The following is a 115343-nucleotide window of genomic DNA, read 5'->3' as shown; positions in this document are numbered from 1 at the left end:
GTGTCGCCGTCCGGTTGACCTTGTCTCAGCGGCCATTGAAACGGCATCATCCGGTCGAATTCGGCTTTCGTAATCGCTGCGTGCGCTCCGATATCGAGATCGCGGGACCCGTTGTTCTCGAAACCCGTCAGCGCGGCGTGCTCCCGGTAGATCTCCGCCGGTCCGGCATAGTCGAAGGCCTCCGAATATCCCATCCGGCGGGCAACCTGGCACACATGCCACCAATCGGGCTTCGCTTCGCCCGGCGGAGGCAGGAATGCGCGCTGGCGCGATATGCGCCGCTCGGAATTGGTGACGGTTCCGTCCTTCTCGCCCCAGGCGAGCGCCGGAAGGCGCACATGGGCATGCCGCACCGTATCGGTATCGGCCATCATGTCGGAGACGACGACGAACGGGCACGCTTCCAGAGCGGCCTGCACCGCATTTGCATCGGGAAGCGAGTCGACCGGGTTCGTCGCCATGATCCACAGCGCCTTGATGCGCCCATCTCCGACAGCCCGAAAGAGATCGACCGCTTTCAGGCCCGACTTTTCGGCAGCGCCCCGAGATCCCCAGAACCGGCCGACAATATCGCGGTGCGCCGCGTTCTCGATATCCATGTGGCTTGCGAGCATGTTCGCAAGCCCGCCGACTTCGCGACCGCCCATTGCGTTCGGCTGGCCGGTGACCGAGAACGGCCCCGCGCCCGGCCTGCCGATACGGCCCGTCGCGAGATGGCAGTTGATGATCGCATTGACCTTGTCGGTTCCCCCGGACGACTGGTTGACGCCCTGGCTGTAGATGGTGACCGTCCTCTCGGCGTTCGCGAACAGCCGGTAGAATTCCCCGATCTGTCCGGCCGGCAGGCCGGTCTGCCTGACAATCTCATCCAGCGATAGCGCCCGGGCCGCCGCCAGTGCGGCCGCGAAACCGTCGGTGTGCTTTTCAATGTAGGTGCGGTCGAGATGACTCGAAGCGGCGATATGCGCAAGCAGTCCGCAAAACAGTGCTGCATCGCCGTCGGCCTTGATGGCAAGGTGAAGATCGGCGATGTGATCCGTCATGGTCGCGCGCGGGTCGATGAGGACGACGCGCATCTGCGGCCGCGCGGCCTTCGCCGCAAGGAGGCGCTGGTAAAGGACCGGATGACACCAGGCGAGGTTCGATCCGGTCACCACCACGAGGTCCGCCAGTTCGAGATCCTCATAGGTTCCCGGAACGGTGTCGGTCCCGAAGGCGCGGCGGTGGCCGGCGACGCTGGAAGCCATGCACAGACGCGAATTCGTGTCGATATTGGCCGAACCAATGAAGCCCTTCATCAGCTTGTTGGCGACATAATAGTCCTCGGTCAGCAGTTGCCCCGAGACATAGAACGCGACGCTGTCCGGGCCGTGACTGGCGATGGCCTCTGAGAAACGCTGCGCCACCAGATCGAGCGCGTCATCCCATGGCACACGCCGTCCGTCGACCTGCGGGAACAGCAGCCGGCCGTCAAGATCGACGGTCTCGCCCAGTGCCGACCCCTTCGAGCACAGCCTGCCGAAATTGGCCGGGTGTTCATGGTCGCCCGTGATCGAGACCGATCCGCCCGGATGCCGGCCGGCGAGGATGCCGCAGCCGACCCCGCAATAGGGACAGGTGGTGCGGACCGTCGGCGGTTCCGGCGCCTCCCTGCCCGCCATGTTGCTGATCCCTTCGGATTCGCTCGCCTTCGTCATCGGCCCTCGCCGAGCGCCAGAAGGACACTGTTGCCCTCCACCTTGACCGGAAACGCCGCCGTAGCACCCTCGTCGGCGCCCTGGGCCTCGCCGGATTCCAGGGAAATGACCCAATTGTGCAAAGGACAGGTAACGCAGCCGTCATGGACGATGCCCTGACTGAGCGGCCCGTTCTGGTGGGGGCAGCGGTCTTCGAGCGCGAAGACCCGGTCATCGGCGGTGCGGAACACCGCGATCGTCATCTCGCCATACCGGACACACCTTGCGCCGCGCCGCGGGATATCGTCCAGGACCCCGATTTCCACCCAGCTCTGCGTTATCGCGTTCATTGCGCCGCCTCCAGGGATATCGTCGCCATCGGCCGGAACTCGTGTTTGTCGGCGCCCGACACGCGCTCGGACCAGGGATCGACCTGCGCGAATTTCTGCGAATGAACGAAACGGCCGTAATAGGCCTTGCGCCTGTCCGCATCCTCAAGGATCTGGCGGCGGACCTCGTCATAGCCGATGCGCTTCGCCCATTTGTAGATCCGCTCCAGATAGCGCCCCTGCTCGCGGTACATCTGGACCAGCGCCACGATGTGCTCGAGCACCTCCTCCTCCGTTGCGACGAGGCCGAGCACTTCCGTACCCTTGATGTCGAGACCGGCGGCGCCGGCAAAATGGATCTCGTAGCCGGATTCGACGCAGATGACGCCGACATCCTTGCAGGTCGCCTCCGCGCAGTTGCGCGGGCAGCCCGAGACCGCCATCTTCACCTTGGCCGGCGTCCACGAGCCCCACATGAACTTTTCGATGCGCACCCCGAGCCCGGTGGAATCCTGCGTGCCGAAACGGCACCAGTCCGACCCGACGCAGGTTTTGACGGTTCTCAACCCCTTGGCATAGGCATGCCCGGACACGAAGCCGGCCTTGCCCAGCTCCGCCCACACGGCGGGAAGATCCTCTTTCCTGATGCCGAGCATGTCGATACGCTGTCCGCCGGTCACCTTCACCGTCGGAATCTCGAAGCGGTCGACGACATCGGCGATCGCCCGCAGTTCCTTGGCGCTTGTCTGTCCGCCCCACATGCGCGGAACCACGGAATAGGTGCCGTCCTTCTGGATATTGGCGTGCACCCGTTCGTTGATGAAGCGCGACTGGTAGTCGTCCGCATATTCGTCCGGCCAGTCGCAGACGAGGTAGTAGTTGAGCGCCGGACGGCACTTGGCGCAGCCGCAGGAGGTTTTCCACTCAAGCTCCTGCATGACGGCCGGGATGGTTTTCAGCTCCTTGGCCTTAATCAGCCGTCGCACGTCGTCGTGACCGAGATCCGTGCAGCCGCACATCGACGCGACCGCCGCCGGGTTGTACCGATCGCCTAGTGTTAGGGTCATGAGCTGCTCGACGAGCCCGGTGCAGCTCCCGCAGGATGCCGATGCCTTGGTGTGAGCGCGGACATCGTCCAGCGTTGTCAGGCCCTTGGCGGTGATCGTCTCGGTGATTTTTCCCTTGCACACGCCGTTGCAGCCGCAGATCTAAGCATCCTCCGGCAGGGCTGCAACGGCCGCCATAGGGTCCGCGGAAGCGCCCCCCTGGTAGGCCTGTCCGAATATCAGCGTATCGCGCAGGTCCGAGATGTCCGCCTGTTTCTTGTGCAGGTCGGTAAACCAGGCGCCGTCGGCGGTCTCGCCGTAGAGCACCACGCCGATGATCCGGTCCTCTTTCAGCACCAGCCGCTTGTAGACGCCGGCCGACGCGTCGCGCAGTACGATTTCCTCCCGGTCATCCCCTTCCGCGAAGTCGCCGAGCGAGAACAGGTCGACGCCGGTCACCTTGAGTTTCGTGGGCGTTTCGGCATGCTGGAACGCTTCCGTTGGAACGCCCGCCAGATGGCCGGCTGCGACACGCGCCATCTGGTAGAGCGGCGCGACAAGGCCATAGACCTCGCCGCCGACCTCGGCGCACTCTCCGAGCGCATAGATGTCGGGATCGCTGGTGCGCATGCAGCCGTCGACCACGATGCCACGACTGACGTCGAGACCTGCCGCCTTGCCGAGGCCCGCATTCGGCCGGATGCCCGCAGCCATGACGACGAGCGAAGCCGGGATCACCGTCCCGTCATCGAGTTTCACGCCCTCGACATAGCCGTCGCCGACGATTGCCCTGGTGGTGGCCTTGGTGATGATGTTGATGCCCCTGCCCTCCAGCTCACGCTGCAGAAGATAGCCGGCCGAAGAATCGAGTTGACGCTCCATGAGGGTCGGCATCAGGTGAAGCACCGTCACGTCCATGCCTCGTTCTTTCAGCCCGGCCGCCGCCTCGAGACCGAGAAGCCCGCCGCCGATCACTACAGCCTTGCTGCGCGCCTGGGCGGCAAGCAGCATGGCATTGACGTCGTCGAGATCGCGGTAGGTGAGAACCCCCGGCAGGTCGTTGCCTGGCACGGGAATGACGAACGGCACGGAGCCGGTGGCGATCACCAGCTTGTCGTAGCATTCCGTCACGCCCTGGTCGGACGTCACCGTTCCCGCATCGCGATCGATGGCATCGATGCGGTGACCCTTGTAGAGGGTGATGCCGCGCTCGATATACCAGCCGTCGCCGTGGATGACGATTTCCTCGAAGCTCTTTTCGCCCGAAAGCACCGGGGAAAGCATGATGCGGTCGTAATTGACGCGCGGTTCCGCGTTGAAGATCGTCACGTCAAACGCGTCCGGCGCGCGTTCGAACAGATGTTCGAGCATGCGGCCCGGTGCCATGCCGTTTCCGATGATCACCAGTTTCTGTTTCATGGCCCTCATTCCTATTGCGCCGCTTCCATGGATGATCCGTTCTGCCGGGCGATGCGCGCCGCCCGCTTGCGCTTGATCGATTCAAGCTGCGCCTCGTCGGGATCGGCACCGCCTTCATAGGCTTCGAGGAAGTCGAGCAGTTCCTCGCGGTAGGCGTAGTAGTCGGGATGGGCGATCAGCGCCTTGCGCGACCTCGGGCGCGGCAGATCGACATCCATGATGTTGCCGATCCTAGCGTTCGGACCGTTCGACATCATCACCACGCGGTCGGCCAGGAGGATCGCCTCGTCGACATCATGGGTCACGCAGATCGCCGTGACCTGCGTTCGTTTCCACACGTCCATGAGCACGTCCTGAAGCTCCCAGCGGGTCAGGCTGTCGAGCATGCCGAACGGCTCGTCCAGAAGCAGAAGCTTGGGCGAAAGCGCGAAGGCGCGGGCAATGCCGACGCGCTGCTTCATGCCGTTGGAAAGGGCAGCCGCCGGGCGTTGCATGGCATCGCCCAGTCCGACCTTGGAAAGATAGTACTCGATGATGTCCCGCTTCTCCGCCCAATTGGCGTCCGGATAGACCTTGTCGACGCCGAGTTCGACATTCTCGTAGGCTGTCAACCACGGCATCAACGAAGGCGCCTGGAAGACCACGGCGCGCTCCGGTCCCGCACGGGTGACGTGGGTGCCGTCGAGGATAATGCTGCCCCCGGTGATCTTGTTGAGGCCGGCGACCATGGAGAGCACGGTGGACTTGCCGCAGCCCGAATGCCCGATCAAGGTGATGAATTCGCCCTTGCGCATCTTCAGGTCGAAGCCTTCAACGACGGTCAGCGGGCCCTTCGGTGTCGGGTACACCTTCTTGAGCTGGCTGAACTCCAGATAGCGATCGTCGATGCGGCTTTCGGCCGCCCGGACATAGGCGTCCGGCAGCCGCGCCTTCTGGGTGATCGGAACGACATTCGGAAGTTCGATATCACGGCCGGCATCGACACCGCGCTCGGCGCCCAGATTCATCAGGTATTTGGTGATGCCGGTCCGCAGCCGGATGAACGCGTCGTTGTGGTTCATTTCGCCGCGGTCACGCGGTTGCGGCAGATCGACGACGAATTCCTCACCCAGCGTCGCGTTCGGTCCTGGCGTCAGCGGGATGATCCGGTCGGCGAGCAGGATCGCCTCGTCCACGTCATTGGTGACCAGGATGATGGTCTTCTTTTCCTTGCGGCTGATCTCGGCGAATTCATCCTGCAGTTTCGCGCGGGTCAGCGCATCGAGCGCCGACAGGGGCTCGTCGAGCAGCAGCACTTCGGGCCGCATGGCGAGCGCCCGGGCCACGGCGACACGCTGGCGCATGCCGCCGGAAAGCTCCGCCGGCCGGCGGTCGCGGGCGTGGCTTAGGCCGACCATGTCGATGTACTTGTCGACGATTTCCCGGCGCTCGGCGGCGGATTTGCCGGAGAAGACGGAGTCCACGGCAAGGCTGACATTGCCGGCCACCGAGAGCCACGGCATCAGCGAATAGGACTGGAAGACCAGGGCCCGCTCGCGGCCCGGGCGGTCCACCTCCTTGCCCTTGAAGATGACGCCGCCTTCATCGGCCTTGATCAGCCCGGCAAGCAGCGACATCAGCGTCGTCTTGCCCGAACCGGAAAAGCCGACAATGGCAATGAACTCGCCCTCCTCGACCTTGAGATTGACGTCTGTGAGCACCTCCGTGCGCCCGATCCCCTCGCCGTAGTGTTTCGAAAGGCCGGTGATTTCGAGAAATGACATGGCGTCTCCTTTACCGGTTCGCCGAGAATGTGAAGGCGCGCTGCAGCGCATACATCAGACGGTCGAGCATGAAGCCGATGAGGCCGATGGTCAGAACCGCGACCATGATCCTGGCGAGAGACTGGGACGATCCGTTCTGGAACTCGTCCCAGACGAATTTGCCGAGGCCGGGGTTCTGCGCCAGCATCTCGGCAGCGATCAGCACCATCCAGCCGACGCCGAGCGACAGGCGCAGCCCGGTGAAGATCAGCGGCAGCGCCGACGGCAGCACCACCTTGGTGACGGTCTTACGGGTGGGAAGCTGCAGCACCCGCCCGACATTCATCAGGTCCTTGTCGACGGAAGCGACACCCAGCGCCGTGTTGATCAGTGTCGGCCACAGCGAGCACAGCGTCACCGTGACCGCCGAGATCACCAGCGATTTGGGAAACGCGTCGACCGGATCGATATAGAGCGCCGAGACCACCATGGTGACGATCGGCAGCCAGGCGAGCGGCGAGACCGGCTTGAAGATCTGGATCAGCGGGTTGATCGCGCCGTTGAAGGCCTTTGACAGGCCCGAAGCAATGCCGAGCGGCACGGCAATCATAGTGGCGATCAGGAAGCCGAGGCCGACCGTCTTCAGCGAAGTGAGGATCTGGTCGAAATAGGTCGGCTTGCCGGTGTAGTCGCGCCATTTCACCTTTTCGGCCTTGCCCTCGGCTTCGAGTTTGGCGTTGCGCTTTTCCTGCCGCTCGTAAAAGGCTGCGGCCTTGGCACGCTCGTTGTTGTGATCGGCGACGAGATTGATCGCCTGTTCCCAGACCTGCACCGGGCCGGGAATGGCGCCGAGGGACGTCTGGACCTGCGGCGCCAGCATGCCCCAGGCGGCCAGGAAGACGAGAATGCCCGCAAGCGGAATCAGGAGCGCGCGCTGCAACTCTTTCATCTGTTCGCGCGGATTATCACCCGCCGCCATTTTCAGCAGCGGCACGAGCCAGGAAAAGCCCAGCGCGTCGAGCCAGCCCGAGGCGCGGTTGATCCAGGTAAACAGCTTCTCGCGCTTCGTGGATGACTGTTCGTCGACGGTCGGATTGCTTGTGGTCATGATGTCTCTCTTTTCATTCCTTCCCGGGGCGGCCCGCCGCGACCGGTCGTCCCGGGTTCAGGGGAATGTTGGGGTTAGCCGCCGACAACCTCGGAACCGTCGACTGTCTGGTTGCCCTTCAGGCCGATCGGAAGCGAGTCGATATAGGCGTTCGGCTGGCGGCCGTCATAGGGTATGCCGTCGATGATGTCGGCGGCCGGTGTCGGTGGGCGATATCCGTCGGTTTCCCAAGGAAAATCCGCTTCGGCGACATGCCCCTCATCGACCAGCATGCGGGCGGCCTTGAGATAGATGTCCGGGCGGTAGACCGATCTGGCCACCTCGTCGTACCAGCTGTCCGGCTTCGCTTCCGGGATCTGGCCCCAGCGGCGCATCTGCGTCAGGTACCAGACGGCGTCGGAGTAGTAGGGATAGGTCGCATAATACCGGTAGAAGACATTGAAGTCCGGCACCGGCCGGGCGTCACCCTTTTCATATTCGAACGTGCCGGTCATCGAATTGGCGATCACCTCGGCGTCGGCGCCGACATATTCCGACCGTGCGAGGATCTCGACGGCCTCCATGCGGTTGGCGTTGTCGTTCTCATCAAGCCACTTGGCGGCGCGGATAAGCGCCTTGGTGAGCGCCAGGGTCGTGTTCGGGTTCTCCTCGGTGAATTCCCGGGTGAGGCCGAACACCTTTTCCGGATTGTTCTTCCAGATCTCGTAGTCGGTGATCACCGGAACACCGATGCCCTTGAAGACCGCCTGCTGGTTCCACGGCTCGCCGACGCAATAGCCGTAGATGGTGCCGGCCTCCAGCGTCGCCGGCATCTGCGGCGGCGGCGTCACCGACAGCAGCGCGTCGGCCTTGATCTGGCCGGAAACGTCGGTGGGCGAATAGAATCCCGGATGGATGTCGCCGGAAGCCAGCCAGTAGCGCAGCTCGTAATTGTGGGTCGAGACCGGGAACACCATGCCCATGTTGAACGGCTTGCCCTCGGACTTGAACTGCTCGACGACCGGCTTCAGCGCGTCGGCCTTGATGGGGTGCACCGGCTTGCCGTCGTCGCCCACCGGAATGTTCGGCTTCATCATCGCCCAGATCTCGTTGGAGACGGTGATGCCGTTGCCGTTCAGGTCCATGGAAAAGGGCGTCACGATATGCGCCTTGGTTCCGAAGCCGATCGTTGCCGCCAGGGGCTGACCGGCAAGCATATGCGCGCCGTCGAGCTCTCCGGTGATGACCCGGTCCAGGAGCACCTTCCAGTTGGCCTGCGGCTCTAGCGTCACGAACAGCCCCTCGTCCTCGAAATAGCCCTTCTCGTAGGCGATCGCCAAAGGCGCCATATCGGTCAGCTTGATGAAACCGAATTTCAGCTCGTCCTTCTCGACATCGAGCATCTCTGCGCTGGCCGATGAAAACGCCGTCGAACCGGCCAGAATGGCCGCGCCGGCCGCAATCAACGCTCTTCGGCATAAGGTGGTTGACATCATTTATGTTGCTCCTGTTGAGACTGCCGCTCGCGCGGGCACCAAATAAAAAAGCCGCCAACCGGTGCCGACCTCGTCTTGGGAGGTCTCGCACGGCTGGCAGCTTCGCCTGGGGCGCCCGCCTTTGGACGCGAAATCAAGCCTTGGGAGGCTGAATATTTAAAAGCAGGAAACGTGCCAGTTTGCATAAGGAAAGAGAATTTCCTTTCAATTCAATGCGTTATCGTACTTCTGGCTGCTACCGGCACAGTTGAGGCCGCTCTCGGGCTGGCTGCAAATTGTGCAGCGCACACATGATGCCGTTCAAAATATAATCAGTGATGGAACATGCCCTCGAGTTAAACGGTCTCGTCGGCTTTCCCCGGATTGCCGGACTGCTCGGACAGATACGCATCAAGCCGGTCCGGATCGAAGGTCCTGCCGTCGAAGAAACCGTCGGGTCCGAGCACCAGCGTGCCGTGGGTCGACCCGACCGGCTGCGCGGTTATCATCGCACCCTCGACCTTCGCGTTCGCCGCCGGGATGGGAACCGACAGGGATTCGATCGCCGCCCGGTAGAGGTCCGGCCGGAAGCAGCGTGCCGCGGCGACTGCGCGCGCCCGGCTGTGCTCCACCTGCCCCCAGCGCACCATCTGGCTGTAGAACCACAGGGCATGGCTTTGCCACGGGAAGGTCGCTGCCCGCGCAAAGGGCTCGTAAAATCCGGACTGATCCGGCTTAGCCGGTGCGGCCACTGAACCGTTCAGCGCCCGCAGAATGAGCCCGGCCGGTTTGCCGATATAGTCGTCACGGGAAAGAAGCGCGGCCAGCGCATCGAAATTTTCCGGTTCGCCGCACCACCTTGCGGCCCGGTAGAGCGCGCGTAAAAGCCCGTCCAGCGCCTCTCCGTTCCGTTCGGCCCAATCGGCGCGGACACCGAGAACCTTCTCGGGGCTCGATTTCCAGATCGCCGATTTGGTCGTCGCCACGACACTGTCGCCGGCCTTGACGGCGACCGAATTCCAAGGCTCGCCGACGCAGAATCCGTCTATCTGCCCCGACGCCAGGGCATCGGGCATATAGGGCGGCGGCACGAAGACGATATCGACATCCCGATCCGGTGCGATTCCCGATGCTGCGAGCCAGTAACGCAGTTCGAGATTGTGCCCCGAATGCGGGTGGACGACAGCCAGTTGCAGACGCCGCCTGCCGTTCCTGGCGACCATGCGCAGCGCGGTTCCCGCATTCGCCGCATCGGCCGGCTCGAACGGTCTGGCCTGCTGCATCAGATCGTACAGCCAGCGGCTGACCGTCACCGCATTGCCGCCGAGACCGAGCGACATCGGGGCAATCACGTCGAGCGAAAGCGGCGTCAGCCCAAGCGCGAATGCAATCGGCATCGGTGCCAGCATGTGCGCCGCCTCGAATTGTCCGATCGCCATGCGATCGCGGACATTCGCCCAGGACGTCTCGCGCAACAGCGACAGCACGATCCCCTCGTCCTCGGCGAAGCCGCATTCCCGGGCCGCCACCAGGATCGCACTGTCCGTAAGGGGCAGAAAAGCGGCGGTAACGTCAGTCATCTCGATCCCCTTCTCTCAGCAGATCTGCCGCCAGGACGAGGCTCTGCGCCACATCAGAGATCTTGCGGTTCTGGTTCATCGCAGTCTTGCGCAACAGCGCGTAGGCCTCATCCTCGCTCATGGCGCGCGTGCGCATGAGCAAGGCCTTTGCCTGATCGACGACCTTGCGCGACTGCAGCGCCCTGCGCGCATCCTCCAGCTCACGCTCCAGCCGCGCATAGGCGTTAAATCGGCTGATGGCCATGTCGAGGATCGGCTTGACCCTTTCCCGGCGCAGCCCGTCGACGACATAGGCGGAAACCCCCGCGTCGATTGCCTGTTCCATGGAATCCGTGTCGGAACTGTCCACGAACATGGCGATGGGGCGTTTCACCGCGCGGGAAAGCTGGAACATGCTCTCAAGCATGTCACGGTTCGGGTTTTCCAGGTCGATGACGATGACATCCGGTGAAATGGCGGCGATCTTGCCGGCGACCCCGGTCACGTCCGCGACGACGGTCACCCGGTCGTGGCCGGCTTCACGCAAGCCCGCCTCGATGATGGCGGCGCGCACGGTGTTTTCGTCGACAACCAAAACAGACGGCAGGCGTTGCGGCATATTTCTAGATCGCGCTCGCGAATAAACCGGTCATGCGGACCGCATACAATTGCTCTTCGTCCTCCGCCGGACGGCATGCGCCGTTCAGCGCTCCGATATTCCATTCGGTCGCCGGCCGGACGTGCCCGACCGGACCGCGATACGGCCGGCGACCTGTCTGTGGAGCACCTTTACGGCACCCTCGTAATGGTCCCCTCTGGACCTACCGATTACTTTGCAAGCCGTATGCCAGTTTCACGAAGTTGATGTTTTTTACAATAAATTCCTATAGTTGCTGCTACTTCTTGAATCCCGATACGGGGACGGATATGGACGGAAATTGTGAAAAAACAGGCGGGCGGCCTAATTATTGTGCAATGCACAATAGGCCCATCCGATCCGAGTCAGAATTTTGACAGCGTCTTTTCGACCTTGTCGAGGAAGCGTGTGCGGTCGCGATCGCTGGCATGGTCCATGTCGTAGAGCTGCAGCCAGGTGACCTTGCACGCCGGACTGAAAATGATCCGCATCCCGCGCATCAGGAAATTGCGCCCCGGATCGCGCACGATCCGCAACCACCAGCGCGGCGAGCCCGACGTGGTAATGACGCAAAACCGCTTGATATTATTGAGCTTTCCGACGATGCGCGCGTTCTTTTCCGGCGCCACGTCGAATGCAATGCCCGGAAGGCTCACCCGTTCCAGCCAGCCCTTGAGCATGGCCGGCGGGCCGTACATCCATGTCGGGAAGATCAGCACCAGCCCGTCGGCCCAGGTCAGCGCCTCGGTGTGGTCCTTGAGCGCCGCAATGTTCTTCTCCGGCGTGCTGAAATAGGACTGCCACTCCTCCCGCCCCAAAACCGGATCGAAACCCTCGCTGTAGAGATCAATGCTGCGCACATCGTGCCCGCCCGCTTCCAGCGTCGATACCGCGCGGGCAAAAACCGACGCGACAAAACTCTCCTCGCAGGGATGACAGTAAATGATCAGTAGACGCACGTCCCCTCCCCGGATTTCGGTCGGCCGACCCTCAGTTAAACGCAATCGTTGCGCGTGTCACCCGCAGCCGCGGGTTCCGACGGTGAGCAGCGGATTTCCGGTTCTCCGAATGGCACTCAAGAGCGGCGCCGCATTTGCGAAGGTGACAGCCCGAATTCCCGCGAAAAGCTGCGCGAGAAATGGCTTGCGCTCTGAAACCCGGCTTCAAGGCCGATATCGACGATCGGACGTGCCGGGTGAAGCAGCAGGGCAATGCGTGCCTTGCGCAGGCGGCAGCGCAACAGGAACTGTCCGAAGGTGACTCCCGATCGGGCAAAGAGCTTGTGCAGGTGGCGCGTGGAAATGCGGAAATGCGCTGCCACGGCGCCGGGTGAAATGGCAGGATCGGCGCAGTTTCCGGCGACGAACTGCTTGATGTGTCTGAGGTGCCGGTCTGCGAGCATGTCCGCCCGGCCATCGCCGTAGCTCAGCCGGAGAAGATGCACCAGATGATCGGGCGAGCCCTCGGTATCTTCCTCATCAAGGATCGCATCGACACTGTCGAGCAGGGCTGCGGCAAACACATCGTCACGGCCGACCGACCGCGCCACGGCTTTCGCCGGATCGAATCCGTGCGCATCGAGGAGCGCCATCGGCAGGTGCATGCAGACCTGCCTGAAATTCCCGTCAAAACGCATGTCGAAAGGCCGGCGGGCATCCAGCATGACAAAGGAACCAGGTGCGAGCTTCGCTTCGACACCGCACTGGCGGACCGCGCTCGTCCCCGACACCTGGATGTTGACGAAAACGGCGTCGCAGGGCCGATCCTCGACATCGCGGTTACGCCGCCGCACAAGCTGCGGGCTCGCGGTGATTTTCGAGAACGTACCCATGCCGCCGAACGGCGAGAGGCGGATTTCGCCGGCAAACGGACCGTCCGCGATGCGTTCCGGCGTCAGTTTCGTGAATGCCTGGCAGACCACTTCGCGCCAGTGCGCGAACGTGTCGTTGCGCCCGACGGTTGACCAGACATTCCACCCTGACGCCACCGCTCCCATCGTGAAAATATGACACTGAACGCGGTCAGCGGCAATGTGCGGCACACACAGTGCGCTTTCAGGCCAGGCACGTTCACCCTGAGGCAAGCATCCGAAATTGCGGTCGAGTACGGTCCCGGACAAAAGGGAGCCGCAAATGGATGACCGCCTCGCAACGCGCCTGACCGACAAATACGGTCTTTCGACACCCATCGTGCAGGCCGGCATGGCCTTTGCCGGCATGACCCCGCCATTGTGCATTGCGGTCAGCGAGGCTGGAGCGCTCGGTTCCATCGCCGGTGTCGGCATCATACCGCCGGAGGGCGTGCAGATGCTCGTCGGCGGCGTGCAGGCGGGAACCTCGCGCCCGTTCCATGTCAATTTCATCACCTGCTACACAACGGACACCCATATCGACCTGATGTGCGAGATGAAGCCGGCAGCTGTCTCGTTCCACTGGGGGCATCCTTCGGCTGATTGGATCGGCAAGCTGCACGCGGCGGGGATCGACGTGTTCGAACAGGTCGGCTCGGTCGCGGACGCCCGCGCGGCGGTCGGTGACGGCGTCGACGTCATCGTCGCGCAGGGCTCGGAAGCCGGTGGCCACAACTACGGAACCGCCGGAACCATGGCGCTCACGCCCGCCGTCGTCGATGCGGTCGGGGACCGGGCGATTGTCCTTGCCTCCGGCGGCATTGCCGACGGACGCGGCCTGGCGGCGGCGCTGATGCTGGGCGCGGACGGTGTCTGGGTGGGGACCCGCTTTGTCGCGACGGCAGAGAGCGCCGTCGCCGAGGAGTACAAGCAGCGCCTCGTCGCCGCCGGATCCGCCGATACAACGCTCACCCACGTCTTCGGGCGCCACCATCCCGAGTTCAATCCCATCCGCGTGCTGAAGAACCGCGTCGTGCGGGAATGGCAGGATCGGGTCGCCGAGATCCCGGCAGACAACTCCGGCGAGCCGGTGGTCGGACAGATGGACCTGCTTGGCGAGGCGACGCCGTTGCTCAAATTCACCAACCTGGTGCCGATGACCGGCGCCAGCGGCGATTTCGAGGAACTGCCGCTTCTGGCCGGCGAAGGACTGAGCCTCGTAAACGACGTGCCGCCGGCCGCCGACATTGTCAGGCGCATGACCGAGGAAGCCCGCTCGGCGCTTTCCGGTCGCCCGATGTGAGAGCGAGAAGATGGCACGCATTCTCGTTACCGCAGCAACAGGCCGGGTCGGCTCGCAACTGACGCGGCGGCTCGTGGACGCCGGCCACGACGTGCTGGCCGTGACCAGTCGCCCCGATCGTGCCGGCCGGATCAAGGAGGCCGGCGCGGCGCCGGTGGTCGCCGATCTGCAGAAGCCGGAATCGCTTCAGCAGACGTTGGACGGCACGGACGCAGTCTTCCTCGCCACGCCGGACCATCCGAAACAGGACGTCATGGAACGCGCCTTGATCGCTCAGTTCAGCGCGGCCGGAAATCCGCACGTGGTCAAACTGTCGGCCCAGTCGGCAGGCCTCGATCCGCCGGTCAGCTTCGGCGCCTATCACCGCCGATCGGAACAGGCGCTGGAGACGAGCGGCCTTCCCTACACGATCCTGCGGCCGACCTTCTTCCAGCAGTCGCTGCTGCTCTTTTCCGGCGACGTTGCGCGAAAACGCAAGATCACCGCCCCTGTCGGCAATGGCCGGATCGCCATGGTGAACGTCGAGGATGTCGCCGCCGCGGCGGCGGCGGTTATGGCGAATGAAGATCATTTCGGCCGCACCTACACGCTGACCGGACCGTCGGCGCACAGTTTCGGCGATGTCGTCGCGCAGCTCTCGGACCGGCTCGGTCACACGGTCGGCTATTCAAGCCCGCCGGCCTTCGCGGCCCGCATCGTCCTGCCGTTCGTCACGGGCATGCCGCGCTGGCAGTCGAGCCTCGTTGTCGATCTGCTTTCGGCCCTGAAAGCCGGTGCACAGGAAACGGTCAGCGACGATGTCGAGCACCTGACCGGCCACCCGCCCCGGTCTATCGAGGCGTTCCTTGCCGAACATCTCGATACGTTCAGGTCGTAGAGGGCCTAGCCGACCTTCACGGTCAGTTCGGCGGATCCGCCGGAGACCACATCGGCATTCAGTGATCCCTTGCCGATGATCTTGGCGTTCTTGTCGCGGACGATAACGGAGAGCTGCGCCATACGCCGTTCAACGGCAGGCCCGAGCCCCACGAGACCGCGATCGAGGTTCCGGTCCGTCACCGCCCGGATGCTGGCGAACGTCTTCGGATCGATGGCAAAGACCACGGCGCCCTTGGTGTTCGTGACCTGCGTGTCGAGAACCTTCTGTCCCGCCGCCAGTTCGGTGCTGACACCGGACACGCCCTTCTCGCCCCTGACGACCCGCACACCCAGCTTGAAGGGGTCACGCTCCTCGACAGGCGGCTGTGTCGGATCCCTGACGTCGTCGTTGTCGTTGTCGTCGCCACCGTCATCGTCGCCGCCCTCGTCGCGCTTGAGTTCGAGTTCGAGGCTGGTCCGGCTCTGGTCGGATTCAATCTTGAACGCTTCCGAACGCCGCTTGTAGGTCTCGGACAATTGCTCCGCGGCCTTGACCGCCGGCACCTCCTCGCCCTTGCCGTGCTTGAACCGCAGCCGCGCCGCCTCCAGCTGCGCGGACTCCGCCAGCGCATCGTCGAGCCCGGCGGCAAGTTCCAGTCCGGCGATGCGCGTGCGGTCGGCGGCGTTGGCGCTCAGTTCCCTGATCTGGTCGGCCTCCTTGGAGGTCGGGATCGTCTTGATCGGATCGCTCATGCTGTTTTTCCCGTTATGTAATTGCCGCCGGTGGCGATATCGCCGCCGCCGACCGCGGTGAGATCGGGCCTGTCGGTGCAAAGGCCGGTAACCACGACCTGCGATCCGGCTCTGAGAACGCGGATGCGCACGACATTGCCGACACTGAAGTTGGTCGTGACCTCCTGGCGGTCGAAATTGAGATTGAAGGCCTGGCTGGCGCCGGAGCTTGTGTCGGCGATCACCTCGACGGAGGCATCGACGCCGTAGAGCGTCAGTTCGACCTCGTCGACCGGAACCGGCATGTTGATTTCCAGGTTATGGCCGAACCACAGGCCTTCCACGCCCTCGACATAGCCGAGCCGCGGCGAAACGAAATTGCCGGCCTCGTCGGTCGCCGTTTTCTGCAGCCCGTCGAACGGCGGCACCAGGCAACCGCCGCAGGCGATCGGACTGATCGCCTGGACCAGCGTCCGGTTGGGACCGTCAATGAGGAGCTGCTGCGGCCCCCGCGCCTCGATGCAGTGGGTGCCCTGATTGTGGCTGGTGTCATTGTAGACGCCGAAGGTGATCGCCGAGGCCAGGGTCTTGAAGATCGTTTCCTCGAACCGGTTGCCGCAAACGCGGATCGACCAGCCGAAGCCGAGAATGTTCGACAGGCAGAAATCGCTGGCGAAATCCACATGCGAGACCATCGTATTGTCTTGCACCGAGACATCGTCGAAGCTCATGAAGAACCCGGCCGACAGGGTCAGACTCGGCACGCCGTCGAGGAAATTCTGGATGACGGTGTTGTCGTTGAACTGGATTTCGCCGCCCTGCAGCAACCGCGCCAGCCCCGCCCAACTCGTCGTCGGCTGACGGGTCCCGATCGCCTCCTTGCCTCCCATGCGCAGACCCGACGTGCCGCGCCGCAACAGGGCGAGGAACAGCAAGCCTTCGATCAGTTCCGACGAGAAACCGAGATTGATGACGGTCGCTGCCGTGCCGAACAGGCGCTCGATGGCGAGATAAAGCAGCTCGGCATCCGACAGCGTCGAATTGCCGTTGCCGACGAACATCTCGCCGAGCAGCGTCTGTAGCGAACCGATCGTGGTTCCCTGGCTCGACAGGTGGTTGCCGACGATCGACATGGAGCCGGTCCCCATGACCTGCAGCGCCTTGCCGAGCGGCTGGTGGACGATGTTGTCGTGGATCAGGAGCGCCGGCGCCGACAGCGTGCGCGCCGCACCGTAACGGCTGTCGAGCTGGGCGACGGCCTTGATGTTGGCGGCGCTCGAATGGGCCGAACCCTGCGGCGCGGCGATCAAGACGCGGATGCCGCCGCGCACGCCGATGCGCGGCTGTCCGGCGGCGTTGGTGCGCGGCCCGTTGTCTACGATGCGGTTATCCGAGATCGACAGGCCCTCGGCGCGCAGCACGCTGATGCCGCAGATGGCGTCGATGTGCCGGCGGCCGTTCGCCTCGATGACATTGCCGGAGATAACGCCGATTTCGATCGACGTGAGGGCCACACCGCCAAAGGCGACGAGCAGCCGCTCCCTGCCGGCAAGTTCCGGCGTCTCGAGCTGGGCGCAGCCCATGATCATGTTGCGGTCCATCTGCAGTCCGTGAAGATTGTCGAGCACCGGAACCTGTCGCCGCGGATCGATCGCGATCGGCGATGCGATGCCGGAAAGGCCCATCCCGGTAATGCGGTTGTCGCGGACGACCACATCGCGCAGATCGCCGCCCGAGACGGGAACCTCCGTCGGCGGCTGGCCCGGATCGCCGCCGCCCGAGCCGGGCGGCGTGTAGATGATGCAGCCATTGTTGTCGATGGTGATATAGCCGCCGATATAGGCAATCGGCGCATCGGCGACCAATGTGTAGTTGGTGAAGATCCGCCCGGCATTCTGCACGCTCAAGACGACGAAATGGCCGAGCGTGATGCCGTTGCCGTTGCCGCCGTCGATCACATTGTGCTCGATCAGCACGTGATCGGAACCGCCGCCGATCTGGACGCCGCCGGCGGCCCGCACGATGGCGCGTTCACCGGGTGTGCGCACGGCATTGTCGATAATCGTGATCCCGTCGCCCTGGGCAAAGACCGCCGGTGCCTGCCCCGCCGGCGCGACCGCCTCGAGATCGCCAGTGAGCGGCGCGATCGTGATGCGGCAGTCTCGGATAACAAGGTTGTCGACAAAGCGTGCATTGATGGCGCTGCGGTCGCGGGCCGTGATGATAAGCCCCGCCAGTCGCAGCCCCGAGACCGGCGTGAGCGCGCCGTCCCCGACGACGCCGCGTGCGAAAATGGCGGCGCCCTCGGCGGCCTCGAACGCCATGTTCTCAATCTGCAGTCCGCCGCCGCCGCGAATGGTCACCAGCGGATCGGTCGACGCATCGGGAGCGACGACGCGGGTGCGCCGCCCGCATCCGCTGATGCGGATATTGCTCAGCCCGTCGAGACTGAAGCGTTCATCGAAGACGCCCGGCAGCACGCAGACCTCGCCGCCATGCGCCGGCAGCGCGTTGATCGCGTCCTGGATGCGCGAGAAATCGCCGAAACTCTCATTGTTGTCGCCGACCGTATAGGTGCAGCAGCCGCGCATGCGTGTCAGCGGCCGGAACCGCGGCCGGCAATCGTGCAGGATGGTGCCGTCCGTGCCGTCCCAGCCGATCAGCGCCAGCGGCGCAACGAAGCGGCGCACGCCCATCGGGTCGGCCCCGACCAGCAGTTCCCAGGGCATGACCACATCGGTGGTGGCAGGCCGGGCGGCAATGATCACATGATCGCCGGGCCGCTGATCGTTGCCGGTCACCGTGAGATTGAGCCCGGTCGTGCCCAGCGTCGCCGGCGCCGGCAGCAGCGGCAGGGTCGGGTCGGGTGCGGTATCGGTGCCGCGGTCCCACACGCGCAGGAAGTAGTAGGCACCGTCGAGCGGCTGCAGGCCGTGCCGGGTCGTCAACAGCGCCGCCGCATCGGCCCTTGCCTGCCACTCTTCGCCGAAACCGGCCGGAACCACCGTCGCAGGCGTCAATGTGATGCTCCGCTCGTCCGGGTCGTAACCGCCCTCTACGGTCGCGAAGTGCCCCGGAAGGCTCTCGTCCGCGAGCTTTTCGCCATTGGCAAGAACGCTGCCCCAGGGAATGATCTCAACGGTCTGGCCGGGTGCCGGCCAGTGCAGCGCGTCCTTCGGCTCGGTCAGAAAGCGTATCGTCGCACCGCCGTCTTCCAGCGCGACACGATAAAGCGGGGCGGCGTTGTCGAAACCCCAGATAAAGCGGTCGTCGCCGGTGAGCACCGCACGGATCGCCTGGTTCTCAGCGCCGAGATAGCCGCCGTCCACATTGGGCGAGCAAAGGTCGTCGCCGCCGCTGCCGGGCTCCAGCCCGATGGTCATCACCGTGTCGGGCACCAGTTCCATGTCTTCACTGAGCGTGCCCCACCCGCTTTCGGAAAGCCGCTCCACCACCTCGGCCCAGGCCTCCTCGCATGTCTCGCCATCGAGGTCTTCCATCAGTACGACACGCGTCACCGGACGCAGTCTCGTCGTCGTGTCCGGACCGCCCAGGCCCGGTTCCAGCGTTTCGGCGTCCTCGCTCGACGCCACCGGCTGCAGCCATGTAAACAGCACGGCCATATCGCGCCGCTGCTCTCCGGCGCCCGGCGACGAGCGGCCCGGATTGTTCAGCCAGTCGGCCTGCAACTGGAAGGTCTCGTCGGCGAGCAGTTCCAGCCGGTGGCCGCCGAGGTAAAAGGTACCCGCGTGGATGGTGAAATCGATGCCGCCGCCATTGGCCGTCGGATCGGATATACGGAAACCTTCATCGGGGCTGCCGGCCGGGCCAATAATGTCGATGCGCGACAGCCGCCCTTCCTCCAGCCTCGTTTCCGCCTGTTCCACCTGATCGGAATCGGTGAAGAGCCGTCCCTGCTGGGCATGGACGTCGATGTACCTTTTGGCTCTCGAATACGCCGAACGGGTAATGTCGCGGGTCGCCATGGCACTGTTCCTCTCAGGTTTCAGCAATAAAGAACGGTAAGAGACCGAAGGGCATGTATTCCGCGGCCTTCTGGCGAAGGCCTTCCAGGCGCACCGGCTCGTTGAGGCTTGAGAACGCGCCGATTTCCGAGCCGTGTTCCGCTCCGCTGCGCAGGAATTGCGGCGCCGCAAGGCTGATCTGGCCGTAGCCCGGATCGCCGAAGCGACGCGATGTAAAGACGGTTGTCCCGTCCGCGATCGCGTGGGACTGGTAGCGTTTCGGCAGGCGGCTCGGCTCGCCATAGGCGCCGAAGCGGAAACAGCCGGTCTGGTTGTCGCGCACGTGGCCGGTCCCGTCGATCAGCGTTTCGGTGGCATAGAGGCGATGGACCTCCAGATCGCCGACGACGCTCACCCGCTCCATCACCACCTCGCCGGAGGGCAGCGCGATCGCCGGGCTGGCGCCGTCCGCCTCGACGAGACTGTCGCGGATGACCAGCCGGTTGATCTGGCCGCTGCCGAAGGTCGATATCTCGCCGGTGATCGAATGATCGATTTCCAGCCGGTCGACCTCGCCGGATACGACAAGGTGGATATTGGGCAGATCAGGCGAGCCGGCTTCGTAGGCCTGCGCACCGCCGGGATCGATGGTGCAGTTGGCGATGCGCACGCGGGCGAAACTGCCGCGCAGGCGCACGCTGAAGGTGCTGTCGCCGCCGATCCAGAGGCCGTCGAGGACAAGCTCGGCATTGTCGACGGCCGAGACGAATGTCCAGTTGGCCGCCCGTGTCAGATAGGGCCGCTCGCCCTCGGCCGCCTGGATGACGAGGTCGCGCACCGATGTCTGATTGGGCTGCACGTCATAGGTGCCACTGTCGGAAATCTCGACGATTCCTGCCGTCGGGATATCCGCAGCGGTGATTACATTGCCCGCGGGCACGGCGCTGTCCGGATCCCGCGCCGCGGCTTCCGGACGCGGATAAGGCCCCGCACCGACCGGACCGGGCGCGCCGTAGGCATAGGTCGTCACCGGGGAAATGGTGGGCGCGGCGCCGATCAACCGGAAGCGGCCGCGTTCCGGATCGATCACGACCCGCCGGCCGGCGGCCGTCACGGTCCATTGCGGCAATGCCGCGGCACCAACCCGTTCCCGGGCGAGCGGACCGGTGGCGCTGTCAGTGACCGACACGGACCCGCCGACGAGAACCGCCTTGCCGCAATCGGCGGCCAGCGATGCCGCCCGGATGCGCCGTGTAACCGCTGTCTGTGTAAAGAACGCCGCGTCCGGCAGACGCGAAAGCGCCAGCCGCAGTTTCGCCTCGCCGGCGAGACGCTGGCCGCGGAGGCGGCGCAGCTGATCGAGCCGGCCTGCGTTCATGCCCGGCGATCCGTCGAGCTGTGCCAGCGCCGCTTCGCTGATCACGTAATCGGCGTGCCCCAGTACCCGGCAGATCATCGGCCCGGGCACCTCCCAGCTCTCCGCCTCGCGCCAATCCGGGAAGCCGGTGCCGGTCAGGCCCTGGTTGCCGCCCGACAGGCGCGACGAGACCTGGAACAGCGGGATGTCGCGGCCGGAGGGATCGAACCGGAAAGCGGTGGTCCCCTGGGCAAGGCGCGCATGCACATCGCGCACCAGATAGGCCTGCAGCCGGTAGAGGTGGAAGCCGACCTTGCGGATGCCGACGGTCGGCAGACCGCCCTCGAGCACGGCCAGCGGCGCGCGCGTCGCATACGGCCGGCCCGGCATCGGCCGCCCCCCGGGTCGTCTTATGTCGGGGTGATAGGCGAATGTGTCGAACGGCCCGCCGCCGAGATCGGTCAGGCGCGGCGAACGCAGGTCCGCAAGCCCGCCCGGCGGTGTCGGTCCAATGGGGCCGGCCGCGACGGCGCCGGGTGGATCGAGCCGGTGCCAGGCGCGCGCCAGGCGGCGGAATCCTTCGGTCACGATGCCCTCGTAGCCGGCAATGTCGGTAATCAGTTCCTCCAGCACCGGTCGTGTGCCGGAGCGGCGCTGGTAGTGCACCTTCTTGGCGACGCTGATGCGGTTGCCGCGCGGATTGAGGCCGCTCAGCATGCGTGTCGCCACCAAGTCGCCGATATAGGGGATCGCCCAGTCGTCGCACAGTTCGATGAAGGCATCGTCCCATAGATGATCCTGGCTGCGGCGGATCTTGGCGGCTTCGCGCGCCGCGATCTCGACCAACGCCCGCAGCGTTCCCGCCCCTTCCTCGCGGCCATCGAGATCGCGGTAGACGCCGGGGATCAGCTCCCACAGCTTCTCGGCGAAATAGACCTCATAGGCATCATTCGCCATTGCCGTCCTCCTTGCCGTTGATAACGAGGCCGCCGGCGGCGACATCGAAGTAGCGCCCGGCGCCCGGCGTCAGGCCGGTCTGGTTAAAGGCGTTTCCGTCGTGCAGCAGCGCGGGCACGGCCACGACGCCTTCCACGCGAAGCGTCTCGGCGAAGATGCGGCTGCGGAACAGTGGCTCGCCGATACCGATGCGGCTTTCATGCAGGAGGCCGGAACGCGGGTCCGTCAAGTGAAGCCGCAGCGCCGCCTCGACGTCGGCCGGCTGATAGCGCGGGTCGATTTCGACATCCATCGCAAGCCGCAGCGCGACCGGTTCGGCGGCCTCGACGGAAACCGACAGCCCCGGCTCCGACAGGTTGCGGATCTTGATTTGCAGGGATTCGACGACTGCCTCGGCCGCGATGCACCAGACCTGGATCGCGGCGGTCTGCAGCGTGTCGTGCCAGATCCAGCCCGCCCGCGCCGCAATCACGCCCGGGAAGGCGCGCGCCACTGCCAGTACGTCGTCCAGCGAGACGATACGTCCCAAAAGCATGGCGACGGACGGACCGTTGCGCTTGACGTCTTCCGGCTTCTCCCCGTCGGCGCCACCCGAGGCTTCCACAGGGTTCACGACAGCCGACAGTCCTTCCACCGAGGTGGCGATCTGGTTGATGGCATCGGCCGGTGGCGCGGCTGCACCGGCGCCGTGCACATAGTCGACCGACAGGCTGCTGCCCGTGGGCGCGCGCCGCCCGAACTCACCGTCGCCCGTGACCACCAATGTTTCCTGCTCGGCGTTCTGGCGCAGCATGAAGGCGCTGTCCTGCGGTCCGGCCGTGACCAGGTCCTCGACTTCTTCCCACAGGATGCCGTCGACCCGCAGGCTGACGGTCGAACTGTAGCCGCGCTCCGTCGCCCCGGTCGTGTCGGCGAGAAATGCCACCGGCGCCTTGCCAAGTTTGAATTCCTGGCCGGGCAAGGCGGCATTGCCGCTGCCGATGACCTCGCCACGGATCGTTTCGCCGCGGCGCACGCCGAAGACATTGCCATGCAGCGTTACCGGCGGCGTCAGCGGTTCCGGCCAGGTCTCCGCCTCCTCGAAAACGAAGCGCCCCGCGGCAGCATCGAGCGAGCCCGTCACCGCGTAGGCAAGGCCGAATTCATCGGCGAGCACGTAGCGCCGCGGCGCTTCCGGCTCCGGCGGCATCACCACCCGGCGGTCGGCAGCCGGCTGAAGGGCAAGCGGCCCGGTGGGCCAGATCTCCATGACCGGCGGCCTGGCAACCCGCCCCGCGCGAACGAATCCGTAGCGGATCTCGTAGCTCTCCAGGTCGTTGACCGGGGCATAGGCATTGAACCCGGGCAGGCGCCGATTGGGATTGTTGAAATCCACGTCCAGCGTCATGCGGGTCACGGTGGTCTTGGTGGCCGGGATCTCGGAACTGCTCGTCGTCGGCGTGCCGTCGACGTCGATCGTGACCTCGACGGTCTGCGCTGCGACCAGCGTCTTTTGCACGTTGCGGACGGCCGCGACATTGAACCAGCGGTGGTCGTCCTCCAGCGAGACGACCACCGGTTCGCCGGGACGCAGGTCGCTGCGGACCCGGTCGAGCGTGAAATCCTTGTATTCGGGCAAGGGGTAAGGCACGAAAATCAGCAGAAGTACGCCATCAGGGTCGAACGGAACGGTGAAGAGGTTCGCCGTCTGCGTCGGTTTCAGCACGTCGATCTGTGCGACCGGCGTTGCATTCGGCAGGTTGAGCGGCCGGTCGAAGATGACCCGTTTGACGGACGTGCCGTCGGCCGCCGCCGTATCCTCGACGGCGGTTACCGTGAAGGTCCCGCGCAGCCCGGCGCCGGTGCGGATCAGGATCATGTCATCGGCCTCGACATCGGCGCGGAACGGCTCGAGATCGAGGTAGTCCTCAGTGTAGGTGCCGCCGCCGATGCCCAGCGTGTCTCGCTTCGGTGCGGCGATGGTCCAGCTGTTGGCCCGCTCGTTGATGTGCGCGTCGGCCTCGTTTTCAAACAGTTGCGGCGCCTCGTCCGCGAAAGCACCGGACAGGAATTGCGTTCCGGCAGGAACCGTCACCGTCCTCTGCCCGCTCGCCGTGGCCGCCAGCTCCGCATAGGCGGGCGACGCCGGCCGCGGCGAGTAGCCGAGCAGCGAGACGATCCCGGCCACGGTGGATTCGCGGATCGCGGTCCTCAGGAAACTCTCATTGGCCGCCACCCAGTTGTAGAACTCGACGTTGTGGCCGACATAGGCGAGGAATTCGAGCAGCATCACGCCGAGGTCGTCTTCCGACCGGGCGTTCCAGGCGACCAGGGCCTCGAAGTCGCGGATCGAGCCCAGCATCGAGGAACGCAGCTGCGAGAAATCGTTGACCGGATGCGGCAGCACGGAAAGGCCCGCGGCGATGCGCCGTCCCGTTTCGCCACCTTGCCTGTCGCAGGGGCACGTCATGAGCCGCCCTCCATCTTGAACGTTAAGAGACCCCATTCGGGATGCAGCGGATCGTTTGCGATGCGGATGATCTCGTCGGCCCGCGCCGGCTCGTAGGGCGCGTCGAGCAGCTTCCAGTCGAAGACACCCCGGCGACGTATGTACGTCTCTTCGACCGCGCGCACGCCCTCGACCGATTGGATGACGGCCTCCAGCGCCGAGCGGTAGAGCGGTACGCCGAAGCTGAAATTGTCCGGCGAGAAGAAGCCCGGCGCGTCGCAGGTGCCGAACAGCGCCTCCAGCACCCTTTGTTTGACGTCTCCGCGGAAATAGCCGAGCGCCACGCAGACCGTGATCTCGAGGTCGATATCGGCGAATCGCGGCGGCACCACGTGCAATTGCCGACCGGTCTGACGGAAACGGTCCAGATGATCGTGAAGGCCGCGCGCCAGTTCGGCGCTCAGAGCGTTGCGGCGCTCCGGGTCGGCGGTCGCGAAAAGCGTGAGGTAGCTGCCGGTGTCGCGGAAACGCGCCCCGGCCGCCTGCACCCAGTCGAGCCGCTCGCCGGCCTCGGTATAGTCGGCCTCGATCACAGCCCGGTAGGTCAGCGTCTTGAAGAACGACGGCGCCAGCCGCCGCATGCGATCGATCGATTCCCGGTCCCGCCCGCCTTTCGTCGGCAGTGGATTGTAGATGCCCGCGACAAAGGCTGGCGGCGCATCGGCAAACTCCGTGATCGTGTCGCGCGCCACGTTGGTGGGCCTGCCGCCGCCCAGCCGGTAGACGCATTCGAAGGCCGTGCCCTCCGCCGGCACGCGGCCGAAATCATTGGTTCCGAAGCGGATCGTCGCGCCGTTGCCGATGGCAAGGTCGTAGTGCACGAGGCGCGCCGCCTCGAAGCGCGGCGGGCCGCCGGCATCGTCGCGGCCGACATAATCGGCGGGATCGCGCCAGTGCCGCACGATGGGCCGCCATACGCCGTCATCCAGGGTGAAATGCGTCGAATCCGGCAAGGATGCGTTCACGCCCATCAGCGAGCGGCGATGTTCCCACGCGTCGATGCGCTGCCATTCCGCCAGGCCCGCATTCCATTCCGTCTCGAAGAGCAGGATTTCCGGGATCGCCTCGCCGGTCCCGCCAAAGCGGGTCATCAGCAGTGTATCGGATAGCGGCAGGGTGAAGAGATGGCGGGTAAGGTCGCCCGGGCCTTCCCGCTCGACGGTGCGGGGAAGCGTCGGGTCGGCAAGCGGCTGCGCGCCCGCCGCGAAGCGGACGGAATGCGTCCGCCCGGCCGTCACCGGCAGCACGTTGCCCTCAGCGGTCGCGAATTCGAGATCGAAGTCGAACGGAAGCGCCTGCGCCTCCTCCCAGCGGATGCGCGTCACCGGCGCGTCGCCGTTCAATTCGTCCAGTTCTTCATCGACGGCAACCACGCGCACGATCCAGCGGCGCATCGGCAGCGACGCGTCCGGCGGATCGGTGCGCAGCAGCACGTATCGTCCGAGCGGCGCCGCCGGATCGGCCGGAATGTCGGTCAGGCTGATCGCCGCGGCATGATGGCCCTCCAGCCACATTTCAGTGGCGCCTTCGGGAAGACAGCTTGCCGGAACCTCTTTGCCCGGCGGCCAAAGCGGCGGCACCTCGCCTTCGGGCGCCTCGGGAAGGTCCTCTTCCCAGATGTAGGCGGTGAACACATTCGCTGCCGCATCGACCGGGAACAGCCGGCCCGCCTCGACCTCGGCCAGCCCGTTGCCGATCTCGAAGACCACCGGATTGCCGGTGTCCGACGGTGCCTGGACCGGTGTTCCCGCGGCAATATTGCCTGCTCCGCCGGCGGTCGCCTCGACCGATATCCAGCCGGAAGCCGCCGCACCATCATCGATCTCGTAATCGACAAGGCGCGCCATCTGGCGCAGCGAGCGCAGCTCCCGCGCCGTATCGAATCGTGTTTCGAGACTGACCTGGTCCTGGATATAGGCGAACTCGTCGCCAAGCGCGGCGAACAGCTCGGCGACCATGACCCCGACATCGGCGGCCAGGCGGTCTTTCCAGTCCGGCCAGCGCTGCGCCGCGAAATCCATCAGCGCCGCCCTGAGTCCCCAGAAATCCCGTGCCGTCGTGTCGATATCGACGACGATATCCTCATCCCGCGAGCAGCAGCGCCCGCGCGGCCTGCAATCGAGGCCGCTCTCGCAATTGGCCTTGAACGAAAAGCGCAGCGAACGGTACCAGTCGTCGATGCGCGGGCTGTCGATCTCGATGAGATAGTCCTCGAAACCGCCGGGGAACGGCACATCGATGCGCAGCACCTGGCGGCCGTCGACGACCGGCCAGCTCAGCCCGGAGATCGGGTAGTCGTCGTCCTCGCGCTCCGCCGGCCGGATGATGATGTCCGCTTCGGTCAGCGTGCCCGCGAAGGCCGGCGCCATCACCGACGGATCGACAATGAAGTGCAGATCGAGCCGCGTCTGGTCTTCATGCACGAAGATGAAATCAAGGCCGGTCAGTTCGGTCTGCGCGGCGAGCAGTTCAAGGCGGTCGGGGGCAGCCATCACACACCGACCTCCAGGTTCAGGTAGCGCCGTTCTCCACTGGTCTTGAGTCGGTAGACGATGGCGATATCGATGGTTTCGCTCTCGAACTTGACCTCCACCTTGTCGGTCTCGACGACGGTCGACATGAAGGTCTCGATTGCCGTCAGGATGGTCACCTGGGCAAGGCTCGCAGCCGATTCATTGAGCGGCGCAAAGACCATGCGGCGGATGCCGCAGCCGAAGTCGGGCCTGTTGATCCGCTCGCCAGGATCGGTCAGCAGAAGCTGCCGCAGCATCTGGTCGACATGGGCGCCCGTGTCCGGCTCCTGGCGGATCTCGGACAGCCCAGCATCGACCCGCAGCGGATGGGAAAGCGATCGCATGGTGTTGTCGGTTGTCATCGCCTCACCTCGTTGAAAGACTGGCTTGCGTCGACGCCACGATCACCGGTCCCTGCGGCAGGCCGAGCGCCGAGAAGCACAGCCCGACGCTGCTTTGCGACAGTGTCGGAACACCGTTCGCCTTGCTCTGGATATCCGTCAGCAGCCAGACGATCTGCATGCAGGGGCTGGGTGTCGGCACCGGCGTCGGCAGGTGAAAGGGACAGCCGGCGATGGTGAACGTGTCGGTGGCGGTCAGCACGGTGCCGCCGCCGGCCCGCACCCGGCTCGACGGTATGGCGGATACGACGCCGCCGTGCGGGCACATCATGAAGGCCGTGTCGGTCAGTGTGAAACCCGCCATCACAGCACCTCCATGGAACCGGAATTGATGGAAACGCTGGCCGGGGTCACATCCACCTTTCCGAGCCCGCCGGACGAAGCGGAAACGCCGGCGGCCTTAACCTCGACCTTGGCCGGCGTCGATTGTGCCGTCACGCCGCCCGGTGAGATCGTCACGCTGCTGCCCGCATCCAGCGCGATCTGGACGGTGAACGTGGCGCTCGCACCCATGTCGTTCTCGATCAGGATCTCGCCGGTCAGATCGTCGAACTTCATCGTGTGGCGTTCGGTCTTCAGGATCTTCAGCGTCGAAAGCGCGTTCTCCGGAACCTCCCCGTCGGCCCAGAAGAAGCCCGTCCAGACCGGATATGACGGATCGCCCGCCTCGAACTCCACCCACACGCCGGTACCCGGCTCGGGCAACAGATGCAGGCCGACGCCGTCGCCGGCATAAGGAACGCAGGGCATGGCCGTCACGATCTGGTCGCCCAGGACTGCCGGCACCTTGACGTCAAGGCGCCCGCGCCCGGTCATGTCGAAATTCTGCACAACCGTACCCCGGTACTTGCCGAAGAACCGGCTGCGCAGGAAGGTTGCGATTTCGTCGGTCATATCCGGTTGCATTGCGTCATCCCCAGGCGTTTCTGTAGAGGGTTATGTCCATCAGATGGGCGTCCGGCCCGATGCGGTGCGTCACGCCGCCGACGAGGTAATTGCCGGAATGCAGCGTTCCGGCGCCGTCGATCTCGACCAGCGTGTGGGCCCGCACCAGGCCGCCGGCCGCCTCCGGCGTCGTCTGGCACTTCGCGGTTATGAAGAACCCGTCCTCGACCAGCGCCGCCTCGGCCCGGGCGGTCAGGCCCCCGGTGTCGTTTGCAGCCGCCGTCGGCACGGCCTTGCGGGTCTCTGAGGCGATGGCCGACAGCGGCATGGCGCCGAGCGGCGCCAACGGTGTCTGCGGTGCCACGCCGGTCAGGACCGATTTGTTCGAGGCATCGAGACCAAATGCTTCCGCGGAGGTCGGACGCTCGACATCCCAACTGATGTCGAGACGCGACAGGGCGGACTGGGTGTCCTTGATCGACAGCGTCCGTGCCGCGGATCCGCTCACCGGCGGCGGCTTGAAATGCGCGGTGTCGATACCGATCACGGTCGAGGACACCCAGAATATAAAGCCGTTCCGCCGCGCCAGCATGCGGATGAAGGCATAGTCGCTCGCCCGCTGCACCAGCGTGTTCTGGGTGATGAGATGCCGCGCCGTGGTCGGGTTCGCGTCGGGCACGAACTGGTTCTGCGCAAGGATCGCCATCACCGCTTCGCCGTCCGTGGGATTGGGCCAGTTCCTGATCTTGGTTTCCCGGTCCATCTTCAGCGACATGTCGGAGCCGACGATCTCCAGGCTCGAGCCCTCGCCGCCCGTCACCAGCCCGATACGGTGTCCGTGGACAAAACCGTGGACCAGGCATTCCAGGCCGTCCGGCCCGGCGATCATGATCGTCGATCCGGGCCCGTAGCTGCCGTCGGCGAGGGCCGGAAAGTCCGACCTCTCGATATCGATCGGCATGGCGATGGAGAACCGCGTCGGCATGCCGAGACGCTCCTCGACCACCACCTGGGAAGCACCGCCGGTCAGCTCCAGGTTCGGTATGGGCGGTGTCCCGGTCCCTATGGTTATGCCGAGACCCATTCATCGCACCTTTTCCGGGATCGCGGTTTCGACGGCTTCGGAGAGCGCATCCGGCAGGATCGCGCCGTTCAGGTCGGCAATGCGGTGAAAGGCGCAGGAATCCTTTAGATAGACGTAGGCGAGCTGGTCGAGCCGCTCGCGGTCGCGCCGTTTGTGGAAGCCCCGAAGCGTTTCCTCGCCGCGCGGCGCCGGCGGCAGGGCCGGCACATCCCGCCCGTTCGAATCCTTCACAAGAACTGTTTGCAAACCTTTGTAACGGCTGTTGTTTTCACTCATGGCTCTTTCCTCAGGACGGCAGCATGCCGAGAATGGACTCGACCGTGTTGGCAAGGTTGGCTGCGCCCCAGACCTCGCGCTGCTTCTTGGTGAAGGTGTAGCTGATCTTGGCGATCTCCCGGGCGATCTCGCTGGGGTGGTCCTCTAGCTCCGCCGGTTTCAGGACGCGCAGTCCGAGCGATACCTTGACCCGGTGCGGGTAGAGGATCGGTGAGAACTCCTGTTCATCGACCTCGAACGATGTGACGCGCACGGGAACGATGCGGTTGATCCCCCAGACGAACAGCGTGATCGGCACGGAGCCGCGTCGGGCCTCCGCCACTGAAAAGCTGACACTGCCTCCGAAGGCGGAGACCGCCGCGGTCAACAGTGCCCCGAGCAGGCTGTCCTCCTGCGGGAACATCAGCAGTTCCAGCGCCGAAAGACGGTCGGCGACGCCCGACACGACCTGAATCGGGTGGGAATCGGGCATTTCCAGCGCATCCGTCGCATCGAGGATAAGGCTGAGATTGATCGTCTCGGTCGGATCGCCCGGCTGTGCCGTGGCGGCGCTGCGTTCCGCTGCCTCACCCTCGCCTTCGCCGGCATCCTCCGCGTCCCAGGATTCGAAGGAGCGCGTCACCTGCGAAGGGTTCATCTGGAATATGATGATGTTCGGCACCGGTCCGAGGAAACGCTCGGACATTTCGATAAGCGCGCCTTTCACGAGTTTCGGTGCGATCGGGTTGTCGGCGGCCATCATTTCCTCCTAGACACTCGGCCGGAAATTGCGGATTTCGTAGCGGCCGGACGTCTGCATGTTGTCGACCTCGCGCATCACCGCATTGCTGCGGTCGAGGTCGCGGCTCGGATCGTGCCGCTGGTCGAGCGTCGTTGCCGATCCGCCGCGCGCCTGCAGCGCCGCCGCTATGTAAAATTTCGGCTCTTCCGTCCGCAGCGCCCGCGACAGCGCCGGGCGCATAACGTCGCGGTACATCCAGTGATAGGTGTCCTGCATGGCGGCAAAGACCTGCGGCTTGGCCCGCCTGCGGTTCGATGGTCGGTTGGCCCAGACGGCGACACGCGAGAAATCGGTGGTCAAATTGTCGCCGCCCGTTGGTGCTCCGATGCCGCGCAAATGACGCATTGCGCTGCGTCGGAAGAGCGTTGCGACCTGATCGCTCTGGGTGGACGGGGCCTTTTTTGTGTCGTTCTGGCTGTCCCACGCGCTTTTGCCGCCGATATGCAGGCGCCCCATCTTGTGGGTCCGGGCTGCGAGCAGGATGGCCGGCATGCCGTTGCCGCGGCCGCTGCCGGAGTGCAGCGTTTCGAGATTTATCGAGTTGCTGCCGTCGCTGAAGCGACCGGGATTCTCATTGGCTTCGAAGCCGGGGAGCCTGTCGGAAGCATCTTCGAACATCGGTGTCGCCGCATCGTTTCTGAAATATTCGATCAACACGAATTGCGGGATGTGGTGGGACTCCCTGTTCGGCGTACCGATCCCGGTGAGCTGTCCGTGCGTTCCGAGGCGCAGCCGGTGATCGGTCCCGGTTCCCGGGTTCTCCGCGTCGACGGTCGTGTATTGGACCCACGGCGCCACCGACACGCCCGCGGCATCGCTCTTAAGGCTTCTGAACCGGAGCACGAATTGATCGTCCAGACTGAAATGGCGCGACGCGAGGATCTTTTCGTTGGGCCGGCGCAGGCGCGCTATGCGCAGGAGCAGTTCCTTGTCCTGCGGCGTGACCGTACCCAACTGCGGCGTGCCCGACAGCGCTTTTTGCCAAAGCGGATGGCTGTCGTCCTCCAGGCGCCCGAGGTCGACGAGATAGACCGTCACCCGCGAGACATCGGGCCGTTCCGACCCGCGCTCGAGACGGATGCTCATGGCAATTCCGGTAAAGCCGAAGACGAAGGCCTCGAGCGCATTGGCGAACGCGGCCGGGTTGAGCTCCGTGTGCGGCGCCCCCGGCGGCACCCGTTGCCCGCGACGGTATGCGGGCCGCTGCGATCGGGACGCGAGCACGGCGATCATCTGGTTGCTGATTTGCGCGCCGCGCCCCGTGTTGATCTGGTCGCGGATGAGATCCGGCACCCCGTCGGTGCGGGTGTGGCCGCGGAACCGCGATTTGCGGCTGTTCGACAATGCCGCCTTGACCTGCCGCCAGATGCTGCGGGCATGGACGACACCCGGCGCGGTCGCCCTCGTTTCCGCCTCCCGTTGAACCCCGGCAACGAAATTCTCGATGTCGGCCGGTTCGGTGAACCGGGTGAGGATGTCAGCGAACAACCGCCCGCCGAGCGCCGGCGCCAGTCCCGGTCCGCCGCCACTGCCCGCGTCGACCGGATTGCCGATGCGGTGGCCGGGTGCCGCTGCCGCCGACGCTGCCCGGTCCGCCTCGGCTTCCCGCCTCCCGTCGATCCGCAACCCCTTGCCGGGCTGCCCGAGAACCGGGTGGCGCTGGCGATAGCCGTGTTCGCCAAACGGGCTCGGTCCTGTGTTCTGGATCACGTGCGCCAACTCGTGGCGCATGACATTGCGCCCCTCGCCGGCATCCGGCGACAGACCCGGCCGCAGGAAAATATGGCTGCCGGACGTCAGGCCGAGCGCCCCGTAGCGCGCGGTCAGCCCGGCAGCATCGTTGCCGGTGTGCAGGCGCGCATGGGAAAGATCATGGCCGAACTCGCGCGTCGCCCGCATCAGGGTCCGGCGCGAAAGCGGTCGTCCCGGGCCTATCGTGTCGAGGTGTGCCAGCGGCTCGGCGTACAGTCCGTCGCCGAGCAACGGGCTGGCATCAGGCGTCATCTCGGGCAGCGGCGTCTCATCAAAGCTAACGTCACCCACATCCGGCATGGTTTCCAGGCCGAAACGGGCGAGCCGCCCATTCGCAGTGTCGACGAATTCCTGTTTGGCCTCCTTGAACGCTTTGCCGACCTTCTCTTTGATCTCTCTTTGCCAGACCAGGTTCGGATCTATGGCACTGCCGGCCATAGCGTTGGCGAGCTGTTGACCGATTTCGTCGATCGCCCCTGTCACCCGCAGGATCGGCAGGACAACCCGGATGGCCTTGCCGATACGGCCCATGCGCTTGAGCCGTTCCAGGATGAATTCGATCATCGCCGCGATGATCAGGTCATTGGGGATGGGATCGTCCGGCAACTCGAACTTGTCGATTGCATCGAGCATGCCCGTCAATTTCGCCTTGAGTGATGCCTCCGGATCCTCCGCCGCCTGAAGGAGTCCTCGCACCTCATGGGGATCGAGACCGAAGACAGGCACGCCGCGGGCGAAGGCGGCGGCGATTTCGAGTCCGCCTGCAACATTTGGATGCGAGGCGACAAATGTCTGGATGTTCCGGACCCGCGGCACGGTCCGTGCCCGCACGGCATTGAGCCGCTTGTACAGATGGCGCGGGATCTGGCCGATGCTCATGACGATCCGCGAGAACTTGCTTCCCCGTCCGCGCCGCCGCACGCGCTCGCGCCGGGGATCGCTGCGCACCTCGTCGAGATACTGGATGGCCGTGCCGTTGAAGAGAAGGAACTGCCAGATGACGTCGGTATCGAAAAAGTCGGTCGCCAGGTTTTCGGCGATCGCCATCAGTTCCTCGACGGGCTGGCCACGTACGACGGCGAGCATGTCGTCAAACTCGTCCGACAGCAGGAACTGCCCGACTTCGAAGATGATGCGTCCGACCATGATGGCCTGACCGGCCCCCGGGATGAACTCCGCCGCGTCCAGTGCCAGCAGCGCCGCCTCCTCGATCGCCTCGCCGATCCCCTCCATGGAGAGGTGGAAGGCGCGGTTGGCGATCGCGTCGTTCAGGAACATCAGGAGGGCAATGTCCTTATCCGTCATCCCGGCGGTGATGTCGATCGGCGGGCCATTGGCGATGCGGATACGGACCAGCACGATATCCGACGACCGCTCGATGGGCTCACGTTCGGCATCGAGCAGTGTCGGCGGCAGCACCTCCTGATCACCCCGCCCATAGGCGGGCAGGAACACGAACGGCCGAAAAATCCGCACGATCTGGACCGGCTTGCCGTCATGGAAGAAAGGCTCTTCGGAAACGGGTATCTCGCTGGCAAAAAGGTTGCTTTTCAGCGACGTGCCGGTACTGATCAGCGCCAGCCGCGCGGACATTTCCCGCGCCGCGGCTTCGAACTGACGCAGCACGCCGCGCAGCTTTCGGCGCGCGGCTGAGATATCAAGATCGGCGCGCTCGCTTGCATTCATCAGTTTCAGGAGCTGGCCCGAACGGCCCGGAACCGACGATCGAAGGGCGAGGCGAAGCATCGGCGTGAAGCCGGTTATGATGTCGAACCGTGTCTCGCTGCGCCGGCCGAGCGACTCAAAGCCGCTGATCAACTGCGGATTGAAAGCCGTCTCGATGTCCTCGGCGAGCGTCAGCATCAATATGGCGAGCTGCACATTGGCGTGATTGAACGTCTGACCCTCGTGGGTCAGCTCATCCGGCGTGACGAGGCGCCGAAAGTCCTCGATGGCATATTGCGCATCGTTCGGTGCACCATACTTCTTGAGATTGTCGCCGACATAGGCGGCCAGGAGGTCCTTCACCTTGCGAACGGTGCGCCGGCGCTCATAGGAGACGGCGAGCGGAAGGAGCGCAGCCAGCCTTTCGTTTTCGGTGTTCTGCAGATTGCCGAGCGTGAGCGGCACCGTCTCCAGGATACTGGCGAGATTGCCTTCGTCTTCTGCCGCAAAGGAGAGCGCCCGCATCCAGTCGCCGTTTGATAACTCTGAAGCCGGCACAAACCCCGCTCGCTCGATCAACTGGTTGAGAAGGTCGACCCGGCGCAGAACACGGATGAGCGGGTCGAGCGGTGGCACGAGCCACGCAAAGACGCCGCCCGCCGGGTGATCCGGGAATAAGACGACCCCGTTTGTCGCGACCTGGGTTTCAAGCTCGGTATCCGTTCTCCCATGCGACTCGACGAGCTGCCTGAAGGACCTCGTGTCGCCCTCATAGGCGACATATTCGAATGTGTTGACCTTCCAGCGCATCGGCCGGTCGTCGCCGCGTGCCTGGCCGTAGGCCCGCTGGATAATCGTGCGCTGGTTGTCGTCTTCCTCCGGTTGGGTTGAGGCCAGCATGCGCGAAAGCGCATTGGCCAGCCGGCGGGTGTACATCAGGCGGTAGATGCCGACCAGGTCGCTGACGGTCAAAGGCAGGTAGACATTGCGCCGGTCGTCGCCCTCGCCGATGGAAAAGCTGATCGGCAGATGCGCATCGCCCGCCTCCGTGTGGGTCGAGATCTCGCGCGCCATGGCGCCGACCGGCGTGCTTGGATCCTCCTCCCACGCGCTGAGCAGCACCAGCGAGGAACTGCGAATGTCGCGTCCGGAAAGCACGTCTCCGGTCCGGCGCTCCAGCGCACGTGATCGCAGCATGCGTGCAAATACCGCAAGTTCGCGCGCCATTTTGATGCGGCTCGCGATGCGAACGTCCTGAAGCGCCTCTCCCTCGGCTTCGGCCGCAAAGCTGCTATAGAAATCGAGAGCGCCGAAAAGCCGGTCCATGGACAGACGCAAGGCTCCCGCAACAACGTGAGCCTCGGCGAACTCTTCGTCGGCCCTCGGCAGATGGTCGAAAACGAACCGATCGATCTGAGCGATCACTTGCTCCACCGACCGACGGAAGTTGCGTCGATTGGCCCTGTCCACCCTGGCCGGCGGCAGTTCACCTTGCCGCGTTGTGGCGAGAAGGCGAAGCCCCGCCGTCTGGAGGCGGTTGCGGACCATGGCGACGACCGGCGATTCGGGGAAGCTTCCTCCCTCCTCGGCCTGCCTGAGTGCCGCCAGATAGGTCTCGTGACCCCGGGCATGCGCCGAGGTCCAGAATTCACGCGCGCGCTCGGCCAGGATAGCCGTGCGCCGATGGGCCTCAATGACGAATGTCTGACCGCCGAACAGCTCGAGCGCGTCCGCCATCGCAGTCGCCCATGCGCCGATCTGGCTGGCCATCAGCACCTTTCGTTGAACACGGTTGCCGCTGAGGTGGCTTGTTTGTAGCCGCACCCTGTCGATCATCGCGTCGTAGTCGGCAACAAAGGAATTGACCAGGTAAGCGCCATAGAGGATGGCCTCGTTGCGCCCGAGCACATTCCAGTCGGATACCTCGGCCAGAAGTGCGTTGAAATACGCCTCGAACCCGTAGATCGGCTGCTTGCCCCGGGGCAAATCGATCAGGAAGTTCCAAACGGCACGCGGATAAGCGACCGTAATGAACTGCCGCAGCCGTCTGCCCCTGGCAAAGACCCGCACCGTCAGCGCATCCATGACAGTCGCATTGGCGCTCATCGCGTCATAGAAATGCGGGTGACCGGCGACGGATGGAATATCGATGTCACCGGTTAACAGTGTCGACGCGCCGATGTCGAAACCGCCGAATTTGAGCACGTCGAACAACAGGCCGCGGGCACGCTGGGAAAGCTGATGAAGCGGCTTGCCGGTTCCGCTGATCTCGCCGGCGCGGACCTCGGCGCTGAGCGCGGAGCCACCGGCGCGTTCCGGATCGAACTCTCCGGAAATTCGGCCGACGACCGCTTCAAGGTCCGCATCCTCCGCGCCGCCGTCGCCGGTACGGTGGACCTCGATCAGCTTGCTGACCAGGTCTTCCCTGCTCGGTTTGTTGATGCCTTGCAGCGGTCCGCCAAGCGCGAAAGGCATGCCCGAACCGAACCGACGGGTCGCGCGCAACCGCCCGTCGGGCCCGCGCTCGCCCGTCTGCTGCAGCACATGCGCGATCTCGTGATAAAGCAGGGAACGGCCCGCCTCTCCCCTCAGGTTTTCCTCGCAGGCGACATGGATGTCCGCACCGGCCGTGAGCGCCGGAACGCCGTTCCGTAAGGCCGCGCTGTCCGCACCTGTCTGCAGGCGAACGGCTGAAAGGTCGGCGTCGAATGTCCGCTCGGCCGCGCCGCGGAACGCGGCGTCCAGGGGCCGTCCGCCGCCGGGCCGGGCAAGATTGGCCGCTGCCGGCGCGTGATCGAGGCGCGGGATCGGACGGCCGGCGTCGATCGCCCGCGCCGCCGCCACCGCCTGTTCTTCGTGGCGGCTGGGACCGGGCCGAATGCGCGGAGCCGGCCGCTTCGTGTCGGACGCCCGTTTCACGATCCACCCCCGATGCCCTTGCGCACGATCCGCCTGCCGAGTTCCGCGGTGCTCTCGCCTGCACGCCGCTCGAGCCTGCGCGTGTTTGTTGCCGAAACGCCGGCAAGCCTCTCGGGCGGCACTTCGGCAAGCGCCTGACGGACCGCGTCGGCCAAGGGTTTCGGGTCCGCGCCGCCGGCAAGGCGGATCTTCAGCCGGTCGATACGGACGGCGGCCCGTTTCATCGCCGCACCTCCTGCCGGCAGGCGGCCCGCAGCGCCGACATGATGGCGCGGCGCTCCGTGCCTCCGACCTCGCCGGCCTTGAGCGCCTCTTCCACGGCGGTGAAGGGAAGCCTCTCAACGGCGCCGACGCCGAGATCGACAAGCCTGCCGCGAATGCCGTCGCCGACGCCGAGGTCGCGCAGCCGGCGGTCGAACCAGCGCCGCGTGCTGTCGCGCCAGACGCCGCAGACGGAAAACGTCGTCGGTTCGGGTGTGATGACCGGCATGCGCAGGATCCGGTCGAGGCGCTCCTGATCGGTCTCAGGGCGGAACGGAATGCGCGGTGCCGTGATCACCGGCGGAACGGCCGGTTCATCCGGCTCCGGCGACGGCGCCGATGCCAGCGCGGGACTGACGATGGTGATCTCGACGCGGCGGTGACGCGCCCGGAAACGCTCCCGCTCGGCCGGATCGACATCGGTTTCCTGCGATTGCGACTCCCCGTGGCCGGTCCCCGAGACGTCCGGCGCAAAGCCGAGCCCGGCAAGCAACAGCGCGCGCACCGTCTGCCGCCGGTTTTCCGAGAGGCGCAGGTTGAATTCGTCGGTGCCTTCGGCCGATGCGAACCCGTCGATGCTGACGACCGCATCGGGCATGGCCCGCAGCTGCTGCTGAACCCGGTTCAGCGCGCGCAGGCCCGATGCGCCGAGGAGGAAAGACCCCTGGCTGAAATAGAGCGTCAGCGAGACGCCAAAATCGGAACGGAAGACCTCCGGCGCCGGAACCGACGGCATCAGCGTCGGTTCCGGATCGAGCCGCGGCGCGCCGCCGGCCGCACCATCCCTGCGCGCCTGTGCGACATGCGCGACCTCGTGGGCGATGAGTTTTTCGCGTGCCGGTCCCGAGCGCGGCGCCGACGGGCCGAGACGGATCGCCTCGCCCTCCTGATAGCCGCGCGCGCCGAGCGTGCCGGCGGCTTCCATGGAAGCCGCGTCATCATGGACCCTGACTGCGCCAAGGTCGGTTCCGGTCCGCTCCTCGTGTGCAGCCCGCAGGTCCTCGGGCAAGGGTCGGCCGCCCCCGGCCACATTCTCCATGGCGCGCCCGGTCCTCGGCGCCTCGCGCATGAACCCGTCGGCATAGCGCTGCGCTTCGCGCTCGCGCACCACGTCCTGGCGTGCCGGCGCCGCCTGCTCCATTCGCTGCTTTCCGCGGGCCGGCAAAGCCTTGCGCCTGGCGGCTTCCTTCAGGTCCCGCGCGCCGCTCCTGCGGCGAACCAGTGTCGGCCGCCCGCTCATTGCCCGGCCTCCAGGTTCGCACGATCGCGGGCGGTCAGCGCCCGGCCGTCCTTCATCAGCTCCGCGTCGATCCCGTCGAGCACATGCGCGACGTCAAGATCGCTTCCGTCGGCATCGGCGGCAAATGCCGCGGTCAGCAGCGCCTGCTTGATCTGCGCGCCGGTGACATCGACGCGCCGGGCAATCCGGTCGACCGGGTCGGATAGCCGGGCGAGCGTCGCCGCGCCGAAGACCTCGGCGAGGATCTGCCGCCAAATGCGCCGCCGCGCCGCCTCGTCCGGCGGCGGGAACTCGACGATATAGCGCAGCCGCCGCGTGAAGGCCTCGTCGATATTGCGCCTGCGGTTCGAGGCAAGCAGCGCAATGCCGGGATAGGCTTCAATGGCCTGCAGCAGATGGCCGGTGTCCTGGTTGGCGTGACGGTCATTGGAATTGTTCAATTCGGTCCGGCGGGCGAAAAATCCGTCCGCCTCATCGAACAGAAGGACCGCATCGACGGACCTGGCGATGTCGAGTATGCGCTGCACATTCTCCATCGTCTCGCCGATATACTTGCTGACCAGCGACGACATGTCGACGCGGTAAAGGTCAAGCTCCAGTTCAGCGGCGATGACCTGCGCGGCCATGGTCTTGCCGGTTCCCGGCGGCCCGGCAAAGAGCGCCGTCAGCCCTCGCCCCTGCGGGAACAGCCGCTCGACGCCAGGTTTTTCCCAGAAGCGTTCGCGGGCCTTCGCCTCGTGAACGAGCGTGCGGATCTGCCGTTGCGGGCGCTCGGGCAGCACCAGATCATCGAAGGTGAACGCGCAGGCAACATGCTGGGCAAGGCTCCCGAAGCGCTCCCGGTCCATCGCACGCAGCGTTTCACCCGCCTCGGATCCGCTGGCCGGAAGGGTCTCCGCCGCCCGGGCAATGGTCCCCGGCAAGGTCCGGTGACGCGAGGCGAGAATTTCGATCTCGCCCTGTCGCCAGGCCGACGAGGAGGGGCACAACCGCCGCCAGAGCGCCGCCCGTTCGTCGACGCCCGGAACCCCGAGATCGACCGCGATCGTCGGCCGCGACGGTTGGCCGGCCTGGCCCGGAGACGCATCGGTGGGGGAACCCGAGACCACAAATGTCAAGGGGAACGGCGCAAGATCGACCGGCAAACGCGCCGCGCCGGTGCTTTGGCCTTCCAGCAGCACCGCCGCACCTGCGAAGTACGCGTGCCGGTGCGCCGCGATTGCGACATCCTCGAGCGCGGTCAACGCCGCCCGATCCAGATCCGATGCAAGCAGCGACAACCCGAGTTCGGATGCAACCGCCGCGCAGAATGTCTTTCGGCCGGAGCCGGGCTGACCGTGTACCGCAACGGTAACCGGCTCCTCGCGCCGGTCTTCGAGCATGCGCGACAGCCGCGCCGCAGTCTGCGTGACAGGCCAGCCCGAGAGCGGCTCCCGCGGGCCGACAATGCGTGCCAGGCCCATCAACTGGTCCGGCATCGTCATTTCGCCGCCAAGGTACCGCCGGATGGAAGGATCGACCGCGATACGTTCGGGAAGGTCCGGTCCCATCGGCTCGCGAATCAGAATGCGCCAGCGTGCCGCCGGGCCGTCCGCCCGCCACAACCCGGCCGCCTGCCCGCCGAACAGCCGCGCGGCCAGCGCATCGTTTGGATAATCGGCCCGCTCATGGAGAGAAACATGTCTTAAAAGCGGCCCGATGGTGGGATCGTACTCGGCGGCCAGGGCCATATGGAGCAGCGCCTGTTCCGCGTCATCGAGACCGAATATGTCGACCAGCCGGCGATACGCCGGATCGCTGAACTGCGAAAGCAGTGCCGCGGTCTCGTCCGAGGCCTGGGTCAGCGCTGTGGCCTCAGGATCCTCTTGACGGAAGGCCGCTTCCGCCTCCGCATTGTCCAATTGCCTGGCAAGACGGTCGACCGGACGGGCATTGTTGTCCCGTTCCTCCTCGCTCCACAGCCGATGCAGAAACGCGGCCCGGCCCGCCGCGGCCAGCCGCACCCGCCGCACCACGAGAGCGGCCAGCGTGGTATCCAGGTTCCCAAGGGCCGGATCGAACAGCGCTTCGGCGCCCGGTGTCTGTCCCGCGCCCGCAGTCATGGCACCCTCACGAAGACCGGTGGCGTTTCCGCACCGTTCACCAGGATCCGCAAAGGGACATCCGTACCGCTGGTGAAGCCGGCCGGAAGCTGCAGTTCAATCCGGTCGGCGCTGACAACCTGGTATTCCCCGGCAGCCGGCGCTCCAGCAGACAGTGTCAGTTGTTCCGCGGCCGCATGGACCTCGACGTCCTCCGGCGCGATGTCCGGATCGGCAAAGAGACCACCGTCGATGCGGAACAGGCCGCCGCCGAGATCGGTGACGAGATCGACTGCCGGCGTGATCTGGATGGGCGTCACATTGGACCGCGACGTGATCATGCGGCCGGACAGCGTCCGCCCGGTGCGCACGCTCGCCGCATAGGCGCCGGGAAGCATGATTCTCCCGTCGGCGGTCCGCGCGACGCGGGCGGACAGGCGCGTCGGCTGGGCGACAATGGCCCATCCGGCATCGGCGACACGGGGCGCGTCATCGCCGTTGCCACGCAGCAAGAGATCGACACGCTCGCCGGTGAAATTGGCTCCGGTCAGCACCAGTTCGCCTCCGTAGGGCACCACGGCCGGGCTTGTGGTGATGGTTTGCGCCTGTCCGCCCGGAAGCGTGAAGGTTGTCTGCGATTCCGAGGACGAGACGAATGGCGAACCCGAAGGGAAGGCCGATATGGAGTAGCTGAGGACGCGGCCCGACCGGGCGGCAATCGCTTCCGGATCGAGATAGACGACAGCCGCGCTGTAATAGGCGGCAAGCCGCATGGCGCTGGAGCCCGCGGTCCAGAAATTGACCGCGTCGCTGGCCATGACGGGCACATATTGTAGCCGGAACCGGTTGTCGGCGCCGCCGAGGCCGAGCAGGTCGAACACATTGGCGCCGTTGACAGCCGTCTCGTCGTTGATTTCGGGTGCATCGTGCAGCGCCTTCAGCGCGCAACCGAACAGAAGCTGGGCCTCGTGCATTTCCGCCGCGGTCTGGCCGGACGCGACCGGCGACATCTGGTAGTGCAGTTCGACTGCCATCGGCGTGAAACGGATCGCATCGGACCCGACGGCGGCCGGCGCCGGGTTCTTGTGCTGCGGCACTTCCGTCACGTGATAGAGGTAGAATGAAAGGCCCGCCACCGCCATCTGGTCCGGCGGCAGCGGTGAAACGGTCGGCCGCGCGCGGGGCTGCCAGGCGGGCGACAGTTCGATGGTCCGGGCGACGAACTCGGTGAAGGAACGGGTGACGAGGGAAAGGTCAAGAAGGCTCATTTTGTCCCCTCACCCCAATCCGGAGCCGGATGCGCTGCGGCGCGTGCGCCGCGCCGATCCTGCCCGCGGTCGCCGCAACCCGCGCGAGCGTTTCGGCCGTGGCCGTTCCTCATTGACCACTTCGATCTCGAGCCGTCCGATGTGAACGTCCGGCGCCGGTGCCGGCATCGCCTGTTCGGATCGCACGGGCGGCTCGAGCAGAGGTTCCGCGGATGGTGTTTTGACAGGCGGCGGCGTTTCCGCTGCCGGGGTTTCTTCGCCAACCGGCTGCGGAATGTCGGGCTGCACATGGCGGGGCCGCGGCGAAACAATATCCGCCGGCGTTGGAATGCCATTTTTGTCGGCAACGGGCTGCACGGAGCTCGGTGGTTCAACAGGTACTGCTGACATAGGCGCGCGCCGTCGTTGCGGCGGGACCGGCTTTGTTTCGATCAATTCCGGGTTCGGCGCCGCCGGCTCCGGCGACGTTTTACGGGGCTGCAGGACGGTGGCGTCGTCCGGCTCGATCGGCGGGGGCGCGGTCTTTTCCGGGTCCGCCAGCGGCTTCCTGTCGACGGGACTTTTCTCCGTTTTGCCTTGGCGTGCGACAGGCCGTTCCGGCCGGACGGGTGTTTCGACGGGACGCAGGTTCTCTTGCGGCTCCGGGTTTTCCTCCGCTGCTGCCTCAACCGGATCCGGGTCGCCTTTCTCTATCGGAAGGAGCGATTGCGGCCGCGGCGGCTGGAGAGAAATGGTTTCCGGCGGAACGTCCGGCGGTTCGTCCCGTGCACGCAGAACCGGCCGGATCACCGGTCTTTCGAGCGCGCCCGTGGCGCGTTCCGCGAGGCGTCGGAAATAGCCCGTCATAGGCTCACCCCGCTGCGGGCGGAGAAGCGGTCGTTCTCGACAAGGGCCGCCAGCTGCCTGCGGTCGTTGCGCGACAGATCCAGGATTTCGTTGAGGTTCCAGTGATAGGCGGCGGCGATCAGATGGGTGTCGCGCACAAGTTGCCTGCGTTCGGCGACCAGTGCCCGGACCAGGTAATGTTCGATGGAAAACCGCAGGGATTCGGTGGTGCCGCACTCCGGGCAGGTGCCCCGAAGATCGAGGTCGACCATCGGGCTCAGCCACTCGAGCACCGCACCGGCCGTCTCCGCGTCGAGCGGCGCGTCGGTATTCGTGGCATCAACGCAGCGGTCCAGCAGTACTCGCTCGGCCGCCGCCACCTCGAGACCGGCCACCGCTTCCTCGTCCTCCAGCGTCGGTGCGCGTACGACATGCCCGCTTTCAAGCCGTGCGTCTCCCGCTTCGGTCAGCCCGCGAACGAAATCCGGCTTCGGTGTCTCGGACAGGCTCGCCACGACATCCGCAAGGACGAAATCGAAATCATACGGTTCCCTGCAATGGCTGCAGCGGCGGCTGGCCTCGACATGCGGGCCGAATATCTCACTGTAAAGGTCGCACAGCACCGCGTCGCGGGCACTGACCGGCAATGTCCGCGCATCATCTTCGCCGACCAGGTGCGCAACAAGCCGCGCCCCGTCGCCCGGACGGCCGGTTATCATCCACTCCACCCGGCCCTGCAGGCCGGGAACGGCATGTTGCCGCCGAATGCTTTGCTGCACAGCGATGATCCTCCCTCATCAAGCGTGACGGCAGGGTTCGGGAATTGACGGCGCGCCGGGCCGGCCCCGGCACGCCATCGCCGGCGGCGTCAGGTTTCCGTCGGCTCGCCGAAGTCGAGATCGCGGGTCCAGCCCGTGTTCTGCATGACCATGCTTTCGATCGCCACGCTTGTCCCGTTGGCATCGAGCTCGGGCAATGCTGTGTACTCGGATACCCAGCACTGGAACACGTTGTAGACCTTGGCGATCTGGCCCTGCTCGTTGAGCAGTTCGATGATCACGTCACGGCGGAAGTTCTTCAGGGAAATCGACGCGTCGCCATCGGTCGAGTAAACCAGCTTCGACCAGTCTTCGAATTCCGTGTCGTGGGTGACACCGCGCTCCAGCGTGATCGGCTCGAAGGATCGCGTGCCCGGCATGATGCGCTGCGTCGACGGATCGCCGCCCTCGCGGTGCTTGATCGGCTCGGTCGACTGCTTGAGCGCCGAGACCTTGCTGATGCCGGCCACGTAGCGGCCTTCCCATTTGACCCGGAACTTGAAGGCCTTGTAGGGATCGAAACGGTGCGTATTGACCGTGAACTGTGCCATTGTCTGCCTCCTAGTGCGAGTTGTGGCCAGGTTGAATCATTTGACCGCGGCGATTTTGGTCTCTGGCTAGGCGGGTTGCGCGCCGTGGTGCCAACCCACCACAAGCGCAAGCCAACGACGCCAGGGGCCAAAATCGCCCGGCCCATTCAACGTTGGTTTTCAACATCTTCTTCCTTTCCAGGGTGGCGGCAAATCGGCGCAACGACGCCGATGGGCCGATTTTCCGCCATCAAATGCTTCAAGCTGGCCACAACTCGCTCTAGGTCTCGATCTGCCCGGCGATCTGCTGCAGGCGCAGGATCACGAATTCGGCGGGTTTCAACGGCGCGAAGCCGATCCACACATTGACGCGGCCGAGATTCTGGTCGGTCGCGGTGGTTGTCTCGGAATCGCATTTGACGAAATAGGCATCGTTCTTCGTTTGCCCCTGGAAGGCTCCCTGGCGGAACAGCGTATGCATGAAAGCCCCCGCGTTCAGCCGGATCTGCGCCCAAAGAGGTTCGTCATTGGGCTCGAAGGTGACCCACTGCAGGCCCCGGTAGAGGCTCTCCTCGATAAACAGGGCCAGCCGCCGGATCGGCACATATTTGTACTCCGAACCGGCACTGTCATCGCCGTCCATGGTACGCGCGCCCCAGGACACGATGCCGTTCGGGAACTGGCGGATGACGTTGATCGCACGCGGGTTGAGGATGCCGTTTTCCATGTCGGAGAACGGATATTCGACGCCGCTGATGCCGCGAATGTCGCCCTCGGTACCGGCCGGCGCCTTCCAGATGCCGCGCGAGCCGTCGATGCGGGTCATCAGCCCGGCGACGGCGCCCGAGGGCCCGACGAAGTGCTGCCGCCCGTCCTCGGTGATCTGGAGGCGCGGATAGTAGATCGCGGCATGATCCTTGACGAGGCCGATCTTCAGCGCCGACACGCCGGTGCTCGCCGTCTGGGCGTTGTTCCAGCCGATCGGCGGATCCATCAGCAGGAATGCCCTGCGCCGCTGGCAAAAGACGCTCGCCGGCCGGTAGATATCGGCCATGTCGAGTGCCGATCCGGCCGTCGGCGGCAGACACATCAGGTTGAAGATATCCACCTCGCTGTCGATGATATCGAACGCGTCCTCGTATTCGTCGGCGGTCGGCGGATTGCCGTCGAACCCGGCAGCCCCCGGCGTCTGCAGGCCGAGCGTGCCTCCGGCGCCGAGGACGTAGTTCTTGACGTTCTCGACCATCAGCGGCCCCAGGTCGAGGCCGGCACCGCCACCGTCCGAGGATGTCAACGCTCCGGTGAAGAGGTCGCCGGCTTCACCCTCGGGCTGGATGAGCAGCCGCAGGCCGGCAACGCTCGCGGCCCACGGGAATGTGTCGGGATGCGCATCGCGATAGTCGTTGATCGCGTCGCGGATGGTTTCTAGCGCCAGCCGGACGCCGTTGGCGTTTTCTCCGGGGAACGCAACGTTGCTTGCCCGGTACAGCGGCTCCGCCGCCGCCGTCATTTCCAGATCGACCGGTATGGAAACCGGAGCAAATGAGTCGTCCGGCTGCCGTTCCGGCAGGCTGACCTCCTGTATGGCGTCCTGCTGGGCGCCCATGAGCGTCAGAAGATTCGCCGCATCCATCGAAAGCGCCAGACCGCTCGGCGCCGGCCGTGTCGCCGCGAACGCGCCGATCTCGAGACCGCCCTGCTCACCGCCGATCATCAGGTGGACGGCAATGTCGGCCGGGTCCGGTGCGGGCACGACATGCACACTCGCATCCGCATCGTCCGCGGTAATACGCAGCAGCGCCGTGTTGTCGCCGTCGCCGGCAACCGGCGTCGGACCCGCCTCGAACGAGACCGTCACGGTCCGTGCGACTGGAACCAGCGCCGTGTTGATAAGAGCCGTCAGCCGCGTCGCATATTCCGTCAGCACCTGCGCCGAGGTCAGCCCGTCACCCACCGGATCGATCTGCGGCACGTTCGCCGGTGTCAGATCGACATCCACCGGTACGCTGCCGGCGACCGCAAGCCGCAGGGCCCCGTGATCGGCCAGGACCGCCTCGATGCGATCGCGGATTTCAACCGGCGTTGCGTCCGTGTAGGGCACCGGCCGCCCGGCCTGCGAGAAGCCCGCCGTCGGTCCGCCGGCGGGTATTTCCGCCGCAGTTACGAGTTTCGACTGCTGGGTCAGGATGTCCGGCGCGTAAAGCGGGCTTGCCGGGTTCATGGAAAGGTTTCGGAACGTCTCGAGGTCGGCCTGGGTCGTACCGCCGGCCGGCAGTGTTTCCGCACGCCAGAGCTCGAGATTGAACGTCGTTTCAGGCTGGCTGGAATCGTAGGTGACGCGCGCGCGAACCATGTCGCCGCTGCGTCCGGCCTGCCGGGCCGTCAGTTCCAGAACCGGCGTCGTGTCGGCCGCCTGGAGCTGCACCGTCGCAGCCGTCGCCCCGGCGGCAATGCGCATGACATAACAGTCCGTGCCGCCATTGAGGAAGAACAGGCGCAAGTGACGCGCCATGTCGCCGATCGATGTATCCTCGCCGAACTGGCGGGCGAAGTCGGAGTAATTGAACAGGCGCCGGGGCTGGTTGATCGGACCGAACTGGGTCGCTCCGATAAACATCGTCACGGATGTTGAGACGGCGGCAATGGTCCGCACGCCGCTCGGCACTTCGAGCACATAGACGCCCGGATAGGTAGTAGCAACGTTCATGGCTGAGCACTCCAGCTCGGGTTGAATTATGGTCATTCGCCCCGTGGCTGCCGGCGAAACAGCGCATTGCCGGCACGGCCCTGGGGCCTGCATAAATCTGGCGACAGTCGCTTTTCGACTTTTGAAAAACTACTTAGACGGGTGAACGATAGCGAGACCGAGCCGCCCAACTCTTCAACTGCCTGTAAGTTAATTCATAGAAATTCCAAAGGTTCGTCAATTATTTGATGCGCCTTAAAAAAGACAAAATTCACAAAATGTGGTATTTTTTGTAATATATTGAAATGTCTAGCATTGTTTTCACAATTTATTACAACTGACGCAAAAATGACTGTATTAAATTATGAAAATCATTCATGTTTTTGTAGTATTAATTAAACAACTGATTACAAAAAAACCACATAGATTTTATGGAGAACCTATCCGCGACGTCGAGAGAATTTCAATCATTGATTGAAAAGCGAAAGGGCCGGATGACCTCAATATGCGGCGAACAAGGCACGTCGATCGATGCGGCGTCGCACCGGACAGGACAGATCAGGTTCCGCCGCGCACTGCAATCCAGCGACGAAATGCGACGACCGACCAGATTCCCTCCGCAACGACAAATGGATAGGAATGGATGAGAAATGCATAGAATGCGGCAAGTGCGCAGCCGCCTGCGAATATGATGACAAAGACCGGGTGACGCTGCTCAAGCGCGTAGCTCGCCACCATGATAAAGACGGCAACGATCCCGAGTATTTCCGTATCCATCGCAGTACCTCCATCAATCCGATTGCGAAGACCGAATTCCGGCGCCGGCGATCAGGTCCAGGAAGCTATCGCCCGCATGGCCACCGGCCCGCCTTCCCGCGCCGTCCACAGGCTGAGGCGGTCACCGTCCTCGGCCGCGTGAAGGAAAAAGTCGCCATCATCAAAGAGCGGCGCTTGGCTGCGGAAGGCAAATCGCCTTGGTGGCCGGCCCCTCAGCTCGGCCGCGAAGTGCACCAGCAGCGTCGCCTGCAGCGGCCCGTGAACGACCAGCCCCGGGTAACCCTCCACCTCGGTCGCGTAAGACCGGTCGTAGTGGATGCGGTGCCCGTTGAACATCAGCGCCGAATAGCGGAAGAGCAGCGGCGCGCTCACCTGGATCCGGCGGCTTTGCGCACCGGATTCCGCAACCGGCATCGGCCGCGCCCGTTGCGACGGATCGGTCGGATCGCGATAGACGATGTTCTGGATTTCAGTCAGCGCAGGCGTGCCTTCGACCGACAGCGTGTGTTCGACCGTCACGAAGCAAAGGCGGCCGCTGTGCCCCGGCTTCACGTCCACATCTTTAACGCTCGATCGCCGCTCGACCGCGTCACCCACCCTGATGGCGTTATGGAACTGAACTTCGCCGCCGGCCCACATACGCCGCGGCAACGGCACGGGCGGGACGAAACCGCCACGCTGCGCGTGACCGTCCGGCCCCAACTGCGCGGTTGCCGCAACGGTCGGCGCGAGGCACAGATGGATAAGCGGCGGTGCCGGTGTGCCGATCTTCGGCACGGACGCCTCGATGTCCAGGGTGGCGTTGAAGCGGCGCACCAGTTCCGGTGTGACGACATCCGACACGCGCTCCTCGCGGCCGATCCAGCCGCGCAGGTGTTCCAGATCCAGTTCAGCCGCATTCTTGTCCGACACGGTGCACGCTCCCGACGTTCCCCTACAAGACATGGCAGTTTTTGCCGGCCGGGAAAAGCCCGCATGCGCGGGGCTGTAACGCGGATGCGAATGCCCCTATAAGAAATGCGGGCCGCACGGAGAATTTTTCATGACCGCCATGCTTGACCGGGAACTTGACGGCATTGTCGCCGTATCGCTGGAGCAGGCCGTCGCCGCGCCCTATTGCGGCCTTCTGCTGGCCGACGCGGGTGCCCGGGTGATCAAGATCGAGCGTCCGGACGGCGATTTCGCGCGGCTCTACGACCACGGCGCCGACGGCGAGAGCGTCTGGTTCGCCTGGCTCAATCGCGGCAAGGAGTCCATTGCCGTTGATCTCAACGATCCGGAAGACGCGGCACTGCTGCGCCGACTCATCGGCAATGCCGACATTTTTCTCCACAACCTGGCACCCGGCGCGCTGGAACGGCGGGGTTTCGACGGCGCGGCGCTGCGGGCCGAGAATGCCGGGCTGATCACCTGCCAGCTCTCGGGCTATGGCGATCGCGGCACGGCTGCACGCATGAAAGCCTATGATACGCTCGTGCAGGCCGAGAGCGGCATCTGCTCCGTGACCGGAACGCCCGAACAGCCGTCACGGGCCGGCGTTTCCATCTGCGACATCGCCACCGGGCTGACCGCGTTCTCGGCGATCCTGCGGGCGCTGATCCAGCGCGGGCGCACCGGGACCGGCCTCGACCTTCACATCTCCCTGTTCGACGTGATGGCGGACTGGATGAACATGCAGATGCTTGTCCACCGCTATCTCGGGCGCACGCCGGCGCGCACCGGCCTGACCCACCCCGTGATCGCACCCTACGGGCCATACGGGACCGCCGACGGCCAGATCATGATCGCCATACAAAGCAATCACGAGTGGCGGAATTTCTGCGAAACGGTGCTCGGCCGCCCGGAACTCGGTACCGATCCGAAATTCGCGGACAACACGGCGCGGGTCGAGAACCGCGCCGCGATGGACGAGGCGATCAATGCGGTGTTCTCGACAAAGAGCCGCGACGAACTGATCGTCATTCTGCGCGACCACAAGATCGCTTGCGCGAGGATTTCCAGCGTCGAGGATCTATCCAACCACGAATTCCTCAGGCAGACCGAAATTCACTTCGGCAAGGCCGATCTGATGGCCGCCGACCTGCCGGTCCTGACCGCCGGACCGCGCCCTTCCCGTGTCCCGAAACTGGATGAGCACGGGCGGGCCATCCGGCGCGAATTTGCCGCGGGCTGACCACGCAATGGAAACGCTATGAAATATCAAACCGGCAATGAGGATATCCGCGACGGCGTGCGCCGCTTGTGCGCCGACTTTCCGGGCAGCTACTGGCGGCAATGCGACCGCGATCAGGCCTATCCGGCGGAATTCGTCAGCGCGCTGACGCGGTCCGGCTACCTGGCGGCACTGATACCGCAGGACTATGGCGGCTCCGGCCTGACGATCTCGGCGGGCGCGGCGATCCTGGAGGAAATCCACCGGTCGGGCGGCAACGCGGCAGCCTGCCACGCGCAGATGTACACGATGGGCACGCTGCTGCGCCATGGTTCGGACGCCCAGAAGAGCGCCTATCTGCCGGCCATTGCCTCCGGCGAATTGCGCCTGCAGGCCTTTGGCGTGACCGAGCCGACCAGCGGCACCGATACCGGTTCGCTGCGTACCACCGCGCGCCTCGAGGGCGGCACCTACTATGTCAACGGCCAGAAGATCTGGACGTCTCGCGCCGAGCACTCCGACCTGATGGTGCTTTTGTGCCGCACGACGCCCCGCGAGGCGGTTTCGAAAAAGACGGACGGGCTGTCGGTCCTCCTCGTCGACATGCGGGAGGTGCGCGGCAAGTCGATGACCATCCGGCCGATCCGTACCATGATGAACCATTCGACGACCGAGATCTTCTTCGACGACATGCCGGTTCCGGCGGAAAACCTGATCGGCGAGGAGGGCAAAGGGTTTCGCTACATCCTGTCCGGCATGAATGCCGAGCGGATCCTGATTGCAGCCGAATGCATCGGCGATGCCAAGTGGTTCATCGAGACGGCCGCCGCCTACGCCAAGGAACGGGTCGTATTCGACCGCCCGATCGCCGAAAACCAGGGCATCCAGTTTCCGATCGCGAAGGCCTATGCGCAGATGCGCGCCGCCGAGCTGATGCTGCGCGAGTCGATTCGGCTTTATGAGGCGGGCGACAATCCCGGCGAAGAGGCCAACCTTGCCAAGATGCTCGCGGCCGACGCGTCCTGGGCAGCAGCCGAAATGTGCCTGCAGACCCATGGCGGCTTCGGCTTTGCCGAGGAATACGATGTCGAGCGCAAGTTCCGGGAGACCCGGCTCTACCAGGTCGCGCCGATTTCCACCAACCTGATCCTGAGCTACCTTGCCGAACATGTTCTGGGACTGCCGCGCTCCTTCTAGGAGCAGATAGGGGAGTATTGCAGGTGCCTGGCAAAGACGGACGTCAAGACAGGCTCGAACCGCCCCCGATTTCGCCGCGGATCGCCGAATTCGCGGTTTCGCCTGCCGCAACGGACATTCCCGACAGCGCGCTGCATACTGCGGCGACGACCGGCTTGCCGACGACACGATCCGCGTCGAAATCGACAACGCGTTCCCGTCTGCCGGCCTGAGCACGCTGACGGATTTCCTTGCCCGTCAGACCATCTGAGCGAAAAGAAGATCGCGCAGGCTTTCCGGAATGTCGGAGAGCTCCTTTTCCGGCATGAGTTCGCGCATCGAGAAGGGTTCATCCACGGTCCGGACGACCAGATCGGCGGCGGAAAATTGATTGTCCCATGTGTAGATGCTGGGCGTGACCACCGTCGGCAGTGACAGCGCCTTGGCTGCTCTGAGCCCGTTCTCGGAATCCTCGAAGACAATGCAGTCCTCCGGCGGCAGGTCGAGATCGGCCAGCACCAGTTCGAAGACCTCCGGGTCGGGTTTCTTGTTCCGAACGTCTTCGCCGGACCGAATGGAGGCGAACCAGTCGAGCGCACCTTTTCCCATCGTTGCACCGAACAGGCTGTCGATATTGGCACGGCTGGTCGTCGTCGCGATGGCGAGCTTCAGCCCCCCGTCCCGCGCCCGCCGGATCAACCTCTCGATGCCCGGACGCAGCTCCAGCACGCCCGGTGACATGAAGCCATTGTAAATTTCCGTCTTGGTCCTGTGCAGAGCTGCTGAATCGATGTCCGCCGCACCCGTTTCGTCCGCGTAAAACCGGATGCGCTCGCGGCCGCCGGTCACGCGCAGCAAACGGGCGTAAAGATCGCGGCTCCAAACCCAGTCGATTCCGGCAATCTCGAATGCCCTGTTGAAGGCCAGGCGGTGCAGGTCCTCGGTCTCTGCAAGCGTGCCGTCCACGTCGAATATCAACGCACGTACAGGCACTTAGACAAGTTCCCTCAACCGGTCCACAGCCGTTCCGATATCGGCGAGGCTCTCGACAACCCCATCCGCACCGAGTTCGTCGGCCGACACGGCCGTGTAGCCGCCGCGCACGGCAATAGACGGCATCGGCACGGCGCGCGCCGCGTTGATGTCCGCCGGACTGTCGCCGACCATCAATCCATCGCGCGCATGGACGCGGAACTCGGCGAGGACCTGCAGGAGCATGTCGGGCGCCGGCTTCCTTTCCGGTCCCGTATCGCCGCCGATGACCGTGTCGACATACGGGCCGAGCCCGAAATGCTCGACAATCCGCCGGGAGAAGGCCTCCGGTTTGTTGGTGACGACCGCCACCCGAACGCCCGCTTCCGAAAGGTCACGGACCGCCACGAAAGCACCGGGCATAAGCGTGGTGTAAACGGTCAGATGCTCGCGGTAGATCCCCATCATCCGGTCGGTCGTGAAATCCAGCCTCCGGCCTTCCAGTTCCACGCCATGGGCCGCAAATGCCCTTTGCACCAGTTTCTTGATGCCGTTGCCGATCATCGGCCGTACCGCGTCGACATCGAGCCGGGACAGGCCGTTGAATTCGAGCACCCGGTTCACGGCGGCGGTCAGGTCGGGCACGGAATCGATCAGCGTGCCATCGAGGTCGAACAGCACCGCCTGCGGCCATCCGACAGGATTGGCCGTGGAAACAATGCGCAGGCCGCGATCGGGTTTGTTCAACATGATAGCTCCCTTGTTTTATGCCGCGGTTCGAACGGCACCGTCGGATGCCTCGCGGATCGCCCGAATGTTTTCGCGATATTGGTCTTCCGACCCGCCCTTGAAGACGGCGGAACCCGCCACCAACACATTGGCGCCGGCCGCCGAAACCAGCGGTGCGGTTTCCGGCGTCACGCCGCCATCCACTTCGATATCGATGGGCCGCGAACCGATCATCGATTTGACCCGCGACACCTTTTCGACCACCGGCCCGATGAAGGCCTGGCCGCCGAAACCGGGATTGACGGTCATCAGCAAAATGAGGTCGAGCCGGTCGAGCACATATTCGATAACACTCTCCGGCGTCGACGGGTTGAGCGACACTCCTGCCCGCTTGCCGAGATCGCGGATCGCCTGCAGCGAACGGTCGAGATGCTGCGTTGCCTCGGCGTGGACCGTGATGATGTCGCAGCCGGCATCGGCGAACGCGGCAAGGTACGGATCGCAAGGTGCGATCATCAGGTGACAGTCGAAGACCTTGTCGGTGCGATCCCGCACCGCCTTGATGACGGCCGGGCCGAAGGTGATGTTGGGCACGAAATGCCCGTCCATCACATCGAGATGGATCCAGTCCGCACCTGCCCTCTCGACCGCCTCGATCTCTTCGCCGAGACGTGAGAAATCGGCGGAGAGCACGGACGGCGCGATGATTGTCCGGCGCGTCATGCCTGCCCCCTCGCGCCGTCGGGAACACCCATCGTGAACACCCGGCTGACGCTGATGTCGGCATCGGTGATGGTGGACAGGTCCTCGGCCGTAACCGGGCCCTCGGCGCCGGAAAACAGCCGGTTGGCCTGTCGCAGCCGCGCCCGGTCGAGCGCGTTGCGGATCGAGCGCGCATTGGCGAAATGCGGCTGGCCGCGGCGCAGTTCGATGTAGCGAGCCATCGTCGCGCGCGCCGCATCGTCGAACCGGTAGTTCTGCCCGGCCAGCATGCCTTCGGCGATCGACAGCAGCTCGCCGTCGTCATAGTCGGGAAAATCGAGATGGTGGGCGATGCGCGAGCGGAAACCCGGATTGCTCTCGAAGAACTTGTCCATGCGGTCGGCGTAGCCGGCGAGAATGACCACGAGGTCCTCGCGGTTGTTTTCCATCACCTGCAGGAGGATCTCGATCGCCTCCTGGCCGTAGTCGCGCTCGTTGTCGGGGCGGTAGAGATAATAGGCCTCGTCGATGAAAAGCACGCCGCCCATCGCCCGTTTGAGCACTTCCTTGGTCTTCGGTGCCGTGTGGCCGATATACTGGCCGACCAGGTCGTCACGCGTCACCGACACGAGATGGCCTTTGCGCACGTAGCCGAGTCGGTGCAGGATGTTGGCCATCCTCAGCGCCACCGTGGTCTTGCCGGTTCCGGGATTTCCGGTGAAATTCATGTGCAGCGTCGGCGTTTCGTGGCTGAGCCCCATCGCCTTGCGTGCCCGCTCGACGATGAGCAGCGCGGCAATCTCGCGGATGCGCTGCTTGACCGGCTTCAGGCCGACCAGTTCCCGGTCGAGTTCATCCAGGACCTCGGCGACGCCCAAGGTCCTGTATTCCTCAGCGAGGTCGATCGCCTCCGGCAGGTTTTCAGCGGCTTCGCCCATAGTTTCCTCCCGTCAGCCGGTCCGCAGCCCGTAGGTCTGGGTGCGGCTGTGCCGGTCGTAGCGTGTCAGCCCCAGCTTCGGCTCGTCGGTCGGCCGGTTGACGATGAACGACATGCGCACGGTCTCCCATCCGCGCGTATTGTCGAAGGCGTTGATGCGGATGTACCGGTCCGGATGGGCCGTTCGGCATTCCTCCAGTTCCATCATCGCGCCCTTGGCGTCGCGCAGGTCGAACATCGGATGGCCCCACATCTCCCAGTAATTGTTCCGGGGGTGCGGATCGTCCGTGTATTCGATGCCGATTGCCCAGTCCTGCTCCAGGCAGTACTCCACCTGCGCGCCGATCTGCTCGTCGTTCAGGTCCGGAAGAAACGAAAAACACCCTTGGGTAATGCGCATGGTCGGTCTCCTTTTTTGACGCTCACATCGCGACCGTCGGGGTCGGAATGAAATCCGACGTGTCGGTGGGCGTGTAGTTGAAGGTGATGTTGCCCCAGGTATCGAGCGCCGCCTCCAGCGGTTTGCACCACTTGGCCGCCTCGCGCAGGATCTCCGGCCCCTCGTTCTTGATATCGCGCCCCTCGTTGCGGGCGAGCACCATGGCCTCGAGCGCGACGCGGTTGGCGGTGGCGCCCGCCTGTATGCCCATCGGGTGGCCGATGGTGCCGCCGCCGAACTGCAGCACGACATCGTCGCCGAAGAGATCGAGAAGCTGGTGCATCTGGCCGGCATGGATGCCGCCCGAGGCGACCGGCAGGACCTTTTTGAGGTCGGCCCAGTCCTGGTCGAAGAACAGGCCGCGCGGCAGGTCGATCTCGTTGCGGGTCTCGCGGCAGACATTGTAGTAGCCCTGGACCGTCAGCGGATCGCCCTCCAGCTTGCCGACGGCCGTGCCGCAGTGGAGGTGGTCGACGCCGGCAAGACGCAGCCATTTGGCGATGACGCGGAACGAAATGCCGTGGTTCTTCTGGCGCGTATAGGTTCCGTGCCCCGCGCGGTGCATATGCAGGATCATGTCGTTCTGGCGGCACCATTCCGAGATCGACTGGGTCGCCGTCCAGCCGATGATGAGATCGACCATGACGATGACGGAACCCAGTTCCTTGGCGAACTCGGCGCGGCGGTACATCTCCTCCATCGTGCCGGCGGTGATATTGAGGTAATGGCCCTTCACCTCGCCTGTTTCGGCCGAGGCGCGGTTGACAGCCTCCATGCAGTAGAGAAACCGGTCGCGCCAGTGCATGAAAGGCTGCGAGTTGATGTTCTCGTCATCCTTCATGAAGTCGAGCCCGCCTTTCAGACCCTCGTAGACGACCCGCCCGTAGTTCTTGCCCGAAAGCCCGAGCTTCGGCTTCGTCGTGGCGCCGAGCAGCGGCTTGCCGAACTTGTCGAGGCGCTCGCGTTCGATGACGATGCCGGTCGGCGGCCCCTTGTAGGTCTTCACGTAGGAGACCGGGAAGTGCATGTCCTCCAGCCGCGCCGCCTTCAGCGGCTTGAACGAAAACACGTTGCCGATGATCGATGCCGTCAGGTTGGCGATGGAGCCTTCCTCGAACAGGATAAGGTCGTAGGCGACATAGCAGAAATACTGGCCCTCCTGCCCCGGAACCGGCTCGACCCGGTAGGCTTTCGCCCGGTAGGAATCGCAGGCCGTCAGCCGGTCGGTCCACACCACCGTCCAGGTGGCCGTGGAACTTTCGCCGGCGACGGCGGCGGCCGCCTCGATGGGATCGACCCCCTCCTGCGGCGTGATCCGGAACAGTGCGATGACATCGGTGTCCTTGGGCTCGTAGTCGCCGTCCCAATAGCCCATCTGCGCATATTTCAGCACACCGGCCTTGTAGCGTTCCTTGCCCTTGATCTCTGTCTTGGCGTCAACGGTCATGTTCATGTCCTTTCCACGTTGGTGGGGATCAGGCCGCACGGGCCGGCGGCAGCGCGGGATCGAGCGTCCCGGCGGCGTAACGCTTTGCCATCTCGTCCATCGGCACGACGCGGATCTTCGATGCATTGCCGGCCGTACCGAACGCCTCGAAGCGCTCGCGGCAAAGGTCGCGCATGGACTCCATGGCCGGTTTCAGGAATTTGCGCGGATCGAACTCCGCCGGGTTCTCCTGCGCGACCCTGCGGAACTGGCCGGTCATCGCCATGCGGCAGTCGGTGTCGATATTGACCTTGCGCACGCCGTGCCGGATGCCGCGGACAATCTCCTCAACCGGCACGCCGAATGTCTGCGGCATGGCCCCGCCGAACGCGTTGATGATGTCCTGCAGATCCTGCGGAACCGAAGACGAGCCGTGCATGACGAGATGCGTATTGGGCAGCTTTTGGTGGATTTCCTCGATGACGTTCATCGCGAGGATGTCGCCGTCCGGCCTGCGGGAGAACTTGTAGGCGCCGTGCGAGGTGCCGCAGGCGATCGCCAGTGCGTCGACCTTCGTGCGCGTGACGAAATCGACCGCCTGGTCCGGATCGGTCAGGAGCTGGTCCTGGGAAAGCGCTCCCTGCGCGCCATGCCCGTCCTCGGCTTCCGATTCGCCGGTTTCGAGCGAACCGAGCACCCCGAGTTCACCTTCGACCGAAGCGCCGACCCAGTGGGCCATGCGGGAAACCCGCTCGGTGATTGCGACATTGTATTCGTAGGAGGCCGGAGTCTTCGCATCGGCTTCGAGCGAGCCGTCCATCATCACCGATGTGAAGCCGTGCCGGATGGCGCTCATGCAGGTGGCTTCATCGTTGCCGTGGTCCTGGTGTATGCACACCGGGATCTCCGGATAGATCTCCGCCAGCGCGTCGATCATGCGGGCGAGCATGATGTCGTGGGCATAGGCGCGCGCGCCACGCGACGCCTGGATGATCACCGGCGCGTCGCAGGCCTTGGCCGCCTCCAAGATCGCCAGGCCCTGCTCCATGTTGTTGATGTTGAAGGCCGGCACGCCGTAAGAATGTTCGGCGGCATGATCCAGCAATTGACGAAGTGTGATGCGGGCCATGTTCAAGCCTCCTCCAGCGTCTTTTGATTGGGGACTTCGATGCCTGAATTTCTTTCCGCTCAGGCGACAAGGTCGATGGCCAGATCGGCAATCCTCTCAGCCGTGATGCCGAAATGCTCGTAAAGGTCGGCCGCCGGTGCGCTGGCTCCGAAGGACTGCATGCCGACGAATTCGCCGTTCTCGCCGATCCATCGGTCCCAGCCGAGCCGCGCGGCAGCCTCGATGCCGATCCTTGGCGCGGTGCCGAGCACGGCCCGCCGATAGTCCTCGTCCTGCGCCTCGAACAGCTCCCAGCAGGGCATCGACACGACGGCAGCGCGGATATGGTGCTCGGCGAGAAGATGGTCCGCGGCAGTCTTCGCGATCTCGACCTCGGAACCGCTGGCGAGCAGCGTGACGTCGCGCCGGCCGCTGGTTTCGCGCAGTACATAGGCGCCGCGCGCCGAGAGGTTTTCTTCGCTGTGTTCGTCGCGGATCATCGGCAGGCCCTGGCGCGACAGCACGAGCACGCTGGGCCTGTCCCTGGACCCCAGCGCCAATTCCCATGCCTCTGCCGTCTCGGTGATGTCGGCGGGCCGGAAGACATTCATATTCGGTGTCGCCCGCAACATGGCGAGGTGCTCCACCGGCTGGTGGGTCGGGCCGTCCTCGCCAAGACCGATGGAATCGTGCGTCATCACGTAGACGACACGCTGCCCCATCAGTGCCGACAGGCGCATTGCACCGCGCGCATAGTCGGAAAAACACATGAAAGTGCCGCCGTAGGGGATGAAGCCGCCATGCAGCGCCAGGCCGTTCATGGCGGCCGCCATGCCGTGCTCGCGGATGCCGTAATGGACATAGCGGCCGCCGAAATCCCGCGGTGCAACTGGTTTCATGTCCGTGGTGAGGGTCAGGTTCGAGTGCGTCAGGTCGGCGGAGCCCCCGACCGTCAGTTCGCATACGGAATTGATGACCTCGAGTGCCATCTGGGAGGCCTTGCGCGTCGCGACATGCGTCGCCTTGTTGAAATGCTCGCGGCGGAACCTGCGCAATTCCGTATTCAGGCGCGCATCGACATCGCCCCCGATCGCCCGCTCGAAGCCTGCACGGTCAGGGCTCGTTTCGAGGCGCCGCTGCCAGGCGGACCGCCTGCGCGAACCACGCGCTGCAACCGCGGTCCAGGCGGCCGTGACGTTGCCCGGAACGGTGAACGGCAAATGCGGCCAGTCGATATTCTCACGCACGGCGGCGATTTCTTCATGGCCGAGCGGCGCGCCATGGGTCTTCTCAGACCCCTCCAGATTGGGCGCACCCTTGCCGATGAGCGTGCGGCACGCAATCAGCGATGGCTTGTCGGTTTCCCTCGCCTTCTCGATGGCAAGCGCGATTTCGTTCAGGTCGTGACCATCGACCGCCTGGACATCCCACCCTGCGGCTGAGAAACGCGCCTGCTGGTCGGTCGAGCTTGACAATCCGGTCGCCCCGTCAATGGAGATGCGGTTGTCGTCCCAAAGGACGATCAGCCGCGACAGCTTGAGATGTCCCGCGAGATCGATCGCCTCGTGGCTGATGCCTTCCTGCAGGCAACCGTCGCCGGCGATCACATAGGTGAAATGATCGACCAGCGCATCGCCGAAACGCCCGTGCAGCATGCGCTCGCCCAGGGCCATGCCGACGGCGGTCGCAATCCCCTGCCCCAGCGGCCCGGTTGTCGTTTCTATTCCCATGGCGTGGCCGAATTCGGGATGCCCGGCGGTGCGGCTGCCGAGCTGGCGGAACCGGCGCAGCTCCTCCATTCCCATGTCCTCGTAGCCGAGCAGGTGGTGCAGCGCGTATTGCAGCATCGAGCCGTGCCCCGCGGATAGGATGAAGCGGTCCCGGTCCGGCCAGTCCGGGCATTGCGGATCGAGGCTGATGAAACGGTTGAACAGAACCGTCGCGGCATCCGCCATGCCCATCGGCATTCCGGGGTGGCCGGAATTCGCCTTCTGAACGGCGTCCATCGCCAGGGCGCGGATGGCATTGGCCATCTGCTGTTCGGTGTCGGCGGCTTCGGTGATTTCTGCGGTCTGGATATTCATGTCTGTTCCTCACGAGGCCCGGCGTTTGAGATCGATCAGCTTGTGAATCAGCGGTGTGAAAATGAGCTGCATGGCGAGATCGAGCTTCTCGCCGGAGCAGACGATGGAATTGGCACGCGACATGAAGCTGCCGCCAAGCATCGAAAGCAGGTAGGGAAAATCGATGCCGCGCGGATTGGCAAAGCGGATCACCAGCATGGATTCCGCCGGGGTCGGGATCCAGCGCGCCACGAACGGGTTGGACGTGTCGACCGTCGGGATGCGCTGGAAGTTGATATTGGTGTCGGAGAATTGCGGGCAGATAAAGCGCGCATAGTCGGGCATGCGCCGCAGGATCGTCTCCGTCACCGCCTCCGTCGAATAACCGCGCAGCGACTTGTCGCGGTGGATTTTCTGAATCCATTCCAGGTTGATGACCGGCACGACGCCGATCTTGAGGTCGACATGGCGCGGCAGGTCGACCGTCTCGGTGCGGGCGCATCCGTGCAGGCCCTCATAAAAGAGGAGATCGCTTTCCGGCAGGGCCTCCCAGTCGGTGAAGGTGCCGGGAGATGTGTTGTATCGCTCCGCCTCGCGATCGTCATGGACATAGCGGCGGGTTTTGCCGGTACCGCGTCGGCCGTATTCCTCGAAGACCGTTTCCAGGGTCTCCAATTCGTTTGCCTCAGGGTTGAAATGCGTGAAATTGGGATTGCCGTTCTTTTCCTCCTCGGCGACCTTGGCCCGCATCCCGGCCCGGTCGTAGCGATGGAAGGCGTCACCTTCGATGAAGGCGGCCGTCACGCGTTCCCGGCTGAAGATCTTTTCGAACGTGTCCTTGACGGTCGTGGTTCCGGCACCGGATGAACCCGTGATCGCAATGATCGGATGCTTTTGTGACATTACGGATCTCCCATCAGGCCCTGAACAGGCCACGGGTCGCGAACAGCGGATGCCGGTCGGAAATGGAGGATGGATCGCTGTGGTAGCGGCCGATGGTCTCGACCTCGCGGGCGGAGCCGAAGACGAACGGCACACGTTGGTGCAGATCGGTCGCCTCGATCTCCAGGATCCGGGTCACACCGTCGGTGGCCGCACCGCCGGCCTGTTCGACAAGCATGGCAATCGGGTTGGCTTCGTAAACGAGTCGCAGACGACCGTTGGCATAGCCGCGGCGGCCGTCGGCCGGGTAAAGGAAGACGCCGCCGCGCATCAGAATGCGGTAGGTGTCGGCGACGAGCGAGGCGATCCAGCGCATGTTGAAATCCTCGCCGCGCGGCCCTTCGGAGCCCGCAAGGCAGTCGTCGACGTAAAGCCGCACCGCCTCGCTCCAGTGCCGGTAGTTGGAGGCGTTGATGGCAAATTCCCGGGTCGAGCGCGGGATCGCGATCGATTCATAGGCTTCAACGAATGTGCCGAGCCGTCTGGAAAAGACGTAGACGCGCGTGCCCGAACCGGTAGTCAGCACCAGCGCAAGTTGCGGTCCGTAGATGAAAAATCCTGCCGCAAGCTGGTTGCTCCCGCTCTGCGCGAAGGTGGCGTCAGCCCCGCCGCGCCCGGGCATTACCGAAAAGATCGTTCCGATGGATACATTGGTGTCGATGTTCGACGAACCGTCGAGCGGATCGACGGCAACGGCAATGTCCGACTGCGGATTGACGGTGACCGGTCCCGGCAATTCCTCCGAGGCGTAATAGGCGACCCCGGCCCGCCGTGCCGCGCAGATAAAGTGGTCGTCCGCATGTATATCGAGTTCCCTTTGCGGATCGCCATTCGCGTTGGACGTTGCCCTGCAGCCGGCAAAAGCGGCTCCCAGCGCGCCTTCGTTTACGACCTTCCGGATCTGGACGGAGGCGTCGGCGAATGCACGGATCAGCTCGGCAATCTGCACCTTTACCGGGTCGTCCGCACCGGTATAAGTGTTCAGATAAGCATCAAGCGTTGCCGATTGCATTGCCGGTCCTCCCGATCCCACGGCGACGAAACTGGGCCGGAATATTCTGAAAACGCGGTGATAAGTAAATTTTATTTTCTTTATTTTCGAAGTTAGAAAACGTAATCTTCCATTATGAAAAACGTCTCAATCCGGCAGTTGCGATCCCTGATCGCTATCGAGAAGCATCAGAAAATATCAAGCGCCGCCAGTGAGTTGGGCCTGACGGGCCCGGCAATTACGCTGCAGCTCAAGCAGCTTGAGGACGAAATCGGCCTGTCCCTGTTCGACCGCACGCCGGAGGGGATGCGGCCGACTGCCGCAGGCCGCCGGGTGCTGGACGCCGCCCATTCTGTCCAGGAGCGCCTTCGCACGCTCGATGAGGAATTGACCGCGTTCAAGGGCGGCAAGCGCGGCACGTTGCGGCTCGGCGCGGTGTCCACCGCCAAGTACTTCGCCCCCCGTCTGATCGCCGCCTTCAAGGACAGCCACCCGGCTATCAAGATCGATCTGTTCGTTGGCAACCGCGCCGACACCATCGGTGCTCTGCGCGAGCAAAGCATCGACATTGCACTGATGGGCCGGCCGCCGGCCGACATCAAGGTCAATGCCTCGGTGTTCGGCGACCATCCGCTGGTCATCATCGCACCGTCCGACCATCCGCTGGCCGAAAGACGTGAAATCAGCAAGGCCGAGATCGCTCAGGAAGAATTCCTGGTCCGTGAACCGGGCTCCGGCACCCGCATATCGCTGGAGATCTTCTTCGCCGACGTTCCGAAGAAGCTGGAGAGTCTGGGCACCGAGATGGGATCCAACGAGACCATCAAACAGGCCGTCATGGCCGGTCTCGGCGTCGGTTTTATTTCCGCCCACACCATCGAGCAGGAGCTTCAGCTCGGTCGCCTGGCGATCCTCGACGTCGTCGGCATGCCGATAAGGCGGCAGTGGTTCTCGGTAAGCCGGGCGGACCGGGCGCAATCACCGGCCATGGGCATCTTCCAGCGGTTCCTGACGCGCCGCGGTCCCCGCTACCTTCCGGTAATTCCAAAGACCTATCCGCATGAAACGCTGTCCACATCCCGGTAAGGCGCCAGATCACTGATCCTTCTGCCGGCTCATGCGTTTCAGCCAATCCGCCCTGCCCTCGATCGGCGCCACCTCGCAGCCCGGTGCATCATGGTCCGCGCAGCAGCGTTGCAACTCGGCGACCGAATGTTCGTAGATCAGGTTCCATTCGGTAAACGGCAATTCATTGCCGAGCGGCATCCAGTAGGAATGCGGGTAGGATTTCGTTAGAGCGCTGAACGGATCCGGCGGATCCTCGTCAATCGTTCCGTACCGCGCGCCCAGCCGTCCGTGCGGCGCCTGACCGACCGACTGAAGCATTTTGGCGGGCTGGTGGCCGAATGTCGGTATTTCCAGATGCTGGCAGGTGTTGAGCGAGCCGATACGGTGGCAGCCGACGCAGGTGTTGCCGCGGGTACGAATACTCTGCGGCTTTGGCCAAGTCTTGAAGGGGCCGCCAACATCCACCGAGTGGAAGCCCCACGGGTCTGCCGGCAACTCGCCAATCTGGTCAATCCATGGCGTGCGCATCCACGGATCGCTGTCATGGCAGTAGATGCAGCCGTGATCGGCCACCTGTTGCGGTGTTGCCCAAAGCTCCTCGGCCGAGATCTGGCCCTCGGGCGGCTCGACTTCGTGCGGCGGTGGAACCCGCGTGCCGTCGTTGCCATTCGGGTCCTCACCGAAATTCTTCGAGATGAAGAAGCAAGTGCTGCCCGACTTGACGTTATGCATGATGATTTCCATCGAATCGAAATTCGGATCGTCGGCCGGGCGGATATACATGCGCCGGCAGAACAGGATCATCTGGATATCGTCGTCACGGTGGACCTTTACACGGCTGTAAGGTGTGCACTGCCCGTCCGTCTCTTCCGGATAGGGCAGCATAGCCGGTTTGTCACAGGCCATCTTGGGCGTGTAGTTTTCCGGCACCTTGCCGTTGACGGTTGTCGGGATGATCTCGAGATCGAGACAATTGAAAGCCGGCGCCTCTGCAATCAGCCCGGCACATTCATTGGCGTAATCGTTGAGCGTATAGGTTTCCTGCCCGTTGGCGACCGGTGTGACCATCGCAAGCAGCAAACTAGCCAGCATTGTGTGTCGGGCAATGTTCATAAACAGCCCCCTCATGTGACCAGGCCGGGTGTTTCCAGAATCACCTGCCGGATCGCCCGGTGATAGCGGACATATCCTGTGCAGCGGCAGATATGCTGACCGACCGCCTCTTCGACCATATCGTCAACGCGTTCCCTGGGAACGGGACTACGCTTAAGCTGGTCGAGAAGTGCATAGGACGCCATCAGGAATCCCGGGCAGCAGTAGCCGCACTGGAATGCGAAATTGTCGAGAAAGGCCTGCTGAAGCGAATGCAGTTCGCCGTCGTCATCGAGCCCCTCGACCGTCGTCACAACCTTGCCATTGATGTCGCTGAGCGGTGTCGTGCACGCCCGGATGGCGATTTGATGCGCGCCCGGCACGCGGGCGACCGATACAGTGCAGACGCGGCACACGGCTATGCCGCAGCAGAATTTGGTACCGGTGAGGCCGAGTTCCTCGCGCAGGAAGTCCACCAGCATCATGTTGGCGTGTACCCCGGACCGGGTTGTACGCTCGCCATTCAGGATGAAGTCCAGATCGATCTTTTCCATCATCCACTCCAGGCTTCGCGCACTTTGGCTGGTGTTATGGGGAGAGAACGGAAGCGCACGCCCGTGGCATGCGCCACCGCATTGGCGATCGCCGGTGCCACGGCCACCATCCCAACCTCCGCGATCCCGCGCGCCGGCGCATCGTCCGATTCCGGGGGAAGGATCACTTTCTCAACACGTCCGAGTGCCACGTCACCGGAAAGGGGAACGTGGTACCGGTGAAGATTCCACCGCCCGTTGCCGCCGCCATCCTCAAATGTCGGGATATCCTCGGTCAGCGCCTGGCCGACACCCATGGCGAAACAGCCGTCGAGCTGTCCTTCCATCAAATCCTGCTGCAAAACCTTGCCCGGGCCGATGTAATGCACGGCCTCCTGCAGCGTCACCTCGCCGGTCCGCCTGTTCACCGCGACCGAGGCAAGGCAGGCGGACGCACCGAAATTCTGTCCGTTGCCCTCCCAGATGCTCTCGACGGTGAACAGCTTCGGGTTCTTGCGGTCAACCAGTTCGCGTTCCGTCTTTCCGCCGCGCAATACCGACAACCCGTCAATCTGCCAGCGGAACGTTTCGTCCCCGACCGTATAGTCGGCCTCAACCCAGCGGCCGCTATAAAAGGCGTGGATCATCGCGGATACGACGTGCCCTTTGTCATGCGCCTGCCTCGCGACGTCCTTCAGCGGTATGGCACGCAGACCGTCGGCATGGAGGGCGCCGTCGACCCAGCGCGTGTCGGTCGCCGCCACGTTGACGGAATTGCCCCATAATTCGCGTGCGGCCGGCAGCAGGCCGGTGGAAAGCAGCACCGCGCAGGCCTGTTCCACGCCATGCACCCATTTTGATGATGTCGACGCGGCCTTGGTGGATTCGAAGATGATCGGTGTCCAGCGGGGGTTGTCTTCCTGGCGCTTGAAGCCCTCGACCATTTGCAAGGCCTTGAACGGCTCAAGCACGCCTGTGCGCACTTCATCTGCATTGGCGCCGAGCAGCCCTGCCGTGGCGATGGCCAGCGTCGTTGCCGTGCCTGTGCCCATATCGATGACGTTCGTCGTGACCGTGATCTTGCCGTCCGGATCGATCGCCACCTCGTCCAGGGCGGCATCCGCGCCGGTTCCATAATTCTTCATGCCGAGCGCAAAGCCGACTCCATGGGCGCGTTCGGTTCCCGCTGATTCCTGCTTGCGCCGATCCCGTTCCTGCCACAGGCGGTGGGCGGACGCATGCTCGCACATCTCCTTGAGGCCGGGCGGCGCGTTGCGGGCACCGGTCACGATTTCCTGATTGGGCGCAAGCACGTTGCGAAGGCGGAATTCAATCGGATCCAGCCCGAGCTCGACGGCTGTCTCGTCCATCATCGATTCCACCGCGAACAGGCTTTGCACCGTCCCGAACCCGCGCATCGAACCGGCGATTTGCGCCCGGGTCTTGACCGGTCGCGACCACACGTCGGCAAGCGGGACCTCGTATGCTCCGACACCGTCCAGTCCGGCGACCTGCGCCACATATGTGCTGACATTGCGACGGCCGCCGCCGTTGAGAAAAATGTGGTGGCGCACGGCTTGCAAATTGCCGCCGCCATCGACCGCTACGGCCATGTTCATCGTGCCCGCATGTCTCTTCACACCGGCCTGGAACTGTTCGAAACGGTCATAGGCGATACGGATCGGCTTTTCCGAAAAGGCAGCCGCGAGTGCCAGGAAAAGGCACAACGCCGACGTATCGCGGCCGCCGAATCCTCCGCCCGGATAGGCCGAGATCAGATGCACATGTTTGATCCCGAGCTTGCTTTGGGGATCGGAAAACAACTCGCCCGCAGCCGTGACATCGTAACTCGGCGACTGGGTTCCGATGAGAAGGTTCAGCGTGCCGCTGCTTCGGTCAAGCCAGCCCAGCCCCGATTCAGGTTCCATGAACATCGGATCGATTGTCTGGGTTTCGAAGGACCGGTTGACGACCGTCCAACCGAAAGCCGACGGATTATTGAGCCGTTCGTGGATTTCATCCACCTGTTTCATCGCCTCGCGATCACGTTCCGTCTGCAATTCCTGCGGCCGAACCGGTCCGCCGCGAACCTGGGAGAATATCTGCTCCGTTTCAGTCTCGGCATGGATGATGCTGGTTTCGGGCTGATAGAAGCCGTCGGCGACGGTCGGTTGTTCCGGCCCGGCATCGAGACCGCGATTGTGCTGCGAGCGCAATACCCGCCGGGCCCGGTCCATCGTGTGGAAGTCATCAAAGTAAAGCAGAGCGACCGCCTGCCCGAGATAGTCCGGAACCGTATGCGGCCGCACAAGATAATTGCCCTCGGGATAATCCGCTTCCGCAACGGCGATCTTTTCGCGTTCGAGATCTTCGCCCGTTATGATCCGCTTCGGCCTGAGCTCTTCCGGCAATGCGGAAACGTCCACACCTTTAAATTCCCGGTCGGCGAAAGGTGTCCGAAGGACTAGGACGACCTCTTCCTCTGCGGGCCATCCGTCAATATCCCAGGCTCTGAAGTCGCGGGCATAGATTTTTCCGCCGGTGACCTTTGTCCGTCCGTCTATCCGGTAGCGGGCCTTTCCGGGACCCGCCTGCCAGCTTGACGGCGGGTGCATTGCGGTTGCCCTCGCCTTCGATGCCTCGAACGACGTATCGAGCGCGGGAAGCGGGCTGACGGAAAGTGCGATCCCGCCCGCCGCAGTCTTGAGAAATTCCCTGCGTGTCGTACCCAGCGTCGCCTCCCATGTTCGGCGCCGCTTCTTCGTCGGCTGAACCGTTCTTCGGTATAAGACACGCTGCAATTGCCAGATGCGCCGCTGCCCATCAGTAGTGGCGCAATATTGCAGCTCTGACTACATGCGTAAAAAAGTATAATAGGAAAGTTTGCCAAGCAATAAATTTCTGGAAAGGGTCGCAAATCACCATCGGGGCCGATCAATTCACCGGCGATATTATGCCGATGTTCACGCCATCGAACATCGGGAGAAGAAGACGCATCCCGATTGGAGACGCTCTCAGAGGCGACCCACAACGGCAAAAAGCGCCACCAGCGCCCCGTAAAGCGCGACGATGGTGCCCGTGCCCAGTATCAGAACCCGCCGTCCGGACTGTCCGGTGTCCGCGAGCCATGGCCTGAACAGGCGCGTCACGGCCGGCATCGCGACCCAGGTCAGGAACAGAACGCTGCACACGTTCGAGACGAACACGGCATAGGCGCGGGGCCAACCGGCAATCTGCGGCAGAAGAAACAGCGTCAACAGCATGATGGTCGGATAAAGCGCAAGCAGAATAATCATCGCCATTTTCCACTGCGGCGGCCGGCCGTCCGTCGTCTCGCCCGACGCGTTGCCGAACCAGTCCTCGAAGCCCCGGCCGACGCGATGGAAATCGACCCGCTCGAAAAACGGCTCGGCCCGCTCCAGCATCTTTTTGCGAATATCTGAATTCAACCAGGCTTCAAGCTGCGGCGTACTGTCGAACCGATAGATCAGGACCCACTCGTCCTGAACACCTTCGACCGGCGCGATCGTCTCGGAACTGCGGAACCCTGCGAACGGTCGCACCGCGCGATCCATTTCCTTTCGCCACTGTATGTAGTCATCGGTGCATTCCGGTTTGACGAGCTGCGAAATAACCACTGTCACCGGCGCCGTTGACGTTCCGGCGTCGGCGATCACCTGCTTGCTGATCGGCGCGCCGATCATGGTCTCGGCTTCGTCCAGCAGCACCTTGAAAGCACTTGATCCGACCAGGGCTCTGAGCTGTTCGACCGATGCAAAGCGAATGATGTGCACCCATTCGTCCTGCACGCCGTCAATCGGCTCGAATATGTCGGACGCAACCAGCCCGTCCGCGCCTTGTGCCAGCTCCGTCACCTTGCGGTGCCACGCCCGGCACGCGTCTTGACCCCCGGAGGCAGCGGTGTGGGACAACATGATGGATGCCGATTTGCCCGTGTCAGAACCCATTCCGGATCACCGTCATTCTATTTTTTGGTGCATCCGTTAAACCTGACTCGCCTGTTACATTACAAGCGCAAAGAGCCGGGCCGGAGAAGTGGCCCGCCCTATGCCCTTCTCCGGCTCCGGTCCTGGGCCGCGTTCGCGGCACCGGCCCCTTGCGTCGGCTGCCGGACTTATTGGGAGTAACATCCGGCAATGACGCCGCGCCAAAGGGCTTTAACCAAGGTGAATTGTCTCGCCGCCCTCCGCCGACTGTGCGATGGCCTCGAGGACCTCGATATTGTGAACAAGTTCCTCCGATGTATAGGGATAGGCCGCCTCGCCGCGTATGCCGGCGGCGAACGCTTCCAGATTGGCGACCACCGTATCGGTCCAGTCGTAGCGCTCCGTCTCCGGCGCAGCGCCGGTCCGCGACAGAACGAGCTCCGCAATGCCGCCGGGCGTGTCGGGATGCGTGTCGTTGCGCACTTCAACCCACTGATCCGACCCGAAGACATGGAGGCGGATGAAATGCGGTGTTGCGAGCACCGCGCTTAGGCTCGCCGTCATGCCGGCTTCAAAACCGAGCTGAACGGTCACCACGTCGCCGGTTTCCCAGCCCAGTATCCGGCTCGCGGTCAGCGCCTGCACCGTGCGCACCCGGCCGAAGAGCGAGATGTAAAGGTCGGTGAGGTGGATACCCATCGCCGTCATGCCGGCGGCCGGTGAAACCGCTTTCGACGTCCGCCAGTCGCCGGCCGGCACGTTGATGAGCTTGTCGTGGCTGAATGCCGCCTCGGCATGCATGACCGTTCCGAGCGCACCCTCCTCGACCAGCGCGCGGACCTTCATCAGCGCGGGTTCGAAACGGCGTTCGTGACCGATGCCGAGGACAACCCCGGCCGCCTCGCACGCGGCAACCGATCGCCGGGCGCTTGCGCCGGTCAGGCCGAGCGGCTTTTCGCAAAAGACATGTTTGCCGGCCGCCGCCGCGGCCACCACCTGCGCCTCGTGCATCGTGTTGGGCGTCGTCAGCACAACCGCGGTGATTTCAGGATCGGCGAGCGCGGCATCGAGATCAGCCGTCGTGCGCACGCCGTGCTCGCCGGCCAGCTTTCGCCGGTCCTCGGCGGGATCGATCACCAGTACCGGCCGGATATTCGGATTTTCCGAAAGACGCCGAACCATGTGCTGGCCCCACCAGCCGTATCCGGCAATTGCGATATTGACCCTGTCGGATCGACCGTCCGGCATTGCGCCCCCTGTTTGTCCTGTGTCCTGCATCGCCGTCAGGCGGCTGCCTCGGAAAGATGGGTGAACTGGCCGCGGTGGAAGACCAGCGGCTGCTTCTCGAAGGTCGAAATGCCGATCACCTCGCCGAGATAGATCTCGTGGTCGCCGCCCTCGTGACGCCTGTAGGTGCGGCACTCGAGCTGGGCGTGAACCCCGTCGATCAGCGGCACGTTCTCGATCCCCGGCCGATGGGCGATATCGCGAAACTTGTCCTCCGACGGGCGGGCGAACTGCATGCACAGGTCCCGCTGGTCCCTGGCCAGTATGTTGATGGCGAAAGCATTGTAGTTGCGGAAGGCGTCGAAGCTCGGCGCTGTGCGCGCCAGGCTCCAAAGGATCAGCGGCGGCGAAAGCGACACCGAGTTGAACGAGTTGATGGTCAGTCCGACGGGACGCCCGCCCTCGCCGAGGGTCGTCACCACGGCGACGCCGGTGGCAAAGTGGCCGAGCGCGTCGCGCAGCATGTTGCGGTCAATCTGGATCGTATTCGGGATCGTATCACTCATCTTCGCCGCCGGTTGTTGTTTGCGGATTGCCGACAAGATAGGTGGGCCGGGAAATGCGGACAAATTATTTTGCGTTATGCCGGTCATCAGCACTTCTGAAACCCGGCCATCAGCAGTGCTGAACGCGTCAATAAGCCAAAATCATTACGCTTTCGCGCCCGGGAACCATATGCTCGGTGGTGTTCCCTTCAACCAGAAAAACCAATGGGATTAAGCGATGGATGTCTCGTTCTTCACCATGCCGATCCATCCGGTCGACAAGCCGATTTCGCAGTCGCTGCGCGAAGACCGCGAGGCATTTCTGCTGGCCGACAGGCTAGGCTTCAAGGAAGGCTATGTCGGCGAACATACGACGGATCTCGCCGAGAACGTCACGTCCTGCGTCGCCTTCCTGGCGAGCCTTGCCTACGAGACCGAGAATATCCGCCTGGGCACCGGCACCGTCAATCTGCCGAACAGCCATCCGGCCGCCGTTGCCGGCCAGGTCGCCATGCTTGATCACATGCTCGAGGGGCGTTTCAATTTCGGCATCAGCCCCGGCGGGCTGCTGTCCGACGCCGAGGTCTTCGGAAACCTGGAGGCGGACCGCAACGCCATGTTCGTCGAGGGTATCAACATGATCCTCGATATCTGGGCCGGCGACGCGCCCTATAACCTGAAGGGGGACCACTGGCAGATCACGACGGAAAAGACCATGATGCCGGAAATCGGCCAGGGCACCGTCATCAAGCCCTATCAGGATCCGCACCCGCCCATCGTCGGAACCGCCGTCGCCCCCTTCTCCAAGGGCGTGACGGCCATGGCCGCGCGCGGATGGGAGCCGATCTCGGCGAACTTCCTGTTGCCCAAATGGGTGGCCAGCCACTGGCCGAAATATGTCGAGGGATGCGAACTCGGCAACCGTCCGGCCGATCCCGGAAACTGGCGTGTCGCCAAAAGCATTTTCGTCGCCGACGACGAAGCGACCGCGAAACGCTATGCCACCGACCCGAACGGGCCTTACGTCTCCTACTACCGCTCCATCGTTACCAAGATGCGACGCGGCGGCCGGCTGAACCTTTTCAAGGAAGACCAGAACATGGCCGACGACGATGTCACGCTGGACGATGTCTGCGACCAGCTCATCATCTACGGCACGCCCGACAGCGTTGCCGACCAGATCCTCGCCTTCCGCGAGAAGGTCGGCGATTTCGGCCATCTGGTCTATGCCGGCCACGACTGGGCCGACCCGGAACTCGGACGGCGCTCGATGGTGCTCATGGCCGAAAAGGTGATCCCGGCAATCAAAGAGGCGATCAGGGCGCCGGCGGCGGTGGCGCAGTAGATGACATCAGGAAAAATCGAAGTCGGCACGCACGCGCTCAACTGCCGCGTGGACGGCGAACCCGGAAATCCGTGGCTCATCCTTTCCAACTCGCTGGCAACCGACCACGAAATGTGGCAGCCGCAGATCGACGCCCTCACCCGGACCCACCGGGTGCTGCGCTACGACACCCGCGGCCACGGCGCGAGCGCAGCCCCGCCGGGTCCTTACGAATTCGACCATCTGGTGGCCGACGTCATCGCGCTGATGGATGCGCATGAGATCGAAAAGGCAACATTCATGGGCCTGTCACTGGGCGGCATGACGGCGCTCGGTCTCGCACTCGACCACCCCGACCGCATCGAGCGCATCATCTGCTGCGACGCACGCGCCGACGCGCCCGATATCTACAAAAAGATGTGGCCCGCAATGATCGGCAAGGCACGCGAGGAAGGCATGGACGCGCTTGTCGGACCGACGCTGGAACGCTGGTTCAGCGAACACTTCCGAAGCAACCCGGCCAGCCGCGCTGCGCTCGAGGCAACCCGCGACATGATCCGGCGCACCGCCGTCGAAGGCTATGCCGGCTGCGCCTCGGCACTCATGCGCCTCGACTACCTGCCGCGCCTTCCGCAGATCTCGGTTCCGGCGCACTTCATCGTCGGCGAGCACGATCCCGCTGCCCCGCTGCCGGTCATGCGGGAGATGGCCGAGGCAACGCCCGGCGCCGACTTCACGGTCATCCCGGGTGCCGCGCATCTTTCGAATGTCGAAAGGCCGGACGTCTTCAACGACGTGGTCACAACCTGGCTGGCGCGTGCCTGACGCGCCCTAGCCGGAGACGGAGTCGCCAGCCCCGAGCTTGCTGTTGCAGAACGTGCAGGTGGTCCGGATTTCCTTGACGATTTCCTCGGCAAAGAGTTCTGCCGCCTGGGTCTTCGATTGGGACGCCGGTTCAATGAACACGTAGTCGACGACCAACGGCGGATTGATGACCGGATGCAGTTTGCGGCGCGGATCGTCTATGTCCGGCAGACACAGGCAGCCCGGCAGGATCGTCGTCCAATCGCTGCGCGAAACGAGATCCAGCGTCGCCATCATCGTGTCGAGCTCCATGATGGAATCGATCGGCACCTGATAGGTCTCGAGATAGGTATCAATCTTCTCGCGGCGTGCGTTGCCGGGTCCCGGCAGCGCCAGTTTCAAGGGCTTGCACTTGGACAGATCCACCGGTTCGAGATGCTTGCGCTTGGTGTTCGGCGACGTGACGAACACCTCGACATCGGTCGCCAGGTGCTCCGCCTTCAACCCGGGCACCATCTTTCCCGACGGCACCACCGCCATGTCCAGTTGACCGTTGGTGACCGCCTCGCACAGAACCGCGCTGTAGGCCTCGGTAACCTTGATCTCGACATTCGGATAGTGCCGCGCGAACCGCTCCAGAACCGGGGCGAGCACGGCGCGAGCGAATGTCGGCATCATGCCGACCTGCACGCGGCCGCTGACCTGGCCGGAGAGCGTCTGCACGTCGTTTTCGATGGCGCTGACTTCCCGCAGGATGCGCGTCGCGCGTTCGTAAAGGCGGTCGCCCGCGGTCGTCGGCGTAACGCCCGTCGACGAGCGGTCGAAAAGCCGCAGGCCCAGCCGCTCCTCGAGCTCCTTGATCTGCATACTCAGCCCGGACTGCGTCGCATTGACCCTGCGGGCAGCGGCTGTAAAGGAGCGTTCCTCGTGGATGGCGACAAGGAAGCGCAACTGGCGAAGATTCACATAAATCATGTGATCGAATAGCTATCCCTGAATGTTATCATTATTACTGATATCCTTACAGCACCGGCGCCCACCGCGCAACGACCGGTTTCTAGGGCATCTGCCCCGACACGGCATAAGCGGACCACAACAGCGCCGGCAGCAGCGTGAATGTCAGAAGCGTCGAAACGACGACGGCGCCCGCCACCTGCCGCGCATCTTCGCGGTAGCGTTCGGCAAAGACGTAGTTGACGATTGCGGTCGGCATGGTCGCGAGCAGGAAAACGGTTCCTGCCTCAACACCGGTCAGCGACAGCGCGGCAATCACGATGAGGCTGGCCGGCAGACCGATGCAAAGGCGCGCAACAGCGATCGTGATCGCCGGTTTCAGATCGGAAACGGAAAGCCTGGCAAGCGACGTTCCGAGCAGGATCAGCATCGCCGGGATCATCATCCCACCGAGGAGCTCGGTGGTCGATGCGATGATGACCGGCACTTCGACGCCGGTGACGACGACGACGCCGACCAGCAGGATCGAATAGACCAGCGGCTGGTGTGCCAGGTCCCTGATGCGGTACTGGCCGGAGGATATCGCGGCACCCACCGTGTACTGCAGAAGGGCGATGACAAAGAAATAGGAAACGCCGAGCGCAAGGCCCGTCTCGCCGAAGGCCAGGAGCACCAGCGGCAAGCCGATATTGCCGGAATTCGGCATCATCAGACTGGGCAGAAACGTGCGGTAGGACATGCCGGCGAGCTTCAGGACAACGAGCCCGAGCAGAGCGGCGATGGAAACGCACAGAACCGCCGACAGCGCCATTTTCAGGACCGTCCCGCCGCTGATATCGAGCGAGGTCAGTGTCGAGAAGATCAGGCAGGGCGTTGCGACGAGAAGCACCAGCGAACTGATCGTGCCGCTGTCGATATGCAGCTTCGAGCGGCCGAGCACATAGCCCACGAAGGTCATGACGAAAATCGGACCAACCACATTCAGAATCTGACCGTACATCGCAAAACCTTGGGTGTGGATCGGCCGGATGGCGTCTCATCATGCCAATGGAATCATGCCCTTACCTATACGGACCTATAGTATGTGCCGGCGCGGCCGGCAATTCCGGATCCGCCTGCATCAGGTCATTTCAAGCACCGGCTGCGCGGCACCGTTGACGGTCCAGCGTTCCACAACCTGGGAACCGGATTGCTGAAGCATCTTCGAAACCGCACAATGATGGCGCAGGTCCGCCATGACCCGCTCGACGGCGGCCTGCGGGCCGCTTGTCTCCACGGCAATATTGATGACCACCTCGGGAAAAGGCACATCGATCGGCTCGATCAGGCGTGTGCCGCGGCTGTCCATCGTTGTCCGGATGTTGATCTCCATGGAATCGAAGGAGATACCGTGATGGGTCGCCAGCTTGTTGGCGATCACATGGGTGCAGCCCGCCAGCCCCGCGAATACGAGCTCGACAGGCATCGGTCCTTCATTCGTGCCGCCACGCTCGATCGGCTCGTCAATAACCGTATCGAAGGTGCGCGACGATGCGACGCTGCGCGTCGTGCTTTGCGCCGTTGCCGCCGTCCTGAAGTTCCAGATCGGCTTTTCCTTGATCTTCATGGTCCGATTTCCCCGGGTGACGGCATGCCGGGGGACCCGGCATGCCAGTTTGTTTGCGGTCAGTTGGACGTGATCTGATCCACGAGGGCCTTGTATTCCAGAGCCTGCGCCTCGCGCATCTTCTGGTAGTCGGGCCCGTCCAGGAAGTCGCGATTCTCGCCCAGCCGCCCCATGAGGCGGGTGTAGGTCTTGTCCTCCTGCAGCGCCTTGAAGGCGGTGCGCAGCGTCTCAAGAACCTCCGGCGGCGTATCGGCGGGCGCCAGGACCACGCGATGCATGAACCCGACATCACCGTCGACGCCGATTTCGGGGAAAGTTGGAACGCCCTCGACCATCGTCTCGTTGCCGGCAGTGGCGAGCAGCCGTACCTCGCCGCTGTCGAGCAGGCTCGACAGTGTGGCCGGGAAGCCCATCGTGATATCGGCTTCACCCTTGAGAAGCGCCTGCATGGCAGGGCCGCCCCCCTTGTAGGGGATCATGTTGAATGTGATCCCGCGGGCTTTCATGATCTGCGCCGCGGGGACGAACAATGCACCCCAGTTACCGGAGTGGGCCATTTTCAATGCGCCCGGATTCTCTTCCGCGTGGCGGACCACATCCTCGAATGTCTTAAACGGGCTGTCGCCGCGCACGACGATGCCGATCGGCGCGTAGTTGACCCGCGCGACCGGAACGAAATCCTTGTTCGGATCATAGGGCAGGTTCTCGACGTGCTGTTGCAGCATATCGATATAGTTGTGACTGAACAGCAGCGTATAGCCGTCGGCCGGCGCGGTCGCGGCTTCCTGGGTTCCCTTCTGGCCGCCGGCGCCCGGTGTCAGGCGCACGATCATGGCCTGGTTGAGATAGGCCGGTATGATGCTCGAAATGACTCGGGCGTTGAGGTCGTGCGAGCCGCCCGCCCCAAGCGGAATGACAAGCGTAACCGGCTTTTCCGGATATTCGGCAACGGCCGGGGCCGCCAGGCCGCCGAGCATTGCCGCCGCAAGTGCGAATTTCAGTATATGACGTCTGATCATAGTATCCTCCCGATCCTTGTGATCAATTTTGGCACGCAGTAATCGTGACGTTCGAATTGTCCTTGTGCCCTCCTCGTTTCTGGCTAGTGCGCATTGGAAACCCGTGACATGTTGGCCATGCGGCGCCACAGGTAAAAGCCGATCAGCGGTGTGATTATCAGGATCGCCAGCATGCTCGGCCGCTGGCTGATGGCGAAGCCGATCAGGTCTCCGTTGGACATCGCCATGGTCTGGCCGAAGGCATATTCGAGCGGGCCGCCGAGGATGAATCCCATGACCATGGGCATGACCTCGAAGCGGGCGATGCGGGCGATGATCCCGAAGGCGCCGAAACCGATCAGCATCAGAAGGTCCACCGGATCCGAGCGGAAGACGAACGATCCCGCGAAAGCGAACATGATGACCGCCGGAATAAGCAGCGAGTTCTTGATGGTGACGATGCGGGCGAAGAACGGGATCGACAGATAGCCGATAATCAGGAACAGGATGTTGGCAAACACCATCGCCGTCAGGATGGCGAAGACGACGGCGCCCTGCTCTTCGAAGAGCTGCGGGCCCGGCCGCAGGCCCTGCGCCACGAAGGCGCCGAGAAGAATGGCGGTGACATTGTCGCCGGGAATGCCGAGAGTCAGCAGCGGCACCAGGGTCGGTCCGTTGACCGCGTTGTTCGCCGCCTCCGCCGCCGCCACGCCCTCGATCTCGCCCTTGCCGAACGTCTCGGGATGGTCGGAGGCGTTCTTCGCAGCCGTATAGCCGAGCATCGCAGCCACCACCTGCCCCAGCCCCGGCACGATGCCGATGGCCGTGCCGATGGCGGTCGAGCGCAGAATGGTGCGCATGCAGCGCTTCAGCTCGGCGAGATGCAGCCGCTCGCCGACGATCTTGGCGGTCTGGGCGATGTCCACCCGGCGGCCGACCACGGCGGCGATTTCCGGCAGGGCGAAGAGCCCGATCAGCATCGGCAGCAACGGAATGCCGCCGCGCAACTCGAAACTGCCGAAAGTGAAACGCTCGACCCCGCCGAGCGGGTCGGTCCCGACAAAGGACAGCCAAAGACCCGCCGTCATCATCATCAGGCTTTTGACCGGGTTGCTGCCGGCGGTCATGGCGATCACGATCAGGCTCAGAAACAGGATCGCCGCCAGTTCCGGCGGACCGAACTGCATGACCAGAAGCGCGATCGGAAAGATCATCATGATGGTCAGAATGTCGGAGGTGAAGTCGCCGAAGAGGGACGAGAACAATGCGATGTCGAGTGCTTTGCGCGACTTGCCTTTCTTCGTCAGCGCATGGCCGTCGGCGGTTGTCGCGACTGCCGCGCCCGTTCCCGGCATCGAGACCAGGATGGCCGGCACGCTGCCGCCGAAAATGCCGCCCTTGTAGATGCCCAGCAGAAACGGAATTCCGACGATCGGATCGAGGAAAAAAGACACCGGCAGGAGGATCGCCATCGCCATCAGCGTGGTGAATCCGGGCAGCGAGCCGACGAGCATGCCGAAGAACAGCCCGACACCCATCATGAAGAAGGTGTCGAGCCTGAATGCCATGAAGAATCCGGTTGCGAACTGGTCAATCATCGGCAGCCTGCAGTGTCGATTGGTTACGCATGAATGAGTGTCAGCCTCCGAGTATTCTGGCGATTAGGAATTCGATGCCGCTCTGCTCCGGCAGCGAGACCAGCAGGACCCGGGTCGCCAGGAGATAGAACGCGAGCGGCAGGATCGCCGAGAAGATGGCGATCTGGATGATGTTGCGGTTGCCGGCCAGCAGCGACAGAAGCACCATTGCGATGAAGGTCGATGTCAGGAACCCGAGCGGATCGAAGGTCAGCGCATAAAGCACCAGCACCACGAAGAACGCGCCGATTCTGATCCAGTTCGTCTGCCGGTTGAGGCCATCGTCAACAGCCATCTGCGCCTGGCCCGACCGCCGGAACATCGCGTAAAAGAACAGGCCGCAAAGGACGATCATCATCGCCATGGTGATGAGCGGAAATGCGGTCGGCTCGATGGCGCTCAGCGAGCGCCCGAACAGCGTCTTCGGCTTGGCGACGAAGGCATCGATGAACAGGGCAAAGACCACCGCCAGCAACAGCAGCGTTCCGGCAACGGCGATTTCCATGCGCTTCTGCATCAGCGCTTCCGCCGCTCGGAAATAACTCCGTTTCTCATTGTTCCTCCCGAAATCTGAGCTGAAGTCTAATGTCTCACAGGAACAAACCGAAATGCATTCTTGGTTTACATCTATGACAATTTGGAATAGCCAATGGCTGGGCCGCCGGGGCACAATGCGATAAACCCGGACTGTTCGACAGCGGGGCATGACGAATGAAGATCAGGCAACTCGAGGCCATGCGGGCGCTCATCGCCACCGGAACGACAACCCAGGCCGCCGAGGTGATGGGCATCAGCCAGTCTGCCATCAGCCGGCTGATCAGCCAGCTGGAGGACACGCTCGGCTTTGTTCTGTTCGACCGCCATCGCGGCCGGCTGACGATTACGCCGGAGGGCCGCGAGTTCTACGGCATCGCCGAGGATATCCTCACCCAGGTCGACCAGATCCAGGAGACCGCCTCCAACATTCGCGCCCACGGCACGGGAACCCTGCGCGTGGTGGCGATGCCGGCGATCGGCACCTGCATGCTGCCGCAGCCCCTGAAGATGCTGCGCGAGGAATACCCCAACCTCAACATCATCATCGATCTGAAAAACCGGAGCGAACTGCAGCAGGCCGTTGCCGAACGGCGCTACGATATCGGCCTTGCGACGCTGCCGATCGTCCAGCAGGGCCTGGTCGTCGAGCCGCTGTGCACCGTGCGCTCGGTCATCATCATGCCGAAGGGCCACAGGCTGGCCGGCAAGGATGTCGTGGGCGCAGAGGACCTCGACGGCGAAAGCCTGGTCTCGCTGTCCGCCGATACGGTCATGCGCTACCGGACCGAGGAACTGTTCACACGCCTGAAGATCAAGTGCCAGTCGGCGATCGAGGCGACATCGACCATCCTTCTGGGCAATCTCGTCAGGATCGGTCTCGGGGTCGCGATCGTCCACCCGTTCGTTGCCGAGCACTTCAATAGCCAGCTTGAAATCCGCCCCTTCGAGCCTGAGGTCGATATCAGCTACGGGCTGATCTATGCCGAGGGTGCCCGCCGCCTGCGTGTTGCCGACCAGCTTTCCAAGAACATGCGCATCTGCTTTTCCAGCTCCAGCCAGTTCATTCCCCAGCCTCAGGAAGGCGGACCTGTGGGTTAATTGCGCTTCCTCAGCTTGCCAGCGAGGTGATATCGGCATCGTTGAGCGGCAGCGAAACCGGCTCGTTGCGTTCGGCCGAAAGGTCCGCCGCGATATAGACCTCCATCACCTTACGGGCCTGTTCGGGCGTCACCAGAACCGGCCGGTCGAGCGCCACCGCTTCGATGAAATGGTGGGTTTCGCTGGCCATGGGCCCGGCGAAGACGTGGTTCACAGGCTCGCCCGGCATTGACGACATCGGGAACTGAATGCCCTTGTCGACGGTGTTGAGGACGACATCGCGATGGGTGTCGTCAATGAGCAGCGCGCCCTTCGTCCCGACCATCTCCAGCGTTGTAGCCGAATAGTTCGGATAGCCGAGCGGCAGGATCCAGCCGGCGCCGATGGTGAAGGAAATGCCGTTGTCCATCGTCACGATGATCCAGGTGCAATCCGGCGCGCCGTTGATCTCCTGCATGGTCTTGTAGACCGTCTGGGCATAGACGCGCACCGGTTTCGCCGGCTCCAGGCACCACAGCACGAAATCGAGATCGTGCGTCGCCTCCATCGCCGCCGGCGAGAGCTTGACACGGCCGGAGATCTTCTTGCCGAGGCTTCGGGTTATGTGCCGGCTGATCAGCGCGCTGACCGGCTCGCCCAGCGTCCCGTCCTCGAGCGACTTCTTGATGAATGCGTATTTCGGATTGAAGCGCTGCGAATATCCGATGGTGAACTTGACCTTGTGCCGGTGCGACAGCGCCACCAGTTCGTCCGCCTCGGCCAGCGTGATGGCGATCGGTTTTTCCAGGAAAACATGCTTGCCGGCGGTGATCGCCGCCTTCGCCATGGGATAGTGCGTCGTCTCGGGGGTCGCCGAGATGATGACCGCATCGACCGACGGGTTCTCGATGATTTCGGCGTAGTCCGTGGTCGCCGTGACCGGATGCGACAGCGCCTTGACCTCGGCCAGCCGTTCCTCGTTGATTTCGGCGATGTGAAGGTCGGCGACAAGCGGATTGGCAAAGCACGCTTCCGCGCGAATGCCGCCGCACCAGCCCGTTCCGACCACGCCTACATTGATCTGCTGCATGAAAACCGCCTTCTGCAACCCTGGGAGCCATGAGTGGATGCCCTGAACCTAATCGCATAGGTGCGGCAACAGAAATGCGAAAAACAGCTTAATCTATGCAAAAAGTGAATACAACAACGCGCGCGGAAGGGCTTTCGGCCGGCAACCGGTTTCGGGGCGCGATCCGGGGAATCTAACCTGTAGGTTTTGTGTTCACAACGGGGTCTGGCAATCAGGATTCTTGATATTCGCCATAGTGACATATGATCACCAGACCGACATTTCTCGTCGAAATCTGCAGCTTGAGACCGTATCCTCAAAATCGGGTTCTTAAGTGGATGGCGACGCGCCCTATACGCCCCGCGAATGAACGGACAACGATGAAACCGCCGCACAAGAAACGGCGGAACGAATGAAGGCGCCTGCCTGGGAGGGATCCGTATGTCGCATGTCGAGCCGTTGAGCATCGAGGAAACGGACGCGGCAAAAGCCGACATTGAGCAACTCGCTTCCGCAACGGGTTTTGTCGCCAATTCCATGCTGCTTCTGGCCCGGCGCCCGGAAATCGCGCGCGCCGTACTCGGCCTCATCCGCGCCGTCGTGCGCAATCCGGACGGCACCGTCGATCCGGCGCTGCGCTGGATGGTGGCCCATGTCACGAGCCGCGCAAACGGCTGCACCTACTGTTCGGCCCACACGCTCAAGAACGGCGCCGACAACGGCGTTCCGGACGACAAGCTGGCGGCGATCTGGGAGTTCGAGACCAACCCGGTCTTCTCTGACGCCGAGCGTGCGGCGCTGCGTGTCGCTGTCACCGGCGGGCAATGCCCGGCCTACGCGACACAGGAGGACATGTCTGAGCTGCGCCGGCATTTTTCCGAGGAGCAGATCATCGAGATCGGCGCGGTCATCGCGCTCTTCGGCTTCAACAACCGCTGGAACGCGCTGATGGCGACGGATCTGGAACCGGAAGTCACTGACTTTCTGGCGGACAAGTCTTTTCAAGGGAGCAGAACAACTAGCCATTCCGGATGAAAGTCCGGCTATTTGAGTGGAGGAGAAAAATGGCAAAATCAAAAGGCAACCCAATCGCCTCGATTGACCGCAGGACCTTTCTGGCCGGATCGGCCGCGTCCATGGCGGCCTTGTCGATCACCATCCCGGCCGACAAGGCCCGGGCGGCCGGTTTTCCGGAACGCGCCATAACGCTGGTGGTCATGTACGGAGCCGGCGGCGGCACAGACACCATCATGCGCAAGCTTGCCGAGGAAATGGCCAACTCTAAGGGCTGGAAGATCAACGTCATCAATAAGCCGGGCGCCGTCGGCGGCGTCGCCACACAATATGTCCACGGCCAGGCTTCCGACGGCTACACGGTTCTCGGCGGCGCCAACTACAACAAGTTCGTGCGTGTCATGGGCCATGTCGACTTCGTGCCCTGGGAAGAATGGGTGTTCTTCCAGGCAGCGACCGCCAATGCCAGTTGGTCGGTGCCGATCGACTCGCCCTTCAAGACCTTCGACGACGTTGTCGCCGCGGCCAAGGCCGATCCCGGCAAGATCACCATCTCGACGTCCGGCACCGGCGGGCTGTGGCACGAACTTGCCCTGATCGTCGGGTCCTTCGCCGATGTCAGCCTGAAATATGTGCCCTACAAGGGCGGCAAGGCCGCGACCCTGGCCGGCCTGCAGGGTGAAGTCGACATCGCCGGCGGCGGCGTGCACGAGCATGTCGACCTCGTCCGCGCCGGAAAGCTGCGCTGCCTGCAGCAGACATCGACCGCGGATATCGACCTCGGCGACGGCAAGGTCATGCCCACCATCGGCGGCCTGCTGCCATCGATCCAGCCCTTCCTGCCGATCGGCGGCACCTACAACTTCATCATGAAGCGCGATACGCCGACGGAGGTCCTTCAGGCGGTCAACGACGCCTTCATCGAGGCGGTGAACTCCGACGGCTTCCAGGACATGGTCAAGAGCAAGTTCTTCCAGACCGACATCCGTACCGGCGAGGCCGCAGACAAGCGCGCCGCGCTCCTGGAAGTGGTCACGGTCGACACGTTCAACAAGTTCTCCGACCAGATCGGCGCCGACGTCGTCACCGCGCAGGATCTCGGCCTGCCCAAGCCGGCTGATTTCGAATCATGGTGGCCGCCGGCAGGCTACAAGCCGCGCATCTGACAGACCGCGGCGCGGGGCATCGCCCACACCGCATCACGTGATACGGCGGGACCGGAACACGGTATCCGGTTCCGCCACATTTTAAATTTCTGGACAAAGCGGCATGACCGAACAGCAAAAGTTCGCCGGCGAGGACGAGCACGCCGGCTTCGCGACACCCCTGCAGGACATAATCGCGGCAGGATTCCTGGTGGCGCTCTCACTATGGATCATGGTCGAAAGCGTGCGCCTGTCGAATCCGGGGTCCCTTTCGACCACGCCGGGCCTTTTGCCGTTCCTGACGGCGGGCAGCCTGTGCGTGATGGCTCTGATCCTCGGCGCCATGGCGATCCGCCGACGAGCGGCCGGCGCCACGACGGTTGAGGACGAGAAACCCGAACATGTGCGCACGGCGATGCTGGCCGCCTTCATTGGCGCCTATCTCCTGGCGCTGCAATATCTGAATTTCGAGTACTCGACGATCATTGCCGGTCTGGAACTCGGCTATGGCGGCTTCGAGGTCATCACGATCGTATTTCTGACCGTGATCCTGACGATCTTCTGGACCGGCGCCATCTGGAAATGCCTTGTCGTCTCGGCCGTCTGGATCACGCTGCTTGCCGCAGCCTTTCGCTATGTCTTCGTTATTCCTCTGCCGGGATCGATCTGACCGATGATGCTTGAATCCATTCTTCAGGCGCTGACGCCTTACATCCTCCTCGTCACCCTTGCCGGCGTTTCGCTCGGCATCGTCTGGGGCGCGATGCCAGGCCTTTCCACCACCATGGCGATGGCCCTTCTTATCGGCCTGTCGGCCAGCATGGACCAGGCGACGGCAATTTCCTTCATGCTCGGTGTCTATACCGGCAGTGTCTTCGGCGGGGCGATATCCGCCGTGCTGATCAACATCCCGGGCACACCGGATGCGGTGCCGACCATGATCGAGGGGCACCAGCTTGCCCGCCGAGGCGAAGGCGGCAAGGCGCTGGGCATTGCCATCGGCGCCTCCTTCATCGGCAACTGGGTCGGCATTCTGCTGCTCATCGGCTTCATTCCGCTGATCCTTGCCTTCGCCCTGCATTTCAGGTCCTGGGAGATGTTCCTGCTCGCTGTCATCGGCATCACCGTCAGCGGCTCGATGTCCGCCGGCAGCCTGCCGCTCAAGGGCTGGATCGCCGGCTGGCTCGGCCTGCTCGTCGCCTTTGTCGGCATCGATCCCATTCACGGCGTGCCGCGCTTCACCTTCGGGACGCTAGAGCTGATGGACGGCATCAACTATGTCGCCGTGCTCATCGGCCTGTTCGGCCTTGCCGAGGTTCTGCGGGTCCTGCCGCAGCGCGAGCACTACTCCATTCCTTCGGAAGTCGGCCGGGTGCTTCCCTCCTTCAGCATGCTTCTGCGCTATTTTCGCACCGCCGTGCGGTCCGGCATCATCGGCACCCTCATCGGCGCCATTCCGGGCGCCGGCGCCAATGTTGCGTCGTTCCTGTCCTATGATATCGGACGGCGCCGGGCGAAACCCGAGGAACGGAAGAAATGGGGTAAGGGCAGCTACGAGGCGATCGTCAGCGCGGAGGTCGCCAACAACGCCAATATCGGCGGCTCGATGCTGCCCATGCTGGCGCTCGGCATTCCCGGCAATGCCGCCGCCGCGGCGCTGCTCGCCGCCCTGACCCTGAAGAACATCGTCGTCGGGCCGACCATCGAGATCGATCACCCCGGCCTCATCTACTTCATCTATTCGGCGCTGATCGTCGCCAACATCCTGATGTACGGCGCGGCGATCGCGCTGATCAAACCCTGCGTCAAACTCTTCAGCCTGCCGCGCGGACTGCTCCTGCCGCTGATCATCCCGATCTGCGTCATCGGCGCCTATGCGGTGCGGCTCAGCATGTTCGACGTGTGGGTCATGTTCGGCGCCGGCATCGCCGGCTATGTCCTGCATGCGTTCCGATTCCCGACCGCGCCGGTCGTTCTCGGCGTCATCCTCGGGCCCCTTGCAGACGAGAACCTGCGGCGCGCCATGCTGCTCTTCGAGGACAAGTCCTTCGGCTTCGTGCTGTCGCAATATTTCGGCACGTTCCTGCTTATCGCCCTTTGCGTGATCTTCGCCGAGGGCCTCATCCGCGCGCGGCGCAACAGAAACTCGGTTGGAGGTGTTGGTGACTGAGAAGAAAAAGGAAATCGGACTGGCGATCATCGGCTGCGGCACAATCGGCCGCATTCGCGCGGAACTGGCGCGCGCCTATCCCGGCGTCGGCTGGATCGGCCTGTGCGATATCAAGTCCGATATCGGCGAAAAGCTGCGCGACGATGTGAAGGCCGATTTTTTCACCACGGATTTCCGCGAGCTGCTCGCCCGGCCCGAAGTCACCGCCGCCATCATTGCGACGGACGAGAATTTCCACACAGACCCGACCCTTGCCGCCGTCGAACGCGGCCTTGATCTCTTCATCGAAAAGCCGCTGGCGACCGACGCGCGCCAGTCGCAGCAGATCCTCGACGCGATCAATGCTGCGGGCGTCGATGCGGTTGTCGGCTATACGCAACGCTTCCGCCGCCGCTTCCTGGCGGTCAAGGAACGGCTGGTCACCGGCCAGATCGGCGACGTGACCTCCGTCGTCACCCGCGCCTTCATGAACCGCATGGTGCCGATCGCCACCGTCAGCCGCACCCAGGACCGCGCGAACCTGACGCCGATGGTCGTCTCCGGCACCCACAGCCTCGACATGTGCATGTGGCTGATGGAGGGAAAGACGCCGGTTTCCGTCTATGCCCAGTCCTGCGATGCCGCGCTCGGCAAATGGGGCACCAAGGATTCCACCTTCGGCATCTTCACCATGGATGACGGGACGATCTGGAGCATGAACATTTCCTGGGCGCTGCCGGTGGTCTGGCCAGGCGCCGTCTACGGCATCGAGATCGGCATTGTCGGCACCAAGGGCGTCATCGACATCGAGGACACGCACCGCGACGTCGTGCTGGCGACGGAAGTCGCGCAAGGGGCCGGCTACGCGCCGGAGGGCTTCGATCCGGGCGCCCCGCGCCATGTCGACTTCCTGACCAGCTACCCGCCCGGCGACCTGCACGACAACCAGCTCTGGGGACCGATGCGCGAGGAGACCAACGCCTGGTACCAGCGCATCTATACCGGCCAGCGCACGCCGCATGCCACGGCGACGGACGGCCACAACAACCTGCTTCTGACGATGGCGATGGACCTGTCGGCCAGGCGCGGCCGGCCCGTCGAACTGCCCGCCGACCCGGACGAGCTCATGCGGGAACTTGTCTGATGGCCGCCATCCCGCTGAAGTTCGGCGGCTACCAGGGGCCGGCGTCGGTGCACACCCGCGCCGGTCATGTCTTCGGCAAGGCTCTGTCCGAGGAACTCGGCGGCACCGTCGATTTTTCCTTCGACGCCAACATCATCGAGCGTGGCCGGAAAGCCTCCGACCTTTTGGACATGGTGGAATCCGGCTCCCTCGACGCCTGCTACTTCTCCTCCAGCTACCTTGCGTCGCGGGTGCCGGAACTCGGCATATTCGACCAGCATTTCATCGTTCCCGACCGGGCCAGGGCCTACGCGGTGCTCGACGGCGCGCTGGGGCGCGAACTGGCCGGGCTGATGCGGGAAAAGACTGGCTATGCGGTGCTCGATTTCTGGGACAACGGCTTCCGCCACATCTCGAACGGGAAAGGGCCGATCCTCGCGCCGCCGGACTGCGCGGGCCTGAAGATCCGCACGCTTGCCAATGACAATCATCAGCGCGTCTTCCGGGCGCTCGGCTTCGAGCCGAAGACCATTGACGTGCGCGACCTTCCGGCGGCGGTCGCCGACGGCACGGTCGACGCGCAGGAAAACCCGCTCACCAACATTTATAATTTCGGGCTCCACGCGCACCACAAATACATCACCCTGACCCGCCACCTCATCGGCGTCGCCATGGTGCTTTTCAACAAGGATGCCGTGAACGCCTGGCCGTCCGACTTCAGGGAGGGCGTGCAGCGGGCCCTGCGCAAGGCGACCGTCGCACAGCGCGGTTTCGCCGACGAGGACGACACGGTCTGCGCTGAGAAACTGGTTGCCGAGGGCGTCGAGATCGCCGAACTCCATGGCGATCAAAGGCTCGCTTTCGTCGATGCGACAAAGGACGAGGTCGCCAAAACCCGCGGGCAGTTCGATGCAAGGCTGATCGGCCTGTTCGACGAGGACCTTGCGGGCGGGTAAGGCGCAACCGGAACCGCGCCGTGTTACCAAATCCTAGGCGAGTTCCCCCTGCAATTGCGGCCGCATCGCTTTAAGGGCGTCGGCGAGGTAGTCGACAAAGCGCCGCACCCGGGTCGTGCGCCTGAGGTCCGAATGCAACAGCAGCCACAGTGAACGTTCCAGGGTGATATCGCCGCCCGGAACACGCACCAGCTCGGGATAGATGGATTCAAAGTAGACGGATGTGTTGACCATGCCGAACCCGCGGCGCAGCAGGCTGAGCTGCAAGACGTGATCGGTGGTCGCGTGGCGCACCTGCGCTTTCGGAAACGACGTCTGCCTGACCCAGTCCGGCGACCGGTTGATCTCGTCCCAGCCGATCCAGTGCAGCCCCTCCCCCTCCGGCCCCGCATTCGGCAGGTGCCGTTCGAGATAGGCGCGGCTGGCATAGGGCGCCAGCGCCATCGGATACAGCTTTCTAGCCACTACGTCCGCGTCGCGGACCTCGTCCGTGTAGCGCAGCGACACATCCGTCTCGAGGCGGTTGATGTCCTCGAACCGGTCGCTGACGTGGATCTCCAGATCGATCTCCGGATATTCGTCGAAGAAACGCACGAGGATGGGGGAGACGATTTCGTAGGCCATCACGCCGGTCATTGAAAAACGCACCGCGCCCGCTTCCTGCCGGTCCAGCCCCTGCAGCCGGCGCCGCGCACCGAGAAAGAGCGTTTCGGCGTCTTGCGCGATCGGCACCAGCGCCCGGCCGGCCGAAGAGAGTTCCAGGCCCGAGCGTGTCCGCTGGAAGAGCTGAACGCCGTAGGTCGCCTCCAGGGCCCTGATATGCCGGTTGACCGTACCGTGCGCCGTGTTCAGTTCAGCCGCGGCGGCCCGCAAGCTGCCCGTGCGGGCAACGGCAAGAAAATAGGGCATCTGCTCCCAGTCCGGTGCGACCATCCGACAGTCCTCATAATTCTGGCTGTGGTCAATTTTTGAACCACTTTGTTCATTTTCAGTGCCATACAGGTGCAAATTTTACCCATAGAGTGACTGCGGTCAACACAAGGGGTCAACAATGAACCGCCGAACACTGCTCAAATCAGCCGCGGCCGCCGCCGTGCTAACCGCCCTCCCGGACGCCCGGTCCTTCGCTTCAACGACACTGCCTCAAAAGAAGGTCCGCACCGTGCTCGGCAATGACATCGCCTATGTCGATGCCGGTGCCGGCCGGCCTGTCGTCTTCCTGCACGGCAATCCGACGTCGTCGTTTCTGTGGCGCAACATCATTCCCCATGTTTCCGGAACCCACAGGGCAATCGCGCCCGACCTGATCGGCATGGGCGACAGTGCCAAGCCGAAACTCGAAAACACCTATGTCGATACCGCCGCGCATCTCCATGCCTTCCTCGACGAGATGGATATCCGCGATGCCGTTCTGGTGATCCACGACTGGGGATCGGCCCTGGGCTGGCACTACGCCCGCACCCGCCCGGACCGGGTCTCGGCGGTGTGTTTCATGGAGGCCATGGCGCCGCCCTTCCATCCGATACCGAGCTACGAATCGCTCGGCCGTTTCGAGGAGTTTCTGCGCAACATCAAGACCCCGGGAGCCGGCGAGAAACTGATCATGGAAAACAACTTCTTCATCGATCAGTTCCTGCGCAACGACAATCCCGACGCGCCCCTTCCCGACGAGATCATGGCGGAATACAACCGCTACTATCCGACGGTCGAGAGCCGCAGGATCCTGCTGGACTGGCCGCGCGAAATCCCGGTCGCCGGTGAACCGGCGGATGTCCATGAAGTCGTCAAGGCCAACAGCGAGTGGCTGCCGACGACGACCTTCCCGAAGCTCATGTTCCATGTCGATCCCGGCGCGATCATTCCGATGCAGCTCGCCTAGATGCTTCAGGGCTCGCTGCAAAACCTGGAGTCGGTTTATCTCGGCACCGGCGGGCACTTCGTTCAGGAAACCTACCCGAATGAAATCGGGCAAGGCCTGTCCGAATGGCTGAAACGCGTGTGATCGCGCAACTCGAACCAGTGCAGGAGAAGAAAATGACAATGACCCAACCGCTCACCCAATCCAGGCTGCCGCTCAATCTCAAGATCATTGTCGGGCTTTATGTTCTGAAATTGCTGCTGGCCACCGGCTTCTACATCGCCTTCGCGACCGGGACCGTCTCGGTCGGCAGCATCACGCCGTCCCTATTGCTCTACACGCTGATCGGGTACGCGGTCGCCTTCGTTGCGATGATGGCGTTCATGACGAGAGGGAACCTGTGGGGCATGCGCGTGTGCATGGCAGCCGATTTTCTGATTTCCATTCCGGCCAAGGCCTTTATCGGGTTTGTAATCGGTGCCGTCGCCATTGCCCTGTCGTTCACGGCATCGGTGCGCGGCCATCTTTCGGGACGCCGGACATGACGTTGCTTCTGCTCGGCATCATCGCAGCCTTATTCCTGATCGCATGGTTCGGGCTTTTTTCCGGCAGCCTCTCCCACGAAGCCGTCAAAGCGTTTGAATTTTCAAGCGCAAGATTGCCGGGCGGGATGAAACTGAACTACCGGGAACACGGAGATCGTCAAAAACCGACGCTCCTTCTCGTCCATGGCGGCGGCGATTCCCTTTCCGCATGGGACGGCTGGGCGAAAACGCTGGCGGCGGATTTCCGCCTCGTTGCTGTGGATCTGCCGGGACACGGCCTGTCGGACCCCTACCCTGACGGTACCTACAGCACGGAACGCCTGGCCGTTTCCCTGAAAGATTTTGTCGATGCCATCGGCCTGAAGGATTTCTGCATCGCCGGCCATTCATTCGGCGGTGAGACGGTGTTGCGCTACGTGGTCGCCAACCCGCACGATGCCAAGGCGATGGTTCTGGTGGCGCCGGGCGGCTACAAGGCCGAAGACGGCCTCAGCGTTCCTCCTGCCATTGCTCGGCTTGCGCTGGGTCCGCTTGGCAAAAGGGCGTTGCGCAACTTCTGGAGCCGGCCGCTTTTCGGCGCGTTTCAGCACAAGAATTTCTTTTTCGAAAGATCGGCCCTGTCCGATGCCGCGATCGACCGGCAGTTTCGACTGCTGCGCTATGCGCCCAATCGCGGCGCAATGCTGTCCCTCGTCATGAACGACATGGCACACCATCGGGACGTCACAGGACTGAACGCGCTCGCATTGCCGTCGCTTTTCCTCTGGGGCCGCCAGGACAGGATCGTGCCGCTTGAAGCCGGCCGGCGAATCGCGGGAGATGTTTCCGGCTCGAAGCTGAAGATCTTCGAGCACATGGGGCACATGCTGCATGTCGAACGGCCCGAGGAAAGCGCCGTCGAGGCGAGAGACTTCCTGCTGGGTCAGGCGGCGGTGCTGCGTTCCGGGCGCCCGTCTGCCGCTGCCCTGCCCCATTCGGCGACCGCATCAGCCTCCGCCGGCAGCAGTAAAGCCAGATCGCCGGCGAATTCCTCGAAGGCCGGCGCATAGGTGTCGCGCACGGCGGTCAGCACGGGAATGCCGAGATCAAGCGCCTTTTCGATGACCGTCCGGAAGCCGTGGCCGTCGGATTCGCCCTTGCCGAAACGGTTGAGGACGAGGAGATCGACACTCCTGTCGAGCGTTCCGATGAGGTCGCCGCAAACGCCGGCCAGCGCCTGCGGATCGAGCTTGCAGCCGCGCGAGCCGGCGCCCAGCGCCTGCGAGATCCGGTGCCGGTCTCCCGTGGTCACGTCCTCTAGATAGGTGATGTCGCAGCAGCTTGTCGGGTCCACCGTCTCCCGCTGAACGAAACCGGCGACGCGAACGCCGTCGGCGCGCAGCGCGGCGATCGCCGCGTCAAACACGCCGTCCACGTGAAAGTCCTTGCCGAAGCGGATCGCCGCAAGGCGGTGCGCGGTTTGGCTGGTCATCCGGAACTCCGTTTTCTCACAATACCTTGCACATTCGGGCGCAGCGGCATAGTGGCCAATATGTCGCCGGACCGGGCGCCTGCCAAGACCGGATCAGGCATGTCCCTGACCGACCCACTTGCCCTCAACTTCGGCCCGCGGGCCGGCAAGCCCGTCGCACCCGCATTCCAGGTCGCGCAGCAGGCCGTCGCTGAGGCCGTAGACCCAGCCGTGGATGGCAAGGTCCTTTCCCCGGCTCCAGGCCGAACGGATGATCGGCGTCCTTGACAGGCTTTCCACCTGCGCCGCGATGCTCATCTCGCAGAGCCGGTTGAGCCGCGTTTCGGGGTCGCCGACCTTTTCAAGTTCCCCAGCCCTCCGGTCGGCGGTATCCCTGATCGGTTGCAGCCAGTGATCGATCAGGCCGTGCCGGTGGCCGTCCATCGCCGCGCGCACGCCGCCGCATCCATAGTGCCCACACACGATTATATGTTTGATTTCAAGGCTTTCCACGGCATATTCAAGAACTGACAAGAGGTTTATGTCGCCCCGGTGCACAAGATTCGCGACATTGCGGTGTACGAACACCTCGCCGGGTTCCAGCCCGGTGATCACATTGGCCGGCACGCGGCTGTCGGAACAGCCGATCCACAGGTAATCCGGGCGCTGCAGGGCCGAAAGCCGGCTGAAATAGTCCGGGTCCTGACGCCGTTTTTCGGTGGCCCATTGGATGTTGTGATCGAGCAGGTCAGACAGCATGTTTCTTCTCCGGATAGTCGATGCCGCGGCGCGCCGCCATGCGGCGACCGAGATTGCGCAGGTCGTCATCCGTCAGGCGCGCCCTTGCGAGGGGCATGATAATAGCATTTTCGACGATAAGATGCCGCCGTTCTTTGGCCGCGAAGCGTTTCAGGAGCCGTGCGAATTGCGGCGCGGGAAATCCTGCGCCATTCGCCTCAAGCGCCCCGGCCAGCCCTTCAACGATCCGGTCAGCGTCGACACGGTCAGATGCATGTTCAAGGCTCAGCTCCCCGAGCACTTCGTCAATGGCGTCCTCGGACATGGCACGGCGGCGCATCAGCGGAAACAGGTCCTCCTCCTCGTCGATGACATGCAGGCCGAACTCGGATTTCAGGAAATCGAGCACGGCCTCGATGAGTTCGCGGTCGAACCCCGCTGCTTCGGCCATTTTGTCGAGCACCGCGCACAGGGTGCGCTGCCGGAAATGGTCGGAAAGAATGTAGTCGAGCGGCGACAGGAGCTGGACGGCCGGCGGCGGCTCGCGCAGCGCCGAAATCGCCATGGTGCGTGCTTCCTGCAGCCGGTCCATGCCCGTTTCCTACTGCACCAGGGGCCCCTCACCGGCCTTCAGGTTGATACCCTTTATATCGGCGTCGCCGGCCAGAATGGCGATGTATTGCGAGACGGCCTTCGACCAGGCGGCGGCCTCCAGCCAGACGGCGATGCGCTCGTGCACCAGTTCGAAGGGCAGCAACTCGCCCGGCTCCTTGCGGCCGACCGCCACGATGTGGAAGCCGAACCGGCTTTCAACGGGCACCGGCGATATCGCCCCCGGCTGCATCGACGCGATGGCCCGCTCGAACTCCGGCACGGTGCTACCGCGCGTCAACTGCCCGAGATTGCCGCCCTGCTCCCGCGACGGGCAGGCCGAGTGTTCCAGTACCAGGCCGGCAAAGTCCTCCGGATGCTCGGCGAGATGGCCGCAAAGCCGCCGCGCCAGCGCCGATGCCGTTTTTCGCGCCGCCGCGTCCTCCGGCTGCGCGGCAAGAAGGATATGCCGCGCCTCGACAATCGGCTGCGACGAGAACCGGTCCGGGTTCTGGTCATAGAAGCGCCGGCACTCCGCCGTGCCCGCCGAAGGCACATCCACCTCCCGGTCGATCAGCGCGCGAATGGCGGCATCCCGCTCGGTTTCGGTGCGCCCCGCGCCGTCGCTGGCCGGCTGCGCGGCGATGCCAAGGCGCTGCGCCTCCTGCCAGAGCAGTTCGCGCACAACGAGGGCGCGGGCTGCCTCGGCCAGCGCGCCGCCGGGATTGTCCGCCGGGTGGTTCTGGGCTTCGGCCAGCAGCTCGGCCTCGTCGATGGCCACGCCGTTGACGCTGATTTCACCCCTCACCGGGCGCGCCTTCGGCGGGATAGCCGTGTCCGGTTCCTGATAGGTCGTGTAGCCCTGGCCGTCCGGCCGCGGCGCGACCGCGGCCGGCTCGATCGTGGGATTCTTGTAGAGGGTCGCCATTTTCTACTCCGCCGGTATCCGGTTCGGCGCCTCGCGCCGGTTGCGCTCGCGCACCACCTGGTAACCCGGCCGCCAGAGATAGCGTACGGGCACGCTCAGCATGTGAACGAGGCGGGTAAACGGGAACAGGAGAAAGATGGTGAGCCCCAGGAACAGGTGCGCCTTGAACACCCAGGACGCGCCGGCGACATACGATGCGGCATCGGGATTGAAGGTGAAGATGCCTTGCGCCCAGGTCATGAAGCGCACCATCTCGTGGCCGTCGAGATGCCCCAGCGAAACCGGGATGGTCATCAGCCCGAGCAGCAGCTGGATCCACAACAGGATGATGATCGCCGTATCGGAATTGCTCGATGCCGCACGCACCCGCGCATCGAACAGCCGGCGGTGGATGAGCATCGTCGCGCCGACGATCGCCATGACACCGGCGATGCCGCCGGCAATTATCGCCAGCAATTGCTTGGCGGTATGGCTGATGCCGATGGCGTCGAATACGGCGATCGGCGTCAAGAGCCCGATCAGGTGACCAAAGAAGATCACGAGAACGCCGACATGGAACAGCACGGAGCCCCATATCAGCTGCTTTCGTCGCAGGAGCTGGCTGGAGCCGGACCGCCACGTATAGGGCTCCCGGTCGTAGCGGATGATGGTGCCCAGGACCAGAACGGCAAGGGCGATATAGGGGTAGATTCCGAAAACGAGCGTGTTGATATAGCCGGACATCGTCCTGTCCTCCTAGGCGCTGTTTGCGTGTGATGGGTCGGGTGCCTTGCGGGCCGCGGCGCGCATCTGCGTGCGCAGCCGGTCGGGACCGCAGGCATTCTCGCCGGCATTGCCGCCGAAGGTGACGACTTCCTCTTCCCAGACGCGGTCGAGGGCCTCCAGGTCGTCCGGATCGTCGAGCGGCTCGTCAAGGAGATCCTTCAAGAGCGCCCGGTCCGGCTTTCCCGCCGCGATCAGCTCCAGCGCCGCGAACGCGTTGGCGTAGATCGACTTGCGCTTTTTCAGCCGTTCCCGGAGCGCCGCAAGGATATGCACCGTCTGTCCGAGGAGTTCGGCAGCCTCTGGCGCCGGCTTGGTCGACAGGAATTCGAGGAACAGCGGCAGATAGTCCGGCAGTTCCTTCACGCCGATGTCGAAACCGGCCTTGCCGTACATCTCCATCAGGTCGACCATGGCGCCGCCACGGTCGCGGCTCTCGCCGTGCACGTGCTCGAACAGGTGCAGCGACAGGGTGCGTGTCCGGTCGAAAAGATGGACGTAGCGCTCTTGCAGATCATAGAGATCGCGCTCCGCGATATCGTCGCAAAGCCGGTTCAGGAGCAGCGTCTCGCGCTCCCCGAGACCGTCGTCACCTTCGATCGCCGCCTTGAGCTCGGGGATTGCATCCGCAAGTTCCTGCGTCGGGTAGGAAAGCAGCAGTGATATGACTTTCAGTGTCCTGTTCATCAGACCTTCTCCTTGAAGAGATCCGTCGGCGTCTGCGTGGTGCGCGTGCGCTTGGCGCCGAACAGATCGGTCTCGGACGTTCCGCCCGAACAACCGTTGCCGAAGGTAAAGCCGCAGGAGCCGCGCACGTCATAGGCGTCTTCGCTGATCTCGCGATGGGTCGTCGGAATGACGAAGCGGTCCTCGTAATTGGCGATGGCCATGATCTGGTACATGTCCTCGATCATCGCGCCGGTCAGTCCGACCTTCTCGGCAACGACCTCGTCGATGACCCCGTCGATGGTCTTGGCCCGCATGTAGGCGCGCATGGCAAGCATGCGCTCGAGTGCCGATACGACCGGCGCCTCCTTGCCGGCGGTCAAAAGGTTGGCGAGGTAGCGGACCGGAATACGCAGCGACTTGACGTCGGGCATATCGCCGTCGACGCCGATCTTGCCGGCTTCGGCGGCCGCCTGCAGCGGCGAGAGCGGCGGAATGTACCAGACCATCGGCAGTGTCCGGTATTCAGGATGCAGCGGGAACGCCACCTTCCAGTCCATCGCCATCTTGTAGACCGGTGACTTTTTCGCGGCTTCCAGCCAGTCGTCGGGAACGCCGTCCTTCTTTGCCTGTTCGATGACCTTCGGATCGTTCGGATCGAGGAAGACCTTCAGTTGCTCTTCGTAGAGATCCCGCTCGTCGAAAGCCGAGGCTGCCTCGGAAATCTGATCGGCATCATACAGAACCACGCCGAGATAGCGGATGCGCCCGACGCAGGTCTCCGAACACACCGTCGGCTGGCCGCTCTCGATGCGCGGATAGCAGAAAACGCATTTCTCGGATTTGCCCGAAGACCAGTTGTAGTAGATCTTCTTGTAGGGGCAGCCCGAGACGCACATGCGCCAGCCGCGGCACTTTTCCTGGTCGATCAGGACAATGCCGTCATCCTCGCGCTTGTAGATCGCGCCGGACGGGCACGCCGCGACGCAGGCCGGGTTGAGGCAGTGCTCGCACAGCCGCGGCAGGTACATCATGAAGGTGTTTTCGAACTCGCCGTAGATCTCCTTCTCGACGCCCTCGAAATTGTAGTCCTTCGACCGCTTGGAGAATTCGCCGCCGAGGATCTCTTCCCAGTTCGGACCCCAGTGGATTTTCTCCATGCGCTCGCCGCTGACCATGGAGCGCGGCCGTGCCGTCGGCATGGTCTGGCTTTCGCCGGCGGTCTGCAGATGGCCGTAGTCGAAGTCGAATGGCTCGTAGTAGTCGTCGATCTCGGGCAGGTCCGGATTGGCGAAGATCTTGGCGAGGATGCGCCACTTGGCGCCCATCTTCGGCTGGATCTTGCCGTTGGGCTTGCGTTCCCAGCCGCCGTTCCATTTCTTCTGGTTCTCCCACTCCTTGGGATAGCCGACGCCGGGCTTGGTCTCGACATTGTTGAACCAGGCGTATTCGACGCCCTCGCGGTTCGTCCAGACGTTCTTGCAGGTGACTGAGCAGGTGTGGCACCCGATGCATTTGTCGAGGTTCAACACCATGCCGATTTGTGCGCGGATCTTCATTCTGCCGCCTCCGTATTCGGTGAGACCGGACCCTTGTATGGGCCTTCCATCCAGTCGACCTTGTCGAGCTTGTGCACGACGACGAACTCGTCGCGGTTGGAGCCGACCGTGCCGTAGTAGTTGAAGCCGTAGGACTGCTGGGCGTAACCGCCGATCATGTGGGTCGGCTTGGTGATCGCCCGCGTGACGGAATTGTGGATGCCGCCGCGCTGCCCGGTAAGCTGCGAGCCCGGCGTGTTCACGATCTTCTCCTGGGCGTGGTACATGAAGATGGTTCCCTCCTTCATGCGCTGCGAGACCACCGCCCGGGCGACGATGGCGCCGTTGACGTTGAACACCTCCACCCAGTCATTGTCGACGAGCCCGGCCTTCTTCGCGTCGACCTCGGAAATCCAGACGACCGGGCCGCCGCGATTGAGCGTCAGCATCATCTGATTGTCCGAATAGGTCGAATGGATGCCCCATTTCTGGTGCGGCGTGATGAAGTTGAGCACCACTTGCGGCCGACCCGAGGATTTCGCCTCGATCACCGGATTGATCGTCTTGGTGTCGATGGGCGGACGATAAAGGCAGAACGCCTCGCCGAAGGCCCGCATCCACAGATGGTCCTGGTAGAGCTGCTGGCGGCCGGTGATGGTGCGCCACGGGATCAGTTCGTGGACATTGGTGTAGCCGGCATTGTAGCAGACCTTCTCCGATTCCAGCCCCGACCAGGTCGGCGACGAGATGATCTTGCGCGGCTGCGAGACGACGTCGCGGAAGCGGATCTTCTCGTCTTCCTTCGGAACGGCGAGATGGGTGTGGTCGCGGCCGGTGTTCTTCGACAGCGCCTCCCAGGCCTTGACCGCCACCTCGCCGTTGGTCTCCGGCGCCAGCGACAGGATCACTTCCGTCGCGTCGATATCGGTCTCGATCCTCGGCCGGCCCTTTGTCGGGCCGTCCTCGTTGACGACACCGTTGAGACGGCCGAGCAGGTCGACCTCGTGCTCGGTGTTCCAGGATATGCCCTTGCCGCCGTTTCCGAGCTTGTCCATCAGCGGACCAAGCGCGGTGAAGCGGTTGTAGAGATTGGGGTAATCCCGTTCGACGACGGCCACCGCCGGCATCGTCTTGCCGGGTAACGGCTCCGCCTCGCCCTTCTTCCAGTCCTTGACGTCGAGCGGCTGTGCGAGCTCGCCCGGCGTGTCGTGCAGGATGGGGACGAGAACGACGTCCTTCTCGACACCGAGGATCTCCGGCGCGACCTCGGAGAACTTCTTGGCAATGCCCTTGAAGATGTCCCAGTCGCTACGCGCATCCCAGGCCGGATCGGCCGCGCTGGTCAACGGGTGGATGAACGGGTGCATGTCGGACGTGTTGAGGTCGTTCTTCTCGTACCAGGTGGCCGTCGGAAGCACGATGTCGGAATAGACGCAGGTCGTCGACATGCGGAAGTCGAGCGTGACCAGCAGGTCGAGCTTTCCTTCCGGCGCCTCGTCGTGCCAGACGGCTTCCTTCGCCCGCTGGCGGCCCTCGTCGCCGAGATCCTTGCCCATGACACCATGGCTGGTGCCGAGCAGGTGCTTGAGGAAATACTCGTGCCCCTTGCCGGACGAGCCGAGCAGGTTGGAGCGCCAGACGAAAAGGTTGCGCGGCCAGTTGGCCTCGTCGTCGGGATCCTCGCAGGACATGTGCAGCCGGCCGGACTTCAACTCCTCGGCCACATAGTCCTTGGCTTCCTTCTTGGCCTCGCCGGCCGCTTTCGCGATATCCAGCGGATTGGTCTTGAGCTGCGGCGCCGAAGGCAGCCAGCCCATGCGCTCGGCGCGGATATTGTAGTCGATCAGCGTGCCGTCCCACGGGCCCTCCGGCGCCGTCGGCGACAGGATCTCGTCGACCTGGAGCGTCTCGTAGCGCCACTGGTCGGTATGCGCGTAGAAGAACGAGGTCGAGTTCATCTGCCGCGGCGGCCGGCCCCAGTCGAGGGCAAAGGCGAGCGGCAGCCAGCCGGTCTGCGGGCGCAGCTTTTCCTGGCCGACATAGTGGCTCCAGCCGCCGCCGGACTGGCCGACGCAGCCGCACATGACCAGGAGATTGATGATCCCCCGGTAGTTCATGTCCATGTGGTACCAGTGGTTGAGGCCCGCCCCCAGAATGACCATGGACCGGCCGTTGGTCTTTTCCGCGTTCTTCGCGAACTCGCGGGCGACCGTGATGATCTGCTCGCGCGGCACGCCGGTGATCTTCTCCGCCCAGGCCGGCGTGTAAGGCAGGTCATCATCGAAGCTCTTCGCCGAATTGCTGTCCTCGAGGCCGCGGTCGAGACCGTAATTGGCAACGAACAGATCGAAGACCGTGGCGACCAGCGTCTCGCCCTCGGCCAGTTTCAGTTTCCTGACCGGGACCGAGCGCACGAGGACGCTGTCGTGGTCGGTGCCCTCGAAATGGTCATGCTCGCGATTGCCGAAATAGGGGAACGCAACATTGGCGATCTGGTCATGGTCCGTGTCGAGGATCAGGCTCATGCCGAGCTCGACATCCCTGCCCTTACCGTCCTTGGCTTCCAGGTTCCACTTGCCCTGTTCGCCCCAGCGGTAGCCGATCGAGCCTTGCGGCGCGACGACCTCGCCGGTCTTCTCGTCGATGGCGACCGTCTTCCATTCCGGATTGTTGTCTTCGCCGAGACCGTCCCTGAAGTCGGATGCGCGCACCAGCCGCTCCGGTACGTAATTGCCGTCTTTCTTGACGAGACGCACAAGCATCGGCATGTCGGTGTAACGCCGGCAATAGTCCTCGAAATACTCCGCCTGGCGGTCGAGGTGGAACTCGCGCAAGATCACATGGCCCATGGCCATGGCGAGCGCCGCATCGGTTCCCTGCTTCGGATGCAGCCACATGTCGGAGAATTTCGCCGCTTCCGAGTAGTCCGGCGACACGACGACGGATTTCGCGCCCTTGTAGCGGACCTCCGTGTAGAAATGGGCATCCGGCGTGCGCGTCTGCGGAACGTTGGAGCCCCACAGCATCAGGAAGCCGGAATTGTACCAGTCGGCCGATTCCGGAACGTCCGTCTGTTCGCCCCAGGTCATCGGCGATGACGGCGGCAGATCGCAGTACCAGTCGTAGAATGACATGCACACGCCGCCAAGCAGCGACAGGTAGCGCGAGCCGGCCGCGTAGGAGACCATCGACATTGCCGGGATCGGCGAGAAGCCGATCACGCGATCCGGACCCCAGCGCCGCGCGGTGTAGGCGTTGGCCGCGGCGATGATCTCGTTGACCTCGTCCCAGGTGGCGCGCACGAAACCGCCGAGCCCGCGCATCCGCACATATTCTGAGCGTTTGGCCGGATCCTCCTGGATCGCCGCCCAGGCGCCGACCGGTGTCTTCAGCGTCCGTTCCCTGCGCCACAGCTTCAGCAGCCTGGAGCGGATCAGCGGATGCTTCACGCGGTTGGCCGAATACATGTACCAGCTGTAGCTGGCACCGCGCGAACAGCCGCGCGGCTCATGGTTGGGAAGGTCCGGCCGGGTACGCGGATAGTCCGTCTGCTGGGTTTCCCAGGTGACGATGCCGCCCTTTACATAGATTTTCCAGGAGCAGGATCCGGTGCAGTTGGCGCCATGGGTGGAGCGCACGATCTTGTCGTGCTGCCAGCGCGCCCGGTAGCTGTCTTCCCAGTCCCGGGATTCGTTGGTGGTGACGCCATGGCCATCGGAAAACGTGCCTGTTTTCGTCGGGGCCAGGAAATTCAGGCGGTCAAGGAGATGGCTCATGGGGTTTCTCCGGTTTCTGTCTTGGCGGGCGCCCTTATCGCGCCCGCCGGTTGACGGTTCGTCAGCTCAGGGGTTCTTCACGTAGGCGTTCTTGCGCAGGTAGAACCACCAGTTGATTATGATGCAGATCATGTAGAAGGCGGCGAAGCCGTAGAGCGCCAGCTCGGGCGTCGCCAGCTTGATCTGTTCGCCGAGCACCTTGGGGATGATGAAGGCGCCATAGGCGGCGACCGCCGAGGTCCAGCCGAGCACAGGACCCGCCTGCTCCTTGTCGAACACCACGGCGATGGTGCGGAAGGTCGAGCCGTTGCCGATGCCGGTTGCCGTGAACAGGATCAGGAACAGGATCAGGAACGGAATGAAGTACTGTTCCGGTGTCGCGGACGCGTAGGCCTGCTGCATGAAGTAGGCGACGCCGAGCGCGCTGGCGACCATGACGACCGAGATGATCTGCGTGACCTTCGCGCCGCCGATCTTGTCGGAGATGGATCCGCCGATGGGCCGGATCAGCGCGCCGATGAACGGCCCCATCCAGGCATACATGAGCGCACTCGGGCCGTTGGGATTGACCGTGTCATGGGTCATCACCCCGTCGACCATCACGTGCTGGAAGCCGAAGATCACCTTGATGGCCAGCGCGAAGGCCGCCGAGTAGCCGATGAACGATCCGAAAGTCATCGTATAGATGACGGTCATCGCCCAGGTGTGCTTGTTGCCGAAGATCCGGTACTGGTGCTCGAGATTCTTGCCCACCTCACCCGGGATCATCCTCAACAGGAAGACGGTCGCGGCGATGACAATCGGCAGGACAATCCACTTGCTGACGTCGAAACCCGATCCACCGACATCTTGCGGCAGCATCAGCCACAGTCCGCAGGCCGCCGTGAACAGGCCGATCACCAGCATGAAGACGATAATGGCGAAGGCACTGAACGGGTTGCCGATATCGGGCGACACGTGCTCGTCGCGGATATTGTTCATGCCGAACCAGCCGGCGAAAGCGAGCGGGATCAGGAAGACCAGCCAGATGAAGCCGGCGTTCTGGATATAGGTGACGGTGCCGGCCGGTATCTTGCCGATCAGCGTGCCGGAGGTGTTTTCCAGCACCAGGCCCTCGCCGCCGAAAATGCCCATGGTCATGGCCAGCGGCACCAGGATCTGCATGGTGGTGACGCCGAAATTGCCAAGACCCGCATTCATGCCGAGCGAATAGCCCTGCATGCGCTTGGGGAAGAAGAAGCTGATATTGGACATGGACGAGGCGAAGTTGCCGCCGCCGATGCCGGACAGGAAGGCGAGGATCTGGAACTGCCACAGCGGCGTGTTCGGATCCTGCAGTGCAAGGCCGGTGCCGGCCGCCGGGATCATCAGCAGCGCGGTCGTGAAGAAGATGGTGTTGCGCCCGCCGGCGATGCGGATGAAGAAGGTGCTCGGGATGCGCAGCGTCGCGCCGGTCAGGCCGGCGATCGCCGCCAGCGTGAAGAGCTCGGATTTTTCGAACGGGAAGCCCAGATTGAGCATCTGAACGGTGATGATCCCCCAGTAGAGCCAGACGGCAAAGCCGCACAAAAGGCTGGGGATGGAAATCCAGAGGTTCCTGTTGGCGATGGCCTTGCCGTCGCTTTTCCAGAACGCTTCATCTTCCGGGTTCCAGTTACGAAGGTCTTGTCCCACGTCGCTCTCCTTAAGACGCTGGCGCCGCGCGCCCGATTGTTCTTCCGTCCCGCCACGCGGGTCTTGCAGGGAGGGCGCGACCGCCCTCCCCCTTGATGATCAGGCCGTGGACGCGGCCCTGTCCTTGGGTGGTTCGACACCTTCCGCCTGCGGCGCCTCGAGCGGCCGGTCCGGCACGTCGGACAGGTACTTCTCGGCACCGAGAGCCGGGTGACGGCGTTTTTCCATCCGCCGGATGGCGACATGCATCCAGACGGTCGATACGGCGACGAGCACGAACATGAGCATGTAAGGCGCGGTCCACACGCCGGTGAAATCAAGCAGGATGCCGAAGGCGATCGGCAGGAAGAAACCGCCGAGGCCGCCGATCATGCCGACCAGGCCGCCGACAGCGCCGACATGGTGCGGATAGTAGACCGGGATGTGCTTGTAGACCGCCGCCTTGCCAAGGCTCATGACGAAACCGAGGATGACGGTGAGGATCACGAAGAAGGTGATGCCGACGCCGAAGTCGAAGCTGATCTCGCCCGCGATGCCCTGGACCGTATAGGAAGTCTGCGGGTAGCTCATGACGAAAAGGCAGGCGAGCGACACGAAGAAAGTCAGGTACATGACGAAGCGCGCGCCCCACTTGTCCGACATCCATCCGCCGAGCGCACGGAAGACGGATCCGGGAAGCGAGTAGAGCCCGGCGAACACGCCGGCCGTCGTCAGCTCCAGCCCGTAGGCCCCGACATAGTAGCGCGGCAGGAAGGAGGCGAGCGCGACGAAGGCGCCGAACACGAAGAAATAGTAGGTGGCGAAACGCCAGACCTGGATGTTTTTCAGCGGCGCCAGCTGTTCGGCAGCCGATACCGCCTTGGCGCCGGTGCGCTTGCGCTCCGCCTGCGCCGGATCGTCCTTGGCAAGGATGTAGAAGAGCACCGCGGTAATCGCCAACACAATGGCGTAGACCCGGGCGGTTCCCTCCCAGCCGAGTGCCACGACCAGGAAGGGCGCGGCAAAGTTGGTCACTGCCGCTCCGACATTGCCGGCGCCAAAGATGCCGAGCGCGGTGCCCTGCCGTTCCTTCTCGAACCACTGCGAGACATAGGCGACGCCGACGATGAAGGATCCGCCGGCAAGTCCCAGCCCCAGTGCCGCAAGGAGGAAGACTTCATAACTGCGGACCGAAGTCAGCAGCCAAACGCAAACCGCCGTGATCAGCATCTGCAGTGGAAACATGATGCGTCCGCCGAACTGCTCGGTCCAAACGCCCAGGAAAATGCGGCTGACGGAACCGGTCAGGACAGGCGTCGCGACCAGCAGGCCGAACTGCGTGTCCGACAGGCCCAGTTCGCCTTTGATTTTGACGCCGATGATGGAAAAGATGGTCCATACGGCGAAGCAAACGGTGAATGCGAATGTGCTCAGCCCCAGTGCCCTGTACTGTTCCGAGCGGCTGACATCGTGCAGCGAATGCATGGAATCGACCCCCATGATGCGGAGCGGAAGACCCGTTCCTGATGGTTATGGCACCAAAATCCCGCCGCCATGGCTTTCTGGAATTGATCTAAGTCAACGCCTTGAACGCCGGCCGAAGAAACAAGAACGGTGGGTGCAGGCGGCAAGCCGGCCGAAAAAACAGGTCAATGAAGCCGATTGCGGTTACCGAGACAGACTGCTAATTACGTCAATCGAACTCTTGATAAATATTAAGGATCATTTCGTGCGTTCATCCGACCTGCCGCAGGTCCGCTCGCTGGAACTCTTCAAGAGCATGGGCGACTCGAATTTCGACACGCTGATGCAGGCGGCCTATCTGCAGACCTTTCCGTCGCAGCTCGAACTGATTGCGGAAGGCGATCCGGCGGATTTCCTCTATGTCGTCATCGAGGGCTGCGTGGAGCTGTTCGCGCGCACGAACGGGCGTGAATCGACCATGGGCATGGTCCATCCCGTCGGCACGTTCATACTGGCGGCGGTGCTCAAGGACGCCGTCTACCTGATGTCGGCGCGCACGTGCCGGCGTTCGAAGGTGCTGATGGTGCCGTCGGAGAATATCCGCGAGGTCTTCCAGCGCGACGAGGCCTTCGCCCGCGCCATCGTGGTGGAGCTGGCGAGCTGCTACAGGACGGTCGTCAAGGAGCACAAGGACTTGAAGCTGCGGACCGCGGTCGAGCGGCTGGCGAACCGTCTCCTGCGCTATCACGTCGACCAGGGCGAGAGCGGCATGCTCGAGCTTCCGCACGACAAGCGCACCCTTGCCTCGCTGCTCGGCATGACGCCGGAGAACCTCTCGCGGGCATTCAATACGCTCAAACCTTACGGTGTCGTCGTCGACGGCAACAGGATCAGCCTCGACGACGTCGAAGCCCTGGCGACCCTGGCAAAGCCCAACCCGCTCATCGATGACCGAAATACGTGACGTGCTGATTTCGGCCGGCAGGCGAAACCATCAATGACGCCGCGCGACGGCAAACCTGGAATCGAAAGGAAACGCCCGCAATGAGCGAAGCAAAAAGGTCGATCATCATCACCGGTGCCGGCTCGGGAATCGGCAAGAGCTGCGCCGAAACCTTCATCCGCAACGGCTACCGCGTCGGGCTGGTCGGCCGGCGGATCGCTCCGCTGAAGGACGTCGCGGACGGGCACGCGGACGCACTGCCCCTGCCCGGCGATGTGACCGACCCGCAGCAGGTCGAGGACATATTCCAAAGGGCCTTCGACAAATGGGGCAGGATCGATGTGCTGTTCAATAATGCCGGCATCGCCAAACCTGGCCGCCCGATCGACGAGATTCCGGTCGAGGACTGGCTCGAGACGGTCGACGTCAATCTGACCGGCGCATTTCTGTGCGCGCGGCAGGCGTTCCGGATCATGCGCCAGCAGTCGCCTCAAGGCGGACGCATCATCAACAACGGGTCCGTATCGGCCTACGTGCCGCGACCGGGCTCGGTGCCCTACACGGCGACCAAACACGCCATCACCGGCCTCACACGCACGCTGTCCCTGGACGGCCGGCCGTTCAACATCGCCTGTGGGCAGATCGATATCGGTAATGCGCTGACCGAGATGGCACAGCCGATGACAAAGGGCGTTCCACAGGCGGACGGCTCCGTCCGTCCGGAAGCGACGATGGATGTCGATAACGTCGCTTCCTCGGTCCTGCACATGGCGGAGTTGCCGCTCGATGCGAATGTTCAGTTCATGACGGTGATGGCGACCGCCATGCCCTATGTCGGCAGGGGCTAGAGCGCCCGGCTCCCCTCCGGCCTCCGCCCGGCGGAGGGGGCACGGCCAAATCGCCGGCGGTAGCTATCGGAAAAATGCGCCGAATTCGCAAAGCCGGACGCCAGTGCGATCTCGGTAACGCCGAGGGCCGACTGCCTTAGAAGGTTGTCCGCCATGTCCAGCCGCAGGTCCCGGTAAAACCCCATCGTGCTGCGTCCGAGCTGTGAACGGAAGAGACGGTTGAGCTGCCGTGCGCTGAGGCCCACCAGTTGCGCGATCTGATCGAGAGCAAGGGGGTCGGCCATGTGGTTTTCCATGAGCTCGATCGCCTGCAACACAAGCGGGCTTGAGGTGCCGTAGCGCTGAACCGGGCCTGCCCGCTGCGGCCATCCCGCGGGTCTGATTTCGGTGTGCACGAACCAGTCGCTGACCCGGGTCGCGAAGTCCGCGCCGTGATGGGCGGTAATCAGCGCGTGCATCATGTCGAGCGCCGCCGTCGCTCCCGCGCAGGTCAGGCGGTCGCGGTCGATGACATAGATGTTGCGCTCCAGCAGGAGAGACGGCTCGAATTCCGCCAGCGCCGGGGCATGCTCCCAGTGAACCGTCATGCGCCGCCCGTCCATGATGCCGGCGCGCGCCAGGATGACCGGTCCGCCTGAAACGCCGCCGATCAGCACGCCGCGACGCGAAAGGTGGCGTAGCCACTGGAAAACGCGCGGCTCGAAAAAACGCATCGGATCGCCGCCGGCCACAACCAGCAGCAGATCGAAATCGACGCGCTCTCCGAGATGCGCGGTCGCCTTGACGATGGCGCCGCTGGAGGCGACCGATTGGCCGCCGACCACCGGCAGATGCTCGACCGCGTAGAGTTCCCTGTCGGCCAGCAGATTGGCCGCCCGCAACGGCTCGACCGCGGCTGAATAGGACATCAGCGCAAAACCGTCGATCAACAGGAAGCCGACACGGAACGGCTTGTTTCGGGTCGTGGATATGTCCATTTTTCGAAAAAATACGACTAATTCCAGAAAGTCAATTGCTTTGCCCCGCTCGATCATACGCCCGGCGACGGGGGAGGAAACAACCGTATGCGATATTCCGGGTTCAAGGTGTTGTGGGAGGGGCTGACAGGCAATCGCGGCTGGCAGCCCGTCTGGCGCGAGCCGGAACCCAAGAGTTCCTACGACATCATCATTGTCGGCGGCGGCGGCCACGGATTGTCCACAGCCTATTATCTCGCCCGTGAATTCGGTCTGACAAACATCGCGGTGCTGGAAAAAGGCTGGCTCGGATCCGGTAATGTCGGCCGCAACACGACGATCATCCGCTCCAACTACATGCTGCCCGGCAACGAACCGTTCTACGAGCTCTCCATGAAACTCTGGGAGGATCTGGAACAGGATTTCAACTACAATGCCATGGTCTCCCAGCGCGGCATAATCAACCTCTACCACTCGGACCCGCAGCGCGACGCCTTTGCGCGGCGCGGCAACGCCATGATCATGGCCGGCGCCGACGCAGTCCTGCTCGACCGCGCCGGCCTCGAAAAGCAGTGTCCGTTCCTCGATTTCGACAATGCGCGCTTTCCGATCAAGGGCGGATTGTGGCAGCCGCGGGGTGGCACCGTTCGCCACGACGCCGTGGCCTGGGGATACGCGCGGGGCGCCGACATTCGCGGCGTCGACATCATCCAGAATTGCGAGGTCACCGGCTTCCTGATCGAAGACGGCGTCTGCAGCGGCGTTGAGACCACGCGTGGCACGATCGAGGCAAAAAAGACCGCCGTTTGCGTCGCAGGTTCATCCGGCCGCGTCATGGCCAAGGCCGGCATGCGCCTGCCGATAGAAAGCCATGTGCTTCAGGCCTTCGTGTCCGAGGGCCTCAAACCGGTCATTCCCGGCGTGATCACCTTCGGTGCCGGACATTTTTACGTATCCCAATCCGACAAGGGCGGCCTTGTCTTCGGCGGCGACATCGACGGCTACAACACCTATGCCCAGCGCGGCAATCTGCCGGTGGTCGAGGATGTCTGCGAGGGCGGAATGGCCATTATGCCGATGATCGGCCGCGCCCGCCTGTTGCGGGCATGGGGCGGTGTCATGGACATGTCCATGGACGGATCGCCCTTTATCGACCGCACCCATATCGCAGGACTCTATTTCAACGGCGGCTGGTGCTACGGCGGCTTCAAGGCAACGCCGGCATCGGGCTTCTGCTACGCGCACCTCCTGGCCAAGGACGAACCGCATCCGACCGCCACGGAGTACCGCCTCGACCGCTTCATCAGCGGCGGCATGATTGACGAAAAGGGCGTCGGCGCCCAGCCGAACCTTCACTGAGGACGCGCCCATGATCATCAACCACCCTCTCCTAGGCCCGCGCGATGCATCCGAATTCACCTATCTCGGCGACGCGTCGCTCATCGATCGGCCGGACTGGCAGGCCGAGGACGCGCAGCAGCAGTTCCACGATTATCTCTATCTGCGCGACAACCCTGCGGGCGAACACCGGGAACTGTGGTTCCACGAACAGGGCGACCGGTCCTGGCTGGTCGTCACGCGCAACACGCTGACCCACGAGATAACCGGCGTTGAACTGGCAAGGGACGTTGCCATGCAAAGAGGACGCGGCCGATGAGTCAGTCCAATCGCACGCAAGGCGGACACATCGACCGTTCGAAGACGCTCCGCTTCACCTTTAACGGCTCGCGCCTTGAAGGCCACCCGGGCGACACGCTCGCCTCCGCGCTGATCGCCAACGGGGTCAGGCTTGTCGGAAGATCGTTCAAGTACCACCGCCCGCGCGGCATCTTCTCAGCCGGCTCGGAGGAGCCGAACGCCCTGGTCGAACTGCGCCGCGATGCCCATCGCGAGCCGAATACCCGTGCCACCGTCACCGAGCTGTTTGACGGTCTCGCGGCAAACAGCCAGAACCATCGCGGCCCGTTGCGCTACGATCTCTTGGCGGTCAACGACTATCTGTCGCCGTTCCTGACCGCCGGTTTCTACTACAAGACCTTCATGTGGCCGAAGGCGTTCTGGGAAAAACTGTACGAGCCGATCATCCGCGCGTCTGCCGGGCTCGGGCGGCTGTCGATGCAGGAGGACCCGGACGCCTACGACAAGGGCTTCCTGCACTGCGACTTGCTCATCATCGGCGCCGGGCCGGCGGGTCTTTCCGCTGCCCTGACCGCGGCGCGTTCCGGCGCTCGGGTCATCCTCGCCGACGAGGACTTTCGCCTCGGCGGCCGGCTCAACGCAGAGACGCTGGAGATCTCCGGCGACAGCGGCGCCGACTGGGCGCAAGCGACGGTCGCGGAACTCTCCTCGATGGACAATGTCCGGCTGATGCCGCGCACCACGGTGTACGGCGCCTACGACCACGGCATCTACGGTGCCATTGAACGAAAAACGGACCATCTGGCCGACGGCGGCGGCAAACCCCGGCAGGTCCTGTGGCGCATCTATTCCAGGCGCGCGATCCTGTGCGCCGGGGCCACAGAGCGTTCCATCGCCTTCGGCAACAACGACCGGCCGGGCATCATGCTGGCCGGCAGCGTGCGCGCCTACGCCAACCGCTGGGCGGCCCTGCCGGGCCGGCGTGTCGCCGTCTTCACCAACAATGATGACGGCTGGCGTACGGCCTCGGACCTTGCGGCCCAAGGCGCCGAGATCGCCGCCATCGTCGACACACGCGAACGCGCGTCGCTTGCCGCGCCCGCAGGCGCTGCGGTCTCCATGGGCACCAGCGTTGTCGATACGAAAGGCCGGCACGGCCTCAAGGGCGTTGCGCTTTCCAACGGTTCTACGGTCGAATGCGACTGCCTCGCCGTCTCCGGCGGCTGGAGCCCCAACGTGCACCTGACTTGCCATCAGCGTGGAAGGCCGGTGTGGCGGGACGACATTGCCGGTTTCGCACCGGGCCCGGACCTGCCCGACGGCATGCGCGTCGCAGGTGCCGCGAACGGTTCCCTGACACTGGCAGCAGCCCTGCGCGAGGGGCACGAACAGGCCAGTGCGGCAGCCGGGGAACTCGGTTTCAGTACCGTCGCGAAGACGCCGCCCGCCGCCGAGGACGAGGCTGTTGAAGCGAGCGCATTCTTCCATGTGAAGAACGACGGTCCGCGCGCCTGGATCGACCTTCAGAACGATGTGACCGCCAAGGACGTCAAACTCGCGCACCAGGAAGGCTTCCGCTCGGTCGAGCATCTCAAGCGCTACACCACGCTCGGCATGGCGACCGACCAGGGAAAGACGGCCAATCTCCTGGGTTTGTCCGTCATGGCCGAATGCACCGGCCGGACGATCCCGGAAACCGGGACGACGATCTTCCGGCCGCCCTACACACCGGTGCCGATCGGCGCCTTCGCGGGCCGTGCGCGCGGCAAGGAATTCCGCCCCACCCGGCTGACGACAAGCCACAAATGGGCCGAGGAGCGCGGCGCGGTCTTCGTTGAAGCCGGTCAATGGCTGCGCGCGCAATGGTTTCCGCAATCGGGCGAGACGCGCTGGCGCGAAAGCGTCGACCGCGAGGCCGCCGCAGTGCGCGGGTCCGTCGGCATATGCGACGTGACGACGCTCGGCAAGATCGACATCCAGGGGCGCGACGCCGCCGAATTCCTCAACAAGGTCTATGCCAACGGTTTTGCCAAGCTTGCCGTCGGCAAGGTCCGATACGGTCTGATGCTGCGCGAGGACGGCATCGTCATGGATGACGGCACCACCGCCCGCCTCGGCGAAAACCACTTCGTCATGACGACGACCACCGCCAATGCGGTCAGCGTATTCCGCCATATGGAGTTCTGCCGCCAATGCCTGTGGCCGGGCCTTGACGTGCACCTGATTTCCGCAACCGAGCAATGGGCACAATTCGCCGTCGCCGGCCCGCGCTCGCGCGACTTGCTGCGCAAGGCGGTGGATCCTGAGTTCGATATTTCCAGCGAGGCCTTCCCCTTCATGGGCTGCGGCGAGGTCAGCGTATTCGGCGGCACGCCGGCGCGGCTGTTCCGTATCTCTTTCTCCGGCGAACTGGCTTACGAGATCGCAGTGCCGGCGCGCTACGGTGATGCGATGATCCGGGCATTGATGGAGGTTGGCGAGGAATTCGGCGTCGTGCCCTACGGCACCGAGGCGCTCAGCGTGCTGCGCATCGAAAAGGGCCATCCGGTGGCTGCCGAATTGTGCGGCCAGACAACGGCGCGCGACCTCGGTCTCGGGCGCATGGTTTCGAAGAAAAAAGACTGTATCGGCAACACATTGTCGGAACGTTCTAATCTTAATCGAGAAGACGGCCTTTCCCTCGTGGGTTTTGCGCCCGTCATGCGCAACGATCAACTGTCGGCCGGCGCCCATTTCGTCAGCCGCGGCAAGCCTGCATCAACAGAAAATGACGAGGGCTGGATGACGTCCGTCGCCTATTCGCCGGAACTCGGCCATTCGATCGGCCTTGGGTTCATCGCCGGCGGCCACGAGCGGATGGGCGAGATTATCCAGGCGGCCGATCCGCTGCGAGGCAGGACCATCGAGGTCCGGATCGTATCACCGCATTTCGTCGATCCGGAAGGAGAACGTCAGCGTGCCTAGTCTTGTTGCCAATTCGCCGCTCGGTGATTTCCGGCAGGAATTCGACGGGCTCGAGGTCGCCGAGGTAACTGGGCTTGCCATCGTTTCGATCGCAACGCCGCATGGCCGCGAGGCCGAACTCGCCGGCGCGGTTCTTGATGCCTGGGGGATCGAATTTCCCCCGGTGGGCGCGTCAATCGAGTCCACCGCCGGCGAGATCCGCATTCTCGGACTTCAGCCGGGCCAGGTATTCGCCCTGTTTCAGCGCGATGACGAACGGCCGGCGGAAGCAATCGCCCGAAAGATTGGCGATTACGGCTACTACACCGACCAGTCCGACAGTTGGGCGATCCTTCGTATTTCCGGCGACCGCAGCCGCGAGGCCCTCGAACGCATCTGTGCGCTCGACCTGCATCCGGATGTATTCAAGACGGGCGGCGTCGCACGCACCGTCATGGAACATCTCGGCGTCATCGTCCTTCGCGACAAGGACGACGCGTTCCTGCTGCTTTCGGCCCGCTCCTCCGCGCCGTCTTTTCTGCACGCCGTCGTTACCTCGGCAAAGAACATCCAGTGATACAGCGCCCGGTCGACGCTGCCGGGCAATTGGAGAACCAGCACATGTCCCACAAGTCCGATATCGAAATTGCCCGCGAAGCGAACAAGAAACCGATCCAGGAGATCGGCGCGAAACTCGGCATCCCGAACGAGAGCCTGCTTCCCTACGGCCACGACAAGGCGAAGATTTCCGCCGACTTCATCGCCGCCCAGAAGGGCAAGGACGACGGCAAGCTGATCCTCGTCACCGCCATCAACCCGACGCCCGCCGGCGAGGGCAAGACGACGACCACAGTTGGCCTTGGCGACGGCCTCAATCGCATCGGCAGGAAGGCCGCAATCTGCATCCGCGAAGCCTCGCTCGGCCCCTGTTTCGGCATGAAAGGCGGCGCCGCCGGCGGCGGCTATGCGCAGGTCGTGCCGATGGAGGACATGAACCTGCATTTCACCGGCGATTTCCACGCCATCACCTCGGCGCACAACCTCCTGTCGGCGATGATCGACAACCATATCTACTGGGGCAATGCCCAGGATATCGACATCCGCCGGGTTGCCTGGCGGCGCGTCATGGACATGAACGACCGGGCGCTGCGCGAGATCGTCTGCTCGCTCGGCGGCGTCGCCAACGGCTTCCCGCGCGAGGCCGGTTTCGACATCACCGTCGCCTCAGAAGTCATGGCGATCCTGTGTCTCGCGACGGACCTTGAGGATCTGGAAAAACGCTTGGGCGACATCATCGTCGCGTACCGGCGCGACCGCACGCCGGTCACCTGCCGCGACATCAAGGCGGACGGCGCGATGGCTGTGCTTTTGAAGGACGCCATGCAGCCGAATCTCGTTCAGACGCTGGAGAACAACCCGGCCTTCGTCCATGGCGGCCCGTTCGCCAATATCGCCCATGGCTGCAATTCCGTCGTTGCCACGAAGACAGCACTCAAGCTCGCGGATTATGTGGTCACTGAAGCCGGCTTCGGCGCCGATCTCGGCGCCGAGAAATTCATGGACATCAAATGCCGCAAGGCCGGCATCGCCCCCGATGCCGTCGTCATCGTCGCCACCGTGCGTGCCATGAAGATGAACGGCGGGGTCAAGAAGGAAGACCTCGGCACCGAGGACATCGAGGCCGTGCAGAGAGGCTGCGCCAATCTCGGCCGACACATCGAGAACGTCAAATCCTTCGGCGTTCCGGCGGTCGTCGCCATCAACCACTTCGTCACCGACACCGACGCGGAAATCGCCGCCGTCAAGGACTATGTCGCGAGCCTCGGATCGGAAGCCGTCCTTTGCAAGCACTGGGCACATGGCTCGGAAGGCATCACCGAACTCGCGGAGCGCATCGCCGAGATCGCCGACAGCGGCATGGCGCAGTTCTCGACGCTTTATCCGGATGACATGCCGCTGTTCGAGAAGATCGAGACCATTGCAAAGCGCATCTACAGGGCCGACGAGGTGCTGGCGGACAAGAAAATCCGCGACCAGTTGCGCCAGTGGGAGGAAGCCGGATTCGGCGATCTGCCGGTCTGCATGGCCAAGACCCAGTACTCCTTCTCGACCGATCCGAACCTGCGCGGCGCGCCGACCGGCCACAGCGTACCCGTTCGCGAGGTGCGGCTTTCGGCCGGTGCCGGCTTCATCGTCGTCATCTGCGGCCAGATCATGACCATGCCCGGCCTTCCGAAAGTGCCGTCGGCACAGGCGATACACCTTAACGAAGAGGGTCGGATCGAGGGACTTTTCTAGCCGGATCCCACGTCAGCACGCAGATCGCAGGACGCCCGTCAGGACGGGTGAGACCAACCGCGAATTGGATATTTTATAAGGCCGGGCAAATCTGCCCGGCCTTGCGTGCTTCCCGTGACCTGAGCAGCGGCTTTCCGTGACCGGCGGTTTGCCAGCCGCCGGAAATACGACTTGACGACAATAATTGTTATCGATAACATCAAATGAGTTACCGGTAACGTAAACCCCCGGATCCAGCTTGGAATCCAGCGAATACCGGCATCTGGGAGGAAATATTGTCGCAAGCATCAGAGCCCATCGTATCGATGCGGCAGATCACCAAACGGTTTGGCGGCGTAACCGCGCTGAACGACGTTGACCTCGACGCCCGCGCCGGTGAAGTCCTGGCGATTGTCGGCGACAACGGCGCCGGAAAATCCACCCTCATCAAGATACTGACCGGGGTCTTCCAGCCGACCAGCGGCACCATCGAACTGGACGGCGAGGCTCTTGCGATGAACAGCCATGCCGACGCCATCGAGCGCGGCATCGACGCTGTTTATCAGACCCTTGCGCTTGCCGATCACCTGGACCCCGCCGCGAACCTGTTTCTCGGCTCGGAGCTGACAAAGTCCGTCCTCGGCATCCGTTTTCTCGACAACCGGAAAATGCGTTCCGAGGCCGAGCGTGTCCTTGCCGACCGCCTGGGTGTCCATCTGAAAAGCATGGACGCGGAAACCTCCAGCCTTTCCGGCGGGCAGCGTCAGGCCGTGGCGATCGCCCGGGCCGTCTACAACAGGAACTTGCGCATCCTCGTGATGGATGAGCCGACCGCTGCGCTTGGACCGCAGGAAACCGCGCGCACCCTGAAACTGATCGAGGTGCTGCGCGAACAGGGCCTGGCGATCATCCTGATCTCCCATTCCCTGGACGACGTGTTTGCCGTTTCGGATCGGATCCAGGTCATGCGCCGCGGGCGCCGCGTCGGCACCGTCGTCACGAAGGAGACCAACCGCCAGGAAGTCCTTGGAATGATTGTCGGCGCCGGCGAGATGGCACAGGAGGCAATGTGATGTCCGTAACCGAAGCCCCCGACCTCAAGTCGCGCCTCGAACCCTATTTCGCATTCGTCGGACCGCTGGTCATGATCCTCATGATCCTGCTGTTCATGGGCGTCATGGAACCGGCGCGCTATTTCCGGATTTCCAATCTCAACATCATCCTGCTTGACGCTGCGCTGTATATGCCCATGGCGATGGCCATGACCTTTGTCATCACCCAGCGGGGCATCGATCTGTCCATCGGCTCCGTCGCAGCGCTGACCGCCATTCTGATGGCGTTTCTGGTCAAGGGATACGGATTCCCGGCGTGGCTCGGCGTGCTTTCGGCCATCGCGATCGGCGCCCTCCTCGGCCTCGTCAACGGGCTCGTTATCACCAAGTTCCGGGTGCCGGACCTGATCGGCACGCTGGCCATGGACCTCGTCTACCGCGGTTTCGCGCTTGTCCTGGCGAAAGGATTGGTCCTTGCGCGTTTCCCCGAACTCATCACCGGCATCGGCCGCGGCCAGATCCCGGGCTTTGTGCCGATCCCCGTGGTCATCGGCATAGCAACGTTTATCGCCGGCGCGATCGTCCTGCGCAACACCTATTTCGGGCGCTACACGATTGCCATCGGATCCAACCCGGAGGCGGCCGAGATGACCGGCATCGCCGTCGATCGCCACCGGGTCTATGCCTATGTTCTGATGGGCGCCGCCGCCGGTCTCGCGGGCGTCATGCTGACCGGCAAGCTCAACGCGATCCAGGCGACCTCGGCCCCCTATTTCAACCTGCATGTAATCGCGGCGGTCGTCGTCGGCGGCACCTCGCTGTTCGGCGGGCGGGCCTCCATGATCGGTTCGTTTGCCGGCGTGTTGCTGCTGTCGATGATGATCAACGCGCTTGTGACGCTGCGCATCGAGTTCTTCTGGCAGTCCGTCGCCTCGGGCGTGGTCATCATCTCGTCCGTTGCGCTCTACACCTGGCTGCAGAAGAAGGACCGCGATGGCAGCGGCGGGCTGATCACGGCGCTGCGCACGCCCGACAACGCCAGGCTCCTGAGGCTAGCCGGCGGCCTTGGTGCCGCGCTCATCCTGTTCCTGATCTTGGGCTTCCTGTTCGCAGGACAAACCGTTCCGAGCGGCTGAGGCCGGCGCGGATCACCGCAACCTTTTTCATAGGGAGGAAAAAATGAGAAAGCTCTTGATATCCACCGTGCTGCTGATGGGCACCACCGCCTTTGCCGCCGAATTGCCGCTGAAGGAACTGCCCGGCGACGCCGACCGCGACCACTGGCTGCCCGAGCAGGTCAATGCCGACGGCACGCTTGAAAAGCTGCAGGACGTCACCGGCGGGCCGGCCGTTAAATTCAGCGGCTCTCAGGACCGGCCGATCCAGATCGCATTGATCTATCCGTCTGCCGATGTCTCCGATTTCTGGGCCCGCAACTACCTCGCCATGACCAAGCGCCTTGACGAGCTCGGCATCGATTACGAGACCCGCGAGTTTGCGTCGCGCCAGATCGAGCATTCGTTGCAATCCACCTACGCCGGACAGGTGGCGCAGGACGCCGATCTTTACGACTACGTGATATTCGGCCCGTCCGAATTGGCGACCCAGGCGGACAATATCGACAAGCTCGCCGGTACGGACGGTCTGGTAACCTATGTCTGGGCGTTTCACACGCCGCTGAAATACCTGAAGAACCAGCCGGCCGCCTGGTTCGACTTCTCATCCGCATACGGTGCCCAGAAAATCTGCGATTACATGGTGGAGCGCCTCGGAAAGGACGTCACCTACGCACTCAATCGCGGCATTCCGGGCATCACCGACAATCAGCGCTCCGGCGACTTCATGGAATGCGTCAAGGAGAAGGGCAACTGGAACGCCGTTTACGAGCACTACGGCGAATACCAGCGCGAGGGCGGTTTTGAAGGCACGCAGTTGATCCTGCAGGCCTACCCCGAAGCGAAGGTCATCCACAACGCCAACACGGCCATGTCCATGGGATCGGTCGAGGCGCAGCTTGCAGCCGGCAAGGAAAAGGAGATCTTCAGCACCGGCTGGGGTGGCACGGGTCTTGAACTGGACGCCATTCGCCGCGGTGAGCTGGACGCAACGCCGATGCGCATGGGCGATGACGTCGGAGCGGCCACCGCCGAGGCGATCAAGGCGCACATGGAAGGCCGGGACGGCGAACTGCCGCTCGTTTTCCTCGGCCGCATAACGGTGGCGCACGACCAGATGAGCAATGATGAAATCGACGCCCTTGAAAAGGAGGCCTTCAGGTTCTCAGGCGTCGACGCCCTCGAACGCTGATCGAGCCAATGAATATTGCCGCGCCGAAACACGATTCGGCGCGGTTTTCTTTTTGTCGGCCGCGCCATTCCCGAAAAACCGGCACTTGCGTGGAGTGGCTTCGAACACGCCATCCAGACGCTTGAATTCCGGGTAATTTGAAATAGAGTCCGGAGCGACTCCAATTCAATACCGGTACCGGATGAACACGATTCCGCTAAAACACGACACGGATACGGGAGATCCGCTGCATCCCGGAGCCGACGCCATATGCTCCATCAGGGACGTATCGAAGACCTATGACGGCGGCGCCGTTGCGCTTGAGGCGGTGTCCCTGGACATCCGCAAGGGCGAGATCCTTGCCCTTCTCGGACCGAACGGCGCCGGCAAGACGACGCTGATCTCCATCATCTGCGGCATCGTCAATCCGAGCGGCGGCACCGTCACGGTGGGCGGGCACGATGTCGTTCGCGACTACCGCCAGACCCGCAGCCTGATCGGCCTTGTGCCGCAGGAAATCAACCTGGAGCCCTTCGAGACCGTCAACAACACCGTCACCTTTTCGCGCGGCCTGTTCGGCAAGCCGCGCGATCCTGCGACCATCGAGAAGGTGCTGAAGAGACTGTCGCTCTGGGACAAGCGCGACAGCCAGATCGTCACCCTTTCCGGCGGCATGAAACGGCGCGTTCTGATCGCCAAGGCGCTGTCGCACGAGCCGCGCGTTCTGTTCCTCGACGAGCCGACCGCC

At 63.7% G+C, this 115343-nt stretch carries 94 protein-coding genes and 2 pseudogenes (2 of these 96 cut by a window edge); 29 read left to right on the top strand and 67 right to left on the bottom strand.

What is annotated here, in order from left to right; all coding sequences use genetic code 11:
* The 10 genes and pseudogenes from E4M07_RS02750 to E4M07_RS02705 form a co-directional block, all read right to left on the bottom strand.
* On the bottom strand, positions 1-1661 hold the 5' portion of the coding sequence (locus E4M07_RS02750) for a nitrate reductase (protein WP_136657477.1). It extends 1018 nt beyond the left edge of the window; 1661 of the gene's 2679 nt are visible here — the first part of the coding sequence; its start codon is at positions 1659-1661; the stop codon falls past the left edge of the window.
* Positions 1662-1693: 32 nt separating this feature from the next.
* The gene (gene nirD, locus E4M07_RS02745) at positions 1694-2026 is read right to left on the bottom strand and encodes a nitrite reductase small subunit NirD (protein ID WP_136656748.1); all 333 of its coding nucleotides are present in this window, start codon (positions 2024-2026) and stop codon (positions 1694-1696) included.
* Positions 2023-4470, bottom strand: a pseudogene (gene nirB, locus E4M07_RS02740) (nitrite reductase large subunit NirB). The gene nirD and the pseudogene nirB overlap by 4 nt, the downstream one beginning before the upstream one ends.
* Before the next feature lie 11 nt (positions 4471-4481).
* On the bottom strand, positions 4482-6233 hold the full coding sequence (locus E4M07_RS02735; protein WP_136656747.1) for a nitrate ABC transporter ATP-binding protein: 1752 nt from the start codon (positions 6231-6233) through the stop codon (positions 4482-4484).
* A gap of 10 nt (positions 6234-6243) precedes the next feature.
* Positions 6244-7320 (bottom strand): ABC transporter permease, encoded by a 1077-nt coding sequence (locus tag E4M07_RS02730; protein ID WP_136656746.1) that lies wholly within the window; start codon positions 7318-7320, stop codon positions 6244-6246.
* Positions 7321-7394: 74 nt separating this feature from the next.
* On the bottom strand, positions 7395-8795 hold the full coding sequence (locus E4M07_RS02725; RefSeq protein WP_206057160.1) for a CmpA/NrtA family ABC transporter substrate-binding protein: 1401 nt from the start codon (positions 8793-8795) through the stop codon (positions 7395-7397).
* A gap of 335 nt (positions 8796-9130) precedes the next feature.
* Entirely contained in the window at positions 9131-10354 is a 1224-nt protein-coding gene (locus E4M07_RS02720) for a CmpA/NrtA family ABC transporter substrate-binding protein (RefSeq protein WP_136656745.1), read from the bottom strand.
* Entirely contained in the window at positions 10347-10952 is a 606-nt protein-coding gene (locus E4M07_RS02715) for an ANTAR domain-containing response regulator (protein ID WP_136656744.1), read from the bottom strand. Before E4M07_RS02715 ends, E4M07_RS02720 begins: the two co-directional genes overlap by 8 nt.
* 383 nt (positions 10953-11335) lie before the next feature.
* Positions 11336-11929 (bottom strand): NAD(P)H-dependent oxidoreductase, encoded by a 594-nt coding sequence (locus E4M07_RS02710; RefSeq protein WP_169054063.1) that lies wholly within the window; start codon positions 11927-11929, stop codon positions 11336-11338.
* A 116-nt stretch (positions 11930-12045) separates the two neighbouring features.
* The gene (locus tag E4M07_RS02705) at positions 12046-12957 is read right to left on the bottom strand and encodes a helix-turn-helix domain-containing protein (protein ID WP_169054062.1); all 912 of its coding nucleotides are present in this window, start codon (positions 12955-12957) and stop codon (positions 12046-12048) included.
* Between the two features lie 145 nt (positions 12958-13102).
* On the opposite strand from E4M07_RS02705, the gene E4M07_RS02700 reads away from it, so the two are divergent.
* The gene (locus tag E4M07_RS02700; protein ID WP_136656741.1) at positions 13103-14122 is read left to right on the top strand and encodes a nitronate monooxygenase; all 1020 of its coding nucleotides are present in this window, start codon (positions 13103-13105) and stop codon (positions 14120-14122) included.
* 10 nt (positions 14123-14132) lie between these two features.
* On the top strand, positions 14133-14999 hold the full coding sequence (locus tag E4M07_RS02695; protein WP_136656740.1) for an NAD(P)H-binding protein: 867 nt from the start codon (positions 14133-14135) through the stop codon (positions 14997-14999).
* A 5-nt stretch (positions 15000-15004) separates the two neighbouring features.
* Here the strand turns inward: E4M07_RS02695 and E4M07_RS02690 are convergent, their stop codons facing one another.
* The 22 genes from E4M07_RS02690 to E4M07_RS02585 all read right to left on the bottom strand — a co-directional run bounded on the left by E4M07_RS02690 (position 15005) and on the right by E4M07_RS02585 (position 48153).
* A complete protein-coding gene (locus E4M07_RS02690; protein WP_136656739.1) occupies positions 15005-15733 on the bottom strand; it encodes a hypothetical protein in 729 nt (242 codons plus the stop codon).
* On the bottom strand, positions 15730-19698 hold the full coding sequence (locus tag E4M07_RS02685; protein WP_136656738.1) for a right-handed parallel beta-helix repeat-containing protein: 3969 nt from the start codon (positions 19696-19698) through the stop codon (positions 15730-15732). Before E4M07_RS02685 ends, E4M07_RS02690 begins: the two co-directional genes overlap by 4 nt.
* Positions 19699-19711: 13 nt before the next feature.
* On the bottom strand, positions 19712-21991 hold the full coding sequence (locus E4M07_RS02680) for a hypothetical protein (protein ID WP_136656737.1): 2280 nt from the start codon (positions 21989-21991) through the stop codon (positions 19712-19714).
* The gene (locus E4M07_RS02675) at positions 21981-24440 is read right to left on the bottom strand and encodes a hypothetical protein (RefSeq protein ID WP_136656736.1); all 2460 of its coding nucleotides are present in this window, start codon (positions 24438-24440) and stop codon (positions 21981-21983) included. The genes E4M07_RS02680 and E4M07_RS02675 overlap by 11 nt, the downstream gene beginning before the upstream one ends.
* Positions 24437-26971, bottom strand: a complete 2535-nt coding sequence (locus E4M07_RS02670) for a hypothetical protein (RefSeq protein WP_136656735.1) — start codon at positions 26969-26971, stop codon at positions 24437-24439. Before E4M07_RS02670 ends, E4M07_RS02675 begins: the two co-directional genes overlap by 4 nt.
* Complete coding sequence (locus tag E4M07_RS02665; protein WP_136656734.1) at positions 26971-27354, bottom strand: GPW/gp25 family protein; 384 nt, start codon at positions 27352-27354, stop codon at positions 26971-26973. Before E4M07_RS02665 ends, E4M07_RS02670 begins: the two co-directional genes overlap by 1 nt.
* A 4-nt stretch (positions 27355-27358) precedes the next feature.
* Positions 27359-27697, bottom strand: coding sequence for a hypothetical protein (locus E4M07_RS02660; protein ID WP_136656733.1), 339 nt, complete (start codon positions 27695-27697; stop codon positions 27359-27361).
* Complete coding sequence (locus E4M07_RS02655) at positions 27697-28299, bottom strand: phage baseplate assembly protein V (protein WP_136656732.1); 603 nt, start codon at positions 28297-28299, stop codon at positions 27697-27699. The genes E4M07_RS02660 and E4M07_RS02655 overlap by 1 nt, the downstream gene beginning before the upstream one ends.
* 4 nt (positions 28300-28303) lie before the next feature.
* Entirely contained in the window at positions 28304-29362 is a 1059-nt protein-coding gene (locus E4M07_RS02650; protein WP_136656731.1) for a phage late control D family protein, read from the bottom strand.
* Positions 29363-29638: a hypothetical protein gene (locus tag E4M07_RS02645; protein WP_136656730.1), complete on the bottom strand. Its 276-nt coding sequence runs from the start codon at positions 29636-29638 to the stop codon at positions 29363-29365. It lies immediately after the preceding gene.
* 10 nt (positions 29639-29648) lie between these two features.
* Positions 29649-30377: a hypothetical protein gene (locus E4M07_RS02640; RefSeq protein WP_136656729.1), complete on the bottom strand. Its 729-nt coding sequence runs from the start codon at positions 30375-30377 to the stop codon at positions 29649-29651.
* 9 nt (positions 30378-30386) lie between these two features.
* On the bottom strand, positions 30387-36755 hold the full coding sequence (locus tag E4M07_RS02635; RefSeq protein ID WP_136656728.1) for a DUF4157 domain-containing protein: 6369 nt from the start codon (positions 36753-36755) through the stop codon (positions 30387-30389).
* A complete protein-coding gene (locus E4M07_RS02630; protein WP_136656727.1) occupies positions 36752-36979 on the bottom strand; it encodes a hypothetical protein in 228 nt (75 codons plus the stop codon). The genes E4M07_RS02635 and E4M07_RS02630 overlap by 4 nt, the downstream gene beginning before the upstream one ends.
* Positions 36976-38256, bottom strand: coding sequence for a DUF4157 domain-containing protein (locus tag E4M07_RS02625; protein ID WP_136656726.1), 1281 nt, complete (start codon positions 38254-38256; stop codon positions 36976-36978). Before E4M07_RS02625 ends, E4M07_RS02630 begins: the two co-directional genes overlap by 4 nt.
* A complete protein-coding gene (locus E4M07_RS02620) occupies positions 38253-40358 on the bottom strand; it encodes an ATP-binding protein (RefSeq protein WP_136656725.1) in 2106 nt (701 codons plus the stop codon). The genes E4M07_RS02625 and E4M07_RS02620 overlap by 4 nt, the downstream gene beginning before the upstream one ends.
* Positions 40355-41605 (bottom strand): Pvc16 family protein, encoded by a 1251-nt coding sequence (locus tag E4M07_RS02615; protein WP_136656724.1) that lies wholly within the window; start codon positions 41603-41605, stop codon positions 40355-40357. Before E4M07_RS02615 ends, E4M07_RS02620 begins: the two co-directional genes overlap by 4 nt.
* Before the next feature lie 9 nt (positions 41606-41614).
* Complete coding sequence (locus tag E4M07_RS02610; RefSeq protein WP_136656723.1) at positions 41615-42451, bottom strand: hypothetical protein; 837 nt, start codon at positions 42449-42451, stop codon at positions 41615-41617.
* A complete protein-coding gene (locus E4M07_RS02605) occupies positions 42448-43209 on the bottom strand; it encodes a hypothetical protein (protein ID WP_136656722.1) in 762 nt (253 codons plus the stop codon). The genes E4M07_RS02610 and E4M07_RS02605 overlap by 4 nt, the downstream gene beginning before the upstream one ends.
* Positions 43210-43298: 89 nt before the next feature.
* Positions 43299-43799, bottom strand: a complete 501-nt coding sequence (locus tag E4M07_RS02600) for a phage tail protein (RefSeq protein ID WP_136656721.1) — start codon at positions 43797-43799, stop codon at positions 43299-43301.
* Between the two features lie 259 nt (positions 43800-44058).
* Entirely contained in the window at positions 44059-46485 is a 2427-nt protein-coding gene (locus E4M07_RS02595) for a phage tail sheath C-terminal domain-containing protein (RefSeq protein ID WP_169054061.1), read from the bottom strand.
* A 537-nt stretch (positions 46486-47022) separates the two neighbouring features.
* Entirely contained in the window at positions 47023-47241 is a 219-nt protein-coding gene (locus E4M07_RS02590; protein WP_136656719.1) for a hypothetical protein, read from the bottom strand.
* A gap of 51 nt (positions 47242-47292) precedes the next feature.
* Positions 47293-48153 carry a MaoC family dehydratase N-terminal domain-containing protein gene (locus E4M07_RS02585; protein WP_246660339.1) on the bottom strand — a complete coding sequence of 287 codons (861 nt, stop codon included), beginning with the start codon at positions 48151-48153 and terminating at the stop codon, positions 47293-47295.
* Positions 48154-48283: 130 nt separating this feature from the next.
* On the opposite strand from E4M07_RS02585, the gene E4M07_RS02580 reads away from it, so the two are divergent.
* Together E4M07_RS02580 and E4M07_RS02575 are read left to right on the top strand one after the other, a co-directional pair.
* A complete protein-coding gene (locus E4M07_RS02580) occupies positions 48284-49414 on the top strand; it encodes a CaiB/BaiF CoA-transferase family protein (protein ID WP_136656717.1) in 1131 nt (376 codons plus the stop codon).
* 18 nt (positions 49415-49432) lie between these two features.
* Positions 49433-50590: an acyl-CoA dehydrogenase family protein gene (locus E4M07_RS02575; protein ID WP_136656716.1), complete on the top strand. Its 1158-nt coding sequence runs from the start codon at positions 49433-49435 to the stop codon at positions 50588-50590.
* Between the two features lie 237 nt (positions 50591-50827).
* Here the strand turns inward: E4M07_RS02575 and E4M07_RS02570 are convergent, their stop codons facing one another.
* The 10 genes from E4M07_RS02570 to E4M07_RS02525 are packed head-to-tail and all read right to left on the bottom strand — an operon-like array spanning position 50828 to position 60899.
* On the bottom strand, positions 50828-51562 hold the full coding sequence (locus tag E4M07_RS02570) for an HAD-IA family hydrolase (protein ID WP_136656715.1): 735 nt from the start codon (positions 51560-51562) through the stop codon (positions 50828-50830).
* Positions 51563-52291: a phosphoglycolate phosphatase gene (gene gph / locus E4M07_RS02565; RefSeq protein WP_136656714.1), complete on the bottom strand. Its 729-nt coding sequence runs from the start codon at positions 52289-52291 to the stop codon at positions 51563-51565.
* A gap of 15 nt (positions 52292-52306) precedes the next feature.
* Positions 52307-52993: a ribulose-phosphate 3-epimerase gene (gene rpe, locus E4M07_RS02560; protein ID WP_136656713.1), complete on the bottom strand. Its 687-nt coding sequence runs from the start codon at positions 52991-52993 to the stop codon at positions 52307-52309.
* Complete coding sequence (gene cbbX, locus E4M07_RS02555; protein WP_136656712.1) at positions 52990-53910, bottom strand: CbbX protein; 921 nt, start codon at positions 53908-53910, stop codon at positions 52990-52992. The genes rpe and cbbX overlap by 4 nt, the downstream gene beginning before the upstream one ends.
* 12 nt (positions 53911-53922) lie before the next feature.
* Positions 53923-54309, bottom strand: a complete 387-nt coding sequence (locus tag E4M07_RS02550; protein ID WP_136656711.1) for a ribulose bisphosphate carboxylase small subunit — start codon at positions 54307-54309, stop codon at positions 53923-53925.
* A gap of 22 nt (positions 54310-54331) precedes the next feature.
* On the bottom strand, positions 54332-55795 hold the full coding sequence (locus E4M07_RS02545) for a form I ribulose bisphosphate carboxylase large subunit (protein ID WP_136657475.1): 1464 nt from the start codon (positions 55793-55795) through the stop codon (positions 54332-54334).
* A gap of 28 nt (positions 55796-55823) precedes the next feature.
* On the bottom strand, positions 55824-56903 hold the full coding sequence (fba, locus tag E4M07_RS02540; RefSeq protein WP_136656710.1) for a class II fructose-bisphosphate aldolase: 1080 nt from the start codon (positions 56901-56903) through the stop codon (positions 55824-55826).
* Between the two features lie 59 nt (positions 56904-56962).
* Positions 56963-58966, bottom strand: a complete 2004-nt coding sequence (tkt, locus tag E4M07_RS02535; RefSeq protein ID WP_136656709.1) for a transketolase — start codon at positions 58964-58966, stop codon at positions 56963-56965.
* A 9-nt stretch (positions 58967-58975) separates the two neighbouring features.
* A complete protein-coding gene (locus tag E4M07_RS02530; protein WP_136656708.1) occupies positions 58976-59848 on the bottom strand; it encodes a phosphoribulokinase in 873 nt (290 codons plus the stop codon).
* A gap of 13 nt (positions 59849-59861) precedes the next feature.
* A complete protein-coding gene (locus E4M07_RS02525) occupies positions 59862-60899 on the bottom strand; it encodes a class 1 fructose-bisphosphatase (RefSeq protein ID WP_136656707.1) in 1038 nt (345 codons plus the stop codon).
* A 114-nt stretch (positions 60900-61013) separates the two neighbouring features.
* Here E4M07_RS02525 and E4M07_RS02520 point away from each other — a divergent pair, with 114 nt between their 5' ends.
* Positions 61014-61964, top strand: a complete 951-nt coding sequence (locus E4M07_RS02520; protein ID WP_136656706.1) for a LysR family transcriptional regulator — start codon at positions 61014-61016, stop codon at positions 61962-61964.
* A 9-nt stretch (positions 61965-61973) separates the two neighbouring features.
* Here the strand turns inward: E4M07_RS02520 and E4M07_RS02515 are convergent, their stop codons facing one another.
* The 6 genes from E4M07_RS02515 to E4M07_RS02490 form a co-directional block, all read right to left on the bottom strand.
* Positions 61974-63038, bottom strand: a complete 1065-nt coding sequence (locus E4M07_RS02515) for a hypothetical protein (RefSeq protein ID WP_136656705.1) — start codon at positions 63036-63038, stop codon at positions 61974-61976.
* Between the two features lie 32 nt (positions 63039-63070).
* The gene (locus E4M07_RS02510; RefSeq protein ID WP_169054060.1) at positions 63071-63592 is read right to left on the bottom strand and encodes a 2Fe-2S iron-sulfur cluster-binding protein; all 522 of its coding nucleotides are present in this window, start codon (positions 63590-63592) and stop codon (positions 63071-63073) included.
* The gene (locus tag E4M07_RS02505) at positions 63592-66372 is read right to left on the bottom strand and encodes a molybdopterin cofactor-binding domain-containing protein (RefSeq protein WP_136656703.1); all 2781 of its coding nucleotides are present in this window, start codon (positions 66370-66372) and stop codon (positions 63592-63594) included. The genes E4M07_RS02510 and E4M07_RS02505 overlap by 1 nt, the downstream gene beginning before the upstream one ends.
* 213 nt (positions 66373-66585) lie before the next feature.
* The gene (locus tag E4M07_RS02500; protein WP_136656702.1) at positions 66586-67539 is read right to left on the bottom strand and encodes an antibiotic biosynthesis monooxygenase; all 954 of its coding nucleotides are present in this window, start codon (positions 67537-67539) and stop codon (positions 66586-66588) included.
* Positions 67540-67749: 210 nt separating this feature from the next.
* Positions 67750-68766, bottom strand: a complete 1017-nt coding sequence (locus E4M07_RS02495; protein WP_169054059.1) for a Gfo/Idh/MocA family oxidoreductase — start codon at positions 68764-68766, stop codon at positions 67750-67752.
* Between the two features lie 35 nt (positions 68767-68801).
* The gene (locus tag E4M07_RS02490) at positions 68802-69311 is read right to left on the bottom strand and encodes a flavin reductase family protein (protein WP_136656700.1); all 510 of its coding nucleotides are present in this window, start codon (positions 69309-69311) and stop codon (positions 68802-68804) included.
* Positions 69312-69528: 217 nt separating this feature from the next.
* Between E4M07_RS02490 and E4M07_RS02485 the strand changes: the two genes are divergently transcribed.
* Together E4M07_RS02485 and pcaD are read left to right on the top strand one after the other, a co-directional pair.
* The gene (locus tag E4M07_RS02485; protein WP_136656699.1) at positions 69529-70635 is read left to right on the top strand and encodes an LLM class flavin-dependent oxidoreductase; all 1107 of its coding nucleotides are present in this window, start codon (positions 69529-69531) and stop codon (positions 70633-70635) included.
* Entirely contained in the window at positions 70636-71439 is an 804-nt protein-coding gene (pcaD, locus tag E4M07_RS02480) for a 3-oxoadipate enol-lactonase (RefSeq protein ID WP_136656698.1), read from the top strand. It abuts the gene before it with no gap.
* 6 nt (positions 71440-71445) lie between these two features.
* Here the strand turns inward: pcaD and E4M07_RS02475 are convergent, their stop codons facing one another.
* From E4M07_RS02475 to E4M07_RS02450, 6 genes are all read right to left on the bottom strand, one after another.
* Positions 71446-72393: a LysR family transcriptional regulator gene (locus E4M07_RS02475; protein ID WP_136656697.1), complete on the bottom strand. Its 948-nt coding sequence runs from the start codon at positions 72391-72393 to the stop codon at positions 71446-71448.
* 82 nt (positions 72394-72475) lie between these two features.
* The gene (locus E4M07_RS02470) at positions 72476-73372 is read right to left on the bottom strand and encodes an AEC family transporter (RefSeq protein WP_136656696.1); all 897 of its coding nucleotides are present in this window, start codon (positions 73370-73372) and stop codon (positions 72476-72478) included.
* A gap of 120 nt (positions 73373-73492) precedes the next feature.
* Positions 73493-73978: an OsmC family protein gene (locus E4M07_RS02465; RefSeq protein ID WP_136656695.1), complete on the bottom strand. Its 486-nt coding sequence runs from the start codon at positions 73976-73978 to the stop codon at positions 73493-73495.
* Between the two features lie 59 nt (positions 73979-74037).
* Complete coding sequence (locus tag E4M07_RS02460; RefSeq protein ID WP_136656694.1) at positions 74038-74997, bottom strand: tripartite tricarboxylate transporter substrate binding protein; 960 nt, start codon at positions 74995-74997, stop codon at positions 74038-74040.
* Positions 74998-75080: 83 nt separating this feature from the next.
* The gene (locus tag E4M07_RS02455; protein ID WP_136656693.1) at positions 75081-76574 is read right to left on the bottom strand and encodes a tripartite tricarboxylate transporter permease; all 1494 of its coding nucleotides are present in this window, start codon (positions 76572-76574) and stop codon (positions 75081-75083) included.
* A gap of 40 nt (positions 76575-76614) precedes the next feature.
* Positions 76615-77130 carry a tripartite tricarboxylate transporter TctB family protein gene (locus E4M07_RS02450; RefSeq protein ID WP_169054058.1) on the bottom strand — a complete coding sequence of 172 codons (516 nt, stop codon included), beginning with the start codon at positions 77128-77130 and terminating at the stop codon, positions 76615-76617.
* A 194-nt stretch (positions 77131-77324) separates the two neighbouring features.
* Between E4M07_RS02450 and E4M07_RS02445 the strand changes: the two genes are divergently transcribed.
* Positions 77325-78248, top strand: a complete 924-nt coding sequence (locus tag E4M07_RS02445) for a LysR family transcriptional regulator (RefSeq protein ID WP_136656691.1) — start codon at positions 77325-77327, stop codon at positions 78246-78248.
* 10 nt (positions 78249-78258) lie between these two features.
* Here the strand turns inward: E4M07_RS02445 and E4M07_RS02440 are convergent, their stop codons facing one another.
* Complete coding sequence (locus E4M07_RS02440; protein ID WP_136656690.1) at positions 78259-79317, bottom strand: Gfo/Idh/MocA family oxidoreductase; 1059 nt, start codon at positions 79315-79317, stop codon at positions 78259-78261.
* 420 nt (positions 79318-79737) lie between these two features.
* Here E4M07_RS02440 and E4M07_RS02435 point away from each other — a divergent pair, with 420 nt between their 5' ends.
* The 6 genes from E4M07_RS02435 (at position 79738) to E4M07_RS02410 (ending at position 85683) form a co-directional block, all read left to right on the top strand.
* Positions 79738-80331: a carboxymuconolactone decarboxylase family protein gene (locus E4M07_RS02435; protein ID WP_136656689.1), complete on the top strand. Its 594-nt coding sequence runs from the start codon at positions 79738-79740 to the stop codon at positions 80329-80331.
* Positions 80332-80360: 29 nt separating this feature from the next.
* Positions 80361-81476, top strand: coding sequence for a tripartite tricarboxylate transporter substrate binding protein (locus tag E4M07_RS02430; RefSeq protein WP_169054057.1), 1116 nt, complete (start codon positions 80361-80363; stop codon positions 81474-81476).
* A 103-nt stretch (positions 81477-81579) separates the two neighbouring features.
* Entirely contained in the window at positions 81580-82125 is a 546-nt protein-coding gene (locus tag E4M07_RS02425; RefSeq protein WP_136656687.1) for a tripartite tricarboxylate transporter TctB family protein, read from the top strand.
* A gap of 3 nt (positions 82126-82128) precedes the next feature.
* Positions 82129-83625, top strand: coding sequence for a tripartite tricarboxylate transporter permease (locus E4M07_RS02420; RefSeq protein WP_136656686.1), 1497 nt, complete (start codon positions 82129-82131; stop codon positions 83623-83625).
* Positions 83618-84748: a Gfo/Idh/MocA family oxidoreductase gene (locus tag E4M07_RS02415; protein ID WP_136656685.1), complete on the top strand. Its 1131-nt coding sequence runs from the start codon at positions 83618-83620 to the stop codon at positions 84746-84748. Before E4M07_RS02420 ends, E4M07_RS02415 begins: the two co-directional genes overlap by 8 nt.
* The gene (locus E4M07_RS02410) at positions 84748-85683 is read left to right on the top strand and encodes a TRAP transporter substrate-binding protein (protein ID WP_136656684.1); all 936 of its coding nucleotides are present in this window, start codon (positions 84748-84750) and stop codon (positions 85681-85683) included. The genes E4M07_RS02415 and E4M07_RS02410 overlap by 1 nt, the downstream gene beginning before the upstream one ends.
* A gap of 33 nt (positions 85684-85716) precedes the next feature.
* On the opposite strand, the gene E4M07_RS02405 is transcribed toward E4M07_RS02410, so the two are convergent.
* The gene (locus E4M07_RS02405) at positions 85717-86616 is read right to left on the bottom strand and encodes a LysR family transcriptional regulator (RefSeq protein ID WP_136656683.1); all 900 of its coding nucleotides are present in this window, start codon (positions 86614-86616) and stop codon (positions 85717-85719) included.
* A 118-nt stretch (positions 86617-86734) separates the two neighbouring features.
* Between E4M07_RS02405 and E4M07_RS02400 the strand changes: the two genes are divergently transcribed.
* From E4M07_RS02400 to E4M07_RS02390, 4 genes and pseudogenes are all read left to right on the top strand, one after another.
* A complete protein-coding gene (locus E4M07_RS02400) occupies positions 86735-87562 on the top strand; it encodes a haloalkane dehalogenase (protein ID WP_136656682.1) in 828 nt (275 codons plus the stop codon).
* A complete protein-coding gene (locus tag E4M07_RS29840) occupies positions 87563-87685 on the top strand; it encodes a hypothetical protein (RefSeq protein WP_281404973.1) in 123 nt (40 codons plus the stop codon).
* 32 nt (positions 87686-87717) lie between these two features.
* Positions 87718-88086, top strand: a complete 369-nt coding sequence (locus E4M07_RS02395) for a hypothetical protein (RefSeq protein ID WP_136656681.1) — start codon at positions 87718-87720, stop codon at positions 88084-88086.
* Positions 88083-88970, top strand: a pseudogene (locus tag E4M07_RS02390) (alpha/beta hydrolase); the annotation flags it as partial. The gene E4M07_RS02395 and the pseudogene E4M07_RS02390, both read left to right, overlap by 4 nt.
* Positions 88971-89008: 38 nt before the next feature.
* Here the strand turns inward: E4M07_RS02390 and E4M07_RS29465 are convergent.
* From E4M07_RS29465 to E4M07_RS02340, 10 genes are all read right to left on the bottom strand, one after another.
* Positions 89009-89557: a DUF2478 domain-containing protein gene (locus E4M07_RS29465; RefSeq protein WP_136656679.1), complete on the bottom strand. Its 549-nt coding sequence runs from the start codon at positions 89555-89557 to the stop codon at positions 89009-89011.
* A 93-nt stretch (positions 89558-89650) separates the two neighbouring features.
* Entirely contained in the window at positions 89651-90295 is a 645-nt protein-coding gene (locus E4M07_RS02380; RefSeq protein WP_136656678.1) for a carbonic anhydrase, read from the bottom strand.
* Positions 90285-90866 (bottom strand): hemerythrin domain-containing protein, encoded by a 582-nt coding sequence (locus E4M07_RS02375; RefSeq protein WP_206057158.1) that lies wholly within the window; start codon positions 90864-90866, stop codon positions 90285-90287. Before E4M07_RS02375 ends, E4M07_RS02380 begins: the two co-directional genes overlap by 11 nt.
* Positions 90867-90875: 9 nt before the next feature.
* Complete coding sequence (locus E4M07_RS02370) at positions 90876-91793, bottom strand: peptidylprolyl isomerase (RefSeq protein ID WP_136656677.1); 918 nt, start codon at positions 91791-91793, stop codon at positions 90876-90878.
* A gap of 3 nt (positions 91794-91796) precedes the next feature.
* Positions 91797-92516, bottom strand: a complete 720-nt coding sequence (narI, locus tag E4M07_RS02365; RefSeq protein WP_136656676.1) for a respiratory nitrate reductase subunit gamma — start codon at positions 92514-92516, stop codon at positions 91797-91799.
* 12 nt (positions 92517-92528) lie between these two features.
* Positions 92529-93242 carry a nitrate reductase molybdenum cofactor assembly chaperone gene (gene narJ, locus E4M07_RS02360; RefSeq protein WP_136656675.1) on the bottom strand — a complete coding sequence of 238 codons (714 nt, stop codon included), beginning with the start codon at positions 93240-93242 and terminating at the stop codon, positions 92529-92531.
* On the bottom strand, positions 93242-94780 hold the full coding sequence (gene narH / locus E4M07_RS02355) for a nitrate reductase subunit beta (RefSeq protein WP_136656674.1): 1539 nt from the start codon (positions 94778-94780) through the stop codon (positions 93242-93244). The genes narJ and narH overlap by 1 nt, the downstream gene beginning before the upstream one ends.
* Positions 94777-98535, bottom strand: a complete 3759-nt coding sequence (locus tag E4M07_RS02350) for a nitrate reductase subunit alpha (protein WP_136656673.1) — start codon at positions 98533-98535, stop codon at positions 94777-94779. The genes narH and E4M07_RS02350 overlap by 4 nt, the downstream gene beginning before the upstream one ends.
* 66 nt (positions 98536-98601) lie before the next feature.
* Positions 98602-100209 carry an antiporter gene (locus E4M07_RS02345; protein ID WP_136656672.1) on the bottom strand — a complete coding sequence of 536 codons (1608 nt, stop codon included), beginning with the start codon at positions 100207-100209 and terminating at the stop codon, positions 98602-98604.
* Between the two features lie 99 nt (positions 100210-100308).
* Positions 100309-101673 (bottom strand): nitrate/nitrite transporter, encoded by a 1365-nt coding sequence (locus E4M07_RS02340; protein WP_136656671.1) that lies wholly within the window; start codon positions 101671-101673, stop codon positions 100309-100311.
* 244 nt (positions 101674-101917) lie between these two features.
* Between E4M07_RS02340 and E4M07_RS02335 the strand changes: the two genes are divergently transcribed.
* A complete protein-coding gene (locus tag E4M07_RS02335) occupies positions 101918-102616 on the top strand; it encodes a cyclic nucleotide-binding domain-containing protein (protein ID WP_136656670.1) in 699 nt (232 codons plus the stop codon).
* A gap of 80 nt (positions 102617-102696) precedes the next feature.
* Complete coding sequence (locus E4M07_RS02330; RefSeq protein ID WP_136656669.1) at positions 102697-103443, top strand: SDR family oxidoreductase; 747 nt, start codon at positions 102697-102699, stop codon at positions 103441-103443.
* Here the strand turns inward: E4M07_RS02330 and E4M07_RS02325 are convergent.
* Positions 103440-104420, bottom strand: coding sequence for a GlxA family transcriptional regulator (locus E4M07_RS02325; protein WP_169054056.1), 981 nt, complete (start codon positions 104418-104420; stop codon positions 103440-103442). The genes E4M07_RS02330 and E4M07_RS02325 overlap by 4 nt on opposite strands.
* Before the next feature lie 87 nt (positions 104421-104507).
* Here E4M07_RS02325 and E4M07_RS02320 point away from each other — a divergent pair, with 87 nt between their 5' ends.
* The 9 genes from E4M07_RS02320 to E4M07_RS02280 all read left to right on the top strand — a co-directional run.
* Entirely contained in the window at positions 104508-105758 is a 1251-nt protein-coding gene (locus E4M07_RS02320; protein WP_136656668.1) for a sarcosine oxidase subunit beta family protein, read from the top strand.
* A gap of 10 nt (positions 105759-105768) precedes the next feature.
* Positions 105769-106056: a sarcosine oxidase subunit delta gene (locus E4M07_RS02315; protein WP_136656667.1), complete on the top strand. Its 288-nt coding sequence runs from the start codon at positions 105769-105771 to the stop codon at positions 106054-106056.
* Positions 106053-109001 carry a sarcosine oxidase subunit alpha family protein gene (locus E4M07_RS02310; protein WP_136656666.1) on the top strand — a complete coding sequence of 983 codons (2949 nt, stop codon included), beginning with the start codon at positions 106053-106055 and terminating at the stop codon, positions 108999-109001. Before E4M07_RS02315 ends, E4M07_RS02310 begins: the two co-directional genes overlap by 4 nt.
* A complete protein-coding gene (locus E4M07_RS02305) occupies positions 108994-109557 on the top strand; it encodes a sarcosine oxidase subunit gamma family protein (protein ID WP_169054055.1) in 564 nt (187 codons plus the stop codon). Before E4M07_RS02310 ends, E4M07_RS02305 begins: the two co-directional genes overlap by 8 nt.
* A gap of 44 nt (positions 109558-109601) precedes the next feature.
* Positions 109602-111278: a formate--tetrahydrofolate ligase gene (locus E4M07_RS02300; RefSeq protein WP_136656664.1), complete on the top strand. Its 1677-nt coding sequence runs from the start codon at positions 109602-109604 to the stop codon at positions 111276-111278.
* Between the two features lie 275 nt (positions 111279-111553).
* Positions 111554-112330, top strand: a complete 777-nt coding sequence (locus E4M07_RS02295) for an ATP-binding cassette domain-containing protein (protein WP_348640511.1) — start codon at positions 111554-111556, stop codon at positions 112328-112330.
* Positions 112330-113445 (top strand): ABC transporter permease, encoded by a 1116-nt coding sequence (locus E4M07_RS02290; protein ID WP_136656663.1) that lies wholly within the window; start codon positions 112330-112332, stop codon positions 113443-113445. The genes E4M07_RS02295 and E4M07_RS02290 overlap by 1 nt, the downstream gene beginning before the upstream one ends.
* Before the next feature lie 43 nt (positions 113446-113488).
* A complete protein-coding gene (locus E4M07_RS02285; protein WP_246660338.1) occupies positions 113489-114616 on the top strand; it encodes a substrate-binding domain-containing protein in 1128 nt (375 codons plus the stop codon).
* A gap of 181 nt (positions 114617-114797) precedes the next feature.
* Positions 114798-115343: the 5' portion of an ABC transporter ATP-binding protein gene (locus tag E4M07_RS02280; protein ID WP_136656662.1), read on the top strand. Its footprint extends 438 nt past the window's final position; the window shows 546 of its 984 coding nt (coding positions 1-546); its start codon is at positions 114798-114800; its stop codon lies beyond the right edge, outside the window.

The sequence above is a fragment of the Nitratireductor sp. XY-223 genome, from assembly GCF_004959855.1.
Taxonomy (GTDB): Bacteria; Pseudomonadota; Alphaproteobacteria; order Rhizobiales; family Rhizobiaceae; genus Hoeflea_A.
Note: the sequence above shows the minus strand (reverse complement) of the source record. Positions and strands in the feature narration are given on the sequence as shown.

Coding starts and splice junctions, on each gene's coding strand:
- nirD (WP_136656748.1), bottom strand. CDS start 2,026: ATGAACGCGATAACGCAGAGCTGGGTGGAAATCGGGGTCCTGGACGAT.
- E4M07_RS02735 (WP_136656747.1), bottom strand. CDS start 6,233: ATGTCATTTCTCGAAATCACCGGCCTTTCGAAACACTACGGCGAGGGG.
- E4M07_RS02730 (WP_136656746.1), bottom strand. CDS start 7,320: ATGACCACAAGCAATCCGACCGTCGACGAACAGTCATCCACGAAGCGC.
- E4M07_RS02725 (WP_206057160.1), bottom strand. CDS start 8,795: ATGATGTCAACCACCTTATGCCGAAGAGCGTTGATTGCGGCCGGCGCG.
- E4M07_RS02720 (WP_136656745.1), bottom strand. CDS start 10,354: ATGACTGACGTTACCGCCGCTTTTCTGCCCCTTACGGACAGTGCGATC.
- E4M07_RS02715 (WP_136656744.1), bottom strand. CDS start 10,952: ATGCCGCAACGCCTGCCGTCTGTTTTGGTTGTCGACGAAAACACCGTG.
- E4M07_RS02700 (WP_136656741.1), top strand. CDS start 13,103: ATGGATGACCGCCTCGCAACGCGCCTGACCGACAAATACGGTCTTTCG.
- E4M07_RS02695 (WP_136656740.1), top strand. CDS start 14,133: ATGGCACGCATTCTCGTTACCGCAGCAACAGGCCGGGTCGGCTCGCAA.
- E4M07_RS02690 (WP_136656739.1), bottom strand. CDS start 15,733: ATGAGCGATCCGATCAAGACGATCCCGACCTCCAAGGAGGCCGACCAG.
- E4M07_RS02685 (WP_136656738.1), bottom strand. CDS start 19,698: ATGGCGACCCGCGACATTACCCGTTCGGCGTATTCGAGAGCCAAAAGG.
- E4M07_RS02680 (WP_136656737.1), bottom strand. CDS start 21,991: ATGGCGAATGATGCCTATGAGGTCTATTTCGCCGAGAAGCTGTGGGAG.
- E4M07_RS02675 (WP_136656736.1), bottom strand. CDS start 24,440: ATGACGTGCCCCTGCGACAGGCAAGGTGGCGAAACGGGACGGCGCATC.
- E4M07_RS02670 (WP_136656735.1), bottom strand. CDS start 26,971: ATGGCTGCCCCCGACCGCCTTGAACTGCTCGCCGCGCAGACCGAACTG.
- E4M07_RS02665 (WP_136656734.1), bottom strand. CDS start 27,354: ATGACAACCGACAACACCATGCGATCGCTTTCCCATCCGCTGCGGGTC.
- E4M07_RS02660 (WP_136656733.1), bottom strand. CDS start 27,697: ATGGCGGGTTTCACACTGACCGACACGGCCTTCATGATGTGCCCGCAC.
- E4M07_RS02655 (WP_136656732.1), bottom strand. CDS start 28,299: ATGCAACCGGATATGACCGACGAAATCGCAACCTTCCTGCGCAGCCGG.
- E4M07_RS02650 (WP_136656731.1), bottom strand. CDS start 29,362: ATGGGTCTCGGCATAACCATAGGGACCGGGACACCGCCCATACCGAAC.
- E4M07_RS02645 (WP_136656730.1), bottom strand. CDS start 29,638: ATGAGTGAAAACAACAGCCGTTACAAAGGTTTGCAAACAGTTCTTGTG.
- E4M07_RS02640 (WP_136656729.1), bottom strand. CDS start 30,377: ATGGCCGCCGACAACCCGATCGCACCGAAACTCGTGAAAGGCGCGCTT.
- E4M07_RS02630 (WP_136656727.1), bottom strand. CDS start 36,979: ATGAAACGGGCCGCCGTCCGTATCGACCGGCTGAAGATCCGCCTTGCC.
- E4M07_RS02625 (WP_136656726.1), bottom strand. CDS start 38,256: ATGAGCGGGCGGCCGACACTGGTTCGCCGCAGGAGCGGCGCGCGGGAC.
- E4M07_RS02620 (WP_136656725.1), bottom strand. CDS start 40,358: ATGACTGCGGGCGCGGGACAGACACCGGGCGCCGAAGCGCTGTTCGAT.
- E4M07_RS02615 (WP_136656724.1), bottom strand. CDS start 41,605: ATGAGCCTTCTTGACCTTTCCCTCGTCACCCGTTCCTTCACCGAGTTC.
- E4M07_RS02610 (WP_136656723.1), bottom strand. CDS start 42,451: ATGACGGGCTATTTCCGACGCCTCGCGGAACGCGCCACGGGCGCGCTC.
- E4M07_RS02600 (WP_136656721.1), bottom strand. CDS start 43,799: ATGGCACAGTTCACGGTCAATACGCACCGTTTCGATCCCTACAAGGCC.
- E4M07_RS02595 (WP_169054061.1), bottom strand. CDS start 46,485: ATGAACGTTGCTACTACCTATCCGGGCGTCTATGTGCTCGAAGTGCCG.
- E4M07_RS02590 (WP_136656719.1), bottom strand. CDS start 47,241: ATGGATACGGAAATACTCGGGATCGTTGCCGTCTTTATCATGGTGGCG.
- E4M07_RS02580 (WP_136656717.1), top strand. CDS start 48,284: ATGACCGCCATGCTTGACCGGGAACTTGACGGCATTGTCGCCGTATCG.
- E4M07_RS02575 (WP_136656716.1), top strand. CDS start 49,433: ATGAAATATCAAACCGGCAATGAGGATATCCGCGACGGCGTGCGCCGC.
- gph (WP_136656714.1), bottom strand. CDS start 52,291: ATGTTGAACAAACCCGATCGCGGCCTGCGCATTGTTTCCACGGCCAAT.
- rpe (WP_136656713.1), bottom strand. CDS start 52,993: ATGACGCGCCGGACAATCATCGCGCCGTCCGTGCTCTCCGCCGATTTC.
- cbbX (WP_136656712.1), bottom strand. CDS start 53,910: ATGGGCGAAGCCGCTGAAAACCTGCCGGAGGCGATCGACCTCGCTGAG.
- E4M07_RS02550 (WP_136656711.1), bottom strand. CDS start 54,309: ATGCGCATTACCCAAGGGTGTTTTTCGTTTCTTCCGGACCTGAACGAC.
- E4M07_RS02545 (WP_136657475.1), bottom strand. CDS start 55,795: ATGACCGTTGACGCCAAGACAGAGATCAAGGGCAAGGAACGCTACAAG.
- fba (WP_136656710.1), bottom strand. CDS start 56,903: ATGGCCCGCATCACACTTCGTCAATTGCTGGATCATGCCGCCGAACAT.
- tkt (WP_136656709.1), bottom strand. CDS start 58,966: ATGAATATCCAGACCGCAGAAATCACCGAAGCCGCCGACACCGAACAG.
- E4M07_RS02530 (WP_136656708.1), bottom strand. CDS start 59,848: ATGTCACAAAAGCATCCGATCATTGCGATCACGGGTTCATCCGGTGCC.
- E4M07_RS02525 (WP_136656707.1), bottom strand. CDS start 60,899: ATGCAATCGGCAACGCTTGATGCTTATCTGAACACTTATACCGGTGCG.
- E4M07_RS02520 (WP_136656706.1), top strand. CDS start 61,014: ATGAAAAACGTCTCAATCCGGCAGTTGCGATCCCTGATCGCTATCGAG.
- E4M07_RS02515 (WP_136656705.1), bottom strand. CDS start 63,038: ATGCTGGCTAGTTTGCTGCTTGCGATGGTCACACCGGTCGCCAACGGG.
- E4M07_RS02510 (WP_169054060.1), bottom strand. CDS start 63,592: ATGGAAAAGATCGATCTGGACTTCATCCTGAATGGCGAGCGTACAACC.
- E4M07_RS02500 (WP_136656702.1), bottom strand. CDS start 67,539: ATGGGTTCTGACACGGGCAAATCGGCATCCATCATGTTGTCCCACACC.
- E4M07_RS02495 (WP_169054059.1), bottom strand. CDS start 68,766: ATGCCGGACGGTCGATCCGACAGGGTCAATATCGCAATTGCCGGATAC.
- E4M07_RS02490 (WP_136656700.1), bottom strand. CDS start 69,311: ATGAGTGATACGATCCCGAATACGATCCAGATTGACCGCAACATGCTG.
- E4M07_RS02485 (WP_136656699.1), top strand. CDS start 69,529: ATGGATGTCTCGTTCTTCACCATGCCGATCCATCCGGTCGACAAGCCG.
- pcaD (WP_136656698.1), top strand. CDS start 70,636: ATGACATCAGGAAAAATCGAAGTCGGCACGCACGCGCTCAACTGCCGC.
- E4M07_RS02475 (WP_136656697.1), bottom strand. CDS start 72,393: ATGATTTATGTGAATCTTCGCCAGTTGCGCTTCCTTGTCGCCATCCAC.
- E4M07_RS02470 (WP_136656696.1), bottom strand. CDS start 73,372: ATGTACGGTCAGATTCTGAATGTGGTTGGTCCGATTTTCGTCATGACC.
- E4M07_RS02465 (WP_136656695.1), bottom strand. CDS start 73,978: ATGAAGATCAAGGAAAAGCCGATCTGGAACTTCAGGACGGCGGCAACG.
- E4M07_RS02460 (WP_136656694.1), bottom strand. CDS start 74,997: ATGATCAGACGTCATATACTGAAATTCGCACTTGCGGCGGCAATGCTC.
- E4M07_RS02455 (WP_136656693.1), bottom strand. CDS start 76,574: ATGATTGACCAGTTCGCAACCGGATTCTTCATGGCATTCAGGCTCGAC.
- E4M07_RS02450 (WP_169054058.1), bottom strand. CDS start 77,130: ATGCAGAAGCGCATGGAAATCGCCGTTGCCGGAACGCTGCTGTTGCTG.
- E4M07_RS02445 (WP_136656691.1), top strand. CDS start 77,325: ATGAAGATCAGGCAACTCGAGGCCATGCGGGCGCTCATCGCCACCGGA.
- E4M07_RS02440 (WP_136656690.1), bottom strand. CDS start 79,317: ATGCAGCAGATCAATGTAGGCGTGGTCGGAACGGGCTGGTGCGGCGGC.
- E4M07_RS02435 (WP_136656689.1), top strand. CDS start 79,738: ATGTCGCATGTCGAGCCGTTGAGCATCGAGGAAACGGACGCGGCAAAA.
- E4M07_RS02430 (WP_169054057.1), top strand. CDS start 80,361: ATGGCAAAATCAAAAGGCAACCCAATCGCCTCGATTGACCGCAGGACC.
- E4M07_RS02425 (WP_136656687.1), top strand. CDS start 81,580: ATGACCGAACAGCAAAAGTTCGCCGGCGAGGACGAGCACGCCGGCTTC.
- E4M07_RS02420 (WP_136656686.1), top strand. CDS start 82,129: ATGATGCTTGAATCCATTCTTCAGGCGCTGACGCCTTACATCCTCCTC.
- E4M07_RS02410 (WP_136656684.1), top strand. CDS start 84,748: ATGGCCGCCATCCCGCTGAAGTTCGGCGGCTACCAGGGGCCGGCGTCG.
- E4M07_RS02405 (WP_136656683.1), bottom strand. CDS start 86,616: ATGGTCGCACCGGACTGGGAGCAGATGCCCTATTTTCTTGCCGTTGCC.
- E4M07_RS02400 (WP_136656682.1), top strand. CDS start 86,735: ATGAACCGCCGAACACTGCTCAAATCAGCCGCGGCCGCCGCCGTGCTA.
- E4M07_RS29840 (WP_281404973.1), top strand. CDS start 87,563: ATGCTTCAGGGCTCGCTGCAAAACCTGGAGTCGGTTTATCTCGGCACC.
- E4M07_RS02395 (WP_136656681.1), top strand. CDS start 87,718: ATGACAATGACCCAACCGCTCACCCAATCCAGGCTGCCGCTCAATCTC.
- E4M07_RS29465 (WP_136656679.1), bottom strand. CDS start 89,557: ATGACCAGCCAAACCGCGCACCGCCTTGCGGCGATCCGCTTCGGCAAG.
- E4M07_RS02380 (WP_136656678.1), bottom strand. CDS start 90,295: ATGCTGTCTGACCTGCTCGATCACAACATCCAATGGGCCACCGAAAAA.
- E4M07_RS02375 (WP_206057158.1), bottom strand. CDS start 90,866: ATGGACCGGCTGCAGGAAGCACGCACCATGGCGATTTCGGCGCTGCGC.
- E4M07_RS02370 (WP_136656677.1), bottom strand. CDS start 91,793: ATGGCGACCCTCTACAAGAATCCCACGATCGAGCCGGCCGCGGTCGCG.
- narI (WP_136656676.1), bottom strand. CDS start 92,516: ATGTCCGGCTATATCAACACGCTCGTTTTCGGAATCTACCCCTATATC.
- narJ (WP_136656675.1), bottom strand. CDS start 93,242: ATGAACAGGACACTGAAAGTCATATCACTGCTGCTTTCCTACCCGACG.
- narH (WP_136656674.1), bottom strand. CDS start 94,780: ATGAAGATCCGCGCACAAATCGGCATGGTGTTGAACCTCGACAAATGC.
- E4M07_RS02350 (WP_136656673.1), bottom strand. CDS start 98,535: ATGAGCCATCTCCTTGACCGCCTGAATTTCCTGGCCCCGACGAAAACA.
- E4M07_RS02340 (WP_136656671.1), bottom strand. CDS start 101,673: ATGCATTCGCTGCACGATGTCAGCCGCTCGGAACAGTACAGGGCACTG.
- E4M07_RS02330 (WP_136656669.1), top strand. CDS start 102,697: ATGAGCGAAGCAAAAAGGTCGATCATCATCACCGGTGCCGGCTCGGGA.
- E4M07_RS02325 (WP_169054056.1), bottom strand. CDS start 104,420: ATGGACATATCCACGACCCGAAACAAGCCGTTCCGTGTCGGCTTCCTG.
- E4M07_RS02320 (WP_136656668.1), top strand. CDS start 104,508: ATGCGATATTCCGGGTTCAAGGTGTTGTGGGAGGGGCTGACAGGCAAT.
- E4M07_RS02315 (WP_136656667.1), top strand. CDS start 105,769: ATGATCATCAACCACCCTCTCCTAGGCCCGCGCGATGCATCCGAATTC.
- E4M07_RS02310 (WP_136656666.1), top strand. CDS start 106,053: ATGAGTCAGTCCAATCGCACGCAAGGCGGACACATCGACCGTTCGAAG.
- E4M07_RS02300 (WP_136656664.1), top strand. CDS start 109,602: ATGTCCCACAAGTCCGATATCGAAATTGCCCGCGAAGCGAACAAGAAA.
- E4M07_RS02290 (WP_136656663.1), top strand. CDS start 112,330: ATGTCCGTAACCGAAGCCCCCGACCTCAAGTCGCGCCTCGAACCCTAT.
- E4M07_RS02285 (WP_246660338.1), top strand. CDS start 113,489: ATGAGAAAGCTCTTGATATCCACCGTGCTGCTGATGGGCACCACCGCC.